Origin of the sequence: Inhella gelatinilytica (assembly GCF_016093295.1) — a bacterium.
Classification (GTDB): Bacteria; Pseudomonadota; Gammaproteobacteria; order Burkholderiales; family Burkholderiaceae_C; genus Inhella; species Inhella gelatinilytica.
In genome coordinates this window covers 111,393-202,697 of the sequence record NZ_JAEDAL010000006.1, presented here as the reverse complement: position 1 = coordinate 202,697, position 91,305 = coordinate 111,393, and the positions used below count along the sequence as shown (strand labels likewise).

The following is a 91,305-nucleotide window of genomic DNA, read 5'->3' as shown; positions in this document are numbered from 1 at the left end:
GCATCCAATCCCCTAGGCCCCCGCCACCGTCGCCGCGACGGTTCAGTCCAACATGGTTTATCTGCCGCGATTTCCGCTCAGGCCGCTCGCCATGTTCGTGGCGCGGCAGATAAACGCTGATTGTTAGAGCGCAACACAACCCACATGGCCATGCAACCCAAAGTCGTGCTCGCCCTTCTGCTTGCTTCTTTCAACTACGCCGTAGCCGCGCAGGAAACCGCTACGTCAGCGGAACGAGTGTTGAAGCTTGCCGAGAACGCCCCTAGCGTTGTCCTTCCAGGAGATGGCTGGACAATTCATCAAGAGAAGCGAAATCGAACCGGAACCGGAATCTACTATCTCTTGGCGAACAGCCGGAGCAAGGCCTACCTGTCTGCATACATCGAAAAAACGCAAGCGTGCCAAGCCGCAGATGAGTGTTTGCAGCTGGCTCTTAAGAATGAGAGCTACAAGAAGGCCGAAGGTCAAGCCTACTTCACGACCCCCCAGTTCAAGGCCGCTAGGTTCTTCATTGATCAGCCCGGTGGGCTACCTATCAAGCAGGCTCACATTCTCGCGTCCACCTATGTCAGCGGCCACTGGATCGATCTCCATCTTTCAGCCGCCGGACCGGAACGTCCAAGCATAGAGCCCCTTGAAGCTCTCCTTCATTCACTAAGTGTCCGCAATGCGCCCTAACCCCTCAGTCAAGGGGACTGGCCTGCAGCCAGCCCCTTACGAACTACAAGGGCTTCCCCACTGATCGCAAGCAATATCCGGCCTTGATGAATGGCGCAGCCATTCATCAAGGGGTTTGCAGTTGGATCTCCAACGCGATTGGGGCTGGTTCGTTGAGCACGGAGCAAGTGCGGACTGGGGTTACTACAAACGGTCACTTGTGCAGCGTTCAGATGCTGCGGACCCTGATGTGAAGACGCGCGCGGGGGCCTCATTCGTTAGCCGGAGCCGGTTTCCCGCTCCCTTGAGTTAATCAGGCACGCCCCGCACAGGTCCAACCTTGCTCATCAACGACAGGCCGGTCACGCGGCGGAAGGCTTGAGGGTTGCAGTCTCCGGTTGCCGGGGTGGATCGGGTGGCTCTATGCGGTTCAGACTGCGAGCTTGAAGGCGTCGCCCTTGGCCAGCACGGCCCAGGCCAGCCGCGCGTTCTTGGCCGCCATGGCCACCACCGCCTTCCAATAGCCGCGCCGCTCTTCGACGTTTCGCACCCAGCGACTGATCGGGTCGGTCTTGTTCTTGGCCGCCGCCAGCACCGCCCGCGCGCCCAGCACCAGGAGGCTGCGCAGATAGGCGTCACCTGCTTTGGTGATCCGCCCCAGCCGCGTCTTGCCGCCCGAGCTGTATTGGCCCGGCGTGAGCCCCAGCCACGCTGCAAACTGGCGCCCGCACTGGAAGTCGTGGCCGTTGCCGATGGCCGCAGTGAGCGCGGTGGCCGTGGTCTCGCCAATGCCCGACAGGCACATCAAGCGCTTGGCGGCCTCGCTCTCACGGGCCAACTGCGCCAAGTGACGGTCGTACTCGTGGACGCGATCGTCCAGCCGCCCAACTTCGCTCAGGCAATCCCCCACGGCGAGGTTGGCCCAGCCGGGCAGGTCTTCCAGGTGCAAGAGGGCTTCTCGCCGCACGGTGGCAGCCTTCAAGGGCAAGACGATGCCGAACTCACTGAGCAGGCCCCGAATGCGGTTGATCAATGCGGTGCGCTGTTCGATGAAGCCTTGTCGCACCCGGTGCAGGCAGAGTTGCCCTTGCTGCTCCAAGCTCTTGGCGGGCACAAAGCGCATGCTGGGGCGTTGGGCGGCTTCGCAGATGGCTGCGGCGTCTGCGGCATCGTTCTTGCCACGCTTACCCGAGAGCCGGTACGGAATCACAAACTTCGGGGCGATGAGCTTGACGGTGTGGCCCAAGGCTTGGAACTCGCGCGCCCAGTGGTGGGCGCCCGAGCAGGCTTCCATGGCGACGAGGCATGGCGGCAGCGCCGCGATGGCCTCCAGCAGTTTTGCGCGCGGCACCGTGGGCCGCACCAGCGCGGGCTTGCCCGCTTCATCCACCCCATGCAGGGCAAATACGTTCTTCGCGAGATCGATGCCGACGCAGACAATGGCCATGGACTTCCCCTTTCAGAGTGAGTTGATGAGATTTCGCAACCCCATCGTGGCACTTGTTGCCGTTTGCCGCTCACCGCGGCTAGCTCGGGACGGGGAAGTCCCTTTCATTCGTTAGAGGTCTCTGAATGCGCGCCTGGCACATCGTCTATGTGATCTTGCTCGCTATCGGATTGTCCGGGTGTGTTCCTTTCCCTCACTCGATCACACTGTCCCCCGAAATTTCCGGCGCAGTTGAAATTTCCGGTAAGCCCGTTGAAGGTGCAAGCGTCTTCCTGGCAACGGGTTCGGAGAGCACGCCTTGCAATACTGTCATTCAAGCCGTCAGCACCGCCAGCGATGGCTCGTTTGTCATTCCTAGGAGGAGTCAACTGCGATTTCTATACGTGCCGCTCGTAGCGCCAATCTCTGTAGCCGAGTTCACTGTTTGCGTGCGGTCTGAGCTTGGTGCGCAGATGGGGTATCGAGGCATTGTCCGCTTGAGCGAAGCTGGCAGGGTCACTCTCCGGTGTGATCCCTCTCGTCCTCTACGGCGTCGGGGATTCGACATGCTTACGCGTGAGTTGATTTGCGAAGCGCATCGCTGACACCGCCCCTCTCTGGGGGGCGGGCCCGCGTGAGCAGCACCGAGGACGCTCAGGCGCGGGAGAACGGCGGGGGCGCGCAGCACGCCCTCTTGTGCGACGGCTTGGGGCCCGCGGCCTGGACCCGGAGTGTCGGGGCCTTGGCCTACGGTCCCTGACTGAGGTCAATACCCACCCGTGCCCACCACCCCGCTCACCGCCTCACCCCGCAGCAGAGCCTGCAGCTTGGCGGCGATCTGCTGGATGGACTCCTCGCGCAGCGTGGCGGCCGCCACGTGGGGGGTGAGGGCAATCTTGGGGTGGTGCCAGAACGGGTGCTGCTCGGGTGCGGGCTCGGGGCTGCAGACGTCGAGTGCGGCGCCGGCCAAGTGGCCGCTGTCCAGCGCGGCCAGCAACGCGGGTTCATCCACCAAGCCGCCGCGCGCCACATTGATCAAGTAAGCCCCCCGGGGCAGTTGGCCCAAGCGTTCGGCGTTGAGCAGGCCGGCCGTTTCGGGCGTGAGCGGAATCAGCGCCACCAGCACGCGGCTGCGGGCCAGGAATTCCGGCAACTGCTCGGAGCCGACCGAGAGCGGCACGTCGGCCGTGCGCGCGCGGCGCACCCAGGCGTGCACGGGGAAGCCCAGGGCGCGCAGCGCCTGGGCCACGGGATGGCCCAGGGCGCCGTAGCCCAAGAGGCCCACCGGCCAATCGCTCTTGCGCTCGGGGGAGAGTGGGTTCCACTGGGCCTCGGCCGCTTGCGCCGTGTAGCGGTCGAAATGGCGGTACCAGCGCAAGAGCGCATGCAGCACGTACTCGGCCATCTGCACGCCCATGCCGGCGTCTTCCAGGCGGATCAGCGGGATGTGGGCGGGGGGCTGGAGGGCCAACAGGCCATCCACGCCGGCGCCGGCGGCAAACATCGCTTTGAGTTGGGTTTGCTGGGAGAAAAACGCGGGGGTGGGCTTCCACACCACGGCGTAGTCGGCCGGTGGGGCGCCGCTCTCCCAGGCGCTGACCTCAAAGCCGGCGCCAAGCTGGGCCTGCAGTTCGTGGGCCCACAGGGCCGCGTCGCCCGGTTTGCAGACGGTGAGCTGGATCATGCGGCCAGGGCTTTTTCGATGTCCTGGCGCAAGGCTTCCGGCGTATCGGTGGGGGCGTATCGGGCCAACACCTCGCCGTCGCGCCCGACCAGGAACTTGGTGAAGTTCCACTTGATGGCTTCGGTCCCCAACAGGCCCTTCTTCTCCTTCTTGAGCCACTGCCACAGCGGGTGGGCTGCGCTGCCGTTGACCTCGACCTTGGCCATCATGGGGAAGCTGACGCCATAGTTGCGCTGGCAGAAGTTCGCGATTTCGGCGTCGGCGCCGGGGTCCTGCCCGCCAAACTCATTGCTGGGAAATCCCACCACGGTCAGCCCTTGCGCTTCGTAGTCCTTCCACAGTTGCTCCAAACCGCCGAACTGGGGGGTAAAGCCGCACTCGCTGGCGGTGTTGACGATGAGGAGGACGCGCCCTTCATAGTCACGAAGGGAAACCGGACGGCCCTCAATGGAAAGGGCGTCAAAGTCATAGACAGAGGTGCTCATGGTTCGCAACAGCAGTGAGGGAGGAGGGATCAGTCGCCGGCGTAACGCTGCAAGGCGGCATTCCAAGCGCCACTCTGGTGCAGGCGCTCGAAAGCGGCTTCAAGTTCTTGAATTCGGGGCAGCCAAGCCGAGCGTTTGGAAAACACCAGGTGGGGCGTCTCCCCGGTGATGCGGAAGGGCTGCTTGTGCAAGGGGAGCTTGAGCACTTGCAGCAATGCATCGCCCTGTCGTTCGGGAACCAAGGCGGCGTCCAGGCGGCCCAGCTGTATCAAGGTGAGGGCGGCTCGATAGGTGCTCAGCTCAATCCGCTGCAATTGCGGGTTGTCGTCGATCAGGGGGCCGTAGCGTTTGCCCAATTGCACGCCCAGTCGCCGCCCCATCAAGTCGCCGACGCCTTCCACCTTGGGGGCCGACGGCAGGGTGTAGATCACCTTGTCCTCGGGGGGAAGGGTGACCCGGGAATAGTGCAGGTATTTTTCGCGCTCGGCCGTCCGGATGGGGCCGATCATGGCATCGGCGTCGCCCCGCTCCAGCATCAGCAAGGCCCGGGCTGCCGGCACTTCGGTGAACCGCAGGGGCCAGCGCGCGGACTCTGCCGCGGCGCGCAGCAAATCGAAGTACAGCCCGGTGGGCTCACCCGGCCCGAACCGGCGATAGGGCCAGTCTTCGCTGCCCACCACGTGCAGCGCGGGGCTGGCTTGCAGCGCGCTGGAAGCGCCGGCGAGGGCGGTGAGAACAGACCGGCGAGTAAAAACCATGCGGGATCTCCTTGCGCCGATGCTACTGGGTCGCTCGAACTAGGGGTAGGTCCGAATCCCCGGGGGCCAGCAGGCGGCGAAATACACCGCACAATCGCGCCGCCCACCTGGGGTGCAAGGGAGCGGATCGATGGAGTCTCGTCTGGATCACTTGGTTTGCCTGACGCCTGATGACTACAAGCGTCGGGGCGATCATCGCGCGGCGCATTGGAAATTGCTGGCGCATGGAGATTCCTGGTTTTCGTTCGCATCGGCCAAGGTGGATGCTCACGCCAACCTCTTGGAGGAGCTCATGTTCAGCCAGCCCACGCTGGCCGTGAGCTGCGCAGGCCACCACAACGCGCTGCGGCGCATGGTGGATTTGGAGGGTTCCCCCGATTTCGTCGAGCTGTTGGATGGCGAAGAGACCTGGGATGGGATCTTGCTGAGCGTGGGGGGCAACGATTTGGTGTCGGCGGCCCAGGTGCCGGCGATCCATGCTGGGGAGCCCACCCCCCTGCATCTGCGCCTGCTGCGCCGCCAGACGGAATGGGGGGCGCCAGGGGCCGGGGTGGGGCGTTACTTCAGCGAAGAGGGCTGGGCGACCTACAGCCAATACATCCGCGCCAACCTGAAGCACATCTTGAGCTTGCGGGATGACGGGCCGAACCAGGGCAAGCCCATCTTCATGCATTGCTATGCCGTGCCCACACCCCGCCCGGCCGGGGCCGAGGACGCTTCAGGCCCCTGGCTGTACCCCGCGCTCAAGGCCTACGCCATTCCGCAGGCGGACTGGGCGGCGATGAGTCGCTCCATGGTGTCCAAGCTGGCGGCGTTGCTCAAGGCTTGCGCGGCCGACACGGCGCAGTTCCCCAATTTGCATGTCTTCGACTCCACGCAAGTGCCCATCGCCCCAGCGGCGCTCGGGACCAGCGGGATCAGTGGCGACTGGCACAACGAGATCCACCTCAACCACAGCGGGTGTTTCAAGATTGCCCGTGCTTGGAGCACGCAGATCGAGGCGGTGCTCAGTGGCAAGCCCTTGGTGGCGGAGGTGCCCAAAGGGGGGCGTGGGAAACGCGGCGGCTGAACCTGGAGCGTCAAGAAAAAGGGCCACCGCGAGGTGGCCCTTTGTTCAGGTGGGGTGGCTTCACTCAATCCGGAAGTCGAAATCCTGGGTGAACTGTCCGTTGTGCGTGCCGCAGAGGTAGGTTTCGCGCAGGGTGTGTTCAATGGATTGCGCCAGCACGCGCATGGCGCGCCGATCGCTCAGGCCGCGCAACACGGTCAGTTGTACGTCCACCACGCGGCCTTGGCGCAGCGTACCGATGACGCGGAAGCTGGCTTGCCCGTCGACCCCGAGCGCGGGGATTTCCGGGCGTCCAGTCTGCGAGCACAGGGCGCCCACCGACTGGGGCGTAGAGGCCGGGGTGGGCTCGGCGCGCTGCGTGGGTGTGACGCTGACCGAGGGCCGATCCACCACCGCCGGAACGGCGTCCGGCGAGGCTGTCACCGTGTGGTCCGTTGCGGCGTGAACGACCAAAGGGTCTTGTGGGATCCATACCGTCTGGCTGGGCGGGGGCAGGCTTGGGTCGCGCACCAAGGGCAGGGGCGGCGGTTCGACTGGCGGCTCTGCCTGCAGCACCACCACATCAGTCGGTTTGGGCGGTGATTTGATGATCTTCGGCAGCAGGCCATTGGCCAGGGCCCAAATCATCAACACGTGCAGGGCGACAACAAAACCCAATCCGCCCATGCGTGAGCTGGCGGTTTGTACCGGACTGGCGAACTGCATGAAAGGCTCCCAAGGGTGAAGGTGGGTTCAGCATGAACCATGACCTTTGACATGGGAGCTCGGGCGAACCCTAGCGACAGGGCATGCCCCTCAGTGACAGTCGTCGCAGCGGGCGTGGTCCAGCAGCCGTTCGACCTCTTGGCTGTGATGGCGCAGATTGTGCTGATGCCAGCGACGGATGACCTCCATCACCCCAGCCACCAAGAGACCGAACACGGCGATGGCCGTGAAGGCCGAGAGACCGAACTTGGTCATGCCGGTGTAGAACGCGCCCAAGGCCAAGATGCAGGCCTGCTCATTGAAGTTCTGCACCGCGATGGAGCGGCCGGCCCCCATCAGGTTGTGGCCGCGGTGCTGCAACAGGGCGTTCATGGGGACCACCAAATACCCCCCCGCTGCGCCAAGCATGAGCAGGAAGGGAATGGCCACCCCGATGTCACGAATCAGGTTCAGGCCAATGACCAGGAGGCCCATGGCAATGCCCAGGGGAATCACGGCCGTGGCGCGGTCCAAGCGCATGCGCATCGAGGCCACGATGGCGCCGGCTGCCACACCCAAGGAGACCACGCCCGCCAGACTGCTGGCTTGGGTGGTCGTGTAGCCCAGCGCCGCCGCCGCCCAGGGGAAGACGATGATGCGCAGGTTGCCGCCGAACCCCCAGAACACCGTGGTGGTGGCCAAAGAAATCTGCCCGAGCTTGTCCTGCCACAGCCGAGAGTTGCAGGACACAAAGTCCATCAACAGCGTCCCGGGGTTGCGCGGCAGCGGCATCAGCGGCGCCCCGGTGCGGGGAATGGACAGATTGAACCCGGCCGCCAGGGCGTAGACCGCAATCATGGCGGCGATGGCCATTTCGGGCGCGGTGTCCACACCGGTTTCAACGCCCGGCAGGTCCAGACCGAGCAGCAACGGCGCGAGCTGGGGACCTACCAACTGCCCGCCCAGCAAGATGCCCAGAATGATGGACGCGATGGTGAGCCCCTCGATCCAGCCGTTGGCCTTGACGAGTTGCGACGGTGGGAGCAGTTCCGTCAGGATGCCGTACTTGGCGGGGGAATACGCCGCGGCGCCCAGACCCACGACGGCGTAGGCCAGCAGCGGGTGAACGCCCACCAGCATCAGCAAGCAGCCCACCACCTTGATGCCGTTGGAGATGAACATCACCCGGCCCTTGGGCAGGGCGTCGGCAAACGCGCCAACGAAGGGGGCCAGCAGCACGTAGAAGAGCGCGAACATGGGGGTCAGCGCCGGCACCTGCCAGGCGGGGGCCTGGCTGGAACGCAGCAACTCGATGGCGGCCACCAGCAAGGCGTTGTCGGCCAGCGAGCTAAAAAACTGCGCCGACATGATGGTGTAGAAGCCTTTTTTCATCCGCCGGAACCTGCAGCACCCCACACAAAAAACGGCCACCCAGGGCCGTCGGTCAGGTCGCTAGGGTAACCCATGAGACTGCGGCGGCTGACGCGGCCCTGCGACAGAATCCCGGTATGCCGCGCCCGATTGAAGCTGTGATCCATCCTGACGCCCTGAGCCACAACCTGGGGCGAGCGCGGGCGCTCTCGGGCGATGCCCGCATCTGGGCCGTGGTCAAGGCCAATGCCTACGGGCATGGCATCGAGAACTGTTTCGAGGCCCAGCGCCTGGTGGCGGACGGCTTTGCCTGCCTGGATCTGGCCGAGGCCGAACGCCTGCGCGGCCTGGGCTGGCGGGGGCCCATCCTGCTGCTGGAAGGGGTGTTTGAGCCGCGCGATCTGGAGTTGTGCTCGCGCCTGCACCTGTGGCACGTCATCCATCACGAGGCGCAGATCGAATGGCTGGCAGCGCACAAGGTGCTGTGGCCGCAGCGGGTGTTCCTCAAGCTCAACAGCGGCATGAACCGGCTCGGCTTCCGGCCACTGGCCTTCCGCGCCGCCTGGCAGCGGCTGGCGGCCTTGCCCCAGGTTGAGGATGTGAGCCTGATGACCCACTTCTCGGACGCCGATGCGCTGCGCTTTGGGCGGGACGGGGTGGCCCACCAACTGGCGGTCTTCGAGGCCGCGTGTGCTGACTTGCCCGGTGAGCGCAGCCTGGCCAACAGCGCGGCCACCCTGCGCCATGCGGGGCGGCCGCTGGGTGGTGGCCTGAACGTGGGCGCTGATTGGGTGCGGGCCGGTGTGATGGGCTATGGCGGGGTGCCCGATTACCCGGAGCACGATGCCACGCACTGGGACTTGCGCCCGGCCATGAGCCTGCGCAGCCAGGTGCTGGCGGTGCAGGAACTGCACCCGGGCGACAGCGTGGGCTACGGCAGCGCCTTTGTGGCGGAGGCGCCCATGCGCGTCGGCATCGTGGCCTGTGGCTATGCCGACGGCTACCCGCGCCACGCGCCCACGGGCACGCCCGTGCTGGTGGCCGGCCAGCGCAGTCGCACCTTGGGTCGGGTGTCGATGGACCTGCTGACCGTGGACCTCACCGGGCTGCCGCAAGCGGGCGTGGGCACCGAGGTGACGCTCTGGGGTTGCAGTGCCGTCACGGGCGCCGTGCTGGGCATCGACGAAGTGGCACACGCCGCAGACACCATTGGCTACGAGCTGATGTGCGCGCTGGCGGCGCGCGTGCCGGTGCGCGTTGACGGCCGCTGATGCACCTGCACTGGCAGCCGCGCGAGGACGAGATCGAGCTGAGCTTCATCCGGGCCAGCGGCCCGGGAGGCCAAGCCGTCAACAAGACCAGCAGCGCGGTGCAGCTGCGCTTTGACGTGCGGGCCTCCAGCCTGCCGGAGGCGATCAAGACCCGCCTGCTGGCGCTGAACGACCAGCGCCTCACGAACGAGGGCGTGCTCGTGATCAAGGCCCAGGAACACCGCAGCCAGGATCAAAACCGCGCCGAGGCCATTGCGCGCCTGATGGCGCTCGTGCAGTCGGTCGCCCACCCGCCCAAGGCTCGCCGTGCCACCCGGCCCACCTGGGGCTCGCAGCAGCGGCGGCTGCAGGGCAAGGCGCTGCGCGCGGGCATTAAGGCCGGGCGCGGGCGGGTCAGCGAGTAGCTTCAGCCTTTCCAGACGAACGGGAACTTGAACTGCTTCCAGAAGCCGTCTGGCACTGCGGTGCCGACCCGCTTGTGCACCCGCCAAAGCTTCTCCACAAACACGACGAGTGAATCGTTCATGGCGCAAAAAGCAGAAGCGGGGCCGAAGCCCCGCATTCTGTGGCGTCCGGGTGAGATCAGCGCCCGATCACATCCCCATCGGTCTTGGTGATCACGATGGTGGCCGAGCGGGGGCGCTTGCCCGCGCCGTAGCCGGCGTTGCTGGGCCACTGGCTGCTGTACTTGGTCGGGTCGGCGATGTTGGCCATCGCCGTGCCCTCGCCCGGGTGCTGGATGTTGATGAACAAGGCCTTGCCGTCCGGTGTCTCGCAGATGCCGGTGATCTCGCAATCGCGCGGGCCGACCAGGAAGCGCTTGAGCTCGGTGGCCGCCGGCGTCTTGCCGACGAAGGTGTCGACCGTGAGCGCGCCACCCGTGCTGCGGCTGTAGCTCAGGGTCTTCTTGGCGCCATCGCCCACCTGGCCGGGCAGGGCGGCGAGCATCATGCAGTTGGTGACGTCGGTGTAGGCACCGTCATCGGTCTGGATCCAGCAGATGCCAGTGGCGGGGCTGAAGGCCAGGCCGTCGGGGCTGCTCATGTCCTGGTCGGCGGTCAGGTTGCTGAGGTTCACCAGCCCGGGGGCGGCGCTGGCCTCGGCGGCGAACAGGTAGACGTCCCAGGTGAAGGCGGTGGCGGCCGCGCCGCCCGTGTCTTCCTTGATGCGCAGGATGTGGCCGTTGGGGTTGCCGATCTGGCTGCTGCTGGCGTTCTTGATGTCCGTGTAGGCGCGCGGGTTGGCGCTGTCCGGGGCCAACTGGCTGCCGCCAGCGGCGGGTTCGGCGCGGCGGTTGCTGTTGTTCGTCAGCGTGAAGTAGATCTCCCCGTTCTTCGGGTTGACCGAGCACCACTCCGGGCGGTCCATCTTGGTGGCGCCCACGGCGTCCGCGGCCAAACGGGTGTTGACGCAGAGGTCGGCCTGGTCCGTGAAGGTGTAGCCGGTGTAGTCGCGCACCATCGGGTTGAGCAGGCTCAGTTCGGCCCACTGGCCCGTGCCATCGGCATTGAACTTGGCGACGAAGAGCTTGCCTTGGTCCAGGTACTTGGCGCCTACGGCCAGGCGGTCGGCCGCGGTGGCGTCGGCCTCGGCCCACAGCGCGGTCGAAACGTACTTGTAGATGTACTCGTTGCGCGAGTCGTCGCCCATGTAGGCCGCAATCGGTTGGCCGACCACGGGCTTGCCGAAGGCCGCGCTCTCGTGCGCGAAGCGGCCCAGTGCCGTGCGCTTCACTGCCTTGCGAGTCTTGGTGTACGGGTCCACTTCCAAGATGTAGCCCTGGGCGTTCATCTCGTTGCGGTAGTCGTCGCTGCCGTCCGTCGAGACGCCACTCTTGCTGATGTTCCAGCGCAGGTAGCGGTCGTCGGCGCCGCCGGTTTCCCAGCCATGGCGCGAGGCTGCGCCCGCGGCACGGCCGTAGCGCTTGAGCGCGGTGACGCTCTTGTCGCCTCGCACGCTGTCGTCGTTGCCGGCGCGGAAGAAGTAGCCCGCCCAGTTCTCCTCCCCGGACACATAGGTGCCCCAGGGGGTCTTGCCGGCGCCGCAGTTGTTCAGCGTGCCGCGCGTGCTGGTGCCGGTGGGCGAGAACTTGGTGATGACCTGCAGACTGCCGCGCACCGGGCCGGCGAGCTCCACCTCGGTGCTCTGGTGGATGCGGAAGTTGAAGGGCGAGTCCTTCTGGTAGGCCCAGCTGCCGGCGGTCTTGCGCACCTCAACAACCGAGATGCCGTGGATCGCCAATTCCTTGTCCACCTCGGCGCCGGGGCGGGGCAGCGTGGCGGTGCCGCCATTGGCGTGGATGAAGAAGGAGGCGCGCGTTTCATCCGTGGTCGCCTCGTGGTTGATGGCCAGCAGGCCGCGGTCCACCGCGGTGGTGGAGGGCGTGCCGCTGCTGCTCAGGCCGAACCAGTCCATGCCGTCGTGGTGGTCGCCGGCGCGGTTCTCCCAGTCGATGTCCGTGCCGTCGTTCTTGAAGTCCGTGGTGGCGGCGCGCAGCGGGTCCCCCAGCGCGTAGAGGATGCTGACGCTGTAGCCGGTCGGCACCGTGACCTTGTCGTCCAGGCTCTTGGCCACGGCGGCAAAGCCCAGGCTGGTGACCAAGGGCGAGGGGGCTGGAGCCGGCGCCGGGGCGGGCAGCGGTGCTGGCGCTGGGGCCGCCTCGCTGTCGCAGGCGCTAAGCAGCACCCCGCCGAGGGCTGCGCTGCTGGCGCCAACCCCGCTGCGCAAGAGGCTGCGGCGGCTCAGGCGGGCGGTCAGCACCTGGTCAAAGTGCGGGTTGTCCGAGCGGTTGGAGTCTTCGTCGTTGAAGTCCGGGCGGTCAAGGCAGAGGCGGTCGTTCATGAAGCAAGGGGAGGGTGGTTCCAACCCGGCCCATGCTAGGAAGGCCTCGTTTCAGGGGCGTGTCGGTTCCATGACGCTCGTGTGACTGCCTTCGATGACGGGCGTTGCTTCAAAAAACCGAACCCAGGCTGGTAATTGCTCACCTGGCATGGCCTTGGCAAAGCTATAGCCCTGACCGTGCTCGCAGCCCAGTTTGAGCAAGGCCTGCGCCAGTTCCTCGTTCTCCACCCCTTCGGCAATCACATCCCGCCCGAAGGCACGCCCCAGCTCAATGACGGCCTGCACGATGGCCCGGTCGCCGTCGCTGCTGGTCATACCTCGCACAAAGGACTGGTCGATCTTGAGCGTGCTGACTGGCAGGTGCTTGAGGTAGGCGAGGGAGGAATAGCCCGTCCCGAAGTCGTCCAGGGCGCTGTGCACGCCCAGCGCTTGCGTGTGCGACAGCACGCTTTGCACGCAGTCCATGTCCTCCAGGGCGCTGCTTTCCAGGATCTCCAGCTCCAGGGAGGTGGGGGCCACCTGCGGGTGGCGGGCGAGCAAAGCGGCCAGGCGAGGTCGGAAATCCGGTGCCTGCAGGTGCTCGCCGGAGATGTTGACGCTGACGGGCAAGTGCAATCCTTGGGCCTGCCAGTGGGCCAGCTGCTGCAGCGCGGTCTGTAGCACCCATTCGCCCACTTCTAGCTCGAAGGGGTCCTTCTCGATCAGGGTCAGAAACTCGCCCGGGGGGACCAGGCCGCGCTCCGGGTGCTGCCAGCGAATCAGGGCTTCGGCCCCGATGACCTTTCGGGTGCGCATGTTCACCTTGGGCTGGTAGTGCAGCACGAATTGCCCGGCCTGCAAGGCGGTGCGCAGCTGCGCGACCTTTTCGTTGCGCTGCCGGATGGCGTTCTCGTGCTCCGCATCGAAATAGCACACCGCATTGCGACCACTCTGCTTGGCTCGGTACGAGGCCTGTTCTGCCCCGCGCAGCACCTTCTCGGTTTGCTCGCTGTCGTCTGGGTACACGGCGACGCCCAGGCTGGTGCTCAAGTTCACCGTGTGGGGGTAGAGCTGAAAGGGCTCGGCAATGAGCTGCTGCAGCCTCAGCACCACCTCGCGGGTGGACTCGGCGGAATCCATGTCGGTGAGCAAAACGATGAACTCATCGCCCCCAGTGCGGGCCACGGTGTCGTCTTCGCGCAAAGTGTGGTGCAAGCGCTGGGCCAGCATGCAGAGGACATCGTCCGCTGCGGCCTGACCTAGGCGCTCATTGATTTGCGAGAACTGGTCGATGTCCAGATGAACCGCCGCTATGCAACGCTTGTGTCGGTGCGCGTGGGCAGCGGCCTGGGCGAAGCGGTCGGCCAGCAGGGTGCGGTTGGGCAGCCCGGTGAGGGCATCGAAGTGGGCCACGCGCTCCAACTCCTGCTGTTGGCGCTTCAGACCCGTGATGTCGGTGAAGACCGCGACGTAGTGTTGCAGCGCACCGTCAAGATCTCGCACGGCGCTGATGCTGAGAATTTCGGGATAGACCTCACCCGACTTACGGCGATTCCAAATTTCCCCGCTCCAGTGCCCCTCCTGCTGAAGCGCTGTCCACATGGCGCGGTAGAACTCGGGAGTCTGGCGGCCAGACTGCAAGATTCGGGGGTTGAGCCCCAGGACTTCCTCACGGGCGTAACCCGTGATGGCGCTGAATGCGGCATTCACCTCCAGGATGTGGCCTTGAGGGTCCGTGATCGTGATGCCCTCGTTCGTGTGGGTGAACACGCTGGACATCAGACGGGTGCGCATCACATGCGCGCGCTCGGCGCGCAAGTCCTGAACAAAGGCCAGCACTGCAGTTTGCTTGTGGTGGGCGTTGGGCTGCACGACCTTGAACGTCAGTTCGGCGGGAAAAGTCTGCTGCGCAGCGTCCAGCGCTTGGACCTCCCGTTTGAACTCGCGACCAGCCTCGGCGCTGAGCAGGGCAGCATTCAGCAACCTGTGGGCGGATTCGAGCGTCGCGGGAGCCAGCACGGCGCCACAAAAATCCTGGCCCCGCGCCAGTCGCGGCCCAAAGAGCCGGTCTGCCACCTGGCCCCACAGCTTGGTTCGGCCCTGCGCATCCAGGCTGAAGATGGCGTCGCGAGAGGCGTCGGCCAACATGGCCACACGCTGGAAGCTGCGCCGCAACCGCCGGTGCTCCCACGCCAGGGCCAGACCCGCGAGCGCCAGCAGGCCCAGCGCGACAAGGCCCGTTGTGAGGGCCCAGCGGTGCTGGTTCCAGAACTCCTGCCACAGCCCGCTCTGGAAGCGATCGAAGGGCGGCGCGCGGTTGGCCTTCAGCACGGCCACCACCTCACGGTAATCGGCTGGGATGGTGAAGCCGCCGATCGGTGGCAGGGCCTGCGCTGGCATGGAGAGCAGGGCGGCGCCAATGCGGCGGGCGGTGGCGGCCTCCACGTGTGGCGCGAGCAACACGGGCCACTCCGGATACAGCCGGGTCGAAACCTTGAACGGAAAGCGGGGCCAGTTCTGCTCATTGAGGATGCGGATTTGGTTCAGATCCAGCCTCCCCTCTTGCGCCATCTCTTCCAACAACCCGGTGCGCACAAAGCCGATAGCGGCCCGTCCCGCCAAAACGGCTTCGACCACATGCCCTTGATTGGCGCCCACTTGAAGCAATCGCGCATCACTGGGAAGGGAGATGCCCCGCTCTTTCAGCTCCAGCGCCTGCATTTGGTAGGCGCCCAGCCAGTGGACGTCCGGGGTCGCGACGATGACCCTCGCGATGTCCTCTAGCCGTGTGGGAGCGCCGGGGGCGTTGCGCGCAAAAATCACACCGCCAAATGCTCCCAGCAGGTCTTCGCTGGTGTCACCGGCCCGGGTGCGCAGCAGCCGGGTGGCGATGGGGCTGCTGACCTGCCGGGCCTGCAGCAGCTCGATTGCATGTCCAGGGTGGGTGATGACCAGATCGAGCTGGTGCGTGTCTAGGGCGCGGTCCAGCAGCTCGCGGGGGCCGATCTTCAGCTCGACCGGTGCAGACAGGCTTTGGCTCAGGTGCTCGCGCAGCGACTGCCAGGCGGGCAACTCGTTCTGGGCCTCACCGACGGCCAGCACGCCCAGGCGGACGGGCGCTGGTTCGCGGGCCGGGGCGCCGCTGCTCAACAGCAGCCCCAGGCTCAGGGCCGTTGTCCACAAGGCTCGCATGGGCAGCTCCTGCTCAACGGGTTTGGAAGACCGCGACTGCCCCCGCCAGCTGCCGTGCCTGTTGCTGCAGGCTGTCGGCTGCGGCGGCCGACTGCTCGACCAGGGCGGCGTTCTGCTGGGTGGTGCGGTCCAACTCCGTCACGGCCTGGCCCACTTGGTGGACCCCGCTGCTTTGCTCGTTAGTCGCTGTGCTGATTTGCGCCATCAGCGCCGATAGATCCTGGATCGCGCGGACCACGTCCTGCACGGTCCCCCCAGCCCGGGTCACGAGCGTGGTGCCGTGTTCGACGCGGGTGGTGCTGGCCTCGATCAACCCCTTGATTTCCTTGGCGGCCTGAGCGCTGCGTTGGGCCAGCAAGCGAACCTCGGCGGCCACAACGGCAAAACCTCGCCCCTGTTCGCCCGCACGAGCGGCCTCGACGGCGGCATTGAGGGCCAGGATGTTGGTCTGAAAGGCAATCCCATCGATGACCCCAATGATGTCGGCGATGCGTCGGGAGCTGTCGCTGATGCCCTGCATGGTGCTGACCACTTCCGCCATCACCGCCCCGCCGCGTTGGGCCACTTCAGTGGCCGTGTGAGCCAGTGCGTTGGCGTTTTGGGCATGGTCGGCGTTCTGTCGCACGGTGGTGCCGAGCTGCTCCATGGACGCCGCGGTCTGCTGCAGCGCGCTGGCTTGTTGTTCTGTGCGGTTGGAGAGGTCCTGGTTGCCCTGGGCAATTTGTATCGCCGCCGTGGCCACGCTGTCGGCGTTCTGGCGGACCCCGGCCACCACGTCACCCAGGTGCAGGCTCATCCGGTTCAGTGCCTCCAGCAGCCGCCCCATCTCGTCCTGGGTCTCTGCGGCGACGGTGCGGCGCAAGTCTCCCTGGGCGACGGCCTCGGCCAGGCCTGCGGCCGCGCCGAGGGCCCGCGTGGTTTGAGCGGCCACAGTCCCCATCACGACCATGGCGATTGATCCCAAGGTCGCCAGAGCTGCCAGAAACATCAAGGCCTGCTGCTGGGCTTGCACTGCGTTGTCGTGGACTTGGCTGCGCAGGGCACCGAGCCCGGCGTCGATCAACTCGTACTGATCGTTCATCAGGCGGGTGATTTGGGCAAAGAAGTCCTGCGCTGTGAGCAAGGTGTCCTGCGGGCGGATCAGCTGTGACTCCACCAGCTCAAACGCAGCGCCTGCCGCAGCCTCCGCTTTGTCGATGGGCGTGCGCAGGGGGTCCAGGGCTGGCCCACCATGAGCCAAGGCCAAGGCCAAGCCCTTGCGGTTCTGGGTCAACAGCTGGCGCGCTTGGGCCAGTTGCACCTCAAAGCGTGCGCGCTCCTCGGCGCTCGGACTGCCCTTGGCCAGGGCTGCTGTTCCGCCTGCGCGCAGCTGACCCAGAACCTCGACGCCACGGGGCAATTGGTTCAGGACGGCCTGCTGCAGGCCTTGAACAACCGGCCGCGCATCCGCATTCAGGCCCTGGTTCAGACTGATGGCATCGAGCAGCGCTTGCTGGTCTGCGACCAGTGCGGTGTGGCGCAAGTAGCTCTCCCGGGTCTGCAACTGCTGCTGGGCGACGGCCCCGGCCAGTTGCGCCCAGGTATCGGCCACGGCATGGGCGCTGGTGGTGAGTTCGGGTGCGGCCAGGGCGAGCACCGATTGCTGTGCAGCGGCCGCCGCTGCGGTGACGGCGCGCTCCTTTTCAGCGCGTGCACCCTGGACGTTTGATTGGCCTTGGAGAAAGGCGCCGGAGAGACCCCGGTGCTGCTGCGTGAGCTGCATCCATTTGAGGAGCGCTGATGCCGGATCAATCCCTTGATCGGCGCGTTCCGCTTGGCGGTACTGCTGCCACTCGGCGCTCAGCTGGCGGGTGCTGGGGATGAGGACCAGTACCGCCGAAATCACGGCCATGGCCGCAAACTTGGTTTTGAGCGGCAAGCGGCCCAGAAAGCGTGCAAAGAACATGGGTCCGCCTTTGTTTGGGAACACGAGGGGCCCAGTGTTCGGCACAGGGGCAGGCGCGGGTATTGACCTGAATCAAGCACCGAAAGTTCGTGGTTTGCGCGCCAAAAAGTTGAGGAAAAGTTACGGCGCGACAGTCACTTGGATTGGATTGTCCTCATCCAAAAGGAGGAGACATGCCACGCGCGTCAGCAGCGGTGCATAACGTTCAGCGCCCCGGCGCTGGCGTCACAGCCCGGGGTGTCGGAAAAGCCGCGCGGGGCCGCTCCGTGTCGATGGCATGACGATCTGGTTGCCCCCACGCCGGGATCCTCAAGGCTCGAAAAAAAGCCACCGACTGGCGGTGGCTTTTGTGGGGCGCCGGGCGCGGTGGGCGTCAGCCCCGCCCGGCGGGAGCGGGCCGCGTCAGAATCGATGCACCAAATTGGCCGAGAACGCGCTGGAGTCGCGCCCTGGCTTGTCCGTAATGCCGTAGTACAGGCCCTGCGCGAACGGCAGCACCTGACTGCCCGTCTTGTTGTTGATCCGGGAGCCCGACAGCCACACTTGCGTGCGCTTGCTCAGGCTGTGTTCCAGAGCAATACCCGCCACCGCCATGTCGCGGGCGTTGTTGGCATCGTCGTAACGGCCGTAGCTGACCACCAACTTGTTGCTGGCACTGAGTTGGTAGTGAACGCCGCCGTACATCAGGTCACCATCCCAGCCCAAATTCTTAGCGATCAACGCCCCAGCGGCCAGGAAGCTGGCACGCAGCGGCGCCGGTGCGGAGGCCCCGATGGAGGCGCGCAGCTGCGGGCCCAGAACCGAGTTCTCGTCTTTGACCTTCAGGTAGAGGCCCGTTAGCTTGTGGGGACCGAAGGTATAGGAAGCACCGATGATGGTGTTTTCCAGTGCCGTCTGACCATCGGAGTTCTTGCGCTGGTTGAAGGCGATGCCAATGTCGAAGTTGCCCGTTGCATAACCGGCGCTGATGCCGGTGAAGCGCCCATTACCAATGGCCCCCTCGCCTTGGCCCGACATGACGTTCAAGCGCAGGCCGCCTTGCTCAACGACCCATTGCACCGAGTTGTCGATGCGCACCTCGATACCGGTCGGGGCGGCGAATAGCGTGAGGGGGTTGCCCACGTTGCCGGCCATGTGCGGGTCAAAGCGCCCATAGGTCGCGAAGGCGGGGCTGTACTGGCGCCCGGCCACGAAACCGCCCACGGGCGTCACCAAACCCACCCAAGCTTGGCGGTGCCAAAACCGGTTTTCCAGGCTGGCGTTGAGCGTGCTGCCCAAGGTCGGCGCCAGGGCGCCCTTGATGGTGAGGGGAACGCCGTTAAACACCCAGTCGGGCAGATTGGTGCCGCTGATCGGTGTTTGCTGGTTCTGACTGCCTGTGTCCGCGTAGAACTGATGCTCCATCGTGAACATGGCCTTCCAGCCCGGGGAAATTTCCTCGGTGCCGCGCAGGCCCAGGCGGGAACCCACTTGCTGGCCGCTGGACACGAAGCGGTGCGTCTTGTCGCTGGCGCCATCAATGGCGACCACGCCGACGTCAACGATGCCGTACAGGCTGACGCTGGACCCGGCTTGCTGGGCATGCGCGCCGCAAGCCGCTGCGGCGGCCAGTGCCAGGAGCGAGAGTTGCTTTTTCATGGTGGTGGTTTCCTCTAACGCGTTACTTGACCCAGGCCTTGGCCTTGAGCGCGGTGTACAGCGCATCAGCAAAGAGGCCATGCGACTTCAGCGAGGGGTGAACGCCGTCAGCAAACATCGAGTTCGCTGGGGTCACACCCGCCGGAAGGACGCGCAGGAAGGGGTTGGTCGGGCTCGGGGTGGCTCCGGTGATGAAGCAGAACGAGGAGCTGGAGCCCAGGGCTGCGGGCACATCGCAAACGGGGGCCTGCACGTTGACCAGGCCGACCGAGGTCGGGTTGGCGTACCACTGGGACGCCAGCGCGCCGGCGTCAAACAGCATCACGGTGCTTTCGGGAACCGAGAACTCGCGCTTGATGGTGTCGTTGTACGCCCCCGCCAGCCCAGTGATCAGCGCCTGAGTCGAAGCGCCCCCTGCCACACCAAACGGGGTTTGCGCGGCGTTCGGGATGGTCATGACCACGATGCGCTTGGCCCCGGCGGCTTGCAGGCGGCGCACTTGGGTCAAGGTGTCCAAGCCGGCTTGAACCATCTCTGGGCCGTACTTGTTTTGAATGATCGCGCCGGATTCGGCCGAGGTCAGCGGGCGACCCAGCCGTGTGGCTTCAGCCGTGATCTCGTTGCCGGCGGCCGTCGCGTTGAAGAACACGTCGTTGGCTCCGGCCCACACCACAACGAGGTCGGTGCTTTGGAAGCTGCCTTTGGCCAGGGCACGGTCAATCTGGGTGCTCACCGGAACCGCGGCTTGTGCCGTGCACGCGCCTGCGGCGTTGGGGTTGCAGCCCACGCCGGGGACTTTGGCCACACGTGCGCCCCCTTGGGCGTAGTTGGTGGCGTTGGCAGCGGTGTTCAACCCGTTGGTGGCGGCGACCGGGCTGGCGGCGCCGACTTCATAGCGTTCCGGGGCAATGGTGATGCTGAGCTTGGAGGCCAGCACCTCGTTCCAGATCGCGCCCGGACTGTTGGTGAATTTGCCGACCAAGTCCGCGGCCGCCTTGGGCACGCCGGCGTTCATTTGCAGAATCAGCGAGTTACCGCGCGAATAGGCGCCGCCATCGCTGAGGCTGTCACCAAACACCACCAAGCGGGTCGTGTCCGCGGTGGGCGGGGGCGTGATGGGGGCAGGTGCCGAAGTTCCGCCACCGCCACCGCAAGCCGTCAGGGCGGCAAGAGCAAGGGCGCTGAGGCCCAGTTTGAGATTCATGTGTGCAACTCCAGAAAGAAGGCGCGCGCAGAGGCCATCGGCCCGCACCCAAGACAAAGCAGGATGCCATCAGGATGCCCGGCTTTGGGCGAAGTTCTTGAGGATTGGCGTCTACGCGACACCAGTGGAATCCCTAGTCCCGGGCGGCCGTCAGCGGTGGTGACGCGGTGGGCGTCGGTCGTTGAGCCAACGCCACACTGCTGACGCACAGCAGCATCCCGAGCGCGGCCAGGGGCGTGGGCTTCCAACCTTCCAAGATCGCGGAAACCCCCAGGGCAATCACGGGAATCACGACTCCCATCAGGGCCGCCCGGGCCGGACCTTGCCGCGCCGCCAGTTGGAAATAGAGCACAAAGGCCACGGCCGACCCCAGGACGCTCAGGTAGATCAGCGACAACCAGTAAGCCGGCCGCGTGTCAAAGGGCAAGCCGGAGCCACTGAGTACGGACAGGCTCAGCAGGAAGAGGGCGCCATAGCCCATGCTCCAGGTCAGTAGGGGCGGCAGCGGCACACCGCGCCGTGTCAGGGTCAGGGTCAGCACATTGCCCAGGCAGGCAGCGCCCACAGCGAATAGCCCGATCAATAGGCCCCAGGCCGCCTGCGGTCGCTCGGTGCTGAGCGCGATCTCTGGCCAAAAGACCAGTGCGACACCGGCGACGCCGCCCAAGGCCGTCAGCAAGAAGCGCCGACTGCTCTTCTGACCAAAGGCCCACCAGGCGCCCAGGGCGTTGCCAAACACCATGAGGGCGAACAGCACGGCCACCAAGCCCGACGGAATGTGCCGCTCCGCCTCGTACACCGCCCAATAGTTGCCGCCGTATTGCACGATGCCCGCGGCCACCAGCAGGGCATGGTGTTGGCGAGGAATTCGCAGGGAATGGCCCTGGAATCGCGACCACAGACCCAGCAACACGGCGGCCAACGCAAACCGCCAGCCCACGGAGGTCAAGGGGGGCACGGGGCTGGCCAACTGATACAGGATCACATGCCAGGTGCTGGCCCAAATCAGCGTGGGGGCCAGGAACAAAAACCAAGTCGGCATCAGGCCCTCTTCACGCTGGCCAGCAGCAAACCGGCGCCGATGAACAGCGACCCAAACACCCGATTGAGCAGGCGGATCACCCGCACGTCCTTCAAGGCCCCCAAGACTTTGGCGGCCAACGCGGTGTAGCCGGCCATCACCACAGCGTCTGTGAACCCCAGCGTGGCGGCAATCGTCAGGTACTGCGGCGTTAACGCTTGATCCAGGTGCAAAAACTGGGGCACCACGGCCAGCAAAAACACGGTGCCTTTGGGGTTGACGGTGTTGACCATCCAACCGCGCAAGACCAAGTCACGGCGCCGGGCTTGCGTGCCGCCTTGCACGCCATCGTCCTCAGCCCGCACGGCCGCAGCGGGGGCGCGCCATTGCTGAATGCCCAGATAAACCAAATAGGCCACGCCGGCCCATTTGATGACGGTAAACAGCGTCGTCGAAGTCGCAACGAGGGCACCCAAGCCCACACCCACGAGCAAGATCTGCGTCCAAATGCCCAAGATCAATCCGATGGTGGTCCAGTAGCCGCGCTGAAAGCCGTGCGTCAACCCGCTGCTCATGGCGGCCACTGCCCCGGCGCCGGGCGACAAGCTGATGGCCCATGCGGCCAGAAAAAACGGCAGCCAGGTGCTGAGTTCCATGGGAGATTCCTTTCGAGCGGGCGATTGAAGCATGTTCGGGAGAACCCGAGCCCGCTGCGCGGAATTGGGGTCCGTATTTCGCGCACAAGCGCACACGGGCAGGGCTTGACCCTCAAGGGACTTCAGTGTTTCCAATTCTGGACATGCTGACTTCCCGCCCAGGCGGTTTACATCATGGGAGCTTCTTGTTGCCACACGCCGATTGAACCGGCTCACGATCCGCGACTGCGCCGGGCCCTTCATTTCGCCCTGTGGGTGAACGCGGGCATGTTTGGCGTCGAAATCGTGGGGGGGCTGCAGGCGGCCTCGCTGGCCCTTTGGGCTGACGCCATCGATTTTCTGGGCGATGCGCTGACCTATGCGATGACGTTGGCGGTGTTGGGGGCGGGGCTGGCTGCCCGCTTGCGGGTGGCCCGAATCAAGGCGCTGATGATGGGTGGATTGGGGCTGGCGGTGCTCGCCCAGGCGTTAATGCGAGTGGGCCAAGCCGCGGTGCCCGAGGCGCCGGTGATGGGGGCGGTTGCGGGGCTGGCGCTGCTGGCGAACCTGACGGTGGCGTGGGTGCTGTACCGGTACCGCACGGGCGACGCCAACCTCCAATCGGTGTGGCTGTGTTCTCGCAACGACGCCATTGGCAATCTGGCCGTCGGTGCGGCGGCGCTTGGGGTGTTCGGCACCGGAACGGCGTGGCCAGATTTGGGGGTTGCAGCGCTGATGGCGATTTTGGGGCTGAGCGCGGCGCACACGGTTTGGCGCCAAGCGGACCGGGAGCGCGAGGCGGTGCCCCGGTCGGCGCACCGGCACTGAGCCCTGAGAATCTCCGAATGGCCAAAGACAAAACGATCTACACCTGCTCCGAATGCGGCGGCAGCACGCCGCGCTGGCTGGGCAAGTGCCCCAGCTGCAACGCCTGGAACAGCCTGGTGGAGGGACCGGCCGAGCCGGCCGGGGCCAGCAAGAACCATCGGTTTCAAGCGTTGGCCAAAAGCAGCCCGGTGGCCACGCTTTCTGAGATCGAGGCCGTGGACACGGCGCGCACGCCCACCGGCATCGAGGAGCTGGACCGCGTGCTGGGCGGCGGCATCGTCGCGGGCGGGGTGACGCTGATCGGCGGAGACCCGGGCGTGGGCAAGAGCACCTTGCTGCTCCAGGCCCTGAATGCGCTCAGTCGCAACATGAAGGTGCTGTACGTCACGGGCGAGGAGAGCGGGGCCCAGGTGGCGATGCGCGCCCGGCGCCTGGGCCTGCCGGGCACGGCCGTGCGCGTTTTGGCGGAGATCAACTTGGAGCGCATCCTGGCCACGTTGGCCGCAGAGGCGCCCCAGTTCTGCGTCATCGACTCGATTCAGACCGTTTACACCGAGCAGCTGACCAGCGCGCCGGGCTCGGTGGCCCAGGTGCGCGAGTGCGCGGCGCTCCTGACGCGGGCCGCCAAGGCCAGTGGCTGCAGCATGGTGCTGGTGGGCCATGTGACCAAGGAGGGGGCGCTGGCGGGGCCGCGCGTGTTGGAGCACATCGTGGACACGGTGCTGTACTTCGAGGGCGACACGCACTCCAGCTTCCGCCTGGTGCGGGCGATCAAGAACCGCTTTGGCGCCGTGAACGAGATTGGCGTTTTTGCGATGACCGAAAAGGGCCTGAAGGGCGTCAGCAACCCGAGCGCCATCTTCCTCTCGGCCCACGCTTCGCCGGTGCCGGGCTCCTGTGTGCTGGTGACGCTGGAGGGCACGCGCCCGCTGCTGGTGGAGCTGCAGGCGCTAGTGGATGTGGGCGGTGCGCGCCGCCTCTCGGTGGGCTTGGACCGCGACCGATTGGCCATGCTGCTGGCGGTGTTGCACCGCCACGCCGGCGTGGCGACCAACGACCAGGACGTGTTCGTCAACGCCGTGGGCGGCGTGCGCATCAGCGAGCCGGCAGCGGACTTGGCCGTGCTGCTGGCGATTCAAAGCTCGCTGCGCGGCCGCCCCTTGCCGCGCGGCTTTCTGGCCTTTGGCGAGGTGGGTTTGGCCGGCGAGGTGCGGCCGGCGCCGCGCGGTCAGGAGCGCTTGAAGGAGGCCGCCAAACTGGGGTTCAGCGTGGCGGTCATCCCCAAGGCCAACGCGCCAAAAAAGCCCATCGAAGGCCTGACCGTGCACGCGGTCGAGCGCATCGAGGAGGCGATGGATTGCGTGCGGGGGCTTTGAAGCCCTACACCCCGCGCGCTCGGTCGGCGTGGAACTGCGCCTTCCACTCCGCAAACCGGCCGGCGTCCAGCGCTTCGCGGATCTCGCGCATCAGGTTCAAGTAGTAGTGCAGGTTGTGGATGCTGGTCAGCATGGGCCCCAGCATTTCGCCGCAGCGATCCAGGTGATGCAGGTAGGCGCGGCTGAAGCCGGTGCAGGCCTGGCAGCTGCAGGTGGGGTCGATGGGGCCGTCGTCCGTTTTGTTGCGGGCGTTGCGCAGGCGCAGGTCGCCAAAGCGGGTGAACAGGTGGCCGTTGCGCGCATTGCGCGTGGGCATCACGCAATCGAACATGTCGATGCCGTTGCTGACGCCTTCGACCAAATCTTCCGGCGTGCCCACGCCCATCAGGTAGCGAGGCTTGTGGGTGGGCAGCAGCGGGGCGGTGTGGGCCAGGATGCGCTGCATCTCGGCCTTGGGCTCGCCCACCGACAGACCGCCGATGGCGTACCCGGGGAAGTCGAGGTCGATCAGCCCTTGGGCCGACACGTCGCGCAGGCTTTCATACATGCCCCCCTGGACGATGCCGAAGAGTGCGTTCGGGTTGTCCAAGCGTCGGAATTCGGCGGCACAGCGCTTGGCCCAGCGCAGGCTCATCTCCATGCTGGCGCGCGCCTCGCGTTCCGTGGTCAGGTGCCCCTTGGTCTCATAAGGCGTGCACTCGTCGAATTGCATGACGATGTCGCTGTTGAGCACCGTCTGAATTTGCATGGACACTTCGGGCGTCAGGAAGAGTTTGTCGCCGTTGATGGGCGAGGCGAATTTCACGCCCTCCTCAGAAATCTTGCGCATGGCCCCCAGGCTCCACACCTGAAACCCCCCGCTATCGGTCAGGATTGGGCGTTGCCAGTTCTCAAACCGATGGAGCCCGCCAAACTGACGGAGGATGTCCAAGCCCGGACGGAGCCACAGATGGAAGGTGTTGCCCAGAATGATTTGCGCGCCCATGGCCTCCAGGTCACGGGGCATCACGCCCTTGACGGTGCCATAGGTGCCCACGGGCATGAAGATTGGGGTTTCAACGACGCCGTGATTCAGCGTCATGCGGCCGCGGCGGGCGGCGCCTTCTTGGCGGAGGAGTTCGAAGTGCAGCATGGGGCCCGATTGTCGCGGTGTGCGGGACGTGCCGTCAGCGCATGGGGCTGCGCATGAAGCTCGCTGCGGGGGCGTTGCTGCTGGCCCTGGCCGCCCAGGCCCCGGCCTGGGCCTGCGGGCCCTACCGGGTGGGGCAGGTGCCGTACCCCGGTCTCTACGAACCCGGCCCCGAAGGCGCGGCGAGCGGCTTGGAGGTGGATTGGCTGCAGGCGGTGGCGCAGCGCAGCGGCTGCCAGCTCGAATCCGTTCGCAGCAGTGTCCAGGGGCTGTGGAAGTCCATGGCCGATGGTGACATCGACATCGCGACAGCGTCCACCCGCACGGCGGAGCGCGAAGCCCTGGCGGACTTCATGGTGCTGGCGCGCGCGCGGCCGGGCCTGCTGATGCACGCCACCGACGGGGCCGCGGTTGCCAGTTTGGAGGCCTTCATGGCCCGAACCGAGTGGCGGGTGGGTTTGGTGCGGGGCGCGCGCTATGCGCCGGACGTGATGGTTTGGTTGGAGGCGCTGCGCAAAGCGGGCCGGCTGTCGGAAAGCGCGGACACACTGGCGCTCTTCCGCGCGTTTGAGGCCGGACGCATGCAGGCCGTGCTCGCCTATCCCATGGAAATGGCCGCCAAGGGAGCGGCCTGGCGTCAAGCCCATGTGCTGCGCGACTGGTTCCCGCAGTCAGGGGCCGAAGGGGGCTGGGCGCTGTCGCGCCGGCGGGTGAGTGAGTCCGATCGCCTGCGCCTGCGTCAAGCCATGACGGCCTTGATCCAAGATGGGACCTTGCAGCGTCTGGCGGACAAGCATTTGGGTGCGGAGTGGTCGCGCAGCTATGTTGTTTCAGCCCCTGTGAGCCCTTGAGCTTTTGAGCCGTTGAGGACTTGGGGCGGGCTTTAGCGTTAGCGCCAGGGCGAGGCCCAGGCCTGTGGCAGGCTCCACCAAGCCAATAGACCGAGGCCACACAGGCCCAGCAGCCCGGCTTCCAGCGCCGCACCCCCGCCGGCGGCCAGGGCCAGGGCCTGATCCGGCCACAGGGCCAGCAACCAGGCCAGCAAGCCCCCCAGCGCCAGGGCCTGCAGATGGGGCAGCAGACGAAGGACTCGCTGGAGTGCGTCAGGGCGCGCCATCGCGTGGCTCGTGTGCGGCGCGGCCGGGAGGGCTGCCATCACCCGGCGCACGAAGGCTTCGTCGTCCTGCAGAGCGGGATCCGGTGGGTCGGGTTCAGCCGCACGCAACCAGGCATCCAGTTCGGCGTCGGTGGAATGGGGGCTCATGGTGTGCTCTCCTGCGGCCATTGGCCGTCCGTCAGCCACACGCGCAGTTTGGCGCGAGCGCGCAGCACCTGGGTTTTTAGCGTGCCCAGCGGCCACCCCAGGGCTTCGGCGGCTTCGGCATGGGAGAGGTCGGCGTAGAAGCACATCAGCACCGCCTCGCGTTCGGGCTCGCGCAGACGGGCCAGGGCGCGCTGCAGGTCCAGGCGCACGCCGGCGGCGGGGGCGAAATCGCTGTCGGGGGCGTCGGGCGCAGGGTCGGGCAGGGCCTCGGGCCAGGTCCTGCGGGCGTGCTGGCGAAACGCATTGATGGCCAGGCGCGTCAGCCAGGTGCGAAAGCGGGCCTCGCCGCGAAAACCCGGCAGCGCGCGCCAGGCGGCCACAAAGGCCTCCTGCGCCAGATCATCGGCCAGGGCGTGGTCGCCCCGGCACAGGCGGCGCAGCAGCTGGCGCAGGTAGGCCTGGTGCGCCCGCACCAGGCCCTCAAAGCTGGGCCGATCGCCGCGCTGGGCGGCGGCGAGGGCTTGGGCTTCCTGCTCCAGGTCGGACATGCGTCAGGCCGGGTGGCTGCTCTCGTACTTCCACAGCACCAGAAAGGCCACGCCCAGGCAGAGTGGGATCAGGCCGATGGCCCAGAGCCAGGAACCGGGGCGCATCGCGAAGAACATGCCAGCCAGGCCCAGGCCCACGGCCAAGTTCACGGCGCCGGCGCGCAGGTGGTAGCGCGGGCTGTTCTTGCCACTGCTGGGGGCCTCTTCACTGCGGAAGGCCGAGCCATCCAGCAGTTGGGGCGGAATGGGCTGGCCGGCCGCGCTGAGCTGGCGCACGGTTTCGTGGATGGCGCGCTCGCGGCTGGCCTTGCTGACGTAGTGCGCCACGATGGCGACGATGGGGATCAGCAGGGCCACGATGGGAATCATGAAGGGCAGGATGTGCTTGAGCACGAAAATATCGCTTTCCATGGCCGTTGGGCTCCAAAAAGGTGAATGGTGCAGCTTGGATGCAGGCCGCCCCCCGTTTGGATTCAGGGCCGCGCAAAAATATTTGATGTCTGACACCCTGGCCGCCCCGGCGCATGCCGAAACCCTGATCAAAAAGAGCCGCTTCCTGGCTTGCGTCGAGCCCTGCGCGGACCGAGAGCAGGCTCAGGCGCGCGTGGCAGCCTTGCGCGCCCAACACCCGCAAGCGGCCCATGTCTGCTGGGCGCTGATGGCGGGGGGGCACAGCGCCGCCAATGACGACGGCGAACCCGGCGGCACGGCGGGCCGCCCCATGCTGGAGGTGCTGCGCCATCAGGAGCTCGAAGGCGTGCTGGCCACGGTGGTGCGCTATTTCGGCGGCATCCGGCTCGGGGCCGGCGGCTTGGTGCGGGCCTATGGCGATGCCGTCTCGCAGGCCCTGCAAGGCGCGTCTCGAATCACCTTGGTGCGCCGTGTGGCCCTGGCCGCGGCCGTGCCCTATGCCCTAGAGGGGGTGCTGCGCCGCGAGCTGGCGGCGGCAGGTCTGGAGGTCGATGGCGCCGAGCACGGGGCCCTGGCCTTGCTGCGCTGGCAAACCCCTGAGGACCAAGTGGCCGCGTTGCGCATCCGGTTGACGGACGCGACGCAAGGCCGCATCGACTGGCGTACGACCTAGCTTCCGCCTAGCGCGAAGTCTGTTTGGGCAGGCCCTACAGTACGGGACTTCCCTAGGCTTGCCCGAGAACTGCCGTGTCCGCCACCATCCTGCAATCGATCCCTGTTGGCCAACGTGTTGGCATTGCTTTTTCCGGGGGGCTGGACACCAGCGCCGCCGTGCACTGGATGAAGGCCAAAGGCGCCATCCCCTGCGCGTACACCGCCAACCTGGGTCAGCCGGATGAGAGCGATTACGAGGAAATTCCGCGCAAGGCCAAGGCCTACGGCGCTGACATTGCCCGGTTGATCGATTGCCGCGCCCAACTGGTGGCCGAAGGCATCGCGGCCTTGCAATGCGGTGCGTTTCACATCAGCACCGCCGGTGCCACGTACTTCAACACCACGCCCCTGGGCCGCGCGGTAACGGGCACCGCCCTCGTGGTGGCGATGAAGGAAGACGGCGTCAATGTGTGGGGTGACGGCAGCACCTACAAGGGCAACGACATCGAGCGCTTTTACCGCTACGGCTTGCTCGCGAACCCGGCGCTGAAGATCTACAAGCCCTGGCTGGACCAGCAATTCATCGACGAACTCGGTGGCCGCAAGGAGATGAGCGAATACCTCATCCAGAACGGCTTTGACTACAAGATGTCCGTTGAGAAAGCGTACTCGACCGACTCCAACCTGCTCGGCGCAACGCATGAGGCGAAGGATCTGGAGTTCCTCCGCAACGGCATCCGCATCGTCAATCCCATCATGGGCGTGGCGTTCTGGAAAGACGAGGTGGCGGTGCCAGCCGAAGAGGTCTCGGTGCGGTTCGAGGACGGGGTGCCGGTGGCCTTGAATGGCCGTGAGTTTGCCGACCCCGTGGAGTTGTTCCTGGAGGCCAACCGCATTGGCGGCCGCCACGGCCTCGGGATGTGCGACCAAATCGAAAACCGCATCATCGAAGCCAAGAGCCGAGGCATCTACGAAGCCCCGGGCATGGCGCTCCTGCACATTGCGTATGAGCGCCTGGTCACGGGCATCCACAACGAAGACACCATCCAGCAGTACCGCGCCAACGGCCGTCAACTGGGTCGCCTGCTGTACCAAGGGCGTTGGTTTGATCCGCAGTGTCTGATGCTGCGTGAAACCGCCCAGCGCTGGGTGGCACGACCCATCACGGGTGAGGTCTGGCTGGAACTGCGTCGGGGCAATGACTACTCGCTGCTGGACACCCAGAGCCCCAACTTGACCTACGCCCCCGAGCGGCTCTCGATGGAAAAGGTCGAGGACGCCGCCTTCACGCCGCTGGATCGCATTGGCCAGCTCACGATGCGCAATCTCGACATTGCCGACACGCGAGAGAAGCTTGGCGTTTACACCCGCACTGGCCTGCTGGGGCACGACACGGGCGGCAGTATTCCGCTGTTGACCGCCGGATCGGACTGATCAACCCGGCCGAGGCCCGCTCACCCCAACTGCGTCCGCAGCCAGGCGCGGGCCTCTTCTTCGCGCTCGAAATGGGCGAAACCCAGTCCGGCGGCCTCAAAGCAGCGCCGCAGCGGGGCAGCCATCAGAGAAGCCCCTTCCACGTCTGGCCCCAGCACATAGGCCGTGAAAGCCGGGGCTACCCCCTCGTCACGCATGTCGATCAGCAAGGCCGCAAAGGCGGCCAGCGTGTCGGGCGACGCCAGGGCGCTGCGCCGAAAACGCGAGAGCTGTCCCCAGACCTGACCCTGGGCGCGCAAGGGCGCGGAAGCCTCGGTGGCGGGCGTGCGCAGTGCCTGCACCAGCTCTACATTGAAGGGGCCCTCCGCTTCGGTGACCAGCAGCCGGTCTTCGACACTGAAGGCGGCTCGCCCATGGGCGGGGAATCGTCCCATCGGTTTTTCATCGGTGGAATGAACGGCCATGCCCGGCAGCGTATCACCCGCTCAAGCGGCATCGGATCGCCAGGACGGTGGATCGGAGACGGCTTCGCGGCAGGCGCCCCGAGCAAACCCGGACATGAGGGCCCAGGACCACAAGTGCCGTTGTCGGTCTTCGGCGCTTCCGTTACCTTTACCGCTCCACTGGGTGAGGAAAGCATTGCATGCAACTGCGCGTGGCCGTGAGCCGGATTCGCCGCCTGGGGTGGGGTTTGGCCCTGTGGGCAGCCCTGCCTGTGGCTGCTCAAGCGCCGAGCGTCGCTGCGTCACCGGCGTTGCAGGCCTTCACCGAAAACCTGCCGCCCCTCAACTACGAGGACGAGCGCTCCGCGCGAGGCTTTAGCGTGGAACTGCTGGAGGCCATGGCGGCGCAGGCCAAATTGGGGGTCAGCATCAAGGTCTTGCCGTGGGCGCGGGCGATCCAAACGGCCCAGCACACACCGAACAGCGTGTTGTTTTCCCTCACCCGCACAGCCGAGCGCGAGGCCCAGTACCTGTGGGTTGGCCCCATCAGCGATCGTCGGATCATGGTGTACCAGCTGGCCCGGTCTCAGCCCATCGCGGCACGGTCGCTGGACGATTTACGTTCTTTGAGGGTGGGGGCTGTGCGCGAATCGGCCACCGCACGGCAGCTGGAAGAACAGGGCTTCGGGGCCGGGCGTCTACTGGACCTCGCGCCAGACTATGGGGCCAATGTGCGCAAGCTGCTCGCCGGTCGAGTGGATGTCATCGTCTCGCAAGATTGGACGGTGGCGTGGCACTTGGCGCAACACCGCCTGCCCTTCAGCACGGTGCGGGCTGTGATGCCTTATGACGCGGACAAGTCCTATTGGTTTGGCTTGCGCCTGGACACCGACCCGGCGGTGGTGCAACGCCTGCAAGCCGCCCTGGACACGCTGCGCAAAGACGGTCGCTACGACCGATTACGCGGGCGGTACTTTGAGTGACTGCGTCCGCAACGGTTCAGGCGGTTCGATCTAGGACCATGGCGTCGCCGTAGCTGAAAAAGCGGTAGCGCGCTTGCACGGCATGGGCATAAAGGGCGCGAATGTGCGCGTAGCCGGCGAAGGCGCTGACCAACATCATCAACGTGCTCTTGGGCAGGTGAAAGTTGGTGATGAGGCGGTCCACCACTTGGAACTCAAAGCCCGGGGTGATGAAGATCGTGGTCTCTGCGGCACCGGCTTGCAGCGGGTGGCCGTGGACGGCGGATTCCAGCGCGCGTAACGTGGTGGTGCCCACGGCCGTGACCCGCCCCCCCCGCGCCCGGCACGCGTTGATGGCGTCGACCGTCGCGGCCGGCAGGTTGAACCACTCGCTGTGCATGTGGTGTTCAGCGAGATTTTCGGTCCGTACGGGCTGAAAGGTGCCGGCGCCCACATGCAGGGTCACTTGGGCGCGCGGGCAGGGGAGCGCGGCGAGCAAGGCCTCGTCAAAGTGCAAGGAGGCGGTCGGGGCCGCCACGGCCCCCGGGTTTTGGGCGAACACGGTCTGGTAGCGCTGGACATCGTCCGCCGAATCGGCATGGGTGATGTAGGGCGGCAGCGGCACATGGCCGTGGGCCTCTAACAGCGTGAGCGGATCGGCAGGGAAGCGCAGGTGAAAGAGGCTGTTCTCGGGGCCGCAGCGGCCCAGCACCTCAGCCTCGAACCCGCGGGCCCCATCCCCCAGCCACACGGTGCTGCCGGGTTTGGGGCTTTTGCTGGCACGCACATGGGCCCAGACCTCGAGCGTGCCCGGCAGCAGGCGCTCGACCAAGGCTTCCACGCTGCCGCCACTGTTCTTGCGGCCGTGCAGGCGTGCCTTGATGACCTGGGTGTCGTTGAAAACCAGCAGGTCCTCGGGGGCCAGCAGGCTCGGCAGCTCCCGGAACACGCGGTCCAGCGGGGTCGCACCCCGCCCATCCAGCAGGCGTGAGGCACTGCGCTCGCTGGCGGGGTGCTGGGCGATCAGCTCGGGCGGCAGCAGGTAATCGAAATCGGACAGCGTGTAGGCCATGGGGGCGGTCAGGCTTCCACGTTGTCAATCAAGCGTGTCTTGCCCAGGCGCGCGGCACCCAGGGCGACCAGCGCCTCGCCTTCGCGGGCGGGGCTGAGGTCATGCTGGCACCGCAGGGTCAGGTAGTCGGTTTTCCAGCCCTGAGCGTCAAGCGCGGCGTGGGCCTGGGCTTCCAGCTCGGGGAGATCCCGTTGCCCCCCTTGCCAGGCGCCAATGAGCTGGCGCAGGGCGCTGCTGAGCTGCAGGGCTTGCGCCTTCTCGGCGTCGCTCAAATAACCGTTGCGACTGGACAGGGCCAAGCCAGTTGCGCTGCGGGCCGTGTCCACTCCCACGATCTCGATGGGCAGCGCCATTTGCGCCACCAGGCGGCGAATGACCATCAGCTGTTGGTAGTCCTTCTTGCCGAAGACCGCCAGGCGCGGTTGCACGACGTTGAAGAGCTTGGTGACGACCGTGCTCACGCCCGTAAAAAACCCGGGTCGGAAGTGACCTTCCAAGATGTCGGCCAGCTCCGCGGGGGGGTGCACTTTGAAGCCCTGGGGTTCGGGGTAGAGCTCGCGCTCGGACGGCGCGAAAACAATGTCGCAGGCACCTTGCGCGGCCAACTGGGCGCTGTCGGCTTCGAGCGTGCGCGGGTACTGGTCAAAGTCCTCGTGGGGCAGGAACTGCAGTCGGTTGACGAAACAGCTCACCACCACGGGCGCATCCGGGGCCAAGGCCCGGGCTTGGGCGACCAAGGCCAGGTGGCCGTCGTGCAAATTGCCCATGGTGGGCACGAAGGCCGCACGGCCCGCCCCGCCGAGCGCGCTGCGCAGCTCGGCCATCGTGTGTATCACTCGCATCAGGAAAAGGCGTGCACCGCCTCGTCAGGAAATTGGCCGGATTTGACCTCGTCCACATAGCGCCGAATGGCCCCCGCAATGGAGTCGGATCCCGACATGAAATTCTTGACAAATCGAGGGCGACGACCGGGTGTGACGTCCAGCATGTCGTGCAGCACCAGTACCTGGCCTGAGCAACCCAGCCCAGCCCCGATTCCAATGACCGGCACGGGGCTCCAGGCCGTGATCTCGCGCGCCAGATCTGCCGGAATCATCTCGAACAGCAGCATTTGCGCCCCCGCTTCGACCATCGCGCGGGCTTGGGCCTTGACGTGGTCGGCAGCCTCCCCGCGCCCCTGTACCTTGAAGCCCCCCAGGGCCGACACGGTTTGCGGGGTGAACCCGAGGTGCGCGCAAACGGGAATGCCCCGCTCGGTCAGGAAACGCACGGTGGGGGCGGTCCAGTCGCTGCACTCCAGCTTGACCATGTGGGCGCCGGCCTGCATCAGCGCAAGGCTGCTGTGCCACGCCTGCTCGGGGCTGGCGTGGTAGCTGCCAAAGGGCAGATCGCCCATGATCCAGGCGGTCCGATTGCCCCGCGCCACACAGCGCGTGTGATAGACCATGGTGTCCAGTTGTACGGGGGTGGTGGTGGCCTCAGCCTGCAGCACCGTCCCCAACGAATCGCCGACGAGCAGGATGTCCACGCCCGCCGCATCCAGCACGCTGGCAAACGCGGCGTCGTAGCAGGTCAGCATGGCGATTTTTTCGCCGCTTTTGTGCATGTCTTGCAGGCGGTGCAAGGTGATGGATTTGCGCTCGGACATGGTGATCAACGTGTCGAATCGACGGCAAGGGGCTCAGTGTAGGCTTGTGACCTTTGTACCGGTGGGTGTGGGGGCCCTTCGCACATGACCTTGACGGAATTGCGTTACCTGGTGGCCGTGGCCCGTGAGCGGCACTTTGGCCGCGCCGCCGAGGCCTGCCACGTCTCGCAGCCCACGCTGTCGGTGGCCATCAAAAAGCTCGAAGAGGAGCTGGACGTCAAGATCTTTGAGCGCAGCAGCGGGGAAATCACCGTCACCCCGCTGGGCCAGGAGTTGGTGCGCCAAGCGCAGGTGGTGATCGAGCAGGCCGCGCAAATGAAGGACATCGCCAAGCGCGGCCGTGACCCGCTGGCGGGGCCGTTGCGGCTGGGGGTGATTTACACGATTGGCCCCTACCTGCTGCCGGAATTGGTGCGCCAGGTCATCGACCGCACCCCGCAAATGCCGCTGCTGCTGCAGGAGAACTTCACCGTCAAGCTCTTGGAGATGCTGCGCAACGGCGAGCTGGATTGCGCCATCTTGGCCGAACCCTTCCCCGATGCGGGGTTGGCGCAGGCGGCGCTGTATGACGAGCCGTTTCGCATTGCGGTGCCCGCCCAGCACCCGCTGGCCGCACGGGAGGCCATCAGCGCCGAAGCCTTGAAACAAGAGACGCTGCTGCTGCTGGGCAACGGTCATTGCTTCCGCGACCATGTGTTGGAAGTCTGTCCGGAGTTCGCGCGCTTCGCCTCCGGAGCCGAAGGCATTCAGCGCAGCTTTGAGGGCTCTTCGCTGGAAACCATCAAACACATGGTGGCGGCAGGCATGGGCATCACTGTGGTGCCGGAGTTGTCGGTGCCCCAGGAGGTGCCGCGCCACATCCGCTACCTGCACTTCGAAGCCCCCATTCCCACGCGCCGAGTTGTCTTGGTGTGGCGGCGCAGCTTCACCCGTTACGAAGCCATCGCGGCGCTGCGCAATGCCGTCATGGCCTGCGAGTTGCCGGGCGTGGCGCGCATCAACGGCTGATGGGTCCGGTGGTCAGGCTTCTTCCGACTGGGTGGCCAGCCACAAGTCCAACTCGGCAAACTGGCGCTCCATGAGGGCTTCGAGGGGGGCGGGCCCCTGCGCCGCAGCGGCATCACCGCGCAGTTCGCGTTCGTAGGCCGCGGCGGCGGCGGAAAGGCTCACCAAGCCCAGGTTGGCCGAGGTGCCTTTGAGGCGATGGGTCCAGGCGACCCGGGCGCTTTCATCGGCCGGCAGGCCTTCGCGCCGGTACTGCTCGACGAAATTGCCCAACAATCGCCGCAACAACGACGCCTTGTTGGCGCAACGGGCCAAGGCGCCGGCCCGGTCCCAAACCAGCTCCGTGGTGCTGGAGGGTGCGGGCGCCGGGGGCGTCGTCGGGCCTGTGCCGGCTGCCGGTTCGGCGGACTTGGCCGGGGCGGGGGCGCGCAGGCCTTGCAGGGCTTGAATTAGCTCCCCCATCTCGACCGGCTTGGTCACGTGGCCGCACATCCCCGCCGCGGCCGACGCCGCGCGCTGCTCCGGCAGGGCGTTCGCGGTCAGGGCCATGACTTGCAGGCTCGGATGGCGGGCATGCAAGTGCTGGGTGGTCTCATAGCCGTCCATGTCCGGCATTTGGATGTCCATCAGCACCACGTCCACGGCCGTGGCGCCTTCGCGCTGAATCCAATCCAGCGCCGCTGCCCCAGAATCCACCGCGTGGGCGCGAGCGCCGAGTTGCAGCAGCATTTCGCACAGGATCTCGCGATTGATGGGCACGTCGTCCACAACCAAGGCCCGCAGACCCTGTAGCGGCTGCGTTTGGGCGGGTGTGGGCGGCAGGGGTTCGCTGGGGGCGAAACCCGCCTCGCTGGGGGCGACGGGCGCGATGCGGGCAAAACCCATGGCGTCGTTCACGGCGGCCAGCAGCTTGGCGCTGGCTTCGTGGATGCGTTCCAGGCTGCGCCGCGTTTGCGGGGGGGTGTCCGCTTCGCTGAGCACCTGGTGCGCGAGCCCCAGGACGGTGTTCATGGGGCCCCGGACCTCGTGTCCCAACTGCGCCAAGAAGTCACTCTTGGAGCGCGCCAGTTGCTCGGCGCGGTCGCGCGCTTGTTCGAGTTCCAGGGTGCGGGCCGTGACCTGTTCTTCCAGCACTTCGCGGGCCCGGGCCAACTCGCTGCGGGCCGCCACCTGCTCGCTGATGTCGTGACCGAAGACCACCACCGCAGGCCGCTGCTTGTAGGGAATCTGCTCGGTCTTGATGTCCCAGAACTGCCGCTTGCCGTGGCGGTTCACCGTGCTCCAAAGGAAGTACTGTGGACCCTCCCGGAGCGTTTTTTCGAAATGCAGGCGCGCCGTTTCGCGGTCATACGGGCCGCCTGGGAACAGGCAGTCCTGAGCCAACTCGTCCAGAGCGGTGGCATCGAAGCGGCGCAGGGCCTGGGGGTTGGCCAGCACCAACGCCCGGGACTGCACATCGAAGATCAAGATGCTGGTCAGGGTGGCGTCCAGGAGTGCCCGCTGGTGTTCTTCGGCCGCGCTGAGCGCCGCCGTGGCTTGCTGTTGATCGGCCAGCGCCGCTGCCGTGACCTGGCGCGAATCTTCAATGCGCCGCAGGGTGTGCCAAAACACCTCAGCGTAGTGCATGGCCACCCAGCCACCGACCAACAGGGGCAGCAGGTGACCGAGGGCGACGACCGGGAACGGCGCGCTGCGCTGGGGCTGGGGGCCCTCAATCCAGCCGACCCAATGGGCCACGCCCACCACGACCAGGCCCGCCACGGCCACGGCCAATGCCCGCCAGCCGGCGCGCGGCGATACCAGCAGGGCCAGCACCAGAATTGGCACGCCCAGGGCCGGGAGGTTGGCGTCGGCGAGCCCATCGCCGCTGAGCCAGGGCGAGGCCAGCAAGACCGGCAAGATGCTGAGGGCAAAGGTCGCAGCGGCGGCTGAGACGCCACGGGCACGCAACTGGCGGAGCGCCAAAAGACAGCAGGCTGAAACAAAGAAACCCGAGAAGCTCAGGAGCGCCAGTCGCCAAAACGGGAGCGAATTGAGGCTGGAATCCCACCAACCGGCGAGGCCTTGAGCCGCGCCCCCGATGGCCACGCCCACCAGGGCCACGCGCAGACCGCCGCGCATGGCGTCATCCAGTTCCTGACGGTGCTGTTCGAGGGCGGACGGTGAAGCCATGACTTAATGGGTGGCGGCGGTACGGGGTTGTGGCGGGCGGCGCTTTTTTCCATCGGGTCGCGGCAGCACCTGGCCTTGGGCCTGAGTCAGTGGCGGGAGCTGGAGAACCTGGGCCAAGGTGGGTGCGAAATCCACGGTTTGCACCGGGGTGTCCACCACCCCTGTGCCCCACCAAGCGGGCCCCCACAGCAGGATCGGCACATGGCGGTCATAGTCCCACGGGCTGCCGTGGGACGTTCCGGTCGGTCGGAAGGCGTACATCCAGCCCTCTTGCGGCACGATGGCCAATTGACCGCTGCGGGGAGCGTACCAACTGTTGCGCAGGGCCGTGAGGACCTCCGGGCCCGGCGTGTCGCTGCTCAGGGCGGCGAGCCCGAAACTGGTTTGAACCCCTTCCAGTTGCGCCACGTACCGGGCGGCGGCGGCCTCCACGGTCGCCGCGTCCAAGCCCTGGCTGCGCAGGAGATCCAAGTTGAACAGCAGTGCACCGGCCGAAAAACCCCGGACCAGCTTGGGGACCTTGAACTGCTCTTGTAGGTGCGTGTTCAGCGCGGTGATGGCGGCGCCGATGGGCACCCGCCCCCCGTTCAAGCCCTTTTGTTTGCGGTACTCCGGCGTGTCCAGAAACCCATGGTCCGAGGACAGGGCCACCACATAACGGCCCGGGCCGACCTGCCGATCCAAGCTGGCGAAAAAGCTTTGGAGTTGCCGATCCAGGTGCAGCAAGTGGTCGTGGGAGAACCGCGACTCGGGCCCAAACACGTGGTTGATGTAGTCGTGGGCGGACAGGCTCACCGCCAGCACATCGGGCACCCCGCGCTGCCCCAGCGCTTCATGCTGCACGGCCGCCAGCGCGAACTCCAAGGTCATTTGGTCGCCATAGGGCGAGGTCAGCACATCCGTGTAGAAGCGCTCACCGGGCGCTTCGACCCCGTCGCCCAAGGTGGCGGGCAGACGGTTGCCAAACCCGGCCTTGCCCTGCCAGGGCTGCCCATCGGGGCTGTCCTGGGCGTAATCAGCGGCGGGGCGCGCGAGATGCCACGGGGTCTTCCAAAAGCGATCGGCGTTGAACTTGCCATTGAACGCATTCACCCAGGCGGGATGCTGCGCCATGTAATAGGTGCTGCTGCTGAAGCGCCCGGTCTCGGTTCGGTACATGTAGGCCGTGCCCTTGTGGCCGGCCGGCAGGATCGCGCCCCGGTCCTTGCCCGACACCGCAATGACCTTGGAGGAGGGCGATTGCGCCTTCAAGATGTCGCCCACCGTGGGCACGAGCAAGTTCTTGGGGCTGGTGCCCTCATCGGGCTGGGTCGGGCCCTCGTGATAGCGGTGGGCGCGATCTTCGGTGCAGTACACCGAGGCGCCCGTGTCACGGTCCAGCCATTCGTTGCTGACGATGCCGTGCCGGGCCGGATGCGTACCGGTGGCCAAGGTGGCATGACCCGCGGCCGTGACGGTGTGGCCGTGGCCATACCGGGCGTTGCGGTACCAAACCCCGCGGTCCAAAAAGCGGCGAAAACCGTCGGCGCCAAACTGGGGCGCGAACGCGGCGATCTGCCGCTCCGGCAGACCGTCAATCACCATCATCACCACCAAGCGCGGAACTTCAGCGGCTTGCAGTGCCGGGGCAAGGAGGGCCGAGGCGGCAAGGGCGAAGGGGCGCAACGACATGGGTGGGGGCTTTGTGCAAAAGCCGCCATTGTTGCCGCCCTGGAGCCCGTTTGGCGCCCTTCAAAAGTCGCAGCGCGGGGCTTGAAGGGTGGCTTTCAGGGTATCCCCTCGGGTCTGGCCGGCGCGGCGCAGGTGCTCAACCTCGGCTGCCATCTCGCCGGGCTGCAGCACGGCATCGGCCCGGTGCAGCACCCAGTCCACGTCGAAGGCTTCCGCTTGCACCGCCCCGCCGGAGCGCAAACCGCCCGGCGAGACCCAATGGCTGAGTGAGAGCGCCATGGCTTGGCGTGTGATGGTGCGGCCCGCGTGCTGCGCCAGCGCCTGGTCGTTGAGAAACCAGCGGCTGCCTTGCGGGGTGTTCTGAACGGTCAGTTGCACCCACTGGCCGCCTAGCTCTTGCGGGTGCTCTACTTGCTCGTTATGGGCCTCCCAGGGCTCCAGCCGAACGGTCTGCCAGGCCACGCCGAAGAGCCGGGTGGTGGGACTGCCCCAGCCCCCGTTGGGCAGGTATTCCCAGTCGAGCTCGCTGAAGAGCGGGTCGTAGTCAAAACGCAAGGGGCTGACCTGAAACACGGCCTGCACGACGGGATCGCCCCCCGCGCGCCGGGGGCTAAAGCGCACCCGGGCGGCCGTGGTGCCCCACAAAAACTGTTGCGGTCGGCAAATTTGGCTCTGCACCGTGCCCGCTGCCGTGCCGTCGGTGCGCGCGCTCAGGCGCAGCCAGCGGTTGCCGGGCCGCTCGGGGTCATCGACCCAAGTCAGGGCTGCGGGGTCCCACCGGGCGCCGACCACACCGGGGTGGCCGACCTGGGTGCGAAGCAGCCACCCTTGGGCCGCCAGCTCCTGCGGACGGCTTTGGCTGAAGTCGTCAAAGAAAAAGGCCCCGGCCGCCGCCAGGGCCAGGGCGGTGATCATGCGCCTGCTCCGAGCGGGGCGGTGGGTGGGGTGGGCACGCGACGGCGGACCCAGAACCACAGGCCCAGCACGGGCAAACCGGCCAGCACGGTCCAGCCGAAGAAAGGCCCATAGCCCAGCGCCTGCTCGATGTCGCCGCTGAGAGTCTTGCTGAAGATGAACCCCAGTTGCATCACCCCGCTGCCCAGTGCGTAGTGCGCTGTGGTGAAGCGGCCGGGGGCCACCACCTGCATGATGTACAGAATCATGCCGACGAAACCAAAGCCATAGCCGCCCATCTCCAGGGTGATGGCGGCGCTGATGGCCCAGAGGTCGGTGGGCAAGGCCTGAGCCAAACCAAAAAACACGGCGTTCGGAACCATCATGGCCACGATCAAGGTCGGCATGGCCCGCTTGAGCCCGAGCGCGGCGGTGAAGTATCCCCCCAAGATGGAGCCGACCAGGAAAGCGGCGGTCCCCGCGGTCCCGTAGATGGCCCCCACCTGTTCGGTGCTCAAACCCAGGCCCCCCTGGGCACGGCCCTCAATCAAAAAGAGGGGGCCGATCGTCTGCACTTGGCCTTCGGCGAAGCGGAACAGGATGATGAAGAGGAAGGCCACGCCAATGCCTGGTTTTTTCAAGAAGTCGGCCACCACCTCGATGAAGTTGGCCCACAACTCGGCGCGAGCGGGGGGGGTACCCACGGCGGGCGGCAAGACTTTGGCGTTCCAGGCCGCCAGCGCGGCGAGCAGCAGGGCCAGGCCCACGAAGATCAGCGACCAGGCATTCATGACCCCTTGGGTCCGTTCCAGCCAGCCAGCCAGGACGAGCAGGCCGCCAAGGGTCAGGAATTTGCTGGCATTGAAGAAGGCACCTTGCCAGCCTGCGTAGGCCGCCTGTTGTTTGGCGTCCAACTCGGCCATGTACAGGCCGTCACAGGCAATGTCGTGGGTGGCGCTGGCATAGGCCAACACAAAGAACACGGCCATGGACAGGGCGAACCAGGCCGGCGCTTGCAGCGCCAAGGCCAGGAGGCCCAGGCCCGCAGCGCCGGTGAATTGCGCCACCACCACCACGCGCTTCTTGCTGGCGACCAACTCGATCAGCGGGCTCCACAGCGGCTTGAGGGCCCACGCCAAGCCGAGCAGGCCGGTCCACCGCGCAATCGTGGCGTTGTCCACGCCCATGTTTTTGAACATCAACCCCGCGATCAGCATGACCACGAAGAACTGCAGGCCTTGCACAAAGTACAGGCTGGGGACCCAGCGGATGGGCGAGGCGGGGGACATGGCTCAGAGCTCCAAAGCGGCGACGGGCGCACGGCCCTGGGCGGTCAGATCGCCCGCAAGCCAGCGACGCAGGGCTGCCAACATGGGGCGCTGGTAGCCCCAACTGAGGACGGTCGGAGTGGGCACATCCAACGCTTGAAACGGATTCCACAGGGCGATGTGCAGGTCAATCGGCCAGTTTGCGGCACCGGGGTAACGGCCCCGACGGTTGCTGACCAGCACGTTGGTGCGCCCGTCGCGGGGAATGTCTGTGGCCTGCAAGGTGCCCAGATCGGGCACGTGGAACCACTCGATGTCCGTGCCCGGACTCCACAGTGTGGCCACCTCGTCGGCACTCAAGCCCGCTTCACTCACGCCATCACTGATCACGGATTTTTGGGTAATCACACGCAACGCGCCCAGCGGCGCGCGAGCGCCCCGGAGGGTCGTCAGCGCCTCAGCGCAGGTGGCGTGCATCAAGGCCTCGTCATCGGCGCGCTGCCCTTGGGCGTAGTCGCGCAGCGAGACCGGGTAGCGCTCGGCCAGGGCGTCCACGCGGGCCACCGCTTGCTGGGCAGACTCCAGCGGGAGGCGCCCGTCCTGCAGGGCGTCGGCGACGGCGCCCAGCGTGGCGACTTGTTCATCAACCGTGCCCTGCGCGAGCACCAGGTCGGCGCCCGCCTGAAGGGCCAGCACGGCGGCCTTGGCGTGTCCCCAGCGGTCGGCAATGGCTCGCATCATCAAGGCGTCGGTGATGACCACGCCCTGGAAGCCGATGCGTTGGCGCAGCAACTCGGTGAGGAAGAAGCGCGACAGTGTGGCCGGCAACTCCGCGTCCAACTGGGGGTAGACGATGTGGGCGGTCATCAAGGCGGGCGCTTGGTTCTTGAGGGCCCGGAACGGGCGCAACTCCAAGGCCTCTAGCTCGTCCAGGCTCTTGTTCACCTGGGGCAGGGCGTGATGGGAGTCTTCATGCGTGTCCCCATGACCGGGGAAGTGCTTGACGCAGCAGGCCACCCCCTCGCGCAGGCTGCCGGCCATCCACGCGGAGGCCAAGCGGGCGACATCGTCCGGGTGTTCGGAGAAGCTGCGCTCGCCAATGACCGGATTGGCGGGGTTGTTGTTGACGTCCAAAACGGGCGCGAAGTTCCAGTTCACGCCGAGGTGCGCCAAACCGCGCGCCACCGCGGCGCCAATTTGTTCGGCCCGCGCGGCACTCCCAATGGCCCCCAAGGCCATGGCCGAGGGGGCCACGGGAATGAACGTGGCCCGCGATACCGCGCCTCCTTCTTGATCGATGGCGATCAGGGCCTTGGGGCCCAAGCGCGCCTGAAGCGCGGCATTCAGGGCCCGCGTGCCGTCCACGCCACTGAGGTTGCGGCGGAACAGGCATACCGCTCGGAGCGGGTAGCGGGCCAGCAGGTCTTCGGTGGCGGGGTCCAGCGCGGTGCCGGGGATGTCGATCATCACCAGTTGCGCGGCCAGACGCAGCGCGTCCTCTCGGTTCAGGGCATTCATTGGGTCTTGGTCACTTTGGACAGATGGCGGGGGCGGTCCGGATCGAAGCCGCGGGCGCGGGCCAATTGCTCCACCATCGGGTAGAAGCTCTGCACCGCAGCAATCGGGTCCAGGTGCTCATGCCCCGTGGTCAACAGCGGCAAGTCCGCGCCCGGCGTACCGGCCGGGGCGGCCAGCAGCACCGTGGCCCCGCGTTCGCGTAGCCGGGTGGCCAGTTCGATGAGTTGCGCCTGCGCCGGGCCCCGGGGGGCAAAGACCAGGGCCGCAAAACCGCTGCCAACCAGGGCCATCGGGCCGTGCTGGACTTCGGCGCCTGAAAACGCCTCGGCCGACACCGAGCAGGTTTCTTTGAACTTCAGGGCGGCCTCTTCCGCGATGGCCAGCGCCGGGCCGCGCCCGATGACAAAGAGCCGGTCGACGTTCTGCAGCGGGGCGATGGCGGCGCTCCAGTCCAAAGCGGCGGCCTCACGCAGGCGGTCGGGCAGGTCGTGCAGGGCCTGCTTCAATTCGACATCGTCTTGCCAGTGGGCCACCAAACGGGCCCCAGCGACCAACTGGGCGATGTAACTCTTGGTGGCCGCAACGCTCCTCTCGGGACCGGCCCGCAGCGGCAGCACAAATTCCGCCGCCTGGGCCAGGGGGGAGTCGGCATCGTTGACAAAGGCCGCGGTCCGCGCCCCGCCCTTGCGCAGGTAATCAATGGGCGCGATCAGGTCCGGACTTTGGCCAGACTGGCTGAAGGACAGGCCCACGACCCCCTTGCACTGCAGGGGGCTGTTGTAGAGCGTAACCAGGGACATGGGCAGCGACGACACCAAGACCCCCAGGCGCGCCATCACCAGGTAAGCCAGATAGTGGGCCGCGTGGTCCGAACTTCCACGGGCAATGGTGGCCACGGCGGCGGGCGGGAGCTCGCGCAGGCTGGCGCCCAACTGGGCGTAGACGTCGGCATCGTGCGCCAGCAGATCGGCGACGCGGTCGGGGGCGCTGCGGCACTCTTGGGCCATCAGCGTTGAGGCAAGGGGTTCAGCCAGCATGGCATTCAATTCGTTCTCCTTCAACATAGGTGGCCTGCAAGCGCAGGTCGGCATTCAGTTCAACCACGTCCGCGTGGGCCCCGACCGCAATACGCCCGCGATCGTTCAGGCCGAGGTAATCGGCGGCATAGGTGCTGCAGCGACGGCTGGCGTCGGCCAGGCTCAAGCCCAAGGCGTTCACCAGGTTGCGTAAGGCCTGGTCCATCGTCAGCGTGCTGCCCGCCAAGGTGCCATCGGCGAGTCGCACTCCGCCCAAGCACTTGGTCACGGTGTGACGACCCAGTCGGTACTCCCCATCGGGCATGCCCGACGCCGAGGTGGAGTCGGTGACGCAAAAGAGGCGAGGAATGGCCCGCAAAGCGGTGCGGATGGCACCGGGGTGCACGTGGATCAAGTCGGGAATCAGCTCCGCGTGGTCCGCGTGCGCCAAGGCGGCGCCCACCATGCCCGGTTCACGGTGGTGCAAGGCGCTCATGGCGTTGAACAGGTGGGTGAACCCGTGAGCGCCGGCTTGCAGCGCGGCCACCCCGTCCTCGTAGCCGCCGTTGCTGTGGCCGATTTGCACGCGCATGCCCTGGGCCACCAGGTCGGGGATGACGGCCAGGTGCCCCGGGAGTTCGGGCGCGAGGGTGATGAGGCGAATGGGGGCCAAGGCATGCAGGGCCAGCAGCTCGGACAGGGCCAAGGGCTTGACGTAGTCCGGCTGGGCACCCAGCCGACCCGGGCTGATGTAGGGGCCTTCCAAATGGACGCCGAGCACCCGCGCTTCCTGAGCGCCCCGCGTGGCACAGGCGGGGGCCAGGGCTTGGAGTGCGGCCCGAATGTCGTCCAGCGGGGCGGTCATTGTTGTGGCCAGCAATGACGTTGTCCCGTGCCGCGCGTGGGTGCGGGCCAGCTGGCGGACGGCCTCGCCGCCTTCCATCGTGTCCGCGCCCCCGCCGCCATGCACGTGGGTGTCAATGAAGCCGGGCAGGTACAGCGGCAAGCCGCTGCTCCGGGCTTGGGCCTCGGATTGCGGCACGCCCTCCACAGCGGCGATTCGACCCTGTGGCGCCACAGTCACCGTGCCGAGCAGGAACCCGTCGGGCGTCAGGAACTGGCCCTTCAAGCAGGTCATGCCGGCTCCCGGCGCATTTCGGCCACAAAGTCGTAATAGTCACTGCGGCAATAGGAATGCGTCATCTCCACCGCTTTGCCCGAGGCCACATAGCCCACACGGGTGATGAACAGCACGGCGGCGCCCACGGGCACCTCCAGCAGGCCGGCCAATTTGGCGTCGGCATTCAAGGCGCGGATGTGTTGCAAGGCGCGCACCGGCGCTTGACCGCTTTGGGTCAGGTGCGCGTACAGCGAGGCAGTCACCGCCTCCGGGTCGGGCAGCACCGACTGCGGCAACACGCTGACCTCGAACGCCATCACCACGCCGTCAGCCAAACGCTGGCGTTCCAGGCGGGCCACGCGTTCCCCGGTTCGCAATTCCAAGGCAATTTGCTCGTCGGGGCCTGCGGCCGCGAACCCCCGGGTGAGCCAGCGTGACTGGGGCACAAAGCCGCGCTGGTGCAGTTCTTCTGAAAAGCTGGACAGCCGCGTCAAGGGCTGTTCCAGGCGGGGAGCGATGTAGTTGCCCGAGCCTCGCTTGCGCACGATCAGGCCTTGCTCGACCAGTCGCTCAATGGCCTTGCGCGCGGTCACCCGCGACAGGTTCAATTCTTCGGCCAGCACCCGCTCACTGGGGAGGGCCTCGTTCGCTTGATAGCGACCTTCGCTGATGGCCCGGGCCAAGGCGGTGGCCAACTGCAGATACAGGGGCGAGGACGAATCCTCGTCCGCTCGAAAGTCCAGCACCGATTTGGGCATCTGGGGTCCTTGTGATCCTAAAGAGAGGGGGCCAGGTGGGCTCGTGCCAAGCGCAGGGCGCCGTCCATGGCGTCGCCCAGGGCGGGGCGAAGTCGCGCTTGAAGGGGGGCGCTGAAGGCGGAGGACAGACGTTGGCCCACGCTGCCACTCACGACCAGGGGCAATTGGCCCTCCGGATCAACGGCCCGCACCAGGTCTTCCAGGTCCAGCACGGCGGTCTTGAGCGCAGTGCGGGCTTGATCGTCGCTGGGCGCATGCTCAAACACCAACGGGGCCAAGCTGGCAAAGCGCGCCTGACCTGCCTGGGCTTGCCAGTGCAGCAGGTCCTCGGCGGTGTTGCCAATCAGGGCCCACACGGCGCGGGCCAGCGTCCCCGCCGGGTCGCGCCCATCCAGGGCGCGCTGGGCCAACCTCAGGGCCGCCTTGCCGAGCCAGGCGCCGCTGCCTTCGTCGCCATTGAGCCAGCCCCAACCGCCGGCTTGCCGGCGCTGCCCGTCGGCGGTGTGCGCCAGGGCGATCGAGCCGGTGCCCGCAATCAGCAGCGAACCGGCTTGGCCACCGTGGGCGCCGAGAACACCGGTGACCGCATCACCCTCCAGCACCACCTGGGCAAAGCCGGGGTTGGCGGCCACAAAAGCGGCCGCGTGCTGGGGGTTGTTGGCCCCCGAAAGGCCCAGCCCGATGACGGACTGCGACAGGTCCAGGCTCGGGAGGCCGCTGGCCCGCGCCGCGGCTTGGGCCGCCTGCTGCACATGGCGCCAGGCCTGCTCGACGCCTTGACCCAGCGCGGACGGCCCGGCGGTGCCTTCGGCCAAGGGGTGACCGCTTGCATCGAAAAGCCGGGCGCGGGTGTGGGTGCCGCCGCCGTCAATGCCGATCCAATACCGGAAAGAGCCCGTACCTGGAGACTGGGTGGGGGGAGGAGACGCATACGCCCGTGTGCTCATAATGGATACCACTCTAATACCAACATGAAGACTGGTCAATTGGTACTGAACTGGAATTTATGATGCCGCCACCCGCTGGCTGGAATTCTGGCGGGATTCGCTATCCTGCTGCGGCCCCGTCCCATTCCTTTTCGTTTGATCCGTGCTACCCGAACTCAGCCCCACCTCTGAATGTCTCCGCGCGCTGCGCGGGCGCCTCTCGGCCGTCGCGCAGCGACACCCGGCGTGCGCGGTGCTGCGCCTGCTGGCACTCGAGCGGGCCTTGCGCGCGCGGGGGGAGGTCGCGGATGCCCTCGACGCGTTGTATCTGCGCTTTTATTTGCTCGAGCATCGGGGGCGGGCGATGGAGTTGGCTCCTGCGCTGACCGACGGGGCGCGCGAAGCGTCAATGGGCGGGTGGCGCGCCCAGACGGCCCGGTTGGCTGAGGCCTTGGGCCGCGTTGCCTATCAGCAAGGCCACTATGTGCAGGCCAATGAGCAATGGACCCGGGCTTTGAATGAGGCCGAGGTGGCCCAAGATGCCCGGGTGGCGGTTTCAGCCCGCATCGGACTGGGCCAGATTCACTACGCGATGGGGGCGTGGGCCAGTGGGCTGCGCTGTCATCGAGAGGCGGCTGTGGCGCAGAAGGCCCTGGCCGATGACTACCTGGCCGCCAAACTGGCGCTGAACCTGGGCGTGGGCCTGTTGGAGCTCGGGCACGTGGAAGAGGCGGAGCGCCAGTTTGCGCACGCGCTGGCCGCGTCACGACGCGGGGGGCATCCCGAATTCGAAGCCGAAGCCCACTGGTATTTGGCCCGCGCCGCCTTGGCGCGTGGCGACCTGAATCTGGCCAGTGCCGATTGCCGGGTGGCCTTGGGGCTGGCGGGGCGGCTGCATCACCAGTGGCTCGAAGCGGCCGCCAGCCGCACCTGGACCGACATTGCCTTGGCGCGGGGCGACGAGGCCTCCGCCGTGCGCAGCCTTCAACACTCGCTGGATTTGGCTGAACGCATCCAGGCCAAACCGCAGCAACGCCTGGCGCACCGTCAACTGGCGCAGCTGCTGGAGCGCCGGGGCGATTTGGCCGGCGCCCTGGATCACCTGTGGCGGGTGGTGGCGCTCGGGGAGGAGTTGGAATCGCAGCACCCCGTGCCCGGTCAACTCGGGGCGCCGTCGCTTGCGCGGGCGGCGCCCAGCCGGACGTGATCGAGCCGCTTCAGTACCCGGCGTCCGTGGCCGTCTTCAGCCAGTCGGCGACCGAACCGAACGCAATGATGTTGGGCGACAGCGAAGGGATCAAGAAGTACATCACCCCGTCCTTGGCACCCACATAGCTGTTGGGGCCGGTGTAGTGGCGGAAGGTGTAGCCGTCGAAGAAGAGGGTGGCCGGGTTGGCCGGGTTGGCGTACTGCGGGAAGGCCGCTTCCAGATAGTTGAAGATGCGATCGGCGCTCGACACCGTGCTGCGGGGCAGTTCCCGCACGCTGCGCATCATCACGAGGTTGTCCGCATAGATGGCGTTGCAAGTCATGCTGCTCAGTGCCTTGCTCAGGGGCAGTTCCCCCACAGCACCCGCCGCGACGCCCATCACGCCGCTGCAGCCTTGCGCATTCACACCGTTCAAAGCGGCCAGGGCATCCACGACCGGCAAACTCGCGCTGGTGACGCGGCCAAACACGGTGAAGCCGCCGTTCTGACCATCCAAGTTGCCGGCGTTGTTGCCCAGGTTGATGAACCACTGGTTGGTGGCGCTGTCGGGATTGCCGCCCAGCTTGGCCATGGCAATGGTGCCGCGCACATTGGAACGGCTGGGGCTGAACTCGTTCTGCACCGCCGGGTCGGCCGGGATGGCCGTGGCGCGGGGCGTCGTGGCGTCGTTGTAGCGGAAGCCCCCACCCTGCAACACAAAACCAGACGCCAAGCGGTGGAAGAAGCTGCTGTCGTACGCGCCGCGCCGCACGTAGTTCAGGAAATTCGTGACGGTCTTGGGGGCGTCGTTGTCGTACAGCAGCAGGTCCACCGGACCCCGGTCGGTGGTCACGCGCACCAACGTCTTGGGGGTTTGGGCGGCCAAGGTGGTGCTCAGCAGCGCGGCACTCAAAGCGGCCAGGCAGGATTTCAAAACGTTCATGGCGGAAAAAAAGCGACGGGCCAAAACGACTATTTTCGCAGGGGACACACCGGGGCTATGGCCGCATCAGGGGGTCGATGGCGAGAAGTCGTTCAACCAAACGCTGGGCGTGTTGCGTGATGAGGGCTTCGGGCTCCACGGGTGGGGTGGTAGGGGCATCGCCGGGCGGGCGCAGCCACCACACATCCCGGTCCGGCCCCACCGTCGCGCGGGCCAGGGCTTGGGTGGGCACCGCAAAAGACCGTACCAGGGCCACGCGCGGCACCGGCAGACTGAACTCCCGCTCAAAGTGGAACAGGGCGGTGTCGAGCAGCCAGGGGCCGACTCGGCAGACCACGTGGCCATCCCACTTGTGAGACCGGGCGCCTCGCCCCAGGAAACCCACCGCATAGTTGGCTTGAGACGTTACGCACCACAGCTGGCAAGGCTCCAAGTGGCTTGTCAGGCCAAAGTGGGCCAGCGCACGCCGGGCGATTTCTGCGGTCAGTACGCAATAGGTTTGCAGATCGGCGGGAATGCAGGCGTAGAACGCGTGCGCCAGATGGTGCAACAGTCGCTCCTGCGGCGTTCGAGGGGGCCCCGAGAGGTAAAGGGCCGGCCAGCCCAGGGATGTTTGCCCGTTTCCAGCGAAGGGTGCCCCCCGTGGCCGGTTGTCTTGCTGTGCCCTCACCACCATTCGTCGCCTGCCTGCGCTCCAAAGTGGGGCATGCTGCCGCGTGCCAGTGCGCCCTTCATGACGCTTGTGTCATGAAAGGTAAAGCGAGGGTCAGTTGCGTCACCGCAACTGAGGGCCCACCAAACTCCCGCATGATGAAGGGATGAAGCGACTTCTGATGGTGGGACTTCTGGCGCTGCTCCTGGTGGGCAGCGTGTGGCTGGTGAAACAGCGGCCAACCGGGGTGGCGTTGGTGCAGCCCATCCGCGGCGAGGCCATCGAGGCCGTCTTTGCCACGGGGGCGGTGGAGCCGGCGCTGCAGGTGATGGTGGCGCCGCGCGTGGGCGGTCGGTTGGCCGAACTGTTGGCCGAAGAAGGGCAGATGGTCAAGCAGGGGCAGGTGCTGGCGCGCTTGGAGACCGCCGAGGTGGAGGCCCAACTGCAAGAGCTCAACGCCCGGGAGCGTGCGGCCCAGCTGGCCTTGGAGCGCGCCGAAGCGCTGGTGGCGCAAAAGTTCGTGGCAGCCAGCGAAGCCGACCGGGCGCGGGCCGAGCGCGATGCGGTGCGCGCACAGATCGCCCGCATTCAGGCCCAACGCGGCTACGCGCAGTTGCTGGCGCCCACCTCGGGCCCGGTGCTGCGGCGCGAGGCCGAAGTGGGGCAATTTGTGGCCGCGGGGCAGGTGCTCTTTCAAATCGGCGGGGGCACGACGCTGCGGGTCAGCACGGAAATTGACGAAGAAGACATTGCCCGTGTCGCGGTGGGGCAGCCGGTGGTGTTGCGCGCTGCGGCGCTGGGCGCGGCCGTGTTCGAGGGCACGGTGGACTCGATTCCCCCCAAAGGCGACCCGATCGCCCGCAGCTACCGCGTCAAGGTCAAGCTGATTGACGCACCGGCAGCCCTGCGGGTGGGCATGACGGTGGATGCCAACATCATTCAGGCGCGCCGCAGCCAAGCCTTGCTGCTGCCCGTCACCGCTGTTCAGTCGGATCAGGTGTGGCGTGTGATGGAGGGGCGCGCACAGCCCGTGCCCGTGCAGCGCGGCGCCACCGGGCACGGGCGGGTCGAGATCCGCTCGGGGCTCAAAGAGGGTGAAGCGGTGATAGCCCGCCCGGAAGGGCTGGTGGCGGGCCAGCGCGTGCGGGTGGCGCCCTGATGCGGGTGCTGGTTGCCATCGCCTGGACCCACCTCTGGGGCCGCCGACGTCAGACCCTGGTGGCCCTGGGCGGCGTGGTGCTGGGTGTGGCGTTTTTTCTGGCGGTGTCGGCCCTGATGCGCGGCTCGGAGCGCGACTTTGTTCAGCGTCTGGTGGACAACGCGCCCCACATCACGGTCTACGACGACGTTCGCCAGCCCCCGGCCCAGCCCGCTGCGTTGCGCTGGCCCGACGCGGCGCTGGAGCTCCCGCGCGTCAAGCCGCAGCGTGAGGTGCGCGGCATCCGCGGCTGGCCCCAGGTTCTGGAAGGGCTGCGCCAACGCGAGCACCTGCGGGCGGCGCCCGTTCTGACCGGCGCGGCCATGCTCAGCTTCGCGGGCCGGGTGCAGGGCCTACAACTCTCGGGCATCGAGCCCGAGGCGATGAAGGGGGTCTCGACCATCGAAAGCAAGATGGTCGAAGGCAGCCTGGACAGCCTGAACGCTGACGCCAACGGCATCGTGCTCGGGGCCACCTTGATGCAGCAGTTTCAGCTGCGGGTGGGCAGCCCCGTGAGTGTGGTGGCAGCCGGCGGTGCGGCCCGCACACTGCGCGTTGTGGGCGTGTTCCGCACCGGCAACCAAGGCTACGACGAGGGCCAGGCCTTCGTGAAACTGGCCCGCGCCCAGGCCCTGCTCGGGCGCGAGAACCGCGTCAACCGCATCCTGGTGCAGATGGACGACCCGCAGGCCGCCGCCGCCGTCGCCCCGCAAGTGGAGGCGCAGTGGGGCTATAAGTCCGTCTCGTGGACCGAGGCCAGCCAAGACATCCTGGCCCTGCTCGTGATCCGCAACCTCATCATGTACACCGTGGTGTCGGCCATCTTGGTCGTGGCCTCGCTGGGCATCTACAACACGCTGTCCACCGTGGCGCTGGAGAAAACCAAAGACATCGCCATCCTCAAAAGCATGGGCTTCCACGCGCGTGAACTGCAGCGCATCTTCCTGATCCAGGGCGCAGCAGTGGGTGTGGTGGGCAGCGCCATTGGCCTGGCTCTTGGCGCGGGGTTGATGAAGGCGCTGGCCCAGATCGAGGTCAAACCGCCCGGTGCCGTGGACCCGACGCAAATGCCGGTGTACTGGGGCCCCGAGCAGTTCGCCCTCGCCGCCGGGTTTGCGCTGGCGTCGGCACTGCTCGCGGCGTGGTTGCCGGCGCGCAAGGCGGCGGCGGTGATGCCGGTGGACATTCTGCGGGGCGCGGCATGAGTGAGGCCCAGCGCTCGCAGGAGGTGCTCCGGGCGGAGCATTTGACGCGCCGTCTGGAGGGTGAGGTGCCCGTCACGCTGATCGACGACGTGAGCCTGACCATCAAGCGCGGCGAGTTCGTCACCATCATGGGCCCGTCGGGATCGGGCAAGAGCTCGCTGCTCTATTTGCTGGGCTTGCTGGATCGCCCCACCAACGGGCGCCTGCAACTGGATGGGCAGGACACCGCCACCCTGAGCGAGGACGCGCTGGCCGACCTGCGCTTGGCCAAGCTGGGCTTCGTGTTTCAGTTCCACTTCTTGTTGCCGGAGTTCAGCCTGCTGGACAACGTGACCCTGCCGATGCGCAAGCTCGGCCGTCTGGGTGCGGACGCCGCGCAGGCACGTGGGCACGAGCTGCTCGACCGGCTGGGTCTCCAAGGCCATGCGCACAAGCGCCCGCATCAGATCAGCGGCGGGCAGCGCCAGCGGGTGGCGATTGCGCGGGCGCTGGCTAACGACCCCTTGATCATCCTGGCCGACGAACCGACTGGCAATTTGGACTCGGTGAGCAGCGCCAGCGTGCGCAGCCTGCTGCAGGAGTTGACTCGGGAGACGCACAAGACGGTTCTGGCCGTCACGCACGACGCCAGTTTTGCAACCGGCGCGGACCGTTCGATTCAGCTCGTGGACGGGCGCTTGGTCTCGGGCTGAAGCAAGGCCTCGCGGCCCAGCGTCAGCAGTTCGCACTCCAGCTCGGCCGCCACGCGGCCGGCCAGTTGGCGCAACAGCCGGGTGGTGGCCTGGGCGTGTCCGGGCGTCAGGGCCTGTTCGTCTTCGATGGCCAACAGCCCCAGTACTGCGCCATCGCGGCCCCGCAAGGGCACACCGCAGTAGCTGGCGACGCCGGTGGCGCCGGGGTGCAATTCCGGCAGGTTGCACGGCACGGTGACCGATGTGCCGCCCAAAACCGTCATGCAGGGCAGGCCGGCCAGGTCGTAGACCCGCGGCTCGCGCAGATTCTCGCGGTCCGCAAAGGCCACCGTGACCCCCCGCCGCTGGTGTTCATCGGCCGTGATGGTGATGAAGGCAAAGCGCTGGTGCAGGTAGCCCGTCAGACAGACGACCAAGGCGGAGAAGTACTTCCGCCCCCGAAAGTCCGCCGTGGCTTCGGCAATGCGCTGCAAGAGCACGGCATCGGGCTGGGGGCGGTCCATGGCGTGTGGGCGATTAGGGCCGCGAGTAGTTCACCGGGATCCACTCGTAGCCCTTGCCGTCGGGCCGGAGCTTGCCGATGCCGGGGAAGGACACGTGAGTCACGCCGACGTAATAGCCGCCTTTGGCGGCGTCCTGGTACTGGGCTTCGCGTTGCGGACGGGCAGACTTGGGGTCGCTGTCGAACTGGATGGTGACTTCCGGGTTCTTGAACTGCACGGCCGCCACGTGCATCAGGTCGCCCCAGAACACCATCTTGTCGGCACCGCTTTCGGCCACGTAAATCGTGTGGCCCGGCGTGTGGCCGTAGGTGGGCACGGCGCGGACGCCTTTGACCAGTTCGGTGGCGCCATCAAACGCTTTGAAGCGGCCGGCCTCCAGGTAGGGCTTGAGCACGCGCTGGGCATTGGCCATGCCGCCGCGTGCGGCCTCGGGGGCCTGGGCGGGGTCGCCCAGCCAGAAGCCGGATTCGCGCTGATCGGCGCGCACGATGGCGTTGGGGAAGACCGCGCGGCCTTCTTTGTCGGTCAGCCCGCCGATGTGGTCGCCATGGAAGTGGGTGATGTAGATCTCATCCACTTGCTCGGGCGTGTAGCCACTGGCGCGCAGGTGTTCCAGCGCAAAGCCCACGCTGGGGTTGGCCTTGTTGACGCCGGTGTCGATCAGTACCAGCTTCTCGCCCGTGTGCACCAAGTAGGCGTTGACCGAGGTGTCCAGCGGAATGCCCAGATAAGCGTGCTGCAGGCGGCGCACCACCAGGCCGGGGTCATCGGTCTGCAGGAGCTTGTCGACGGGGAGGCGGAAGATGCCGTCGTTCAACGCGGTGACTTCAAACTGCCCCAGCTTCATGCGGAACCAGCCTGGGGCTTGGCCGCCAGCTTGCGGAGGTGCGGCGAAGGCGCTTAGATGGGTAGCGACCAGGACGGCGAGGGCGAAACGCTTCATGGGCAAGGGCTCCACAGGCACAGTTGAAGCGCAGAGCTTACCCATACCTTCGCCACGCCAAGTCGGCGCCCCGACAATTCCCCCATGTCTGCCAGCCCCAAACAACGCATCGTCGTCGGCCTCTCCGGCGGCGTCGATTCCGCCGTCTCTGCTGCCCTGCTCAAACGCCAAGGGCATGAGGTGGTGGGCATCTTCATGAAGAACTGGGAGGACGATGACGACTCCGAGTTCTGCTCCTCGCGTGAGGACTTCTTGGACGCGGCCTCGGTGGCCGAGGTGCTGGGCATCGAGATCGAGCACGTCAACTTCGCGGCCGAGTACAAGGACCGCGTCTTCGCCGAGTTCCTGCGCGAGTACCAGGCGGGCCGCACGCCCAACCCCGATGTGCTGTGCAACGCCGAGATCAAGTTCAAGGCCTTTTTGGATCACGCCCTGCGCCTGGGGGCCGACGCCATTGCCACCGGCCACTATGCGCGGCGGCGCGTCTTGCCCAGCGGCGAGTCGCAGCTGCTCAAGGGGCTCGACCCGCTGAAAGACCAGAGCTACTTTTTGCACCGGCTCACCCAAGCCCAGCTCAGCAAGGTCTGGTTTCCCGTCGGAGAGCTGCCCAAGACCGAGGTGCGGCGCCTGGCGCTGGAGCTCAAACTGCCCAATGCCAAGAAGAAAGACTCGACGGGCATCTGCTTCATCGGCGAACGCCCGTTCCGTGAGTTTCTGAACCGGTACCTGGCGCAGGAGCCGGGGGACATCGTGGACGAGCGGGGGCGCAAGCTCGGGCGCCACGTGGGTTTGTCGTTCTACACGCTGGGGCAGCGCCAGGGCCTGGGCATCGGCGGGGTCAAGGAAAAAGGGGCACCGCGCGGCGGGGGTGAGCACGCCCCCTGGTTCGTGGCGCGCAAAGATTTGGAGCGCAACCGTTTGGTGGCCGTTCAGGGGCACGAACACCCGTGGCTGCTGTACTCGGCCCTCACGGCCGACAGCCCGAGCTGGATTGCCGGGCACGCACCGATCCCCGGCGCTTATGCGGCCAAAACCCGTTATCGCCAGGCGGATGCACCCTGTGAACTGCGGGGGACCGAGGTGGGGTTCGGGTTGAATTTCAGCCAGAAACAATGGGCCGTGACGCCGGGCCAAAGCGCCGTGCTGTACGACGGCGAGGTATGCCTGGGTGGCGGATTGATCGCGACGGCCGCGCCATGAGCCCCACAGCGCCGGTTAAACCCTGGATTGATCGCCTCACCGAGCCCGCGCTGGCCTTGCGGGTGGCCGCGCTGGCCATTTGCGTGCTGGAGTTGGGCTCGGCGTTTGCGACCCTGGCCGGCGCCGCCACCGAGCCGTACGACGGCCTGATTGCGCAGGCCTGGGCGGCACTGGGCGGATCGCCTCGCAACCCCACGCCCTTGCTCTTGTCGCTCATGTTGCTGGGGGCGTTTGCCTGGTTGCTCTGGCGTTTGGCCCGACCCCAGCACATCGACACCCCGCCGCGTCATGCCCTGCGCTGGCTCTTGCTGCTGGACGGTCTGGCGTTTGCCGTGACGCCCGGCTTGCCCTTCCTCGTTACGGCGATGGCGGCCGTCCTGCTGCGGGCCCGCCCGGCGCTGATTTTTGCGGTGTGCCAGGTGCTGCTGGCGCTGGCCAATTACCTGTGGTTGCCCAATGCGGGGCAGCGTCAGGAGCAAATCCATCAGGGTTTGTTTTATGGGGTCACGGTCACCACCATGGCCATGCTGGCGCTGCACGGGCTGGCGTTTGGGCTGGGGCGCTTGACCGCCGCCCAGGCCGACAAGCGCCGCTGGCTCCAAGCCGTGCTGGCCGAGCGGCTCTCGGCCGAGCAATTGCACGATGAGCAGCTGCGTTATTCCGAACGCCTGGTGATTGCCCGGGAACTGCACGACCTGATGGGCCATCACTTGGCGGCGCTGAACTTGCAGCTGCAGTTGGGTGAGGCGCTGGCCGCGCGGGGCGATGCCGCCGGGGCCCTTCCGGCCTTGGGCAAGGCCCGCGAGGTGGCGCAGCAGCTCTTGGACGACGTGCGATCGGCGGTGAGTGCGCAGCGCGAGACGCCCCGCATTGAGCTGCGCGCGGCCCTGGAGGCACTGGCGGCGGCCATTGATTCGCCGCGCATTCGCTTGGACTTGGAGCCCGAGGCCTCGCGGGATCTCGGGCCGCGCAGTGCCCACGCGTTGTTGCGGTGTGTGCAAGAGGCCGTGACGAATGCCGTCCGCCATGCCCGGGCCCGACACTTGGACATTTCGATGCGGCGGGACGGCCCCGGCTTGGTGGTTCGGGTCAGCGACGACGGCGCGGGCGTGCCGCGCCTGGCGCCAGGCAACGGCTTGTCGGGCATGCGTGAACGCGTTGAAGAATTGGGGGGCAGCTTAACGGTGCTGCGCCATCAACCGGGGTTTGAATTGGAACTGCGCTTGCCGCGCCAACGGGAGCATTGACGATGAGTACGAGCACGATCCGGGTCTTGCTGGTGGAAGACCAACAATTGGTGCGTGAGGGGCTCAAAGGCCTGCTGGCACTGTGTGAGGGCATTGAGTTGGTGGGGGAGGCCGAGGACGGCGTGCAGGCGCTGGCCATGATCCCCGAGTTGATGCCCGACGTGGTGCTGTCGGACATGCGCATGCCGCGGCTCGACGGCATCGGGCTGCTGCGGGCGCTGGCCGCACGCGCGCTGGCGGTGCCGGTGCTGCTGCTCACCACGTTTGACGACCGCGAAGCCTTTGACGAGGCCGTGCGGGCGGGCGCCAAGGGCTTTCTGCTCAAAGCCATCAGCATGGAGACCCTGGCCCAGGCGTTGCGCGAGGTGGCCGGAGGGGGCTTGGCCCTGCGTCCCGGCCTGACCGAGCGGGCCACGCGCCCCGGTTCCTCGGAGCGGGCGTTTGAGGGGGCCTCCGACCCCGAGCCGCTCAGCCCCAAGGAACTGCAGGTGCTGCGACTGGTGGCCAGCGGCCGCTCCAACACGGAGATTGCCGAGTTGCTGGGCAACAGCGAAGGGGTGATCAAAAACCACTGCTCGGCCATCTTTTCCAAGATGGGCGTGCGCGACCGCACGCAGGCGGTGCTGCGGGCGATTGACCTGGGCTGGATCTAAGGGCCTGAGGCCCCCTGGGGCCTCAGCGGCCTGAGTGGCCAAACACCCGCCAGGTGTGCGGGTCTTGCAGACGCAGGTGCTCGGAATCGCGCACGGCGGCGGCGGCCTGCCACAGTTGGAGGGCGAGGCTTTCATGGGTTTCCATGAAGCGATGGGAAAAGACCAAGTAGTACGGCCGCAGTTCGAGGGCCGGACTTAAGCGGCGCAGCGTTCGGCGCAGATCTGGACGCTGGGCCAGGACGGCCTCGGCTGCTTGGCCGTGGAGGGCCAGGGCGGCGACGCGTCCGCGCTGCAACATGTCCAGATTGCGCTGTACGCTGGAAGGGCCTTCCTCAAAGCGCATTTGCTTGGCGCGCAGTCGGGCCGTAATGGCGTAGCCGCGCTGGACGCCCACCCGGTCGGTGGGCAGCAGGCCGTGCAAGGTCTCACCATCCCAGTGCAAGGGGCTGTTCTGGGGAACGTACCACGCGTACTCGATGCGTCGTACGGCGCGCTCGGTGTCGGGGCGACCCGGTAAGCCAGGAAACCGTGCTTGGCCTTCCCGTTCGGGCAGGTGGCTGATGGCGAACATGGCATCTTGGTCACCCGCAGCGAGTTCGCGCAGACAGCGGCCGCCCGGTCGCAGGGCCACTTCCAACTGAATCCCGGTGCGCTGCCGGAGTTCGTCCAAGAACGCAAAGTCCAGCCCTTGCTGCACCACGCGGCCATCGGGCCCCGCCAAACGCCAGGGCGGATGGGGCTCTTCACTCACGCAGACCCGCAAAAGCTGGGCGACTGGAGCCAGTGCAGCCGAGGCCTGGGAACGGGCCAGCGCAGGGGAGCTGCTCAGCCAGACCATCAGGGCCAGGGCGCAGCGGGCGGCGGGACGTAAGACGTTCATTCGGCGCATGGACACCACCATGCCATGGTGTGGTGCTTTGCACAATCGGCGCCCCTGCCGATGTTGCGGCGGGACGCCGGAAGAAAAAAGCCCGGCCAAAGCCGGGCGGGTGCAAGGGGCTCGATCGCGAGCTCAGCTCACGATTTGAACCTCCACCTGGTTCACCGGCACCTTGACGGTCTTGGTGCTGGCCACGGCGGTGGTGGGGGCCACGCCGCCGCTGATGCGCGCCAACTTCTTGAACTGGCAGGTCAGCTCCGTCTTGGTGAGTGAGACGACTGCATAGCCCTGGGCGTCGCTGTCCACATGCTTGATCCAGGGGTTGTTGACCGTGGGGCCAGCGCCGGTCGTCGGGTTGGCGAACGGGTTCAGGCGTTTGATGACTTCCGCTGCCGGGATCATCGAAGCCGGCACGCCCATGGCGGTGGCCAGCTTTTGCTGGATCAGGCCGTACAGGGTCATCGCGGCCGCAGACTTGCTTTGCGCGGCCAGCCCGGCGATGGTCTGGGCCACGATGGTGCCCATGGTGCCGGCTTGGGTTTCATCAAAGGTGTTGATCGGGGCTGTCGACAAACCTGGGGTGGGGGCGAAAGCGGCGGCTGGCACCAGGCCTGCCGCAATGGCCCCGCCGACCGCCGCCTGAATGGCGGCGGTGTTGCTCAGGTCCGTGACTCCGGCTGCCATGGCGATGGCTGCGCTCAGCATCTGGATGGCAATGCCTTCGGCCTCGGCTTGGCTGGTGGCCACCAGGGGCTTGAGCGGGGCAAAGGCGGGCTGGCTGGCCGCGCCCAGGAAGTAGCTGAAGTTGCTGTTGCTGGACATGCCGGCGGTCACCAGGTCCACCATGGCGGGGACGGGGGTGGCGGCCTTGTAGTCGGCCATCACCACGCCGGCATAGAAGGCGTGGATGTCGCCGGTCACGGCCACCACGTTCTTCACGCCCTTGGTCAGCAGTTGCCCCATCAAGTAGCTGCGTTCCCCGTTGAAGCCATCCCATTGGTCGGCGTTGAGCACGAACTGGGTCTTGAAGGCCGCGGGGGCGGACGGAATCTTGGCGCCATCCACCGCCATCTTCAGCAGCGAGACCTCGTTGCCCCAGACCTTCCACAGCGCGGTGGACTGGGTCATGGTGTCGACCCACCACTGACGCTGGGTGCCGCCGAGCACCGACACCAGCGCCAGCGGGTCGGGCAACTTGGCGTCGCTGGCGGCCTTGAGTTTGGCGGCCTCGGTGCTGCCGAGCATGGACTCCGGCACCATGTAACGGGCGCCGATCTGGCCCACCGGTTGGCCGGTCATGGGGTTGGGGGCGGCTTCGGGGATGAGGTGGTCGGCGCGGTACAGGCGCTGATCGGTCATCACCAGGTGCATCAGCTTCCCGAACTTGAGGTCACGGTAGATGCGGATGTTGGTGATGCCTTGGGCGGGCTCGTGCGAGTAAACGATGTCCGCTGGCATGTACTCAAACCACGCCTGGCTGGCCGAGAGGCGGCGTGCAGTCTGCTGCGTGTTGTCGGCGATCTGCGTTGTGGTGTTGAAGCTGCCGTTGTCGTAGGTGCTGCGGTCGCCCCAGCAGTCGTCGCTGAACTCGTGGTCGTCCCACACGGCCACCATGGCAAAGCGCTCGTGCACCTTTTGCAGGCGCGGGTCGCTGCGGTAGCGCTTGTAGAGGTAGCGGTAGTCTGCCGTCGTGGTGGCGTACTTGCCGCCGCTGGGCAGGGACGTGCCATTGGGCAACACGAGCGCCGTGTGCGCGGCTTCGACGGCGCCGGTCTGGAAGGACTCGCCCACGGTCTCGTAGATGTAATCGCCCAGGTGAACGAGGAAGTCCACGTCTTCGGCGGCCAAGGCGTCCATGCCCGCCCAGTGGTTCACGCTCCAGTCCTGGCAGGAGAGGAAGGCAAATTTCAGGCTGGACAGGTCGGTGTCCGCCGCCGGGGCGGTCTTGAAGCGGCCGATCTTGGAGCGGCTGTCGCCGGCGGTGAACTGGTAGTAGTACACCGTGGCGGGTTTGAGACCGGTGATGCGGTGACGCACGCTGTGGTCATAAAAGGCGTAGACCGGCACATCGGCCTCGGCTTCGAACGTGCCATTCAGGGCGGTCGTGCTGCCCACCAGGCCGGCGTTGGCGCCGGCGCTGGTCACGCGCAGTTTGATGTTGAAGTTGCCCGTGGCGACACTGGCCACGTCGTCCGCCGTGCTGGGGACGATGCGGGCCCAGAGCACGGCGCCATCGGGTTTGGGGTCACCCGAGGCCACCGATTGGGGGAACTTGTAAGCGCCCGTGGCGGCCGGCGTGTCCGGCAGCGGCGTGACCGTACCGGGGAAGGTGGGCGGCAGGGGTTGAATGGGCGTGCCGGCATCGCCGCCGCCGCCACTGCAGCCGGTCAGGCCAGTCAGGGCGGAGGAGGCGGTGATCAGGGCGCCGGCTTGCAGCGCGCTGGTGCGTAGGAAATTGCGACGATCCATGGAGATCAGCCTCTTAGAACTTGTGATTGAGTTGCAGGCCGATGAAATTGGCCTTGGCGGTGTAGTTGCCGCGCACGGTGGCGTTGCTGCAGTTGCAAGGCGTTTCGCCTTCCGCGTTGTCGGTGATGTCCATCGCCGCGTCTTTGAGCTTGATCTGGCCCAGGGCCAGGTCCACGCTGGTGCTGCCGTTGAACTTCCAGTTCGCGCCCAGCGTGGCCCAGGTGCGGTGCGAGTCCGGGAGCACCGGGCTGCGCGTGTGGGCCGGCACCGGCGAGCGCTCGTTGGCCACCCCGGCACGGAGCATCAACTCGTTCGTCAGCTGCCAGTTGGCGCCCAGCGCCAGGCGCAAGGTGTCTTTCCAATGCTCGGGGCTGATGGAGTCGGGCGTGCTGCTGTCGAAATCAATGCGCAGTTGCTCCAGACGCGACTGTTTCATCCAGGTGGCGTCGGCCATTACCGCCACGGTCGGCGTGACGCGCTGGTACACCTGCAAGGACAGCGACTCGGGTGTGCGCACCCGAACCTGGGCGCCCGAATCGTTGTGGTCCAGCTTGCCCAGGCCGTCGTACGGGGCCGCGGTGATGGCGGCCAGCACCTGCGCCGGCAGCGTCGACGGTTGGGTCCAGTCGCCGCTGCCCTTCAGGGCTTGGCCGACCGACGAGCGATAGGTCACGCCAATGCGGGTCTGATCCTTGACCGGCTCCCACAAGAGCGCCAGATTGAAGCCCACACCCCAATCCTTGCCTTCCACCTTGACGGCGCCATCAAAAGCGGCATTGCCAAACACCTGAGCGGCCTGCTGTTGCAACTGCAGCGCATAGGCCTGGGCGCCCGAGGCGGCCGCTTGACGTGCGGCGGCCAGCAAGCCGAGGGCGTATGCCGTCCCATAGGGAACGGCGCGTTCAATCTTGCCTTCCATGTACTGGAACACCAGCCCGCCCGACACCGACAGGTCCTCGGTGGCTTTGTAGGCGATCGTGGGGTTCAGGGCGATGGACTTCAACTCGACATGCCGAATGTTGTAGCGGCCACCCCATTGATCGGAGTAGTCCAGCTTGGCGCCCCAGGGCACAAACATGCCGATGCCGTAGGCCAGCGAATCCGAGGCTTTGTAAGCGGCATAGAGATGCGGCACATACGCCTTGTCGGCGGGGTTCTCGGTGGCCCCGGGTTGCGACAGGGTGCGGGGCATCAAGCCACTGCCATTGGGCCCATTGAGGTAGGAGCCGGCATCGACAAAGCGCAGCTTGGGGTCGACCACGTCCAGCACGCTGGACACGTGCCAGCCGCGCTGCAAGCGCAGCAGGCCGGCGGAATTGGCGAACAGGGTGCTGGCGTCTGCGGCTTCGGCACCGTTGGCATTGGCCGTGCCTTCGGCGGCCGCGCTTTGCGTGCCGAAGCGGTAACCCGAGGCGTGGGTGACGGCAGGGCACAACAGGGTCAGGGCCGCCAGCGTCAGCCCGCTCAGCAGTGGGGTCGGGGCCTTAGAAAAAGCTCTCATCGGGAGAATCTCCGCGGAAATGGTTTTTAGCGCGGGGATTGTCGAGATCTGGCGCTGGGGAGCCGGCTCTATCTCGGCTCAGGCAAACCCTAGTTGCCTACACTGCGGCGATGCTTGCGCCCCCTTTGAATCAGTTGCTCGCCGAGGCCGCCCGGGCCTTGGCTCAGGTGCGGGCGGGCCGCAGCCTGACCGATGCCCTCGACGCCTGCCCCGGCGGCTTGCGCCCTGGGGTTCAGGCCCTGAGCTTTGCGGCGCTTCGTGCCCAAGGCCGCTGCGACGGTTTGATGCGCCGATTGATGCACCGCAAGCCGCCCGCGTGGGTCGATGCCTTGTTGCGGGTGGCCTTGACCCAACTGTTGCCGGATGCGCAGGCGTATGCGTCGCACACCCTGGTCAACCAAGCCGTGCAAGCCGCCAAGCGCGAAGCGCCGGCTCAGGCCAACTTGGTGAACGCCGTCTTGCGTCGGTTCTTGCGTGAAGGCTCGACCTTGCTGGCCGATGTGTTGACCGAACCCTTGGCCCGCCACGAGCACCCCGACTGGTGGGTTGCGCGGCTGAAACAAGACTGGCCGGCGCACTGGGAGGCGCTGCTGACCGCAGCGCAAACCGCGCCGCCGATGAGCCTGCGGGTGAATGCCCGCCAGGGCGACGCGAGAGGCTACCAAACGCGGCTGGCGGCCGATGGCTTGGTTTCTCGCCAGCTGGGGGATCGGACGCCCCAGGGGGTGGTGCTGGAGTCGCCGTGCCCGGTGACCCGCTTGCCCGGCTTCTCTGACGGGGCGGTGTCGGTGCAAGACGGTGCGGCGCAGCGGGCGGCTCCCTTGCTGGTGAATGGGGCCGGTTGTCTGCCGCCCTTGGCGCCAGGGGCACGGGTGCTCGATGCCTGTGCCGCGCCGGGGGGCAAAACGGCGCATTTGCTGGAGTTGGGGGACTGGGACCTGCTCGCCTTGGATGCGGACGCCACACGGTTGCGTCGGGTCGACGATACCCTGGCGCGCCTGGGGCTGTCAGCGGCTACTCAGGCCGTGGATGCGCGGCACGTGGATCAATGGTGGGATGGTCGGCCGTTTGATGCCATCTTGCTGGATGCCCCGTGCAGCGGCAGTGGCATCAATCGGCGGCATCCGGACGTTCGCTGGCTGCGCCGGCCCAGCGACTTGCCGGCTCTGCAGGCCACGCAAGCGGCGTTGTTGGACGCGCTGTGGCCGCGGCTCAAACCGGGGGGGCGCTTGCTCTACGCCACTTGTTCACTCTTTCGGGGGGAGGGGGCCGATCAAATCGCGGCCTTTTTGCAACGTCATGCTGATGCGCGCCTTCAAGAAGTGCCGGGACAGACCGGCCATCTCTTGGGCCTGCCAGACAATGCCGAGGCCGTGCCGACCGACGGCTTTTTCTATGCGCTGCTGATTCGCAGCGAATCCTGATCTCGTCTTGTCTCCCCTGGGCTCTGTGTCGCTGCTGCGAATCTTGCTTGCTGTGATCCTGATGGGCTGTGCCGCTTGGGCGCAGGGCCAAGGCGCGGCCAGCTTGGAATTGCTGCAACTCACGCGAGCGGACGACGGGTTCCGGGTCGCTTACTCGGTCAAGCTGGATTTGCCCCGGGCTGCTGAAGATGCTCTCAACAAGGGGGTTCCGCTTTATTTCGTGGCCGATGTCCGGGTGGCGCGCAAGCGCTGGTACTGGCGCGATGCCACGGTTGCGCGGGCCGAGCGCCAATGGCGACTCAGCTACCAGGCCCTGACGCGCCAATACCGGCTGTCCACCGGCGGTCTGAATCAGAATTTTTCAAGTTTGACCGAGGCCTTGGATGCGATTCGTCGGGCCAGTGCTTGGCCGGTGGAGTCCCGCGAGGAGCCGGAGGCGCAAGAGGTCTACACGCTGAGTTTTGGTCTGCGACTGGACACCCGCCAATTGCCCGCTCCGTTGCAGATCGGGTTGGGTAGTGATGCCGAATGGGGGGTCCGACGCGAGCGGCCGGTGCACGCTGCGGAGTTGGGGTTGGCCTCGTGACGGCGGCAGACGACTGGAACAGCGGGGTTGAAACGCCGCGGTGGCGGCGTTGGGGGTGGACGCTGAGTTTGCTGGGGGTGGCCACCGCCAGCGGCGTGTTGGCGTATTTGCTTTCCATTGGCGCCACCACCCCCAGTGGCTTTGTGGAGCGTCATCAGGCTTGGCTGTACCGCATCAACATGGGCGTCGGGGCGCTCCTGGGTGTGGTGGCGCTGGCGGCCGCCCTCCGCTTGGGCTGGCGGGTGCGTCGCGGGCGCTTTGGCAGCCACCTTTTGGGGCGCTTGGCCTTGGTGTTTGCCGCGGTCGCTGTGGGTCCTGGGGCGCTGATTTATGCGGTCTCGTACTCGTTTGTGAACCGATCGATCGAGTCGCTGTTTGATGTGCGCTTGGCCCAGGCCTTGGAAGCGGGGCTGGACCTGGGGCGAACGACCCTGGATGCGCAGGTACACGATTTGGCTCAAACCGTGCGTCAAGCCGCCCGGCAATTCAATGAATTGGGTGGCGGTGGGGCCACTTTGGCATTGGAGCGACTGCGGGAGCGGTTGGGGGCGGATCGGGTGGCGCTCTTGAACAGCCGGGGTGACGTGCTGGACGAAGCCGTGCCGCCGCAGGCGCTCTTCAGCCGCGAGCGCGTGGCGGGCAGCCTCATTCGGCAGGCTGGGGACTCGGGTTTTGTTGCGCGTCTGGAGGGGCTGGAGGACGAAGCGGCGGCCACCGAAGGGGGTGTGCACATCCGGGTGCTGGTTCGCATGCCCACATCCCTGAGCCTGAGCGACGGCGAACGCTACCTGATGGTGGTGCGCCAGCCGCCGGACAGCTTGGTGCGCAATGCGCTGGCGGTACAAGCGGCGAGTTTGGAATATCAGCGGCGCGGCCTGGAGCGGGAAGGCTTGCGCAAGATGTATTTGGGCACCCTGACCCTGGTGCTGGTGTTGGCGGTGTTTGTCGCCTTGCTGTTGGCCATCCAGCTGGGCAACCACCTGGCGCGCCCCCTCTTGTTGCTGGCCGAAGGCATGCGGCGGGTGGCGGGGGGGGATTTGACCCGCAAGCCGGTCATGAGCTCGCGGGATGAACTCGGGGGGCTGACGCGGGCTTTTGCGGACATGACTGACCAGTTGGGGGCGGCCCGGGCCGAAGTGGAGCGCAGCGTGGGGGCGCTGGACGCGGCGCGGGCGGACCTCCAAACCTTGCTCGACAACCTGACGGCGGGCGTCATTCTGTTTGACCGCGAGCACCGGGTGCGTCGCTGCAATCCGGCGGCGGAAGGGATCCTGCACCATCTGCTCACCTTGCGGGAACCCTTACCGGTGACGCTGGCGACGCTCAACGCCCTGATGTGGCCGCGCTTTGATGGCTTGGACGACGACGGGGACGACCATTGGCAGCACACGGTGGAGTTGCCCCTGGCGCCCGCTGCTTTGCCCAGTACCCTGTTGCTACGCGGTGCACGCTTGCCGCGCGGGGATTGGTTGCTGGTGTTGGATGACATCAGCGATGTGGTGTCGGCCCAGCGCAGCGCCGCTTGGGGCGAAGTGGCCCGGCGCTTGGCGCACGAGATCAAGAACCCCTTGACCCCGATCCAGTTGTCGGCCGAACGTCTGCAGCACAAGCTGGAATCCAAGCTCGAACAAGAAAACGACCGGGCCATGCTGGGGCGGGCGGTCGCCACTATCGTGAACCAAGTGCAGGCGATGAAGCAGCTGGTGAATGAGTTCCGCGATTACGCGCGGCTGCCTGCGGCTCGCCTGGAGCCCTTGGACTTGAACGCCCTGGTCAGTGAAGTCATGGCGCTCTACCCCGACGCCGTAGAAGGCCACCGCTTGCATACCGATCTGGAGCCTGGGTTGCCGCTGATGCTCGGTGATGCCACGCAGTTGCGCCAGGTGATTCACAACCTGGTGCAGAACGGCTTGGATGCAGTGAGTGAAGCCCCGGATGGGCGGGTCGTTGTAAATACGAAACAATTGACCCATGACGATGGTTCGATTCGGGCGCTGCGCCTGAGCGTGCTGGACAACGGCCCAGGCTTTTCGGAGCAAGTGCTGAGTCGAGCTTTCGAGCCTTACATCACGACCAAAAGCAAAGGAACGGGTCTGGGGCTCGCGGTGGTCAAAAAGATCGCTGACGAGCACGGGGCCCGCATTCGGTTGAGCAATCTGACTGTTTCTTCTCCCGACCCAGGCGCCAGCAAAGGCGCAGTGGTTTCCCTGACCTTTCCGAACCTTGTTGGCGCCGGGCGCGCCGTTTGATCACGCATGGCCACCATTCTTGTTGTTGATGATGAACTGGGCATTCGGGGCCTGCTGTCTGAGATTCTTTCTGACGAGGGTCATACGGTGGAGTTGGCGGAAAACGCCGCTGAAGCTCGGGCGGCTCGCGAACGCATCCGGCCGGACCTGGTGTTGCTCGACATTTGGATGCCCGATGTCGACGGCATCACCCTCTTGAAGGAATGGAGCGGCGCGGGTCTGCTCACCATGCCCGTTGTCATGATGAGTGGACACGGCACCATTGATACGGCTGTCGAAGCCACCAAACATGGGGCCATGGCCTTTCTTGAAAAGCCCATCACCCTGCAAAAGTTGTTGCGAGCCGTCGATCAAGGGCTGACCCGCAATGCACCCAAGCCACCTGCGCCGCCCGTGGTGGCGAGTTGGTCTCGGGTCGAGGGGGGCTATGCGGCGGTGGGTTTGCCCGCATCGACACCGCACGCGGTGACCTTGGGGGGCCACGCGATGCACCATGGCTTCAATGGCCCGGCGCCGGAGCAACTGTTTCAACTAGATCGGCCGCTGCGCGAAGCGCGCGACGCCTTCGAAAAAAGCTACTTTGAATTCCACTTGGCCAAAGAGAACGGCTCAATGACGCGTGTGGCGGAAAAGACGGGCCTGGAGCGAACCCACCTGTACCGCAAGCTGAAACAACTGGGTGTGGACATTGCCCGGAACAAGCGCGGGATCTAATCAGGAACTGTGCTAAAGTAGCGAGCTTTCCCGGGCTCTGCCCGATGAAAACGGCCTGGTAGCTCAGTTGGTAGAGCAGCGGATTGAAAATCCGCGTGTCGGTGGTTCGATTCCGCCCCAGGCCACCAAGCATTTCAAAAGCCCCGCCCAGTTCGCTGCGCGGGGCTTTTTCGTCTCTGGCGATACTGCGCCACTGCCCTGACTTTCCGTTACCACCATGCGATTCATTACCGCCAACCTCAACGGCGTCCGCTCGGCCGCGACCAAAGGTTTTTTCGACTGGGCACCCCAGCAAGGGGCGGATGCCATCGGGGTGCAGGAAATCAAAGCGCAGGCCGATGTTGTGGCGGGGCAGTTCGACCGCATCGACGCCTTGCAGGGCCACTTTCATTACGCCGAGAAGAAGGGATATTCCGGTGTGGGGCTCTACACGCGGGAAGAGCCCAGCGAGCTGCTCATCGGATTCGGCTCGCCCGAGTTCGATGCCGAGGGGCGCTGGGTTGAGAAGCGCTTCGACAAGCCGGGCCGCAAGCTCAGCCTGATCTCCTGCTACTTCCCCAGCGGCTCTTCGGGGGAGGAGCGACAGCAGGCCAAGTTCCGCTTCCTGGATCTGATGCACCCGCACCTGATGGCGCTCAAAGCGCAGCGTGAGTTCATCCTGGTGGGGGACATCAACATCGCCCATCGCGAGGTCGACCTGAAGAACTGGCGCAGCAATCAGAAGAATTCAGGCTTCCTGCCCGAGGAGCGCGCCTGGCTGACCCGGCTGTTTGGCACCGATGGGGAGGGCGGCGGCCTGGTGGACGTGTACCGCCAGCTGGAACCCGACACCACGGACACCTGCTACACGTGGTGGAGCAACCGGGGCCAGGCCTATGCCAACAACGTGGGGTGGCGCCTGGACTACCACTTCGCCACACCCCAGTTGGCGGGGCTGGCCCGTCGCGCGGCGATCTTCAAAGATCAGAAATTCAGCGATCACGCCCCGCTGACCATTGACTACGACTTCGACCTGTGAGGGCGGACGGGCCTGCTAGCCTTGGCGGGTGACATCCAAACCTAACCTGCCCCCGCCCGCGCCGGCCGACACGGCGCCGGGCTTCAATGCGCGGCTTCTGCGTCGCTTCATGTCCATCGCGCGGCCATTTTGGTGGGACCGTGACGAGCGGGGCCCGGCGCTGGGCTTGCTGGTGCTGTTGATGGGCTTGTTGCTGGGCCAGACGGCCTTCAACGTGCTCTTCAATCAAGAGACCGGCGAGTTCACGTCGGCCCTGGCCGCTCGGGACCCCGCCCGATTTTGGTCGGCCATTGGGCGCTTTGTGTGGTTGCTGGCGATGGCGGTTCCCATCTACGCCTGCTACTACTTCGTTCGGGATACCTTGGCGCTGCGCTGGCGCCGCTGGCTTACGGCCCAGTTTCTGGACCGCTACCTCGCGCACCGGGCGTACTACCACCTGAACGCCGAAGGCGCTCTGGACAACCCAGACCAACGCATTGCGGATGACATCCATGCGTTCACCGGACAGTCGCTCTACTTCTCGATGATCGTGCTGGGGGCCGGGATTCAAATGGTCGCCTTTGCGGGTGTGCTGTGGGGCATTGCCCCGGTACTGATCTATGTGCTGGTGGGCTACGCGGTGGTGAGCACCCTCTTCACCACCCGCCTCTTCGGGCGCCACCTCATTCCGCTGAATTTCACCCAACTGCAGCGCGAAGCGGATTTCCGCTTCGGTTTGGTGCGCTTGCGAGAGCATGCCGAATCCGTGGCCCTGCACGACGGGGAGGCGCGTGAACGTCAAGGTCTGTGGGCGCGGTTTTTGGCTGCGTTTGACAACATGCGTCGGGTGCTTCGATGGCAGCTGGGCCTGAATCTCTTCCAGTATGGGCACAGCTTTTTGACCTTGGTGTTGCCCAGCGTCGTGGTGGCGGCGGATGTGCTGGAAGGTCGCTTGGAGGTGGGGCGAGCGGTGCAGGCGGCGGGGGCGTTTGGGGCGATCCTCAGTGCACTCACCTTGATCGTGGAGCACTTCGAAGGACTCAGCCGGTTTTCCGCCGGGATCGAGCGGCTGCACGCGTTTCGCAACACCTTGGATCAACCCTCAGACCAACAGGGCATCCGGACGGCGGCGGCCAGCGAGTTGTCGGTTCAGGGACTCAGTGTGTGGACACCCGGTCGGGAGCAGTGTTTGTTGCGCGATCTCACCTTTCAGGTTCAGCCGGGACAGGGCTTGTTGATCTCCGGGGCGAGCGGCAGCGGGAAAAGCTCTTTGCTGCGCGTGCTGGCCGGGTTGTGGACCGAGGGCGAGGGGCGGGTGCTTCGTCCGGCAGGGGCCGAGATGCTGTTTTTGCCTCAGCAGCCCTACCTGCCCTTGGGCACCTTGCGCGAACAGTTGCTGTATCCCCAACCCGAGCGCGGCGTGTCTGACGCCGAGCTGCAGGACTGGTTGGCCCGCGTGCAGTTGGGCGACTTGCCTGAACGGGTGGGGGGATGGAGTGCTGTGCGAGACTGGGGAAAGCAGTTGTCGATTGGCGAGCAGCAGCGGCTGGCCTTCGTGCGGGCCTTGCTGCGCCGGCCACGTTACCTGCTACTCGATGAGGCCACGAGCGCCCTGGATGCCGATAACGAGCAGCGGCTTTACGCGCTGCTCGCGCCCCTGTCCATCACGCCCGTCAGCGTCAGTCATCACCCGGCGTTGACGGTCTTTCACCGCCACCAACTCACGTTGACGGGGGCCGGCGCTTGGCGCTGGGCCCCGCTGTGACAGGGGTTGAACGCATGGGCTAAATGCCACACCGGGCTTGGCGTGGGCCGGTGGCCGCGGCAAGATGGGGCGATGACTGGGGCGGTACCCCAGGGGGAAAGGGACTGCATGCAGCGTCGCCATGTTTTGGCCGCATCCTTGGGGGTGGTGGGCGCCGCCCAGGCCAAGGGAACGGCGGCGCTGCGCGTGCTGGCCTGGCCGGGGTACGCCGAGCCCGAAGTGGTTCGGGCCTTTGAGGCGAAGTACCCGGTCAAGGTGGAGCTCACGGTGATCGACACCGACGAGGGGCTCTGGCAGCGGCTTGCCGCTCGCCAGGGGGGTGAGTTCGATGTGGTGTCGCTGAACATCGCGGAATTGAACCGGGCGGTGCGCGCGGGTTTGCTGCAGCCCGTGGACTCGGTGTCGGTACCCACCATCCGGCGTCAGCTCCCGCGCTTTCAGCGAGCCGAGGACATCCCGGGGCTGAAACACGCAGGCCGTCGTTTCGGCGTGCCGTTCACCTATTCCACCATGGGGCTGATCTACGACAAGCGGCAACTGAGCGAGCCGCCTCGTAGTTTGCAGGTCCTGTGGGACCCGCGCTGGCAGGGCAAAGTCGTGGGGTACGAAGGCGGCAGTCACAACGTCTCCATTGCGGCCCAGGTGTTGGGGCTGTCCTCCCCGTTTCAGGTGCCGGCTGAGGCCTGGCCCCAGGTGGCGGAGCGGCTGATTGCGCTGCGTCGCAATGTGCTTGGGTTTTACGGACAGCCTGACGAATCGGTGGCCTTGTTCCTGCGGCACGGCGCCGCCCTGATGTTTGCCAATTACGGCACTCAGCAATTGCGACTGCTGGAGCAAGCCGGCGCTGCGGTGGGGTACGCCTTTCCCCGCGAAGGCACGCTGGCCTGGTTGGACTGCTGGGCCATTTCACGGGGCAGCGCGGATGTGCCCATGGCCCATGCCTGGATCGATCACGTGCTCGGGGATTTGGCCAGCGATCTGTTGGTGCAACGCCAAGGCTTGGCCAACACCCGGCGAGCGGGCGATGCGCCGGACCCCCGTTTGCTTTGGCTGGAACCCGTCGAGGACGCCGCCCGCCGGGAGCGGCTCTGGGCGCGGGTCATCGCGGGGGATTCGCTCAACAAGGTGCTGAGCGCATGAAGCTGGGGCTCACCGGCCGGCTTGGCGTGGTCATGGCCTTCGTGGGGGTGCTGGCCGCGGGTCTCACGGGCTACTACGGCTACGTGCACAGCCGCCGATTGGTGCTGGAGGCAGCAGAACAGCGGTTGGCGACGGCGACGCGTGTGCTGGCGCGGCAGGTCTCGGTCGGGCTGAAGGCGGTGGCCGCCGATGTGCTCCTGATGGCCGAACACCCGGTGGCTGCCCAACTCTTGATGCGCACCGAACCCCAGTACTTGGAGCGCGCCCAGCTCAACACGGGGCTTTTGTTTGAGCGGATGCTGCTGACGCACCCCGAGTACTTCCAGATGCGCTTAATTGATGCCCAATCGCATGGTGTGGAGCGGGTGCGGGTGGACCGCAGCGGGGGGACGGTTCATGGGGTGGCGGCTGACGACCTGCAAGAGAAAGGCCACACGATCTACGTTCGTGAAGCTCTGCGCTTGCCGCGTGGGGCGGTCTACGTGTCGCCCGTCGTGTTGAACCGGGACGTCGGGGCGGCGGCCGAACAAGGGCAACCGTCGATCCAGGTGGCCGCACCGGTGGTGGATGTTCGGGGGGTGACCCGCGGCGTGATGGTGGTCAGCGTCGATCTCAAGGGGCTGTTCACCCAACTCGCCGCCGATCTGCCGCGCGGTTTGGATTTGTATTTGCTCAATGGGGCCGGTGACTACTTGATTCACCCCGACACCACCAAGGTTTTCGCCTTTGAACGTGGCCAGCGCGCCAATGCGGTGGATGACTATCCCGACGTGGCCAATCTGCTGCGCGAAGGGGCGGCCCAGGCCCGCGAGCAGGGCAGCCAAACCGCCACCGGATTGGCTGCCTTTGTGCGTCAGCCCACACCCGAGCTGCATCAAGACGCTCCGTTCATCATTGGTCTTTCGCAGTCGCTGGATGAGGTCCTGGAGCAGGCCCAGCACCTGCGCGACGTCATCGGTCGGGTGGTGATTGGCTTCAGCCTGTTCGCCGTGCTGCTGGCGGTGATGTTGGCGCGCGCGTGGACCCAGCCGTTGAAGCAGATCTTGCGCGCCGTGCGGGGCGTGACCGCCGGCAACACCCTGGCCTTGCCCACGGGGCGCCGGGATGAATTCGGTGTGCTGGCGCGGGCCGTGGTGGATATGCAGCGGCAAATTGGCGCCCAAATGGAGGCCTTGCGCGCCAAGCAGGACGAACTCAACCTCTTGGCCAGCAGCGACGCGTTGACGGGCCTGGTCAACCGCCGTGTGTTCATGGATCGACTGGAGCACGCCTTGGTGCAGGCACGGCGGCATCACCAGGCCTTGGGATTGCTGTTCATCGATTTGGATGGATTCAAGGCCATCAACGATCAGCACGGGCATGCCGCGGGTGACGCGGTGTTGCAGACGGTGGCGCGGCGGCTGACGGGTTTGGTGCGGGAGGCCGACACGGTGGCCCGGCTTGGCGGGGATGAATTCGTCATCCTGGTGGACGGCGAGGTCGACGGCATGAGCCTGGAGTTGGTGCAATCCAAAGTTCAGGCGGTGCTGGATCAGCCGGTGGCCTTTGCGGGCTTGGACCTGCCGCTGGGCGCGAGCATTGGCGAGGCCCTGTACCCGCTCAACGGGGAATCGCCGGGCGACCTGCTGGCGGCCGCCGATGGAGCCATGTACCGGGCAAAACAGGTTCGCAAGACGCAAACAGCGGGCCCTGCTTAGGCCTCCTCCCAGTCGAAGCGCCACCAGGCCACGACCGCCATCAGGGTGCTGAAGCCCAGCAAGACGCCCACCACCGGCCACGCCGCGTCGAGACCCTGCCCTCGCCATGTCATGGCATCCAAACCGTCGACCGCCCAGCGCGTGGGCGTGAGCAGCGTGACGGTTTGCATCCAGTCGGGAAAGACAACGCTCGGCACCCACGCGCCGCCCAACATCACCAGCAGCAGGGTGGCCAAGATGGCCAGGCCTCGTGTCGCTTCGGGGCTGCGGCCCAGTGCGGCAACCATCAGGCCAAAGCTCGCCGTCAGCAGCGAAAAGGCCACAAGAATCAAGCCGAAACCCAGCCCACTGCCTTGGATGCGGACGCCAAACACGGCGATTCCCACGGCCATGATGACGACAAAAGTTCCCAAGGCAATCAGGGCCGTGCTCAGCAGGCGACTGCCCAGCAGCAGCCCTCGCGACAGCGGCGCCGCACGCAGACGTTTCCAGAGGTCCTGCCGGCGCATGAGCAGCAAACCCACGGCCAAATCCACGCCCAACATGAGGATGAATTGAACGCCCATGCCGGCGAAGGCGTGCGCGTAGCCGTTGTAGCCGCGTCCTGCCCCATCGGCCACCGCTTCGCGATCCTGCAGACTGAAGGGCGGGCGCAGGCCCCCGCCCCCGAGCACCGAATTGGGGGCAGCCGATGCGGCGGTGTGGCGAGCCTGCAGCTGGGCGGCGCTGTCCATCAGCCGCTGCCAGTCGGTTCGGTCTTCGGCGGCCATCCGCGGGTCGCGGCTGAGCGCGTCGCGCAAACGGAGCCAGGAGGCGCTTTGGGTGTCCAGAGCCACACGACTCACTTCCGCCATCAGGTGCTGGGTGAGTACGCCTTTCACCAGCGCCAAGGTCGCTCCCTGTGAAGGATCGCTGTAGCAGGTGATCTGCGGGGGCGCGGCCGCGCCAAAGAGGGCTCTCACGGTGTGCGACTCGAAGTCGGGCGGGAGTACCAGGGCGGCCCGCAACTTGCCTTCTTGAACCCGCTTGCGCGCGTCCGCTTCGCTGAGGGGTTCCAGCTGAATGTGGGGGTCCTGGGCCAGCACCAGCGCTACCCGTCGGCTCAAGGGGCTGGGGTCCGGGTCCACCCAGCCCACTGGCACGCGGCTGGGCGCTGAATTGGCGCCACTGCCCCCAAACAAACTGCCGAAAAACGCAGCGATCAAGATGGGCGCAAGCAAGCCAATGAGCAGCGCTCTGCGGTTACCCAGGTACTGCAGCAAGTCCTTGTGAACCAGGGCGAAGAAAGCGTTCATGCGGCGGCTCCCGGATCGCGCAATTGACGACCCGTGAGGGTCAGGAACACATCTTCCAGGCTGGCCCGGCCGCTGTGTAGGTTGATCACGGCAACGCCATGGGCCGTCAGCGCGGGGAGCAATGCGGCCAGACCTCGCGTCAGGTCAGCCATCGCCAGGCACAGTTGTGGCCCTCGGGTCGTCAGTGAGGCGCCCGAGGGGAGGGCGTCATGCAGAGCCTGAAGCGCGTTGCCCGCCAGCGGCTCACTCAGGGTCAGGGAGACCTTTTGGGCGGCGGGCAGGCGGGCGAGAAGCTCGTGGAGCGTGCCTTCGGCCACGATATGTCCATGGTCCACGATGACGATCCGGTCCGCCAAACGCTCGGCCTCCTCCATGTAGTGCGTGGTGTAGACCACCGCCTTGCCGCTGCGCTTCAGCTGTTCGATCAGTTCAAAAATCGCCTGACGGCTCTGCGGATCCACGCCGGCAGTGGGCTCGTCCAGAAGCAGGAGTTCCGGTTCGTGCATCAGCGCGCAGGCGATGTTCAGCCGGCGCTTCATGCCGCCGCTGAAGGCGGCCGGCTTGTCGCTCACCCGGTCGGCCAACCCGACTTGCGCGAGCACGACGTCTGCGCGATTGCGGGCGGTTGGGCGGTCCAGGCCATACAGCGCGCCAAAGAGCATCAAGTTGGTGCGCGCCGGCAGATCCTCAAAGAGCGCGAGATCTTGGGGCACCAGCCCAATGCGCCGTTTCGCCGCGTCGGGGGTCGTGACCAGGTCGACACCCGCGATGCGAATGGAGCCGGAATCGGGCGGCAACAAACCGCTGATCATGCCAATCGTGCTGGACTTGCCGGCCCCATTGGGCCCGAGCAGCGCCAGCAGTTCGCCGGGGCGAACCGTCAGACTCAGGTTCTGGACCGCTGGGCGGTTGCCGTAGTTCTTGCACAGATGCTGAGCGTGCAGCACGGGGTTCATGCGGGGCTCCATGAGGGGGAAGCGGCATGGTGTCGCCGCGCGGTTGGGCCCGCGACCCGCGTGCGACCAACGGGTGTGGACGGGCGCCGATGGGGTTAGGAGACGCCCGCCGGTGGCGGCCCCAGGCGCCGACCGCTCGTTTGAAGGGGGGGTGATAACCCTAGGTAGTCCTGGGGTGGACCCGAGGACCTGGGGTGGGGCGGAGCCGCCACAATCCGGCCCCGCAGCCCGCCCCTGAGCGGGCCGCGTCGCATTTGGAGAGTTCATGTCCACCACCACTGTGCCCGTCGGCGCCCAATCGGGCGACGCCGCGAATGAGACCCGCCAACCCGCGGGCATCAAAGTTCTGTTTTTTGCCGAGATGTGGGAGCGCTTCAGCTACTACGGCATGCGCGCCCTGTTGGTGCTGTATCTCGTCAATGCCCTGGGCTACAGCCGCGATAACGCGTTGGCCCTTTACGGCATCTACACCGGCTTGGTCTATCTGACGCCGCTGATCGGCGGCGCCGTGGCCGACCGCATTCTGGGCAAGCGCCGCGCAGCCGTAATCGGCGGCACGGTGATGATGCTGGGCCACTTTGCGATGGCTTTTGAGCCGCTGTTGCACGTGGCGCTGGGTCTTTTGATTGTGGGCAATGGCTTCTTCAAGCCCAACACCACCTCCATGGTGGGCGAGCTGTACGAGCGCGAGGACGATCCCCGTCGCGCCGGCGGCTATTCCATCTTCTACATGGGCATCAACCTGGGGGCGTTCTTTTCGCCCTTGGTGGCCGGCACCCTGGGGGAAAAGCTGGGCTGGCACTGGGGCTTTGGTGCCGCGGGTGTGGGCATGGCCATCGGCCTGGCGCAGTTCCTGTGGCAACAAAAGGACTTGGGCCGCTCGGGCCTGATGCCGCACCAGGAGCCCGTGGGCATGAAGGACCTGCCGCAGATTCTGCTGTGGAGTGGCGGCTCCTTGCTGTTTGTCGTTGGCGCCTTGCAGGCTTGGCGACTGGTGGGCCCGATCTATGGCCAACTGCCGGTGATTGGCCAAATTCTGTTGGCCGTCGCGGTCATCGGGGGCGCCATCTTCTGGATCATCAAGCCGGACGCCAAGAGCGAAGGCCATGAGCCCCTGACCCGTGCCGAGTGGGGCCGCGTGATCAGCATCATTATCGTGATGGTGTTTGTGATTGCCTTCTGGACCGGCTTCGAGCAGGCCGGTGGCACGATGGCGCTGTTTGCCGACCAAAACACCGACCGCATGATGGGCAGCTTTGAAGTGCCCGCGTCGTGGTTCCAGTCCATCAACCCGCTGGTGATCGTGGCCCTGGCGCCGCTCTTCGCCATGCTGTGGACGCGCCTGGATCAAAGCCGCTATCGCTTGGGTGACACCCTGAAGCAGGCCTTGGGCATGGTCGTGCTGGGCTTGGGCTTTGTCGTGATGGCCATGGCGCAGTCGCAAGCCGACGCCGGCGCCAAGGTGGGCATGCAGTGGTTGGCCATCGTGTTCTTTATCCACACCGTGGGTGAGCTGATGTTGTCGCCGGTGGGCCTGTCGATGGTCTCGCGCGTGGCGCCGGCCAAGGTGGTGGCGCTGATGATGGGCGTGTGGTTCCTCTCCAGCGCGGCCGCCAACACCCTGGCGGGCTTCATGGAGCAGATGCTGCACGGCAGCGGCATTTCGCTGTACCCCTTCCTGGCTGCGTTCGCGATTGGTGCCGGCGTGCTGTTGGCGCTGATCAGCCGGCCGCTCGAAAAAGCCATGCACGCCAAGTGAGCGTGCTCCGCATGCTGAGCGTCCAAGTCGCTCTGCAGGCCCCCCGTGCCATCCGCCTTCGGGCGGGTCTGGCCCTGGGGGCCTTGTCGCTTCTACTCGGCTGCGCCGCGGTGCCCGGCCCGGCGCCGACCGACGCCGTGGGGCGCGAAGACTTGCTGACCCGGGTGTGGCAGCTCATTGATGACCGTCACGTTGACCCGGCGCCGTCTGGATGGGCCGAGGCCCGCGAGCGGCACCGCGCGGCGGTCTTGGCCGCCCCTCCCGACGACCCCGAGGCCCTGTGGGTGGCGCTGGACCGGATGGCCGGCGAGCGGCGCGATGCCCACACGCGGGTGGAAGGCCCGCGCGAGGTGCGCCGCAAACGCGACGATCGGGGGCCCTCGCTGGGCTTGGCGTTGGCGCAGGTGGAGGGGCAGTGGGTGGTGGACCGCGTTACGCCCGACAGCCCTGCCGCGGCGGTCGGGTTGACCGCGGGTGACCGCCTGTTGCGCTGGAATGGTGAAGCGCCGGACGCGGTTTGGGCGCGGGGGTTGGCGCAAGCTCGCCACAGCTCCACGGCGCAAGCGCAGGGGTTGACGGCGCTGCGGCAGTGGTTGGATGGCCCCGAGGGCAGTGAAGTCGCCCTGCAGTGGGAGCAGGCTGACGGCCGGGTGCGGTCGGCCACCCTCAAACGGGCGGAACTTCTGTTCCCACCGCGCGCTCAGTTGACACGTCGCGACAGCGGGGTCGCCGTGTTGCGCTGGAATCGTTTTGACGAGCGCTTGCTGCCCGAATTGACCCAGGCCTTGCGCGACATGGGGGGCAGCCCCGGGCGAGGCCTGATCCTGGACCTGCGCGGCAATGGCGGCGGCAGCTTCGACCTGACGATGCGCTTGCTGGATTTGCTCTTGCCCGAGTCTCAGGTGGTGCAGTTGAGTGCCTTTCGCAACGGGCCGCGACGCGACCCCTACCGAGCCGGTGGGCCCAAGGCGCTTTACAAGGGTCCCTTGCGGGTGTTGATGGATGCGGGCTCGGCCAGTGGCTCGGAGCTGCTCGCTTCGGTGCTGCAGTTCACGGGGCGCGCCCGCGTGCTGGGGGACACCAGCTGCGGTTGTTTGCTCGCGATTCGTCGGCATGTGGACCTGGCGCCCGATGCGCGCTTGCTCATCAGCGAGCAGGCGCTCCAGTTGCCCGACGGCCGCCGGGTCGAAGGTCAGGGGGTGCAGCCCGACCGTCGGATCAATCGAACCCGCGCGGCACTGGCAGTGGGTCGGGATGAGGTGCTGGAAGCGGCAGAGGCGGAGCTGACGAGCACTTGGCCGTGATCGTTAAGACAGGAGATTGGGCCGGGTCGTCGGGGCGGCGCCGACCAAGCGCAGCGCAAACGCCGTGATGGGTGGGCCTATCGTCTCGAAGACCGCCACCGCGGCGAGCACGATGGCCGCGATTTGCCCCGCTTGATCGGGGATGAGTTGATGGGTGGTCTGTACCAGCCCGATGGCCATGCCCGCCATCGGCACCAGCAGGAGACCGCTGCCCAGGGCGATGGGACGTGGCTGCCCATGCCACCTTGAGCACGCGTAGACGGCCAGTACTTTGGCCAGCGTGCGCACCAGGACAAAGGTCAGGGCCAGGGGCAGGACTTCCCATGCCTGTGCCAGGTTGAGCTTGGCGCCGGCAAACACGAAGAGGATGACGAAGAAGACATCGCCACCGCCGCCAAACTCCACCCGGGCCAAGCGGGTCCGACCCTGCAACGCGCGTGTGGCCATCCCAAGACACAGGCCGGCAAAAAGCAGAGACACCTGTAAGGCCTCGGCCAGGCCCATGGTGAGGGTGACCGCTCCGACCACCAAGGCAAAGCGGAAGTGCGCTTCATGGCCGCGGGTCAATCGGGCGATGCGGGCGGCCATCCAGGCCACCACCACCGCAATCAATATCGCACCCACCAGCTGATACGCGGGCAAGGCCAAGGCGGTCACCCACTGCACATCGCCGGCGCGCAGCGCCACCGGCAGAACCAAGGTGAACAACAAGAAGGACAGCAGGTTGTTGCCCGCCACCAGGGCCTTGGCACCTTGCAACACGGGTCCGCGTGCGCGCAACTCATCCGCAACATGAATCAACACGGCCGGGGATGACGAGACTGCAATCGCGGCTGCCACGAGCACGACTTCCAAGGGCGCACCGATGGCCCCCATCAGCACACCGATGGCGAGGGCCGTCCCCAGCCCTTCGATCAGGCTGGTGAAAACCAGGCGACGATTGCGCAGAGCGCGCTGCAGGTTCAATGTGGCGCCCAGTTTGAACAAGATCAGCCCCAGTGCGATCTCGACCAAGATCTGCGACCCCTGCAAAGCCTCTTTGGACAAGAGACCCAATCCGCTGGGGCCGATCAACAGCCCCAGTGCCATGAACCCGGTGATCGACGGCAACCAGCGCAGCCGGGCCGCCAGTACCCCGCCCAGCACCCCAAAAGCGAGCAGCAAACCGAAGACGATCAAAGGGTTGCTCGCCGGCCAGGCTGCCGGAAAGGTTTGGAGGAGTGGGTCGAGAAGGCTAGGGGGCATGCAATGACCGGCTGGGTTGTTGTGGCGGGGCCGCAATGTCCTGATCTTGGGGGCGGGGCCTTCTAGGATGGAACCCATGCCCAGATCCGCATTGCGCCCCCCCGAAGTTCAGACGACCACCCTGGTGGAGGGCGAGCCGTCGCACCGTGTGTTGCGCCGGTTTCGCATGGTGTTCAACGCCGTGAAGACGCATTTTCAGCAGGTGGAACGCGAGGCAGGCGTCGGAGGTGCGCAGCTTTGGGCCCTGAGTCTGGTGCAGGCGAAGCCCCGCGTGGGGGTCGGTGCTTTGGCGCGCGCCATGGACATTCACCAGGCGACAGCCAGCAACTTGGTGCGCGGCTTGGTCGATTCCGGCTATTTGACATCCACGCGCAGTGATCAGGATCGCCGCATCAGCGTGCTGCAGTTGACAGCGGCCGGTGCGGCGGTTTTGGAGCGCGCGCCGGGCCCCTTCAGTGGGGTGCTGCCCGCGGCGCTCGCGCAACTGGATCCGGCGACCCTGGAGCGGCTTGATGCCGATTTGGCCGAGCTTCTGAGCCGGCTCAAACCCGACCGTGGGGCTGCGCGGATTCCGTTGGCGGACTTGCAAACGATGGGCCCCCGCGATCATGCGGCGGGCTCGGCATCCAGCGCGCGGTGAGCCAAAGCCAAGAAGGAGTCGACCTTCAGGGCATCAGCATCGCGGGCCAAATGCGGATGCTTGGGGTCGATGACAAAGGCTCGGTCGGCAGCGCGCAGCATCTCCAGATCGTTGAGGTTGTCGCCCATAGCCCAGATTTCGGTGATGCGCGGCTCACTGGGCTCCTCACGAAAGCGCGTGAGCACATGGCTCTTGCACAGGGCGGGCCCGTTGCTGCCGAGCGGCGCACGGAAGGCGGGGTTGATGTTCAGCTGCCCATTGCAGACCTCGCCGTCAAACTGCAGGACGTGGGCGAGGGCGAAATCCGCAAACAGGCGTCGCCGCACGACGTCAGCGGCTACGAACCAGCTGTCGCTGACCAGCCCCACCATGAATCCGGCGCGGCGCATCTGATTGACCCACTCAATCGCGCCCGGGCGCAAGGGCAGGGCGCGGGCCACTTGTTCAAATTGCTGCCGCGTGACGAAGCGGAACAGTGCGGCAATGGCCGCACTGCGCGTCACGGCATCGTCTCCGGGCTGATCCAGCAGCGCGGCCAGCTCTCGCTCGCGGCCCGTGGCTTGGGCCAACGCCATTACGAAGCGCTGCTCCGAGACGGTGCCGTCCATGTCCAGTAACAGCAATCGGCTGCGGCCGCGGCGGCGCGTCAGGATGTAGTCGATGGAGCCGGCGGCCTGGCGTTGCGACTCGTACATCGCCGTGATTTGCTCCACATGCAATCGACCTGCGGCCCGGGCTCGAGCGAAAATCACTCGCGCCACTTCAGTGGCCATCAAGGAGAGGTCCAGCAGGGGCTGGCTGTCGTGCTCGATGCGGCCAATGTCCACTTCGACCAAGCGCCCGCCCACGCGATGGGCGTCGATCAAGAGACCGATGTCCACGCCATACCCGTCCTCGAAGCTGAGGCTACGCAGCAGCGAGCGGCGCGCCGCGATCAGCCCGCCCAGCGGCTGGGCAAACTCGGCCAGTTCGGGGAAGAAGACCTTGAGCATCGGTTTTGCCGTGAGCTCGGTCACGCGCCCCCCACCGCGCCCAAAGCGCGCCTTGACGAAGTCGGCGCACCCCGACAGGACCGGGGTCGCCAGGGCCGTGACGATGCCTGGTTGCAATCCGGTCAGGTCACCATCCAGATAGACGAGGACTTCCTGCTCGGCAGCCAGGCAGCCATCGTGCATGGAGGCACCTTTGCCCAGCATGCTGCTGGTGATGACGCGAGCGCCGGCCGTGCGCGCCAGCTCTGCCGTGGCGTCGATCGAGCTGTCGTCCACGACGATGACTTCGGCGGTCGCGGGGTCTGCCAATGCATAGGCCACCACCTCGGCGATCCGTGCGGCCTCATTGAGTGCGGGGATGACCACACTGACCGAGCGTGCCGGCGGTGCGGCGCTGGGCGGAGCGGAGGGCTTGGAAATCACGCTCGCTCCGGGGCCAGGGGCCACTCGGAGCGCCTGGAGCAGACGAGCCCAAAACGGCATGGGATTCAAGTTCGGTTGAGAAACATTTGTCCAATATTAATTGGTATTGCGGTGCACCCTGCCAGGGGGCGCTGTGCTTCTCGCCTTGTCCGCCTGCTCCAGCGCCCGACGCAAGGCGCTGGAACGACGCAGGCATCGCTCCATCTCCTCCAGCGACCATTCGCCCAGAGCCCCGGCCTGCAGGGCCGCAGCCTTGAGGAACTGATAGGACGCCTGTACGGCGGGCAGGCTCAGCTTGCCGTCCAAATACTGCAGGCCACATTCGGTGAAGCGGTGCTGGGCCAGGGAGAGTTCGTGACCAGCCCTCGCAGTCGGCAGCCCGGCCGCCAGCAAGGTTTGCTCGACGCAGCTCTCGTGATAGCGCAGCAGGCGCAGTAGACGGGCCAGCTCGGTGCTTTCGGTGGCACTCAGCGCGGCCCGGCTCATGCGCTCAACAAAGGCGGCGATGGCTGCGTTGAGCTGCTGCGTTGCCCTCCCGGTGGCGCTGGGATCGCGGTCCTGCAGGGCCAGACGCAGGCCGTGCTGCGCCAAGCCGCCCAGGCGGTCGAGTTCGCGCCCCAGGGCGTCCAGCGCCAAGGTCGGGACCTGCAGCACCGTGGTGTCCAAGTGGTGGGGTCGGGCTCGATCCTCTTCCTGGGCGCGGAAGCGCCGCTGCAAGAACGCCGTGAGCGGCTCGGCCAGTGGCCACATCAACAGCACGCCCAGTACATTGAAGCTGGTGTGGAAAAGGGCCAATTGCGTGGGGGGATCGGGCGGCAGCGTCAGCCAGGCCCCCAGTTGGCCCAGCGCCCGCACCAGCCAGGGCAGGAGCAGGAAGGCTGCTAAGCCGGTGAGGGCGTTGAACGCCACATGGGCAGCGGCGGCGCGTCGCGCATTGGGGGTTGCGCCAATCGCCGCCAGCAGCGCCGTCACCGTGGTGCCCAGGTTGGCCCCGATCACCACCGCCGCGCCGCCCTGCGCGTCGACCAACCCGCCCTGCGCGGCGGCCAGCGCCAGGGTCATCGCCGCGCTGGAGGACTGCATCACCACCGTCATCAGCACGCCGATAGCCAGCTGCGTCAGCAGCACGGTTGCGCCTTGACCCTGCGGCAGACTGAACTGCCCGGCCAGGCCCGCAAAGGACTGCTGCAGGGTGGCGATCCCGAGGAACAGCAGGCCGAAGCCCGCCAGGGCCAAACCCAACGCCCCACGGCGGTGGCTCTCGCCCGTCAGGCGCAGCAGTGCCCCCACGCCCACGAGTGGCAGGGCCAGGACTTCGACCTTGAACTTCAGCCCCACCAGGGCCACGATCCAGCCCGTCATGGTGGTGCCCACGTTGGCGCCGAACAGCACCCACAAGGCCGGTGCCAGGCCCAGCAGCCCGGCATTGACGAAGCCGATGGCCGCCACGGTGACAGCACTGGAGGATTGCACCAGGGCTGTCACCAGCACCCCCGTGCCCAGTGCATGGCCACGCGTGCGGGTGGCGCCGGCCAGGATGCGGTGAAGGGCTGGGCCGGCGGCGCGCTTGAGCCCGTCGGTCATCAGACTCATGCCCAGCAGGAACAAGCCCAGGCCGCCGAGGAGGGGGGCGAACGTGTTGGCATTCATGGCTTCACCGATGGCTGATCTGCGGCATTTTCATGTCGGCGCCCCCCCGCCGCCGCACCCGTGCGGCGCGGCAGGTCGAGCTCAGCCGCCCCGCTGCAGCATGGCCGCCAAGTAAGTGGCGAACAGCAGCAGCAAAAGCGGCCCCCGGCCCCGTGCAATCCAGCCCCGGCGGTTCGGGAGCACCAGGATCAAGGCCAGCACCCCAAACAGCAGACTGCTCAGCAACTCACTCAACGGGACCGAGATGGGGTGGATCAGGGCGGCCACGCCCACTATGAAGAGGCCATTGAAGAGATTGCTGCCCACAATGGCGCCGAGCCCCACCTCATCATGTCCGCGCAGTTTCGCGACCAAGGCGGTGGCCAGCTCTGGCATGGAGGTGCCCATCGCCACCACCGTGGTGCCGATTGCAAACTCGCTCAGGCCCCAAGACAGCGCGATCGCCCGGGCGCCAAACACGATCAGCTGCCCGGCCCCCACCAGCAGGGCCAAGCCCAGCACCCCACCCGCAACGATTCCGCACCAAGAGGGCGCGCCCCGCACTGGGGCGTCAAGGCCGCGCTGCCGACGCGCAGCCCGCACCGTCGCGAGGAGCCAGACGCCGAAAAGGCCCAGGAGCAGGCCGCCTTCGAATCGGGAGAGCCGGCCATCCAGGAACAGCAGGGCGGTCAGCGCTGGCACGGCCAGCGCCAGCGGCAGGTTGCGTTGGAGACTGCCCCGCGAGGCCTGAATGCCAGAGATGAACAGCGCGAGCCCAAGGATCAACGCCACGTTGACGACATTGCTGCCCAACGCGTCACCCAAGGCAATCTGCGGTTGCTGCGCCCAGGCGGCACTGACTGAAACGGCCAGCTCGGGGCTGGAGGTGGCGAAGGCGGCCAGCGTGGCGCCCACGATCGCCGGGGAGATCCGGGCTCGTGTGGCCAAGCCCATGCTGCTCTGCACAAAGAGTTCCCCGCCGAGTCCGGCGCAGACCAGGCCCGCCAGCAGCGCCAGAAGGGGCAGCATTCAGGCCCCTGCTGCGCCGGTGTGCCGACGCGCCCAGGCCTTGCGGCCCTCCTCTGCCAACAGGACCACGCTGGCCACGACCAGCATCTGAAGCAGGGTGGGGGCGGGCAAGGCCTGGGTGTGGAAGAGCGTGGCCAGCGGCGTCCAGTACAGGACAGCGGCCTGGAGCAGCACCGACAGGCTCAGGCCGCCGAGCAGCCAGGGGTTGCGCAGCAGGCCCAGCCGCAGCGCCGAGCGGGTGGCGGACTGGCAATTGAGCACGTTGAACCATTGGCACATGGCCAGCAGCGTGAAGGTCTCGGTGCGCACCAGGGTTTCGTCGGCGCCCTGGCTCAGGCGCCAGGCGAACCAGGCAAAGCTCAGGCCGGCGATCAGCGGGGTCATCAGCGCCACGCGGCGCAGCAGTTCGGGGCTGAGCAGGCGGTCGTTGCGCGGTACGGGGCGGCGCCGCATCTCGTCGCCGTCGGGCGGGTCCATCACCAGGTTGACGGTGACGGTGCCCTCGGTGACCAGATTGATCCACAGAATTTGCACCGCCGCCAGCGGCAGCGGCAAACCGGACATCAAGGCCAGTAAGAGCAGCAGGACTTCGGCCAGCGAGGTGGCGAACAAGTAGAGGATCAGCTTCTTCAAGTTGCCGTAGACCACCCGCCCCTGCTCCACGGCACCGACGATGCTGGCGAAGTTATCGTCAGTGACGACGATCTTGGCGGCGCTCTTGGCCACTTCGGTGCCGGACAGACCCATCGCCACGCCGACATCGGCGCGCGCCAGCGCCGGGGCGTCGTTGACCCCATCGCCGGTCATCGCCACCACTTCGCCGCGCGCCTGCAGGGCTTCGACGATGCGCAGTTTTTGCGCGGGCTGCACACGGGCAAAGACGGCCACCTCGGGCAGCAGTTCTTGCAACTCGCCTTCGTTGAGACAGGCCAGCTCCTGACCGTCCAGCGCCCGACTGTCTGGTCCGGCGATGCCCAGCTGACGCGCGATGGCCAGGCCCGTGAGTTTGTGGTCGCCGGTGACCATGAGCACGCGGATGCCTGCGCGCTGGCACTCGGCCACGGCGGCGCGGGCCTCGTCGCGCGGCGGATCGATCTGGCCCACCAGGCCGAGTAGCTGGGCGCGGCCCCGCAGCGCCTCCCAATCCTCCAGCGCGTCCGCTGCCACGCGTGCAAAGGCCAGCACGCGCAAGGCCTGCCCCGCCAGCTGGGCCGCTGCCGCCAGCGCCGAGGCGCGCGCGGCCGGCGGGCACAGGCCCAACACGGCCTCGGGGGCTCCCTTGATCCACACGCCGCCGTCCGCGTGCAGGGTGGCCATCATCTGGGTCTCGCTGTCAAAGGGCAGTTCGGCCCGGCGTCGCGCCTGGTTTCGTTCCGCCGCCAGGTCCAGTCCAGCCTTGGCCGCCAGCACCAGGAGCGCGCCCTCGGTGGGGTCGCCCAGCACCTGCCAGGTGTTGCGCTCACCCTCCTCCGGGGGCAGCAGTTCGGCGTCGTTGCACAGCAGGGCGGCGCGGAGCAGGGTCTGGACCTGGGCTTGCTCGGACCCTTCCACCGCGCCGACGGGCGCGTAGCCCGAACCCTGCACCGACAGGCGCTGACCTGTGGGCAGCCAAAGCGCCACGGCCGTCATTTCGTTGCGGGTCAGGGTGCCGGTCTTGTCGCTGCAAATGGTGGTGGTCGAGCCCAGGGTCTCGACCGCTGAGAGTCGCCGAATCAGGGCGCCGCGCGCGGCCATGCGCTGCATGCCCACCGCCAAGGCGATGGTCATGGCCACAGGCAGGCCCTCGGGCACCATTGAGACCATCTGGCTGATTGCCACCATCAGCACTAGGCTGAGGGGCAGCTGGCGCCACAGGCCCAGCAGCAAGACCAGCACAAACAGCGCGAGCGCCGCCACCACCAAGGCGCGACCCAGCCGCGCCAATCGTTGCTCCAATGGGGTTGGGGGTTCGACGGCGGCGCTGGTTAGGCGGGCAATGCCGCCGACCTCGGTGTGGGGACCAATGGCCACCACCAGCGCCCGCCCACGACCGGCGCTGACCTGGGTTCCAGCAAACACCATGTTGTGACGATCGGCCAAGCCATGGGCTTCCGGTAGCGGGCCCAGGGCCTTCGCGACAGGCGCGGATTCCCCCGTCAAGGTCGCCTCGGCCACTTGAAGCTGAGCGCACTCCATCAGCCGGGCGTCGGCTCCTACGGCATCTCCGGCGGCCAGCAGCAGCACATCGCCCGGCACCAAGTCGGCGGCCGGCAGGGCTTGCTCCTGGCCGTCGCGCAGCACCCGCACTTGCAGGGCTGCCAGGCGCCGCAGCGCCGACATCGAGCGCTCGGCCCGGCCCTCTTGCACTGTCCCAATGGCCGCGTTCACCAGCACCACCAGCAGGATGACCCCGGCATCCCTGGCGTGTCCCAGGGCCAGTGCCAGCAGCGCCGCGGCCAGTAACAAGTAAATCAAGGGGCTGCGGAACTGATGTGCGGCCAGCGAGACCATCGAACGCGGAGGGGGCTCGGGCAGGGCGTTCCGGCCGTGCTGGGCGCGGCGCTCGGCCACTTGGGCGGCGTTCAAACCTTGGCGGGGCTCCACCTGCAAGGCCGCCGCCGCCGCGGCTTCGCTGAGGGCGTGCCAGGTGGATTGCATGCTTGAACACTCAGAGGAGGACCGATCCAGCATAGGGGCAAGGCCGCTTGGCCGGCTTGCCCTGGGTCAAGTGCGTAAACTGGCGACCCAGGGTGTTGCCGCGCCGCGAGGCGCGCAGCAGGTTTTACGCGCTGGTCGGGCCGCCACGCGGCTTTTTTGCGTGTAAACCCATGACCGACCCGACCCCCTTGCAAATCCTGGCCGCCGTCCTCTTCGGACTGGCGCTGATCCACACCTTCTCCACCAAGACCTTCGAGCGCCTGGCCCACACGCAGCCGCGCCATGCCGGGCTGTGGCACTTGCTGGGGGAGGTGGAAGTCGTGTTTGGCTTCTGGGCCTTGGTGCTCATGGTCAGCATGTTTGCGCTGATGGGCAAGGCGGAGGCGACGGCCTATCTGGACTCGCGCAATTTCACCGAGCCGCTATTCGTCTTCGCCATCATGGTGGTGGCCGGCACACGCCCCATCTTGCAGTTCGCCGGGAGCCTGGTGCAGGGCGTGGCGCGTTTCGTGCCCTTGCCGCGGGGGATGGCCCTGTATTTCCTGCTGCTGGCCCTGGTGCCGTTGCTGGGCAGTTTCATCACCGAGCCTGCGGCCATGACGCTCGCAGCGCTGATGCTGCGCGACACCCTGTTCAGCCGTGAAGTTTCGACCAAGCTCAAGTACACGACGTTGGGGGTGCTGTTCGTCAACATCTCCATCGGTGGCACGCTCACGCCCTTTGCGGCACCGCCGGTGCTGATGGTCGCCGGCAAATGGAACTGGGACCTGTGGTTCATGGTCAGCACCTTTGGGTGGAAGGCTGCCGTCGCCGTGGCAGTGAACGCGGGCTGCGCCATGCTGCTCTTTCGCAAGGAGCTGGCCCACATGGCGCAGCGGCCCGAACAAGCGGCTGCACCGGTGCCCCTGACCGTGGTGGCCGTTCACCTGCTCTTCTTGCTGGGTGTGGTGGTGTTTGCGCACCACCCGCCGGTGTTTATCGGCCTGCTGTTGTTCTTCATTGGGTTTGCGACGGCGTACCGCCGCCATCAAGACCCGCTGATCCTGCGCGAGGCCTTGCTGGTGGCCTTCTTCCTGGGCGGCTTGGTGGTGCTGGGCGGGCTGCAGCAGTGGTGGCTGCAACCGGTGCTGATGAAGATGGACGCCGATGCGGTGTTCTTTGGAGCGACGGCGCTCACGGCCATCACGGACAACGCGGCGCTCACCTACCTGGGCTCGTTGGTCGAGGGTCTGAGCGACGAGTTCAAGGTTGCGCTGGTGGCCGGCGCGGTCACGGGCGGCGGCCTCACGGTGATTGCCAACGCGCCCAACCCGGCAGGCGTGTCCATCCTGCGCAGCAAATTTGACGACGGGGCGATCTCGCCGCTGGGTTTGTTGATTGGTGCCTTGCCACCGACGGTGGTTGCCATCCTGGCGTTTCGCCTGCTGTAAGTCCGAGTACCCCTGCGCCTCAACTTTTGAGTGACCCCATGCGACGCTGGCTGCAATCGAAGATTCCCACCGAAGAGACGCTCAAAGCTCACCCCGGTTTGCGCTGGTTGGGGCCGCTGTTGCGACGCCCATGGCTATGGCAACTGACACGCCGACGGGTGGCGGCGGGGGCGGGGATCGGGGTATTTTTTGGCCTCTTGATCCCCGTGTTGCAGATTGCAGGCGCAGCCACGTTGGCTTTGGTTCTGCGCGCCAACCTGCCAGTTGCGGCGTTCTCGACGCTGGTATCCAACCCCCTGACCTATGCGCCGATTGGTTTTGCGGCCTACAAAACGGGCAGTGTGATGCTGGGAGAAGCTCCCACCGTGCGTGCTGCTGATTGGGGGCAGGAGGAGGCCGCAGAATCCCCCGAAAGGGACAACATGAGTTGGACCGAGCGCCTGCAGGCGATTGGCAAGCCGCTGTTTTTGGGGCTGCTGGTGTTTGCCGTGGTCTTTGGATCGCTAACCTGGTTGTTGGTCTATGCCGGGTGGGCCGCTGTGGTCCGTTGGAAGTGGGCCCGGCGCCACCCACGGTCCCGCCCTCAGCGCAGCTCCAGCACGTAAGCGCCGCGCCCCGGCAGGCGGAGCACACCGTCCTGCAGCGTGGGGCTGGGGCCGCCCAGAGCGTCGCGCACGGTACGCACCCCTGGAGTCATTTCGGGAAAGTGCGTCAGTGGCAGCCGGGTTTCGCCCGCGTTCTTGTTCAGCACCAGCATCACGCGGCGGGATTCACCGGGCTGGTAGCGGAACAGCACATACACGCCGTCGCGGGGTGCGTATTGCATCGTCCGGCCCGTGTGGATCAACGGTTCGGCCTTGCGCCAATTGAAGAGGCGGCGCACGAAGTCCTGCATGGCCCTTTGGTCGGGGCTCAAGCCCGCGGCGCTGAAGGCATTCGCGGCGTCGCCGGCCCAGCCGCCCGGCATGGGCGCGCGTACGCGCCCGTCGTCGCGCTGGGCCGGGCTGGTGAACAGGACTTCGTCGCCGTAGAAGAACTGCGGAATGCGCGGGGCGGTGGCCATGAAGCTGAGCGCCATCCGCACGGCAGTGGCGTCCTCTTTGAGTAGGCTGAACACGCGCGGGGTGTCGTGGTTGCCTTCGAACAGAACGAGCTGCTCGGGCGCCGGGTAGACGAAGTCGTGCGCCAGCGCCTCGTAGAGCTTGGTGAAGCCGCTGTCGTGGCCGTCGGACTCGGACAGCGAGGCCAGCAGTGCGCCGTGCAGCGGGAAGTCCATCATGCTGGGCGGATGACTCACATAGCCGTCGTGATTGCGTTTGCCGCGCTGCCAGTAGGCCACCACGGCCGGGTGCGGGCTCCACTCTTCGCCCACGATGTTCAGCTTGGGGTATTCGGCCATCAGTCTGGCCGACCAGCGGGCCAGGAAGTCGCGGTCCGAGTACGAATAGGTGTCGGTCCGGATGCCCGAAAGCCCCGCCTCTTCGACCCACCAGATCGACATCTGCGTGAGGTAGGTCGCCACGAAGGGGTTGCGCTGGTTCAGGTCGGGCATGTTGGGCGAGAACCAGCCGCTGGCAAACCGTTGGCGATCGCTCGGCGCGGCATGCGGGTCCTGCAAGCTCATCCGGGCATGGTGGGTCTCGGTGTAGCTCGGCCACTGATTCACCCAGTCCGAACTGGGGGGGTTTTGCATCCAGCGGTGGCTGGTGCTGATGTGATTCAGCACGATGTCTTGGATCAGCCCCACGCCGCGCTGACGGGCCTCCTGGCTCAGGGCCAAGTAGTCGGTGTGGGCGCCGAAGCGGGGGTCGATGCGGTAGAAGTCGCTAGCGCCGTAGCCGTGGTAGCTGTAGCGCGCCGCGTTGTTTTCCACCAAGGGTGTGGGCCAGAGTTGGGTGAACCCCAGCCCGGCGATGTACGGCAGGGCCTGGCGAAGGCCGGTGAGGTCGCCGCCGTGGCGGTCTCCCGGGTTGAGCCGGGAGCCGATCGGCTCCACCAGGTGGGGGGGCAGGGCCTTCGTGGGTGCATCCTGGGCAAAACGATCGGGAACCACCAGATAGATGGCATCGCGCGGGCCAAAGCCTTGGCGCTGCGCGGACCCCGGTGCACGCGGTTTGATCTCGAAGCGCTGCAGCACGCTGTTCCCCTGCGGGTCGGTCAGTCGCAGGGTCACGGTGCCGGGCTGGGCCTGGGGGGCGATGTGCAGGTTGATGGCCACCGCGTCGGCGCCGCCGGGGTAGTCCACGTTGCGCAAGCCAACGCCCTTGGGTGCTTGCTCCAAACGGACGCGGGCGCGACGCAGGTCCGGGCCTTCGACCAGCAGCTGTAGCAAGGGCTCTTTCATCCCCACCCACCAGTGTGGGGGCTCCAGGTGGTCAATCCGGGGGGCGGCCGGGGCCGCGAGCGACAGAAGGCCAATCAGCAGGGTCAAGGGGAGCGAACGGGGGTGCATGATGAGCGGTGTAGTTCGACTCAAGGAAGTCGATCGATTGTCATTCGACATCCAGTGGCTTGTTTTCTCAATTTGGGAATTTGCGACTTGTAGTTTGGCTACATTTCAGGCAGGCTTGCGGCATGCGGAACCCTTTGATTTCTCGTCGTCAGGCCGTGGGGGGCGTGGCGTCACTCGGTGTGGCGTGGGCTTCGACGGCCTGGGCTGCGGAACGCCCCGGGCGGCTGGAGCGGTTGCCAACCTGGCGTCCCCGCGAACTGGCGGCCCGACCGGTTGAGGTGTGGCTCCCGCCCGGTTACGACCCCCAGCGTCGGCGCTATGCGGTGATCTACGCCCATGACGGCCAAATGATGCTTGACCCGGGCAGCACGTGGAACAAAAGAGCCTGGGAGCTGGACCGCATGGCGGCCCCGCTGCTGACGCAAGGGCAGTTGACGGATTTCATCGTGGTGGCGCCCTGGAATGGGGGCGAGACCCGCCGGGCGGAGTACTTCCCGCAGGGGTTTTTACCCCACCTTCCAGGGCCCTTGCGGGAGCGGTATGTGCGCGAGGCCCTGTTGGGGCGCCCATTGGGCGATGCCTACCTGCGCTACCTTGTTGAGGAGGTCAAACCGCGCGTGGATGCGCAATACGCCACGCGGCCCGAGCGCCAGCACACGCACTTGCTCGGCTCCAGCATGGGTGGGCTGATCAGTGCGTACGGCTTGTGCGAATACCCGAGGGTGTTCGGCAGTGCGGCCTGCCTGAGTACGCATTGGATTGGGCTGTGGGAGCGCAATGACGAATTTCCGGCGGCCGCGGTGGCCTATTTGACGGAACGGGCGCCGGACCCCGCCACGGTCCGCTGGTGGATGGACCGGGGGGATCAAGAGCTCGATGCGCAGTACGACATGGCCCAGGCCCGCATCGATGCGTTTTGTGGTGCGCGGGGCTTCAAGGCGCCCACGTTTGTGAGCCGCGTTTACGCGGGCACGGGCCACAACGAGGGGGCTTGGCGAGACCGCTTGCCCGACGTGCTGTCCTTTCTGCTGACCGCCCAGCGGTAACGGCCGCCGCGCCCGCGCCCCTGCGGCGGTTCGCGGTAGATGTCAGGCAAGTGGCGTCTGTGTGACATTGCACACGGTTTACTCCCCCGCGAATGAGGGGGGTGACAAGGGTTTTTACGCACAATGCCGGACTTCGCTCCCGGCGCTGTGCCGGCCCTGAATTGAACCGATTTGGAGATTCTGTGTTGCTGCGTTCCCTCTTGGCCCTGACCCTGACCCTGTCCGCCACACTCGCCTTCGCTGCGCCGAAGGTGGTGAAGAAAGTGGCGCCGGAATTTCCCGCCGAGGCTGCGCGTCAACATGTGAACAACGGCACCGTCCGTGCCAAGCTCACGATCACGGGCGACGGCAAGGTGTCCGAGGTGGAAATCGTGGAAGCCCAGCCGCGTCGGGTGTTTGACCGCGCCGCGGTGGAGGCGCTGAAAGAGTGGCGCTTCGAAGCTGCGGGCGAAAAGCAGACCCACGAAGTGCGCTTGGTGTTCAACAACGACGAGTGATCAACTCAGCCGGCGGGGCCCCATCGGAGCCTGCGCCAACGCACGAGGGCCCTCCGGGGCCCTTTCTCATTGCGGTCGCCAGCGGGCGGGCGCTTCAGGGTGCCCCATCGACGGGGTCGCGGGCCGACCCTGCGCGGTGCAGTTTGC

Annotated in this window: 79 protein-coding genes and 1 tRNA gene (1 of these 80 cut by a window edge); 34 read left to right on the top strand and 46 right to left on the bottom strand. The window is 66.5% G+C overall.

Annotated features, from left to right (window positions below; all coding sequences use genetic code 11):
* The first annotated feature begins 144 nt into the window (after positions 1-144).
* Positions 145-678 (top strand): hypothetical protein, encoded by a 534-nt coding sequence (locus tag I7X43_RS12880; RefSeq protein WP_198101346.1) that lies wholly within the window; start codon positions 145-147, stop codon positions 676-678.
* A 409-nt stretch (positions 679-1,087) separates the two neighbouring features.
* On the opposite strand, the gene I7X43_RS12875 is transcribed toward I7X43_RS12880, so the two are convergent.
* The 4 genes from I7X43_RS12875 to I7X43_RS12860 form a co-directional block, all read right to left on the bottom strand.
* Positions 1,088-2,104, bottom strand: coding sequence for an IS110 family RNA-guided transposase (locus tag I7X43_RS12875; protein WP_198101345.1), 1,017 nt, complete (start codon positions 2,102-2,104; stop codon positions 1,088-1,090).
* Between the two features lie 745 nt (positions 2,105-2,849).
* Positions 2,850-3,767: a 2-hydroxyacid dehydrogenase gene (locus I7X43_RS12870; RefSeq protein ID WP_198101344.1), complete on the bottom strand. Its 918-nt coding sequence runs from the start codon at positions 3,765-3,767 to the stop codon at positions 2,850-2,852.
* Complete coding sequence (locus tag I7X43_RS12865; protein WP_198101343.1) at positions 3,764-4,252, bottom strand: glutathione peroxidase; 489 nt, start codon at positions 4,250-4,252, stop codon at positions 3,764-3,766. Before I7X43_RS12865 ends, I7X43_RS12870 begins: the two co-directional genes overlap by 4 nt.
* Positions 4,253-4,281: 29 nt before the next feature.
* Entirely contained in the window at positions 4,282-5,010 is a 729-nt protein-coding gene (locus tag I7X43_RS12860) for a substrate-binding periplasmic protein (RefSeq protein WP_198101342.1), read from the bottom strand.
* Between the two features lie 130 nt (positions 5,011-5,140).
* Between I7X43_RS12860 and I7X43_RS12855 the strand changes: the two genes are divergently transcribed.
* Positions 5,141-6,079 (top strand): hypothetical protein, encoded by a 939-nt coding sequence (locus I7X43_RS12855; RefSeq protein ID WP_198101341.1) that lies wholly within the window; start codon positions 5,141-5,143, stop codon positions 6,077-6,079.
* Between the two features lie 60 nt (positions 6,080-6,139).
* On the opposite strand, the gene I7X43_RS12850 is transcribed toward I7X43_RS12855, so the two are convergent.
* Both I7X43_RS12850 and lplT read right to left on the bottom strand, forming a co-directional pair.
* Positions 6,140-6,784 (bottom strand): hypothetical protein, encoded by a 645-nt coding sequence (locus tag I7X43_RS12850; protein WP_198101340.1) that lies wholly within the window; start codon positions 6,782-6,784, stop codon positions 6,140-6,142.
* Between the two features lie 90 nt (positions 6,785-6,874).
* Complete coding sequence (gene lplT, locus I7X43_RS12845) at positions 6,875-8,155, bottom strand: lysophospholipid transporter LplT (RefSeq protein WP_198101339.1); 1,281 nt, start codon at positions 8,153-8,155, stop codon at positions 6,875-6,877.
* A gap of 116 nt (positions 8,156-8,271) precedes the next feature.
* Between lplT and alr the strand changes: the two genes are divergently transcribed.
* Together alr and arfB are read left to right on the top strand one after the other, a co-directional pair.
* On the top strand, positions 8,272-9,405 hold the full coding sequence (gene alr, locus I7X43_RS12840) for an alanine racemase (protein ID WP_198101338.1): 1,134 nt from the start codon (positions 8,272-8,274) through the stop codon (positions 9,403-9,405).
* A complete protein-coding gene (gene arfB / locus I7X43_RS12835; RefSeq protein ID WP_198101337.1) occupies positions 9,405-9,809 on the top strand; it encodes an alternative ribosome rescue aminoacyl-tRNA hydrolase ArfB in 405 nt (134 codons plus the stop codon). The genes alr and arfB overlap by 1 nt, the downstream gene beginning before the upstream one ends.
* 178 nt (positions 9,810-9,987) lie before the next feature.
* Here arfB and I7X43_RS12830 read toward each other — a convergent pair whose 3' ends face one another.
* The 7 genes from I7X43_RS12830 to I7X43_RS12800 form a co-directional block, all read right to left on the bottom strand.
* Positions 9,988-12,246 carry a PhoX family protein gene (locus I7X43_RS12830; RefSeq protein WP_198101336.1) on the bottom strand — a complete coding sequence of 753 codons (2,259 nt, stop codon included), beginning with the start codon at positions 12,244-12,246 and terminating at the stop codon, positions 9,988-9,990.
* Positions 12,247-12,297: 51 nt separating this feature from the next.
* Complete coding sequence (locus tag I7X43_RS12825) at positions 12,298-15,417, bottom strand: EAL domain-containing protein (protein WP_198101335.1); 3,120 nt, start codon at positions 15,415-15,417, stop codon at positions 12,298-12,300.
* Positions 15,418-15,430: 13 nt separating this feature from the next.
* On the bottom strand, positions 15,431-17,362 hold the full coding sequence (locus tag I7X43_RS16595; RefSeq protein WP_310737567.1) for a methyl-accepting chemotaxis protein: 1,932 nt from the start codon (positions 17,360-17,362) through the stop codon (positions 15,431-15,433).
* A 402-nt stretch (positions 17,363-17,764) separates the two neighbouring features.
* The gene (locus I7X43_RS12815; RefSeq protein ID WP_198101334.1) at positions 17,765-19,000 is read right to left on the bottom strand and encodes a porin; all 1,236 of its coding nucleotides are present in this window, start codon (positions 18,998-19,000) and stop codon (positions 17,765-17,767) included.
* A gap of 22 nt (positions 19,001-19,022) precedes the next feature.
* Positions 19,023-20,204 carry an SGNH/GDSL hydrolase family protein gene (locus tag I7X43_RS12810; RefSeq protein WP_198101333.1) on the bottom strand — a complete coding sequence of 394 codons (1,182 nt, stop codon included), beginning with the start codon at positions 20,202-20,204 and terminating at the stop codon, positions 19,023-19,025.
* A 133-nt stretch (positions 20,205-20,337) separates the two neighbouring features.
* Complete coding sequence (locus I7X43_RS12805) at positions 20,338-21,246, bottom strand: DMT family transporter (RefSeq protein ID WP_198101332.1); 909 nt, start codon at positions 21,244-21,246, stop codon at positions 20,338-20,340.
* Complete coding sequence (locus tag I7X43_RS12800) at positions 21,246-21,881, bottom strand: LysE family transporter (RefSeq protein ID WP_198101331.1); 636 nt, start codon at positions 21,879-21,881, stop codon at positions 21,246-21,248. The genes I7X43_RS12805 and I7X43_RS12800 overlap by 1 nt, the downstream gene beginning before the upstream one ends.
* A gap of 174 nt (positions 21,882-22,055) precedes the next feature.
* Here I7X43_RS12800 and I7X43_RS12795 point away from each other — a divergent pair, with 174 nt between their 5' ends.
* Together I7X43_RS12795 and radA are read left to right on the top strand one after the other, a co-directional pair.
* On the top strand, positions 22,056-22,688 hold the full coding sequence (locus I7X43_RS12795; protein ID WP_198101330.1) for a cation efflux transmembrane domain-containing protein: 633 nt from the start codon (positions 22,056-22,058) through the stop codon (positions 22,686-22,688).
* Between the two features lie 17 nt (positions 22,689-22,705).
* Positions 22,706-24,064: a DNA repair protein RadA gene (gene radA / locus I7X43_RS12790; RefSeq protein ID WP_198101329.1), complete on the top strand. Its 1,359-nt coding sequence runs from the start codon at positions 22,706-22,708 to the stop codon at positions 24,062-24,064.
* 4 nt (positions 24,065-24,068) lie between these two features.
* Here radA and tgt read toward each other — a convergent pair whose 3' ends face one another.
* Complete coding sequence (gene tgt / locus I7X43_RS12785; protein ID WP_198101328.1) at positions 24,069-25,196, bottom strand: tRNA guanosine(34) transglycosylase Tgt; 1,128 nt, start codon at positions 25,194-25,196, stop codon at positions 24,069-24,071.
* A 53-nt stretch (positions 25,197-25,249) separates the two neighbouring features.
* On the opposite strand from tgt, the gene I7X43_RS12780 reads away from it, so the two are divergent.
* Positions 25,250-26,044 (top strand): substrate-binding periplasmic protein, encoded by a 795-nt coding sequence (locus I7X43_RS12780; RefSeq protein ID WP_198101327.1) that lies wholly within the window; start codon positions 25,250-25,252, stop codon positions 26,042-26,044.
* 38 nt (positions 26,045-26,082) lie between these two features.
* On the opposite strand, the gene I7X43_RS12775 is transcribed toward I7X43_RS12780, so the two are convergent.
* The 3 genes from I7X43_RS12775 to I7X43_RS12765 are packed head-to-tail and all read right to left on the bottom strand — an operon-like array spanning position 26,083 to position 27,416.
* Positions 26,083-26,457, bottom strand: coding sequence for a hypothetical protein (locus tag I7X43_RS12775; RefSeq protein WP_198101326.1), 375 nt, complete (start codon positions 26,455-26,457; stop codon positions 26,083-26,085).
* Positions 26,454-27,005: an RNA polymerase sigma factor gene (locus tag I7X43_RS12770; RefSeq protein ID WP_198101325.1), complete on the bottom strand. Its 552-nt coding sequence runs from the start codon at positions 27,003-27,005 to the stop codon at positions 26,454-26,456. Before I7X43_RS12770 ends, I7X43_RS12775 begins: the two co-directional genes overlap by 4 nt.
* 3 nt (positions 27,006-27,008) lie before the next feature.
* Positions 27,009-27,416, bottom strand: a complete 408-nt coding sequence (locus tag I7X43_RS12765) for a DUF6249 domain-containing protein (protein ID WP_198101324.1) — start codon at positions 27,414-27,416, stop codon at positions 27,009-27,011.
* A gap of 85 nt (positions 27,417-27,501) precedes the next feature.
* On the opposite strand from I7X43_RS12765, the gene I7X43_RS12760 reads away from it, so the two are divergent.
* Together I7X43_RS12760 and argG are read left to right on the top strand one after the other, a co-directional pair.
* Positions 27,502-28,089: an IMPACT family protein gene (locus I7X43_RS12760; protein ID WP_198101323.1), complete on the top strand. Its 588-nt coding sequence runs from the start codon at positions 27,502-27,504 to the stop codon at positions 28,087-28,089.
* Between the two features lie 74 nt (positions 28,090-28,163).
* On the top strand, positions 28,164-29,504 hold the full coding sequence (gene argG / locus I7X43_RS12755; protein WP_198101322.1) for an argininosuccinate synthase: 1,341 nt from the start codon (positions 28,164-28,166) through the stop codon (positions 29,502-29,504).
* Positions 29,505-29,524: 20 nt separating this feature from the next.
* Here the strand turns inward: argG and I7X43_RS12750 are convergent, their stop codons facing one another.
* A complete protein-coding gene (locus tag I7X43_RS12750; RefSeq protein ID WP_198101321.1) occupies positions 29,525-29,968 on the bottom strand; it encodes a hypothetical protein in 444 nt (147 codons plus the stop codon).
* 179 nt (positions 29,969-30,147) lie between these two features.
* On the opposite strand from I7X43_RS12750, the gene I7X43_RS12745 reads away from it, so the two are divergent.
* The gene (locus I7X43_RS12745; RefSeq protein WP_198101320.1) at positions 30,148-30,930 is read left to right on the top strand and encodes a substrate-binding periplasmic protein; all 783 of its coding nucleotides are present in this window, start codon (positions 30,148-30,150) and stop codon (positions 30,928-30,930) included.
* 16 nt (positions 30,931-30,946) lie between these two features.
* Here I7X43_RS12745 and queA read toward each other — a convergent pair whose 3' ends face one another.
* The 3 genes from queA to panB are packed head-to-tail and all read right to left on the bottom strand — an operon-like array spanning position 30,947 to position 33,629.
* A complete protein-coding gene (gene queA, locus I7X43_RS12740; protein ID WP_198101319.1) occupies positions 30,947-31,981 on the bottom strand; it encodes a tRNA preQ1(34) S-adenosylmethionine ribosyltransferase-isomerase QueA in 1,035 nt (344 codons plus the stop codon).
* Positions 31,982-31,989: 8 nt separating this feature from the next.
* Positions 31,990-32,823, bottom strand: coding sequence for a pantoate--beta-alanine ligase (gene panC, locus I7X43_RS12735; RefSeq protein WP_198101318.1), 834 nt, complete (start codon positions 32,821-32,823; stop codon positions 31,990-31,992).
* On the bottom strand, positions 32,823-33,629 hold the full coding sequence (gene panB / locus I7X43_RS12730; protein ID WP_198101317.1) for a 3-methyl-2-oxobutanoate hydroxymethyltransferase: 807 nt from the start codon (positions 33,627-33,629) through the stop codon (positions 32,823-32,825). Before panB ends, panC begins: the two co-directional genes overlap by 1 nt.
* Positions 33,630-33,713: 84 nt before the next feature.
* Between panB and I7X43_RS12725 the strand changes: the two genes are divergently transcribed.
* A complete protein-coding gene (locus I7X43_RS12725; protein WP_198101316.1) occupies positions 33,714-34,637 on the top strand; it encodes a LysR substrate-binding domain-containing protein in 924 nt (307 codons plus the stop codon).
* Positions 34,638-34,649: 12 nt separating this feature from the next.
* Here the strand turns inward: I7X43_RS12725 and I7X43_RS12720 are convergent, their stop codons facing one another.
* From I7X43_RS12720 to I7X43_RS12680, 9 genes are read right to left on the bottom strand one after another with little or no spacing between them, the layout of a single operon-like run.
* A complete protein-coding gene (locus tag I7X43_RS12720; RefSeq protein WP_198101315.1) occupies positions 34,650-36,806 on the bottom strand; it encodes a response regulator in 2,157 nt (718 codons plus the stop codon).
* A 3-nt stretch (positions 36,807-36,809) separates the two neighbouring features.
* Positions 36,810-38,477, bottom strand: a complete 1,668-nt coding sequence (locus I7X43_RS12715) for an alkaline phosphatase family protein (protein WP_198101314.1) — start codon at positions 38,475-38,477, stop codon at positions 36,810-36,812.
* A gap of 60 nt (positions 38,478-38,537) precedes the next feature.
* Positions 38,538-39,392 (bottom strand): glycoside hydrolase family 16 protein, encoded by an 855-nt coding sequence (locus I7X43_RS12710; RefSeq protein ID WP_198101313.1) that lies wholly within the window; start codon positions 39,390-39,392, stop codon positions 38,538-38,540.
* The gene (locus I7X43_RS12705; RefSeq protein ID WP_198101312.1) at positions 39,389-40,660 is read right to left on the bottom strand and encodes an MFS transporter; all 1,272 of its coding nucleotides are present in this window, start codon (positions 40,658-40,660) and stop codon (positions 39,389-39,391) included. The genes I7X43_RS12710 and I7X43_RS12705 overlap by 4 nt, the downstream gene beginning before the upstream one ends.
* A 3-nt stretch (positions 40,661-40,663) precedes the next feature.
* Positions 40,664-42,157, bottom strand: a complete 1,494-nt coding sequence (gene nagZ, locus I7X43_RS12700) for a beta-N-acetylhexosaminidase (RefSeq protein WP_246480400.1) — start codon at positions 42,155-42,157, stop codon at positions 40,664-40,666.
* Positions 42,154-43,194 carry an SIS domain-containing protein gene (locus I7X43_RS12695; RefSeq protein ID WP_246480398.1) on the bottom strand — a complete coding sequence of 347 codons (1,041 nt, stop codon included), beginning with the start codon at positions 43,192-43,194 and terminating at the stop codon, positions 42,154-42,156. Before I7X43_RS12695 ends, nagZ begins: the two co-directional genes overlap by 4 nt.
* The gene (gene nagA, locus I7X43_RS12690; RefSeq protein ID WP_198101311.1) at positions 43,184-44,311 is read right to left on the bottom strand and encodes an N-acetylglucosamine-6-phosphate deacetylase; all 1,128 of its coding nucleotides are present in this window, start codon (positions 44,309-44,311) and stop codon (positions 43,184-43,186) included. Before nagA ends, I7X43_RS12695 begins: the two co-directional genes overlap by 11 nt.
* Entirely contained in the window at positions 44,308-45,051 is a 744-nt protein-coding gene (locus tag I7X43_RS12685) for a GntR family transcriptional regulator (protein WP_198101310.1), read from the bottom strand. Before I7X43_RS12685 ends, nagA begins: the two co-directional genes overlap by 4 nt.
* A 17-nt stretch (positions 45,052-45,068) precedes the next feature.
* Positions 45,069-45,998, bottom strand: a complete 930-nt coding sequence (locus I7X43_RS12680) for a glucosamine kinase nucleotide-binding domain-containing protein (RefSeq protein ID WP_198101309.1) — start codon at positions 45,996-45,998, stop codon at positions 45,069-45,071.
* A gap of 142 nt (positions 45,999-46,140) precedes the next feature.
* On the opposite strand from I7X43_RS12680, the gene I7X43_RS12675 reads away from it, so the two are divergent.
* Entirely contained in the window at positions 46,141-47,184 is a 1,044-nt protein-coding gene (locus tag I7X43_RS12675) for a tetratricopeptide repeat protein (RefSeq protein WP_198101308.1), read from the top strand.
* Between the two features lie 10 nt (positions 47,185-47,194).
* Here the strand turns inward: I7X43_RS12675 and I7X43_RS12670 are convergent, their stop codons facing one another.
* Together I7X43_RS12670 and I7X43_RS12665 are read right to left on the bottom strand one after the other, a co-directional pair.
* Positions 47,195-48,109 carry a peptidylprolyl isomerase gene (locus I7X43_RS12670; protein ID WP_198101307.1) on the bottom strand — a complete coding sequence of 305 codons (915 nt, stop codon included), beginning with the start codon at positions 48,107-48,109 and terminating at the stop codon, positions 47,195-47,197.
* A gap of 55 nt (positions 48,110-48,164) precedes the next feature.
* On the bottom strand, positions 48,165-48,659 hold the full coding sequence (locus I7X43_RS12665) for a hypothetical protein (RefSeq protein ID WP_198101306.1): 495 nt from the start codon (positions 48,657-48,659) through the stop codon (positions 48,165-48,167).
* A 268-nt stretch (positions 48,660-48,927) separates the two neighbouring features.
* Between I7X43_RS12665 and I7X43_RS12660 the strand changes: the two genes are divergently transcribed.
* Genes I7X43_RS12660 through I7X43_RS12650 form a run of 3 tightly spaced genes read left to right on the top strand, consistent with a single transcriptional unit; the run spans position 48,928 to position 51,856 of the window.
* A complete protein-coding gene (locus I7X43_RS12660) occupies positions 48,928-49,920 on the top strand; it encodes an efflux RND transporter periplasmic adaptor subunit (RefSeq protein ID WP_198101305.1) in 993 nt (330 codons plus the stop codon).
* Positions 49,920-51,164, top strand: coding sequence for an FtsX-like permease family protein (locus I7X43_RS12655; protein WP_198101304.1), 1,245 nt, complete (start codon positions 49,920-49,922; stop codon positions 51,162-51,164). Before I7X43_RS12660 ends, I7X43_RS12655 begins: the two co-directional genes overlap by 1 nt.
* Positions 51,161-51,856, top strand: coding sequence for an ABC transporter ATP-binding protein (locus tag I7X43_RS12650; RefSeq protein WP_198101303.1), 696 nt, complete (start codon positions 51,161-51,163; stop codon positions 51,854-51,856). Before I7X43_RS12655 ends, I7X43_RS12650 begins: the two co-directional genes overlap by 4 nt.
* Here I7X43_RS12650 and I7X43_RS12645 read toward each other — a convergent pair.
* The gene (locus I7X43_RS12645) at positions 51,823-52,359 is read right to left on the bottom strand and encodes a GAF domain-containing protein (protein WP_198101302.1); all 537 of its coding nucleotides are present in this window, start codon (positions 52,357-52,359) and stop codon (positions 51,823-51,825) included. The two genes, I7X43_RS12650 and I7X43_RS12645, sit on opposite strands and share 34 nt — an antisense overlap.
* A 13-nt stretch (positions 52,360-52,372) precedes the next feature.
* The gene (locus I7X43_RS12640; protein WP_198101301.1) at positions 52,373-53,302 is read right to left on the bottom strand and encodes an MBL fold metallo-hydrolase; all 930 of its coding nucleotides are present in this window, start codon (positions 53,300-53,302) and stop codon (positions 52,373-52,375) included.
* An 84-nt stretch (positions 53,303-53,386) separates the two neighbouring features.
* On the opposite strand from I7X43_RS12640, the gene mnmA reads away from it, so the two are divergent.
* The 3 genes from mnmA to I7X43_RS12625 are packed head-to-tail and all read left to right on the top strand — an operon-like array spanning position 53,387 to position 56,402.
* Positions 53,387-54,502, top strand: a complete 1,116-nt coding sequence (mnmA, locus tag I7X43_RS12635; protein WP_198101300.1) for a tRNA 2-thiouridine(34) synthase MnmA — start codon at positions 53,387-53,389, stop codon at positions 54,500-54,502.
* A complete protein-coding gene (locus tag I7X43_RS12630; protein ID WP_198101299.1) occupies positions 54,499-55,749 on the top strand; it encodes a sensor histidine kinase in 1,251 nt (416 codons plus the stop codon). The genes mnmA and I7X43_RS12630 overlap by 4 nt, the downstream gene beginning before the upstream one ends.
* Before the next feature lie 2 nt (positions 55,750-55,751).
* Positions 55,752-56,402, top strand: coding sequence for a response regulator transcription factor (locus I7X43_RS12625; protein WP_198101298.1), 651 nt, complete (start codon positions 55,752-55,754; stop codon positions 56,400-56,402).
* Between the two features lie 22 nt (positions 56,403-56,424).
* Here the strand turns inward: I7X43_RS12625 and I7X43_RS12620 are convergent, their stop codons facing one another.
* From I7X43_RS12620 to I7X43_RS12610, 3 genes are all read right to left on the bottom strand, one after another.
* Positions 56,425-57,282, bottom strand: coding sequence for a substrate-binding periplasmic protein (locus I7X43_RS12620; RefSeq protein WP_198101297.1), 858 nt, complete (start codon positions 57,280-57,282; stop codon positions 56,425-56,427).
* Positions 57,283-57,414: 132 nt separating this feature from the next.
* A complete protein-coding gene (locus tag I7X43_RS12615) occupies positions 57,415-59,751 on the bottom strand; it encodes an alkaline phosphatase D family protein (protein WP_198101296.1) in 2,337 nt (778 codons plus the stop codon).
* A gap of 13 nt (positions 59,752-59,764) precedes the next feature.
* Positions 59,765-61,252: an OmpP1/FadL family transporter gene (locus tag I7X43_RS12610; RefSeq protein ID WP_198101295.1), complete on the bottom strand. Its 1,488-nt coding sequence runs from the start codon at positions 61,250-61,252 to the stop codon at positions 59,765-59,767.
* A gap of 110 nt (positions 61,253-61,362) precedes the next feature.
* Here I7X43_RS12610 and rsmB point away from each other — a divergent pair, with 110 nt between their 5' ends.
* From rsmB to I7X43_RS12565, 9 genes are all read left to right on the top strand, one after another.
* On the top strand, positions 61,363-62,676 hold the full coding sequence (gene rsmB / locus I7X43_RS12605) for a 16S rRNA (cytosine(967)-C(5))-methyltransferase RsmB (RefSeq protein ID WP_198101294.1): 1,314 nt from the start codon (positions 61,363-61,365) through the stop codon (positions 62,674-62,676).
* Positions 62,677-62,701: 25 nt separating this feature from the next.
* Entirely contained in the window at positions 62,702-63,262 is a 561-nt protein-coding gene (locus tag I7X43_RS12600) for a DUF4390 domain-containing protein (RefSeq protein WP_198101293.1), read from the top strand.
* Positions 63,259-65,511, top strand: a complete 2,253-nt coding sequence (locus I7X43_RS16590; RefSeq protein WP_198101292.1) for a sensor histidine kinase — start codon at positions 63,259-63,261, stop codon at positions 65,509-65,511. The genes I7X43_RS12600 and I7X43_RS16590 overlap by 4 nt, the downstream gene beginning before the upstream one ends.
* Before the next feature lie 6 nt (positions 65,512-65,517).
* Positions 65,518-66,225 carry a response regulator gene (locus I7X43_RS12590; protein ID WP_198101291.1) on the top strand — a complete coding sequence of 236 codons (708 nt, stop codon included), beginning with the start codon at positions 65,518-65,520 and terminating at the stop codon, positions 66,223-66,225.
* 52 nt (positions 66,226-66,277) lie between these two features.
* A tRNA-Phe gene (locus I7X43_RS12585) sits at positions 66,278-66,353 on the top strand.
* A gap of 89 nt (positions 66,354-66,442) precedes the next feature.
* A complete protein-coding gene (locus I7X43_RS12580) occupies positions 66,443-67,243 on the top strand; it encodes an exodeoxyribonuclease III (RefSeq protein WP_198101290.1) in 801 nt (266 codons plus the stop codon).
* Between the two features lie 28 nt (positions 67,244-67,271).
* Positions 67,272-68,987, top strand: coding sequence for an ATP-binding cassette domain-containing protein (locus I7X43_RS12575; protein ID WP_310737566.1), 1,716 nt, complete (start codon positions 67,272-67,274; stop codon positions 68,985-68,987).
* 108 nt (positions 68,988-69,095) lie between these two features.
* Positions 69,096-70,127 carry an ABC transporter substrate-binding protein gene (locus I7X43_RS12570; RefSeq protein ID WP_198101289.1) on the top strand — a complete coding sequence of 344 codons (1,032 nt, stop codon included), beginning with the start codon at positions 69,096-69,098 and terminating at the stop codon, positions 70,125-70,127.
* Positions 70,124-71,824: a diguanylate cyclase domain-containing protein gene (locus I7X43_RS12565; protein ID WP_198101288.1), complete on the top strand. Its 1,701-nt coding sequence runs from the start codon at positions 70,124-70,126 to the stop codon at positions 71,822-71,824. The genes I7X43_RS12570 and I7X43_RS12565 overlap by 4 nt, the downstream gene beginning before the upstream one ends.
* On the opposite strand, the gene I7X43_RS12560 is transcribed toward I7X43_RS12565, so the two are convergent.
* Entirely contained in the window at positions 71,821-73,119 is a 1,299-nt protein-coding gene (locus I7X43_RS12560; RefSeq protein WP_198101287.1) for an ABC transporter permease, read from the bottom strand. The genes I7X43_RS12565 and I7X43_RS12560 overlap by 4 nt on opposite strands.
* Positions 73,116-74,075, bottom strand: coding sequence for an ABC transporter ATP-binding protein (locus I7X43_RS12555; protein ID WP_198101286.1), 960 nt, complete (start codon positions 74,073-74,075; stop codon positions 73,116-73,118). Before I7X43_RS12555 ends, I7X43_RS12560 begins: the two co-directional genes overlap by 4 nt.
* Before the next feature lie 265 nt (positions 74,076-74,340).
* Between I7X43_RS12555 and I7X43_RS12550 the strand changes: the two genes are divergently transcribed.
* Both I7X43_RS12550 and I7X43_RS12545 read left to right on the top strand, forming a co-directional pair.
* Positions 74,341-75,834 carry a peptide MFS transporter gene (locus I7X43_RS12550; RefSeq protein ID WP_198101285.1) on the top strand — a complete coding sequence of 498 codons (1,494 nt, stop codon included), beginning with the start codon at positions 74,341-74,343 and terminating at the stop codon, positions 75,832-75,834.
* A gap of 11 nt (positions 75,835-75,845) precedes the next feature.
* On the top strand, positions 75,846-77,138 hold the full coding sequence (locus tag I7X43_RS12545; RefSeq protein ID WP_198101284.1) for a S41 family peptidase: 1,293 nt from the start codon (positions 75,846-75,848) through the stop codon (positions 77,136-77,138).
* Positions 77,139-77,141: 3 nt separating this feature from the next.
* Here the strand turns inward: I7X43_RS12545 and I7X43_RS12540 are convergent, their stop codons facing one another.
* Positions 77,142-78,383 carry a cation:proton antiporter gene (locus I7X43_RS12540; protein ID WP_198101283.1) on the bottom strand — a complete coding sequence of 414 codons (1,242 nt, stop codon included), beginning with the start codon at positions 78,381-78,383 and terminating at the stop codon, positions 77,142-77,144.
* A 76-nt stretch (positions 78,384-78,459) separates the two neighbouring features.
* On the opposite strand from I7X43_RS12540, the gene I7X43_RS12535 reads away from it, so the two are divergent.
* Positions 78,460-79,023, top strand: coding sequence for a MarR family winged helix-turn-helix transcriptional regulator (locus tag I7X43_RS12535; RefSeq protein ID WP_198101282.1), 564 nt, complete (start codon positions 78,460-78,462; stop codon positions 79,021-79,023).
* On the opposite strand, the gene I7X43_RS12530 is transcribed toward I7X43_RS12535, so the two are convergent.
* The 4 genes from I7X43_RS12530 to I7X43_RS12515 all read right to left on the bottom strand — a co-directional run bounded on the left by I7X43_RS12530 (position 78,990) and on the right by I7X43_RS12515 (position 85,733).
* Positions 78,990-80,438, bottom strand: a complete 1,449-nt coding sequence (locus I7X43_RS12530; protein ID WP_198101281.1) for a glycosyltransferase — start codon at positions 80,436-80,438, stop codon at positions 78,990-78,992. The two genes, I7X43_RS12535 and I7X43_RS12530, sit on opposite strands and share 34 nt — an antisense overlap.
* A 96-nt stretch (positions 80,439-80,534) precedes the next feature.
* On the bottom strand, positions 80,535-82,088 hold the full coding sequence (locus I7X43_RS12525) for a Na/Pi cotransporter family protein (protein ID WP_198101280.1): 1,554 nt from the start codon (positions 82,086-82,088) through the stop codon (positions 80,535-80,537).
* 81 nt (positions 82,089-82,169) lie between these two features.
* Positions 82,170-83,096 (bottom strand): sodium:calcium antiporter, encoded by a 927-nt coding sequence (locus tag I7X43_RS12520; RefSeq protein WP_198101279.1) that lies wholly within the window; start codon positions 83,094-83,096, stop codon positions 82,170-82,172.
* Entirely contained in the window at positions 83,097-85,733 is a 2,637-nt protein-coding gene (locus tag I7X43_RS12515; protein ID WP_246480394.1) for a cation-translocating P-type ATPase, read from the bottom strand.
* A 170-nt stretch (positions 85,734-85,903) separates the two neighbouring features.
* Here I7X43_RS12515 and I7X43_RS12510 point away from each other — a divergent pair, with 170 nt between their 5' ends.
* Together I7X43_RS12510 and I7X43_RS12505 are read left to right on the top strand one after the other, a co-directional pair.
* Positions 85,904-87,163, top strand: a complete 1,260-nt coding sequence (locus tag I7X43_RS12510) for a putative Na+/H+ antiporter (RefSeq protein WP_198101277.1) — start codon at positions 85,904-85,906, stop codon at positions 87,161-87,163.
* Positions 87,164-87,201: 38 nt separating this feature from the next.
* Entirely contained in the window at positions 87,202-87,768 is a 567-nt protein-coding gene (locus I7X43_RS12505; RefSeq protein WP_246480393.1) for a DUF2062 domain-containing protein, read from the top strand.
* On the opposite strand, the gene I7X43_RS12500 is transcribed toward I7X43_RS12505, so the two are convergent.
* Complete coding sequence (locus I7X43_RS12500) at positions 87,747-89,615, bottom strand: alpha-amylase family glycosyl hydrolase (RefSeq protein WP_198101276.1); 1,869 nt, start codon at positions 89,613-89,615, stop codon at positions 87,747-87,749. The two genes, I7X43_RS12505 and I7X43_RS12500, sit on opposite strands and share 22 nt — an antisense overlap.
* 122 nt (positions 89,616-89,737) lie before the next feature.
* Here I7X43_RS12500 and I7X43_RS12495 point away from each other — a divergent pair, with 122 nt between their 5' ends.
* Positions 89,738-90,661 (top strand): alpha/beta hydrolase, encoded by a 924-nt coding sequence (locus I7X43_RS12495; RefSeq protein WP_198101275.1) that lies wholly within the window; start codon positions 89,738-89,740, stop codon positions 90,659-90,661.
* 182 nt (positions 90,662-90,843) lie between these two features.
* Positions 90,844-91,158, top strand: a complete 315-nt coding sequence (locus I7X43_RS12490; RefSeq protein WP_198101274.1) for an energy transducer TonB — start codon at positions 90,844-90,846, stop codon at positions 91,156-91,158.
* 94 nt (positions 91,159-91,252) lie between these two features.
* On the opposite strand, the gene I7X43_RS12485 is transcribed toward I7X43_RS12490, so the two are convergent.
* A protein-coding gene (locus I7X43_RS12485; RefSeq protein WP_198101273.1) for a methyl-accepting chemotaxis protein crosses the window boundary here: on the bottom strand, positions 91,253-91,305 show its end. 1,585 nt of this gene lie beyond the right edge of the window; the window shows 53 of its 1,638 coding nt (coding positions 1,586-1,638); its start codon lies off the right edge, out of view; the stop codon is at positions 91,253-91,255.

What these genes read in the sequence shown, in the direction of transcription:
- I7X43_RS12880 (WP_198101346.1), top strand. Translation starts at nt 145, where the DNA reads ATGGCCATGCAACCCAAAGTCGTGCTCGCCCTTCTGCTTGCTTCTTTC.
- I7X43_RS12875 (WP_198101345.1), bottom strand. Translation starts at nt 2,104, where the DNA reads ATGGCCATTGTCTGCGTCGGCATCGATCTCGCGAAGAACGTATTTGCC.
- I7X43_RS12870 (WP_198101344.1), bottom strand. Translation starts at nt 3,767, where the DNA reads ATGATCCAGCTCACCGTCTGCAAACCGGGCGACGCGGCCCTGTGGGCC.
- I7X43_RS12865 (WP_198101343.1), bottom strand. Translation starts at nt 4,252, where the DNA reads ATGAGCACCTCTGTCTATGACTTTGACGCCCTTTCCATTGAGGGCCGT.
- I7X43_RS12860 (WP_198101342.1), bottom strand. Translation starts at nt 5,010, where the DNA reads ATGGTTTTTACTCGCCGGTCTGTTCTCACCGCCCTCGCCGGCGCTTCC.
- I7X43_RS12855 (WP_198101341.1), top strand. Translation starts at nt 5,141, where the DNA reads ATGGAGTCTCGTCTGGATCACTTGGTTTGCCTGACGCCTGATGACTAC.
- I7X43_RS12850 (WP_198101340.1), bottom strand. Translation starts at nt 6,784, where the DNA reads ATGCAGTTCGCCAGTCCGGTACAAACCGCCAGCTCACGCATGGGCGGA.
- lplT (WP_198101339.1), bottom strand. Translation starts at nt 8,155, where the DNA reads ATGAAAAAAGGCTTCTACACCATCATGTCGGCGCAGTTTTTTAGCTCG.
- alr (WP_198101338.1), top strand. Translation starts at nt 8,272, where the DNA reads ATGCCGCGCCCGATTGAAGCTGTGATCCATCCTGACGCCCTGAGCCAC.
- arfB (WP_198101337.1), top strand. Translation starts at nt 9,405, where the DNA reads ATGCACCTGCACTGGCAGCCGCGCGAGGACGAGATCGAGCTGAGCTTC.
- I7X43_RS12830 (WP_198101336.1), bottom strand. Translation starts at nt 12,246, where the DNA reads ATGAACGACCGCCTCTGCCTTGACCGCCCGGACTTCAACGACGAAGAC.
- I7X43_RS12825 (WP_198101335.1), bottom strand. Translation starts at nt 15,417, where the DNA reads ATGCGAGCCTTGTGGACAACGGCCCTGAGCCTGGGGCTGCTGTTGAGC.
- I7X43_RS16595 (WP_310737567.1), bottom strand. Translation starts at nt 17,362, where the DNA reads ATGTTCTTTGCACGCTTTCTGGGCCGCTTGCCGCTCAAAACCAAGTTT.
- I7X43_RS12815 (WP_198101334.1), bottom strand. Translation starts at nt 19,000, where the DNA reads ATGAAAAAGCAACTCTCGCTCCTGGCACTGGCCGCCGCAGCGGCTTGC.
- I7X43_RS12810 (WP_198101333.1), bottom strand. Translation starts at nt 20,204, where the DNA reads ATGAATCTCAAACTGGGCCTCAGCGCCCTTGCTCTTGCCGCCCTGACG.
- I7X43_RS12805 (WP_198101332.1), bottom strand. Translation starts at nt 21,246, where the DNA reads ATGCCGACTTGGTTTTTGTTCCTGGCCCCCACGCTGATTTGGGCCAGC.
- I7X43_RS12800 (WP_198101331.1), bottom strand. Translation starts at nt 21,881, where the DNA reads ATGGAACTCAGCACCTGGCTGCCGTTTTTTCTGGCCGCATGGGCCATC.
- I7X43_RS12795 (WP_198101330.1), top strand. Translation starts at nt 22,056, where the DNA reads ATGGGAGCTTCTTGTTGCCACACGCCGATTGAACCGGCTCACGATCCG.
- radA (WP_198101329.1), top strand. Translation starts at nt 22,706, where the DNA reads ATGGCCAAAGACAAAACGATCTACACCTGCTCCGAATGCGGCGGCAGC.
- tgt (WP_198101328.1), bottom strand. Translation starts at nt 25,196, where the DNA reads ATGCTGCACTTCGAACTCCTCCGCCAAGAAGGCGCCGCCCGCCGCGGC.
- I7X43_RS12780 (WP_198101327.1), top strand. Translation starts at nt 25,250, where the DNA reads ATGAAGCTCGCTGCGGGGGCGTTGCTGCTGGCCCTGGCCGCCCAGGCC.
- I7X43_RS12775 (WP_198101326.1), bottom strand. Translation starts at nt 26,457, where the DNA reads ATGAGCCCCCATTCCACCGACGCCGAACTGGATGCCTGGTTGCGTGCG.
- I7X43_RS12770 (WP_198101325.1), bottom strand. Translation starts at nt 27,005, where the DNA reads ATGTCCGACCTGGAGCAGGAAGCCCAAGCCCTCGCCGCCGCCCAGCGC.
- I7X43_RS12765 (WP_198101324.1), bottom strand. Translation starts at nt 27,416, where the DNA reads ATGGAAAGCGATATTTTCGTGCTCAAGCACATCCTGCCCTTCATGATT.
- I7X43_RS12760 (WP_198101323.1), top strand. Translation starts at nt 27,502, where the DNA reads ATGTCTGACACCCTGGCCGCCCCGGCGCATGCCGAAACCCTGATCAAA.
- I7X43_RS12750 (WP_198101321.1), bottom strand. Translation starts at nt 29,968, where the DNA reads ATGGCCGTTCATTCCACCGATGAAAAACCGATGGGACGATTCCCCGCC.
- I7X43_RS12745 (WP_198101320.1), top strand. Translation starts at nt 30,148, where the DNA reads ATGCAACTGCGCGTGGCCGTGAGCCGGATTCGCCGCCTGGGGTGGGGT.
- queA (WP_198101319.1), bottom strand. Translation starts at nt 31,981, where the DNA reads ATGGCCTACACGCTGTCCGATTTCGATTACCTGCTGCCGCCCGAGCTG.
- panC (WP_198101318.1), bottom strand. Translation starts at nt 32,823, where the DNA reads ATGCGAGTGATACACACGATGGCCGAGCTGCGCAGCGCGCTCGGCGGG.
- panB (WP_198101317.1), bottom strand. Translation starts at nt 33,629, where the DNA reads ATGTCCGAGCGCAAATCCATCACCTTGCACCGCCTGCAAGACATGCAC.
- I7X43_RS12725 (WP_198101316.1), top strand. Translation starts at nt 33,714, where the DNA reads ATGACCTTGACGGAATTGCGTTACCTGGTGGCCGTGGCCCGTGAGCGG.
- I7X43_RS12720 (WP_198101315.1), bottom strand. Translation starts at nt 36,806, where the DNA reads ATGGCTTCACCGTCCGCCCTCGAACAGCACCGTCAGGAACTGGATGAC.
- I7X43_RS12715 (WP_198101314.1), bottom strand. Translation starts at nt 38,477, where the DNA reads ATGTCGTTGCGCCCCTTCGCCCTTGCCGCCTCGGCCCTCCTTGCCCCG.
- I7X43_RS12710 (WP_198101313.1), bottom strand. Translation starts at nt 39,392, where the DNA reads ATGATCACCGCCCTGGCCCTGGCGGCGGCCGGGGCCTTTTTCTTTGAC.
- I7X43_RS12705 (WP_198101312.1), bottom strand. Translation starts at nt 40,660, where the DNA reads ATGTCCCCCGCCTCGCCCATCCGCTGGGTCCCCAGCCTGTACTTTGTG.
- nagZ (WP_246480400.1), bottom strand. Translation starts at nt 42,157, where the DNA reads ATGAATGCCCTGAACCGAGAGGACGCGCTGCGTCTGGCCGCGCAACTG.
- I7X43_RS12695 (WP_246480398.1), bottom strand. Translation starts at nt 43,194, where the DNA reads ATGCTGGCTGAACCCCTTGCCTCAACGCTGATGGCCCAAGAGTGCCGC.
- nagA (WP_198101311.1), bottom strand. Translation starts at nt 44,311, where the DNA reads ATGACCTGCTTGAAGGGCCAGTTCCTGACGCCCGACGGGTTCCTGCTC.
- I7X43_RS12685 (WP_198101310.1), bottom strand. Translation starts at nt 45,051, where the DNA reads ATGCCCAAATCGGTGCTGGACTTTCGAGCGGACGAGGATTCGTCCTCG.
- I7X43_RS12680 (WP_198101309.1), bottom strand. Translation starts at nt 45,998, where the DNA reads ATGAGCACACGGGCGTATGCGTCTCCTCCCCCCACCCAGTCTCCAGGT.
- I7X43_RS12670 (WP_198101307.1), bottom strand. Translation starts at nt 48,109, where the DNA reads ATGAACGTTTTGAAATCCTGCCTGGCCGCTTTGAGTGCCGCGCTGCTG.
- I7X43_RS12660 (WP_198101305.1), top strand. Translation starts at nt 48,928, where the DNA reads ATGAAGCGACTTCTGATGGTGGGACTTCTGGCGCTGCTCCTGGTGGGC.
- I7X43_RS12655 (WP_198101304.1), top strand. Translation starts at nt 49,920, where the DNA reads ATGCGGGTGCTGGTTGCCATCGCCTGGACCCACCTCTGGGGCCGCCGA.
- I7X43_RS12650 (WP_198101303.1), top strand. Translation starts at nt 51,161, where the DNA reads ATGAGTGAGGCCCAGCGCTCGCAGGAGGTGCTCCGGGCGGAGCATTTG.
- I7X43_RS12645 (WP_198101302.1), bottom strand. Translation starts at nt 52,359, where the DNA reads ATGGACCGCCCCCAGCCCGATGCCGTGCTCTTGCAGCGCATTGCCGAA.
- I7X43_RS12640 (WP_198101301.1), bottom strand. Translation starts at nt 53,302, where the DNA reads ATGAAGCGTTTCGCCCTCGCCGTCCTGGTCGCTACCCATCTAAGCGCC.
- mnmA (WP_198101300.1), top strand. Translation starts at nt 53,387, where the DNA reads ATGTCTGCCAGCCCCAAACAACGCATCGTCGTCGGCCTCTCCGGCGGC.
- I7X43_RS12630 (WP_198101299.1), top strand. Translation starts at nt 54,499, where the DNA reads ATGAGCCCCACAGCGCCGGTTAAACCCTGGATTGATCGCCTCACCGAG.
- I7X43_RS12625 (WP_198101298.1), top strand. Translation starts at nt 55,752, where the DNA reads ATGAGTACGAGCACGATCCGGGTCTTGCTGGTGGAAGACCAACAATTG.
- I7X43_RS12620 (WP_198101297.1), bottom strand. Translation starts at nt 57,282, where the DNA reads ATGAACGTCTTACGTCCCGCCGCCCGCTGCGCCCTGGCCCTGATGGTC.
- I7X43_RS12615 (WP_198101296.1), bottom strand. Translation starts at nt 59,751, where the DNA reads ATGGATCGTCGCAATTTCCTACGCACCAGCGCGCTGCAAGCCGGCGCC.
- I7X43_RS12610 (WP_198101295.1), bottom strand. Translation starts at nt 61,252, where the DNA reads ATGAGAGCTTTTTCTAAGGCCCCGACCCCACTGCTGAGCGGGCTGACG.
- rsmB (WP_198101294.1), top strand. Translation starts at nt 61,363, where the DNA reads ATGCTTGCGCCCCCTTTGAATCAGTTGCTCGCCGAGGCCGCCCGGGCC.
- I7X43_RS12590 (WP_198101291.1), top strand. Translation starts at nt 65,518, where the DNA reads ATGGCCACCATTCTTGTTGTTGATGATGAACTGGGCATTCGGGGCCTG.
- I7X43_RS12580 (WP_198101290.1), top strand. Translation starts at nt 66,443, where the DNA reads ATGCGATTCATTACCGCCAACCTCAACGGCGTCCGCTCGGCCGCGACC.
- I7X43_RS12570 (WP_198101289.1), top strand. Translation starts at nt 69,096, where the DNA reads ATGCAGCGTCGCCATGTTTTGGCCGCATCCTTGGGGGTGGTGGGCGCC.
- I7X43_RS12565 (WP_198101288.1), top strand. Translation starts at nt 70,124, where the DNA reads ATGAAGCTGGGGCTCACCGGCCGGCTTGGCGTGGTCATGGCCTTCGTG.
- I7X43_RS12560 (WP_198101287.1), bottom strand. Translation starts at nt 73,119, where the DNA reads ATGAACGCTTTCTTCGCCCTGGTTCACAAGGACTTGCTGCAGTACCTG.
- I7X43_RS12555 (WP_198101286.1), bottom strand. Translation starts at nt 74,075, where the DNA reads ATGAACCCCGTGCTGCACGCTCAGCATCTGTGCAAGAACTACGGCAAC.
- I7X43_RS12550 (WP_198101285.1), top strand. Translation starts at nt 74,341, where the DNA reads ATGTCCACCACCACTGTGCCCGTCGGCGCCCAATCGGGCGACGCCGCG.
- I7X43_RS12545 (WP_198101284.1), top strand. Translation starts at nt 75,846, where the DNA reads ATGCTGAGCGTCCAAGTCGCTCTGCAGGCCCCCCGTGCCATCCGCCTT.
- I7X43_RS12540 (WP_198101283.1), bottom strand. Translation starts at nt 78,383, where the DNA reads ATGCCCCCTAGCCTTCTCGACCCACTCCTCCAAACCTTTCCGGCAGCC.
- I7X43_RS12535 (WP_198101282.1), top strand. Translation starts at nt 78,460, where the DNA reads ATGCCCAGATCCGCATTGCGCCCCCCCGAAGTTCAGACGACCACCCTG.
- I7X43_RS12525 (WP_198101280.1), bottom strand. Translation starts at nt 82,088, where the DNA reads ATGAATGCCAACACGTTCGCCCCCCTCCTCGGCGGCCTGGGCTTGTTC.
- I7X43_RS12520 (WP_198101279.1), bottom strand. Translation starts at nt 83,096, where the DNA reads ATGCTGCCCCTTCTGGCGCTGCTGGCGGGCCTGGTCTGCGCCGGACTC.
- I7X43_RS12515 (WP_246480394.1), bottom strand. Translation starts at nt 85,733, where the DNA reads ATGCAATCCACCTGGCACGCCCTCAGCGAAGCCGCGGCGGCGGCGGCC.
- I7X43_RS12510 (WP_198101277.1), top strand. Translation starts at nt 85,904, where the DNA reads ATGACCGACCCGACCCCCTTGCAAATCCTGGCCGCCGTCCTCTTCGGA.
- I7X43_RS12505 (WP_246480393.1), top strand. Translation starts at nt 87,202, where the DNA reads ATGCGACGCTGGCTGCAATCGAAGATTCCCACCGAAGAGACGCTCAAA.
- I7X43_RS12500 (WP_198101276.1), bottom strand. Translation starts at nt 89,615, where the DNA reads ATGCACCCCCGTTCGCTCCCCTTGACCCTGCTGATTGGCCTTCTGTCG.
- I7X43_RS12495 (WP_198101275.1), top strand. Translation starts at nt 89,738, where the DNA reads ATGCGGAACCCTTTGATTTCTCGTCGTCAGGCCGTGGGGGGCGTGGCG.